Genomic DNA, 113,033 nt, shown 5'->3' on the forward strand with positions numbered 1-113,033 from the left:
GACACAGCAGGTCAACCGGAGGAGATGACAAACCTACCCAGAGTTGCGAAGGCAAGAGACCCTCGATGACAACACAGGTCAGACCGGCATACCGAAAACCTGGCGTGCCCACAGTTTACGAGAACGATAGGGNGATAAGGACGGTATGTGCGCATGCTCATCAAGGCCAGAAGCCAAGAGTCGCTTCGATAACAGGCCGGATATATGGTAGCAACTTGTCCCTGCCATCGAGATCTAATGCCTTGCAAATGGGGAGGAGACCATATTTGGGTTAGCGGCGCGCGCATGGTGCAGTGTAAACGGCCACCTCCCGCGCAAGGCGCACCTAACCCACCTTGCGGCCTACCTGCCTGTAGGAGCGGCGCCCTCGCCGCGATGATCGATCCACGACAGTGCCGCGACCAATCGGCCCGAGGGCTGGCCTCCTGCAGGCCAGGGGGGCACCCCGGCAGCTCGTCTCACAGCCAGCGCTCAACAATCCTTATGCCGGTGTCTTCCGGGGAATTGCGGATGGCAAAACCCAGTCTACGCATCAATGACAGCATGCGGTTGTTATCCGACAGCACCTCACCCTCGATCAGGCGGATGCCCCGGGTTCTGGCTGCTTCCATCAGTGCTTCCATCAGTTTTGAGCCGATGCCCATGCGGCGTTTGGTATCCAGTACCGCCAGGGCAAATTCGCAGGATTGGCTGTCGGGGTTGACGGTGTAGCGGGCCACGCCCAGCTGGGTCCGTTTGCCATTTTCGTTAATAACCGCGATCAGTGCCATCTCCCGGTCGTAGTCGGGCTGGGTAAAGCGCGCCAGCATCTCGGGTGTCAGCTCATCGATGGTCTGCATAAAACGGAAATATTTTGCTTCCGGTGACATGTTACGCACGAACTCCTGCTCCGTGTCGGCATCTTCCGGGCGGATCGGGCGTATGGTCAGGGCAGTGCCGTCTGGCAGGTGGAAGCGGTTGACCAGTTGGGAGGGGTAGGGGTGGATGGCCATGTGGGCGTAGGGAATGGGTGCCGTAGAGGGCCGCGCCACTCGAATACGCACATCTGCCGCCACAACGCCATGCTCATCCGCCAGCAATGGATTGATATCCATCTCCTTGATATGGGGTAGTTCACAGACCATGTCGGATACCCGCAACAGCACATGCTCCACATCCTCCGGGTTGACTGCAGACATCTGCCGAAACGGTTCCAGCAGTTTGGCCGCGCGGGTACGGGCGATCAGGCGCTGTGCCAGCAGGCTGTTGAGTGGTGGCAGGGCCACGGCACTGTCACGCAGTATTTCCACGGCAGTGCCTCCGGAGCCGAAGGCAATGACCGGGCCGAAGACCGGGTCACGCTTCACCCCGACCATCAGCTCCCGGGTATTGGGGTTGGAAGACATGGGTTCCACCGTAACTCCCAGAATCTTCATCTCCGGGTGCCGCTTCTGCACCGACTCTACCAGCGACTTGAAGGCGCTATGGACCTCCGGGGCGTTGGTGATATTCAGCCGCACCCCTCCCACATCTGATTTGTGGCTGATGTCTGGGGAGTTGATCTTCAGCGCCACCGGAAAGCCGACCGTCTCCGCTGCCACCAGGGCCTGAGTGGGCGTGCCGGCCTCAATGGTCTGGGTGCAGGGGATGTGAAAGGCGCGCAATACCGCCTTTGATTCCAGATCGGAGAGCATTTCCCGACCCTCAGCCAGTGCGGCCTCCATGATCAGCCGGACTCCCTCCACATCGGGTTCGCGCTGATCCGAGAGCGGTCCCGGAGTCTGCAGCAGCAGCTTCTGGTTCTGGCAGTGTCGGGAGAGGTAGGCAAACGCCTCGACCGCCCGCTCCGGTGTGATAAAGCTGGGAAGGTGGTTGGACGACAGTCGTTCCCGCGCCTCGCGAATGCGGGTCTCCCCCATCCAGCACGCCAGTACCGGCTTGCCCTTTCTCTCCTTGGCCGCCTCGATCACAGTCTGGGCCGAATCCAGCGGATTGCTCATGGGCAGGGGGGTGAACAGGGTGAGGATGCCATCCACCCCGGGGTCCTTCAGGCACGCCTTGACCGCCTCGCCATAGGCCTCCGCACCGGCATCGCCGGTGATGTCGATGGGGTTGCTGTGGGACCAGTTGCCCGGCAGGTGCTTGTCCAGGGCGGCAACTGTCTCATCACTCAGATGGGCTATTTCGACCCGCAAGTCCTCTGCCCGGTCAGTGGCCAGGACGCCGGGGCCTCCCCCGTTGGTGATAATGGCCAACCGGTTGCCATTGACCTTTTTCCCGGCCGAGAGTATTTCCGCGGCGGCGAACAGTTGTCCGAAGGTCATGGCTCTGACCACGCCGGCCCGTTCCAGTGCGGCATCAAACACATCATCTGAGCCGATCATGGCCCCGGTATGGGTACTGGCCGCCTGTGATCCCCTGGCATGCCGGCCGACCTTCAGCACAATGACCGGCTTGGCGCGGGCGGCTGTACGCAGGCCGCTCATGAACGCCCGGGCATCGTGAATCCCCTCGATATAGAGCAGGATGGCCGATGTCTTGTAGTCTGAAGCCAGGTAATCCAGGACGTCACCAAAATCGATATCGATGGCATTGCCCAGCGAGACCACGGTAGAGAAACCGAGCTGATGGGGTTTTGCCCAGTCCAGAATAGCGGTGCAGAGGGCACCGGACTGGGAGACCAGTGCCAGACCACCGGCCGGTGCGGGCGTCTCCAGGAAGGTGGCGTCCAGCCCGACGCTGGGGCGCATCAGGCCCAGGCAGTTGGGTCCGACTAGACGCAGATTGTAGTGCCTGGCGGTCTCCAGAATCGACCGCTCGATACGTGCACCCGCCGGACCGGTTTCACGAAACCCCGGAGTCAGGATCACTGCGGCCCGAACACCCTGTTCACCACATTCACGGATAATTGCCGGCACGGTCTTTGCCGGTGCAGTGATCACCGCCAGATCGACCGGGTGTTCGATATCACCGATCTGTTTGAAACAGGCATGACCCTGAACCGATTTATGGCTGGGGTTGACCGGGTAAAGCTCGCCCTTGAAACCGGCCTGAAGCAGATTTTTAAAGACCCGGGTGCCGATACTTTCCGGCTTTTCGCTGGCGCCGAATACGGCGATGCTCTTGGGCGAGAAAAGAGTGTCGAGATGGTGTGGGCCCATTGTCTTTTTGCCTGTTGCGTGGGAAAAGAATAGAGTAGTTTAGGAGTCTGTCGGACTTAACACTGATCTACTGCGGAAAAGCCGGATTTGGCCATATTCTCCGATCTTTCTCGTTGAATAGCTCCACTATTCGTCTCGAAAGATCGGAAAATCTGTCTCAAACCGGCCTTCCCTTGCTACGATCGGTCAAGCCCGACAGACTCCAGCGTGAGGGTGATTTTACATTTTTTTGAGGGTTGAGTTTTGCCTATAGCCTATATTTCACATCCCGATTGCCTGTTGCATGATGTTGGTCAAGATCATCCGGAACAGCCGGGGCGCCTGCGTGCCATTCAGGACCTGTTGATCAGTACCGGAATGGAGCTCGCCTTGAACCAGTACGAGGCCCCGCTGGCGAAGCGCGAGCAGCTGGAGCTGGCGCACGATCCGGATTACATCAGCATGCTGTTTACCGATGCGCCTCATGAAGGGATTCTGGAGCTGGATGGCGATACCTTTATGATGCCGAATACCCTGAACGCGGCGCTGCGCGCAGTCGGCGGGGTAGTGATGGGTGTTGATCTGGTGATGAGCAAAGAGGTGACCTCGGCGTTTTGCGCCATACGCCCGCCCGGCCATCATGCCGAGCGTGATCGCGCCATGGGCTTCTGTTATTTCAATAACGTGGCGGTGGGTGCGGCCCATGCAATTGCGCAGTATGGACTGGAGCGGGTCGCGATTATCGATTTTGACGTGCACCACGGCAACGGTACCGAACATATTTTCGCCACCGATCCCAGGGTGCTGTTCTGCTCCAGCTTTCAGCACCCTTTTTATCCCTTTACCGGGCATGAGACGGACACGGACCACATCGTCAATATCACCCTCCCGGCGGGGGCGAATGGCGCCGAGTTCCGTAAACAGGTGGAGGCGCACTGGGTGCCCGCCCTGCACCACTTCAAGCCGCAACTGGTAATGATCTCCGCCGGTTTCGATGCCCACATCTCGGATGATATGAGTCACCTTCGTTTGCGCGAGGCGGACTATGACTGGGTAACCTCCCTGCTTAAGGACATTGCCGACCAGTATGCCGAGGGGCGTATTGTCTCGACCCTGGAAGGGGGTTATGAACATGGCTCCCTGGCCCGCAGCGTGCTGGCCCATCTGGACGCCCTGCTGGGGCATCGCTAGGTGCTGCCGATTTCCGTGACATGGTCTGTTGGATGTTGTATTACGCCCCGCGGGTTGATTCAACCTACGGTATTGTTCCTTTCCCGTTGGTAGGTCGTCTTGGCGCAGCGTAAGCCGACAACGGCTCTATAACAAGGCGAGTGACAGCCAGGGCCAGTAGGTGATTACCAGCAGAGCCGCCAGCAGAATCAGGAACCAGGGCAGGGTGGCCAGATAGAGCTGCAGTACCGGTTTGTTGAAGCGGTAGCTGGCGATGAACAGGTTCATCCCCACCGGCGGGGTGAAATAGCCGATCTGCATGTTGGCCAGGAAAATGATCCCGAGATGGACCGGGTCGATACCGTAGCCGATGGCGATCGGCAACAGCAGCGGCACCATCAGCACCAGGGCGGAGAAAATGTCCAGCATGGTGCCGAGGATCAGCAGAAAGATATTGAGCAGAATCAGGAAGGTCAGCTTGTCGTTGACCAGCTCCCGAATGGTCTCGAACAGCAAGCTCGGTACCCCGGCGTCGATCAGGTAGTTGGTGGAGGCGAGGGAGAGCCCGAGGATCAACAGGATGCCTCCCACCAGCACCATGGATTCACGCATAACCACCGGAAGTTTGCCGAGCGGGATCTCGCGCAGGATCAGTACCTCCACCAGCAGCACATAACAGGCAGTCACCGCGGCGGCCTCGGAGATGGCGAAGAAGCCGCTGTAGATACCCCCCAGCACAACGATGGGCAGCGGCAGCTCCCAGATGGCATCCTTCACGGCCGCCAGCGCCTCGCTCGCGGAGAAGGGGGTCAGGGGCAGGGAGCGATTGGAAAAGATGGACCAGGCGGCCAGCAGGCTCAGCATCAGCAGGCCGGGCAGAATCCCCGCCAGAAACATCGCGTCCACGGTGATGTTATGGGCAATGCCCAGCTGTTGGGCGATCACCGCGTAGAGAATCAGCGGCAGCGCCGGGGCGAACAGCAGTCCTAGACTGCCGGAGGTAGTGACCAGACCAAGACTGAAGTTGTCCCGGTAACCGGACTGGGTCAGGGCCGGGTAGAGCAGGGCCCCGAGGGCCACGATGGTGACACCGGATGCCCCGGTAAAGGCGGTGAACAGGGCGCAGGCTACCAGGGAGACCAGCGCCAGGCCGCCCGGCATCCACCCCAGCAGTGCCTGGGTGAGGCGTACCAGACGGCGCGGGGCGCCGCTCTCACTCAGCAGATAGCCGGCGAAGGTGAACAGCGGTATCGCAAGTAGTACCGGCATCTCGGCGATCCGGTAGAACTCGATGGCCACGACCGACAGGTCGATATCGGAGCGGTAGAAGCCGAGCAAGGCACTGGCGGCGATAATGCCGAACAGCGGCGCACCCAGCAGCGCCAGCAGCAACAGCAGCAGACCGGTCAGGATCATCCGGCCTCCCTTTGCCGCGGATGCCCTGTGAAGCTGCTGAGCAGCAGTCGCAGGGCGATGATGGAAAAACCGACCGGCATGACGAGCTGAAACGGCCAGATCGGCAGGAGGTCGAGAAAACGGCTGCCATCCTCGTATTCAAACAGCACGAACCTCGCTGAATGCCATGCCAGCAGGAGGCATACCAGCGCGGTGAAGCCATCGGTCAGTCGGCGGGCGATACGGCCGGCCGATTCCGGGAGGTAGCGGGTGAGCAGGTCAATGCGGATGTGGTTATTGTCCCGGGTCGCCGCCATGGCGCCCAGCAGGGTAATCCACAGTACCATCAGCCGCAGGGTCGGGTCTCCCCAGGCGAGGCTGTAGTCCCAGAGGTTGCGCATCAGGATCTGGCTGGTGGCAAGCAGGATCATGGCCGTGAGCAGCAGAGCAAGCAGCAGGTCCTCCAGCCGCTGGAGCTGTGCTCTTGCCCGATCCAGTCTCACTCTCAAGTTGTCTCTCCGGGAGACGGGATAAAACAGTCCAGGTGCAGTGCCAGCCAGATGCAGAGTGGGTCGGTGGACGTGTCTACCACCCGATGGGGTGTTCCGGCGGGTATCAGCAGGCTGTCGCCCGCAGCGAGTTGGAGGCGCTTTCCCTCCACTTCCAGGGTTCCCTCACCTTGCAGCACCATCACCCACTCGTCCTCCTGCTGCAGAAACGGCCTTGAGTTGAAGCGGGGTGGACTGATAATGCGCAGTAGTCTGGCGTGGCGGTTCCCGGCCAGCATTTCCATCTGTTCTTCCCGGCCGGTGTCCGGCAGGTCGGCCAGCAGGTTGCGGGTCTTCATGCCTTACCTCTGCGTTTTCCTGAAATCATCCAGCAGCTGTTGAATCTGTTGGAAGAGCACCGGGTCAAGCTGATTTTCCTTTTTCAAATCCGCCTCCACCTTGCCAATCAACTGCTGCCAGCTTTCACGCTCTCCATCCTTCGGCTGATGAAACTGGATGCCTCGCTGTTCCAGCACCTGCCGGGCTCCCAGGTTGTCGTTTCTGATCTGCTGGTTGATCTGCCGAAACCGATCCGCCATGACCTCCCTAAGGATTTTTCGATCATCGGGAGCGATGTTCTTCAGCGCCTGCTCGCGGATCACCAGGGTGCCATACAGATAGATCAGCGGGATATCGGCCACATACTTGATCCGGGTGTGCCACTGTAGCGCAATGGCGCCGGATGGAGATGAGCCGACGGTATCGATCAGGCCGGTCTGCAGCCCGGTCAGTACGTCGGTCAGGGGCAGTGGCACCGGTGAGACGCCGATGCTTTGGAAGGCGCTGAGGCTGATCTGATCTCCTTCCGGGGTCCAGATCTTGCGTTTCAGCAGCTGTTCCACGTTCCCCAGCGGCTGCTGCGACATCAGGTATGCGAACCCCCCTTCACTGATGCCGTAACTGACGAATCCAGCTTTTTTCAAGCCGGCCATCAACAGTGGATCCATGCGTTCGCGAACAAAGTCCACTTCGGCAAATGAGCGAAACAAAAACGGAAAGCTGTATATTTGAATGTCGGGGTAGATGGCTGCGAGTCCGCCGGCGGTAAGGGCGCCTCCGTGCAGCTGCCCGATACGGATCTTTCTCAGCACGCTATTGTCGTTGCCCATCACGCCACCGGGATAGAAGCGCAGTTTTACTCGCCCATCGGTGCGTTGTTCGAGCTCTTTGGCACCGGATCGAAGCATGTTCATCCAGCTGGTGCCGTCCGGTGCCAGTGTGGCTATCTTCAATGTGGTAGCGTGGATCTGGGTGGCGGGGATCAGCAAGAGCAGCAGTATGAGCAGGCGTTTTGGCATGGGGCATCCAGGCATTGTTTTTAATTGGCGTAATCTTGATGCTTATTCTGCCACGGCAGAGTCTAGGAGTCTGTCGGACTTAACGCTGACCTACTGCGGAAAAGCCGGATTTGGCCATATTTTTCGATCTTCCTCGTTGAATAGGTCCACTATTCCATCCTTAGGTCCGTAAACGGTGCATCCTTGCACCACTTCTCGCCTCGAAAGATCAAAAAATCTGTCTCATTCAATCGCCTGGAGCGATTGACGTGCCAACCCCGAAGGGGTGGAGCACAGGGACGTGCGGAACAAATCGGCTTTCCCTCGCGACGATCGGTCAAGCCCGACAAACTCCTAGAAGTACTCATCCTTCAGCAGCAGTTCGGCTTGCTGTTTTGCCAGGATGTTACTCAGGGTCAGATCTGGCGCCTGCGCCGGGGCCGCCAGTACTTCATGCAGCAGTCGGTCATGTAGCGGTTGATCAAACACCAGCCGCGCATAGCGTCGGGCGTATTCCACCTTGGCCATCAGGTCGTGCCCGCCGGAGTAGGTGATTGCCAGTTCAAAATGCGCCTTGCCGATTTCCGGCTTGCCGCCCAGTGCCGGTGGTAGCTGGGAGTGCATGACCCCCAGATAGAGCTGTGCCCGGCCCTGGTCATATTCCGGTGCCTGGGCGATGATCCGCTCCAACAGGTGTTCCACCTTGGGCAGATCGGCCAGTGCGCCCCAGTCGTCGCTGCGGGCGGCGATCCAGCCGGCCCAGCTGGTGGCATATACGTAGAGCAGGTTCAGTTCGCCTGGTGCGATTCGGTCGACAGTTGCAGCAAACTGGTCATAGCGGGCATCCGTCTGTTCACAGATCTCCCTGTATCGGGCACAAAATGCCAGTTGGGCATATTCCCAGGAACGCTGGGTAAGCCGCTTGACCCGGACCGGTTCACGGATCAGCCCGGTGGCAAAGGCACCATAAAGGCGGGAGCCGGCCAGCAGCAGGGATTGATCGTTCGGGTTATCGTGTATCATGCCGTCGAGTAACAGCAGATAGGCCGGAGCCCCGGCCCGGACAATATCGGGATCATCCTGGTTCAGCATCGCACTGGCCAGGTTGGTTGCCAGTCGCTCCCTGGCCATGGAGGCGCAGCCGGTCAGCAGGGCCAGTATGAGTGCGGTGATGAGGATTCGATACAGGCCCCGGGTCGCGCCCCCCGTGCCCGGAGTTTCCCGGCACACGGGTTCAGCGGTGTTTCTTGTTGACCTGTTCAATATGTTGGACCCAGTTGCGAAATGCGGTGCCGAGGTTGAAGCCCCCATGGCGTCGCCCCCGAAAGGTGCCGAAGCAGCGATCTGATTGATTATCACCCGGGCCTTCGAGGCGGGTGGAGCCGATATTCAACAGCATGATGATGAGAAAGACATCCAGTACCAGCAGGAGTATGACTGCCGGGCCGTGCAGCAGGATGCTTTGTTGGGTCCAGCTGAAGATACTGGCCTGATAATCAATGACGATCCAGATAGTGGAAAACAGCAGGGCTACCGCCAGGAGCGATGAGAAGTCGGCAATCCGTTCATGATTGCGTGCATAGCCCTTGATTTGTGAACAAATCGTCATACCCACCCCCCTTTCATTATTATGGTTTACTGAAAGTAAGGAAAAAACCGGGAAAGTGCAAGCGGGGGCAGGGGGTTAGAGCGGAGACGTCTTGACTCCGATCCCAAAATCGCCGGATTCCTTACTTCGATCCACCCATGCATTGGGGCGAGTCGGGGGCGCTGCCGCGCCGTGATTCCCACTCTGCCGGTGTCATGGTATGTAACGCCAGGGCATGCAGGCTGCCTGAAAACAGTGGCTTGATCAGGCCGTTGATCTTGCGATGACGTGCTACCAGGGGCAGGCCCTCAAACTGGTCACTGACGACCACAATCTTGAAATGGGATTGTGCGCCCTTTGGCACGTTGTGCATGTGGCTCTCATCGATTACTTCGAGATGATCCGGATGCAGGGCATCCGCAATCAGTGCGGTTAGTTGGTCTTTCATTATCACCTGCTCAGTGTTTAATGGGCACGCTACGCTTCGCCTATGCGGGCGAGGGGCGAGCCGGGAGTGATAAGCGTCGCCCATCCTATGGTTGTCCGCGCGGCGTCTCGCCATAAAAGGCTTCGGCCCGGTGCAAAAGATTACCAGCCGATAATACGCCTTAGGGCGACCAAATTTTCAACGTGAATTTCAGGGTTTTGATCTGTCGCGATCATTCACCCAGAAACTTCTCGGTCAGCCTGTACTGCCTGTCGGCTTCATTTTCCAGTTCACCGGAGTCGCTTTCGATCATCAGGCAGTTTTTTGCCATGCGTGATTGAATGGCGGCTTTCCAGGCGGCGTTATAGTTTTCCGTTATCAGTGCGTCGGGAGTCAGCGCGGCGGCACAGGCAGCGGCGATGAAGTGTTCCGCCTGCAGACCCCAGTCTGCGTCACGACCACAGGCGGTATAGGTCTTGGTGGCGATGGATTTCGCCACCTTGAAGGCATCCTTCAGCTCCTGGTCGGTACTGTCCGATATCAGGGCCACTTTCAACGCACTCATCAAACTTGGATTATCCACCTGTTCGCATACGCTCTGGGTGAAGCGTGCGCCGAGCAGGCGTTGCTGCTCTCTTGGAAGGTTGTTCAGGGCGTTTTTTAACTCTTGATCATTGCTGATGTTCATGATGGATCTTCCTTGCCATGGCGGTCAGGTTTTAGTTGCCGGCGTGTGCTTTTTGGCTGCGCCGATCTCAGGAACTGTCCAATAATCGAATTACTTGGGGGTGATGGTTTTTATCTGCCCAGGAGCGGGCGGTTTCTCCTGCAAAATCTATCGTGCCGACGGTGGCTCCGCCGTTGATCAGTGCTGAGACACTCTCCAGGTGCCCCCGCTTGGCGGCCCAGATCAGTGCCGTCCAGCCTTTGGTGGACTCCTGCAGGTTCGGGTTGGCTCCCCATGCCAGGAGGGCCTTGACCAGATCGGCATGATTGTTCGAGGCAGCCAGCATCAGTGCCGTGTAACCACCGTTATCGACCAGGTCCACTCTGGCCCCGGCCTTGATCAGCTGGTCCGCTACCTGGATGTGACCATAAAGTGCCGCCTTCATCAGTGGGGTCCATTGGCAGCTATCCCGGCCGTCCACCGGGTCGTGCGCTGAGAGCAGGTTCTGGACCCTGGATATATCGCCCTGCTCTGCAGCCGTAATCAGGGCAGGCACGCTCATCTCTTTGTCGGTGGCCGGTGGTTCTGGCGAGCAGGCGGCCAGCGGCAACAGTCCCGGCAACAACAGATAGATGATCAGTGGGCGTTTCACCGTCATTGGGATCACCGAACATTATAGTTATCCTATAATGAAAGGCGGTGTGCCGGTCGACAATGATTATTCTCAATGCCGGTTCGATATTCGGGGCATTAACTGTCCGCGCCCTTGTCGGGCCGGAACCAGGGATTGGGGAAGGGGGTGATATTGGCGTTGCCGTCCAGTTCCATGATCTTGCACTGACCCCGCTTTTCCACCTCATCCACGCGAATGACTGCATGCATCGGGATCAGGGTGCGGCTTACCCCGCCGAATTCAGCCTTAAGCTTCTCCTCGGCAGGATCAATAACCACGCTACTGGTCTCGCCAAAGATCAGATTACGAATCTCCAGGAAACCGAACACCTCCGCCTGTCTGACCGACTCGGCGTAGAGCTGGTAGACCTTGGCCTGGTTGATGAAGGATATTCTGAATATATGCATGATGCCGAATTTATTTCTCCATCGGGAGTTGCTGGCATTTTTTACAGAGTCCGTACAGGGTCATGTTGTGTTCGGCCATTTTGAACCCGGCCTTCTCTGCGATCTGGCGCTGTCTGGCCTCAATGGTTTCGTCGTTGAACTCTTTGACCACACCGCAACGGACGCAGATGATGTGGTCGTGGTGATCGCCCTCGGCGATTTCGAATACCGCCCTTCCCCCCTCAAACTGGTGGCGTTTCACCAGCCCGGCCTGCTCACACTGGGTCAGCACGCGGTAGATGGTGGCGACACCGATATCTTCATCATGGGTTAGCAGTATTTTGTATATATCCTCGGCACTGGCGTGTTGTCCCTCGCCTTGACTCAGAATCTCCAGGATTTTGAGTCGTGGCAGAGTGACCTTGAGTCCGGCCTGTTTCAATTTTGATGTGTATTCGGTCACTGCCTGATTCCTGGTAGGTATACCTTGCCTATGAGTATACCACTCTGCTTCCCTGTAAGGCATCAGTCACACTCTACCGGCCCGGGGTACATTGCGCCGTCCTATCGGTGGTATGATTTCCCTGGAAAGCATAGGCAAACCGATTGGATCCAATAATGAAAGAGAGTGAAAAGTTCAAGCTGGGCGAGAGCCTGCCGTTGAAGCAGGTGCTGGATAGTCTTCCGTACAACAGCGATGGCCTGATCCCGGCCATAGCCCAGCAGCACGATACCGGTGAAGTGCTGATGATGGCATGGATGAATCGGGTGTCACTGGATGAGACCCTGGAGAAGGGGCGGGTCTGCTATTGGTCCCGTTCACGTCAGAAACTGTGGCGCAAGGGCGAATCGTCCGGGCAGGTACAGTTATTGAAGGATATGCGCTTTGACTGCGACGGCGATACCATTTTGCTACTGGTCGATCAGACCGGCCCTGCCTGCCATACCGGCCGCCGCACCTGTTTTTACAATGCGGTGCGCGGTGACCGGGTTGAGGTCGTGAGTGAACCGTTGATCGACCCGGAAACGCTTTACGGTAAATAACCGACGGAATATCAGGCTATGTTGGAAGTTACACCAGTCAAGGCATTTAAAGATAACTTTATCTGGATGCTGCACAATCCAGGCAGTGAGACGGCTGTGGCGGTTGATCCGGGCGAGAGTGCTCCGGTGCTGGCCTGGCTTGAGGCGCGTGGATTGCGCTTGAGCGCGATCCTGATTACCCACAAACATATCGATCACACCGGTGGGGTGATGGATCTGCAGTTTGCCTTTCCCGGGATCGCCGTTCTGGGGCCGGCAAACGAATCCATACGCGGTATCAAGGTCCGGCTGAAGGAGGGGGAGCACCCGCAGATCCCGGGGCTGGAGGCTGATTTTAGCGTGATGGAGGTACCGGGCCATACCGAGGGCCATATCGCTTATTATGGAGAGGGCCTGCTATTCTGTGGTGATACCTTGTTTTCTGCCGGCTGCGGGGGGATCTTTGGTGGTACCCATGCGCAGATGCATGCATCGCTGCAACGAATCGCCGGGTTGCCGGCGGATACCCTGGTCTACTGTGCCCATGAATATACCCTGGCCAATCTGGGATTTGCCAAGTGGGTGGAGCCGGAAAGTGCGGCAATCCTGAAGCGCGAGCAGGAGGCCCAGGCACTGCTCGCACAGGGGGATAACACGGTCCCCTCGAAGCTGGGCACCGAGCTGGCGACCAATCCGTTCCTGCGCGTGGCTGTGCCGGAGGTGCGCGTGGCGGCTGAGCGCTATATGGGGCACGCCCTGACCGATGGCGCAGAGGTGTTTACCGCAATCCGGCGCTGGAAAGACCGGGAGTATGATTAGCCCCGGTCCTGCCCGGGCCCGGCGTAGTTCCTGTTTCCCTTTTTAACTATTGAATCGAGTAATCAATGGCCGAGCAAATCCTGATTAAAAATGCATCCATGGTGAATGACGGGCGGATTCTGCAGGGCGACCTGCTGATCCGCAACGGACGGATTGAGCAAATATCGCCGGAGATCGCCGTACCGGAGCAGGCACGGGTTCTGGATGCCGAGGGCCATACCCTGATTCCCGGAATGATTGATGATCAGGTGCATTTTCGCGAGCCGGGAGCCACCCATAAGGGGGACATGCGGAGCGAATCCCGGGCGGCGGTGGCGGGTGGTATTACCAGCTTCATGGATATGCCCAACACCAATCCGCAGACCACTACCCGTCGGGCGCTGGAGGAGAAATATGTTCTGGCGGCCGACCGGTCTCTGGCCAACTATGCCTTCTACCTGGGCGCCACCAACGATAACCTGGATGAGATCGTGGCCCTGGACCCGAAGCAGGCGTGCGGGATCAAGGTCTTCATGGGGGCCTCGACCGGTAACATGCTGGTCAACAGGGAGGAGGCGCTGGAGGCGATCTTCAGAGATGCGCCACTGCTGGTTGCCACCCATTGTGAAGATACGCCGACCATCCAGCAGATGGAGGAGACTTATCGCGAAAAGTATGGTGAGGATGTGCCGATGGAGTGCCATCCGGAGATCCGCAGTGCCGAGGCCTGCTACCTCTCGTCCTCCATGGCGGTGGAGCTGGCGAAAAAACATGATACCCGGCTGCATGTGCTGCACCTGACCACGGCGCGGGAGATGGAGCTGTTTGAGCCCGGACCGCCAGACGCCAAGCGGATCACCGCCGAGGCCTGTGTGCACCATCTCTATTTTGATGACCGGGACTATGCGCGCAAGGGGAGCTTTATCAAGTGCAATCCGGCGGTGAAGAGCAAGTCCGACCGGGACGCGCTGCGCAAGGCGCTGGTGGAGGGGCGGATTGATGTGGTAGCGACCGACCACGCGCCTCATACCCTGGATGAAAAACTCAACAGCTACTTCAAGGCGCCCGCCGGGCTGCCTTTGGTGCAGTGGGCCCTGCCGATGATGTTTGAGCTCTATCATGATCGTCTGATCAGCCTGGAACAGCTGGTGGAGAAGACCAGCCATGCCCCGGCACGCCTGTTCAATGTCAGTCAGCGCGGCTATCTGCGCGAAGGCTACTGGGCGGATCTGGCGCTGGTGGATCTGAACAACCCCACCCGTGTGGAGCGCCGGGATGTGCTCTACAAGTGCGGCTGGTCGCCGATGGAAGGCGAGCGGTTGCGCTCAAGGATTGTCGCCACCTTCGTCAATGGACAGATGGCCTACCGTAATGGCCGGGTCAATGATGCCGTGCTGGGTCGGCGGCTGGAATTTGATCGCTGAGGGGGCTTGGTGGGTAAACTCCCGTCGCGGCAGGAGATCCGCCTCGGGCGGAATTCGCGGCGAGGGCGCCGCTCCTACCCGATGACACATTTCGGGTTGAGCGGTAGGTCGTGTTAGCCGAAGGCGTAACCCGACAAAGCACGACCTGAGGGAAATTGACGGGCACGCTCCTCGGCAACTCGAGGTAATTTGAACGGGCGCCATGCAAAGTGGCAGGCTTACCGCTCCCAGCTAACGCTCCCCCATACAGGTGAGGCGTAGTGTGCCTTCATTCTCAGTGGTCCTTGACCCCTTACCTCTTGCGGATATTCCGGATCAGCTATGCCCGACGGCCCCTTTGTCCACGCCTTCAAATGCCTCGACCCGAAATGCGTCATCCGGATGCTCTCGCTTCAGCGTATCGGCGATATGCTGGGCCAGGTTCTCCACCGTTGTGTCGCTGTCAACCAGATAGCAGCGGTGACTTGGGATTTCCAGTTTGAATAGCCCTTGATTGGCGGTATAGCCGAAGTGGTAGAACAGCTGATTATCCTGCTGGACTGAGTCCTGCAGGTCGCTGCTGGTTCCGATATAGATATCCCGCCAGCGGTTTGCCCAATTCGCCTCCAGCTGTTGGTCCCGCACGCCATTGCGATAAATAATTATGCGGGAGCGGTGTCCGTGAGCGATGCGCTGGCAGTTTCCCGCATGATGCTTCAATCCGTGGCTGTAGCGGTACCAGGCGCCGGTTATCGATTCGGCGTAGAGTCGCAGGCGTAATCCCTGGATATTGTCCGGCAGAAGTGGTTGAAGCCGGTCGATAATAGCCTGGATCAGACTCTCTTCAGTGATGTTTTCCGCCTGGATTAAGGTCACCGCGCTATTTGGGCCGCTGTGTACCAGGGTCTCCCCTGATGTCAGTTGAAAGCGGATGTCGCAACGGTGCTCCTGCTGCTGGACCCGGCAATGCGCATAGCGCGCCGGGACCAGCAAACGGTGGTCGAACTCCTGGTCTATACAGCGCTTGACCTGTTTTTTTACCTCGCTGAAATCAAGCACCATGCCCTGATGATCGAGTGAGCCGTCCAGTTCGATATCCACCAGCCAGCTTTCGCCCAACAGGCCTGCAGCGGGATCTAGGTAAGAGAAGTCTATCGCCGTCAAGCGGTTAACGAACAGTGTGGTCATGTTGCTTCTGTGGGTCTGCGGTGCGAGGTTGAGCATCTTTGCAGGCTTTGCCTGTACAGGCAAGTCCCAGGGCTCTTTGGCGATTTTCCAGGCAATCAGACGCAGGCTGAATGCAGCCGCCATCTTCCCCTGCAGAAACCATCCTCGCACCCATCATGGCGGAATCCGGGGTCGGGTTGGTGGGCTTGTCCCGGATTCCCCTGCACTCCAATCTGGCTACCCTTTGTGCCTGGCAAAGCCCGATTGCAGGCTTTGCAATATCGAATTATCGATAACGGTTGTCAGGCGGCCTGCTCTTCCTGCCTGTCCAGCGCTTCGGTGATCTGGTTGGATACCCCCGTGACCGGGGGTTCTGCGCACTCATCGGATGTGATTTTGAACTGCTGAACCACCTGTTGCAGTTCTGCCGCAAGTTGCCCCAGGTGAGTGGTGGTGTTCATCGATTGCTGGGAAAGTGTGGCTGCGCTCTTGCTCTCCTGGCTGATCGAGATGATCGACCGGTTGATCTCTTCGGAGACGCTGCTCTGTTGCTCAGAGGCCAGGGCGATCTGCCGATTCATGGCGTTGATGGTCTCAATGGCGGCATTGATCGCTTCCAGAGATGTGCGGGCGCTGTTGGCTTGCTGTACGTTCTCTTCCGCTGTGGTGCAGCCGTTCCCCATCGCTTTTACCGCCTGGTGCGTGTTGTGCTGCAGGTTGCGGATCATCTCCTCGATCTCGCCGGCGGACTCCTGGGTGCGCGTTGCCAAATTACGCACCTCATCCGCCACTACGGCAAATCCCCGGCCCTGTTCACCCGCCCGGGCAGCCTCGATGGCCGCATTCAATGCCAGCAGATTGGTCTGTTCGGCAATGCCCTTGATGACGTCCAGTACACTGCCGATGCCCTCGCTGTTTTTCTCCACCTGGCCGATGATGCTTGCCGCATTGGTGATTTCACGATGCAGCGTCTGGATTGAATGGGCGGTCTGTTCCATTGTCTTGTGTCCGGTTGCTGCCTCTTCGGTGGCTGAACGGGTCGCTTGCGAGGCGCTGGCCGCGTTGCTGGCCACTTCGCTGATGGTGGCGGACATCTGGTGAATGGCGGTTGCCACCTGCTGGGTCTCCTGCTCCTGCGCCAGCACCATGCGGCTGATGTTGCGGGTGCTTTCAGTAGTTTCGGCAACCGCGCTGATGACCTCCCCGGTGGCATTGGCGGTGTGCTGTACCAGTGCCTGGATTTTGATGATGAAGGTGTTGAACGCCTGCGCCAGGTGGCCGATTTCATCCTGGGTACGGCACTCGAGGCGGCGGGTCAGGTCACCCTCACCATGGGCGATATCATCCAGGGCATTGACCACTTCGCTGAGTGGCTTGCAGATGGCCCGGCCAATCAGCCAGGCCATGAACAGACCGATCAGCAGACCGATGACCATCAGGGTCGAGACGGTCAGGGTGGTTTGGGTGGTTTCATCAATCAATGTGGTGTTGGTCCGGATGATGGCATCGGACTGCAGTGACTCCAGGGCGCTCAGCTTGTTGTCGATCTCATTGAAAAGCGGGGTCGCCTCACTGCGGACCAGCCAGGCATCGGTACGCCATTGGTCACCACCATGGATCTGCATCATCTTGTCAATATTGGCCTTGTAGGTGGCCAATTGGTTCTGGAACTGCTGGAGTGAATCGGTCTGGTCCAGGGTTAGTTCATCCTCGTATTCCGATAACCGGCCGAGCAGTTGTTCCGTGCGCTCCAGATAGAGATTGAGATCGTTGATAACCGCCTCTGAACGAAATGCCAGATAGCCGCGGATGCTGCTCATCACGTTGCTCCAGGCATAACGCAGGTCGGCGAACAGGGTCAGCAGTGACCGACGTTCAGGGGTCGCTTCCTCTTCCTGCTCCGAAGCGATCATCTGGGAGGTCAGTTGGACCATGACTCGACTCATAGGGTTGAGATCGGAGTTGGCAAAGGCGATGCCGGGGAAGTTCTTTTCATAACTGGTAGCGGTATCAAGCAGTCGATCACCGAGGGAGCGGAACTGTTCCAGATCCTTTGCAAGACCTTCCACCAGCGTCGCGGACTGGCTGTCTGAGGTGACTGCCTTGAGCCCTCTAAGCTGATTCACCAGGGTTTCCGAGTCCTTGAGTCCTTTCAAAAAGCCTTCGCGGTGGCTCTCCTCCTTGGTCGACAGGAAGAAGCCCAGTGCGCTGGCGGTCTGGTGAACGCTGGTGGAGAGTTCCTTGGAGAGCAGAGCGGTGGGTTGTCGAATCTGCACCATCTCAACGACCGAATTTTCCACGCTGTCCAGGCTGTTAAGGGTCTGGACGGAGATGGCGGCAATAATGGCCAGCAGCACAGTGAAGCCGGCCCAGACCTTGTGACGGATTTTCATTGTATTGAACACGCGGCTACCTCCCTTGGAGAATCGTTGTGATTCCTTTATCCGGTCCGGCTTAGGTGCCGGATCTCTTTTATATGCAACAGATTAACGGCGGTATTTCGGGAATCTTTAGTTCCATAAAGGGAGGAGGGTTATTAGAATTGTGGGATTGCTGCTGTCTTACGCGATTCTTATTGCTGTTGATGGTTTAGGGGAAATTAAAGTGGAAAGGGAGCCTAGGCTCCCTTAGTTTGTTTGCATTTAGGTAATGCTTCTTCAGGATGGTTATCCGGCCGGAGTACCAGGAGGTGGCGTATTGTATGGGTCAGCCACCTGGGCGTTTGCCGATTGCGTTCCTGCAGCCAAAAGTAACGCTGCTGCAGGAGCGACGGCTGCTGCTTTGCCCGCTTTCTCTAAAAAAGCACGCCGTGATTCGTTGATCACGCGGTCGTCATTATCTATGGACATTTTACGCTCCTGATTAATTTTCTTTGCTTCCATGTTTTTATTAGCATGTTTCAGGCCGAAATAAAAATATCAATATAAATCAATAAGAAAGATGTTTTTGGTATGTTTTGTATCCCATTTTATTTAAGTGGGTGTAAAAAAAACTGACGAACTCAGTTGTTATTAGCATGACTTTGCAGCAGTTCACTAGAGATTGATTTAATTAATTTCACGGCATCATTTAAGTTCGAAATGGTTAATCGGTAACAGGGTGTCCTTTCAATCCAGTCTAACAGTCTAGAGACTTTTTTCTTATTCAGGTGAGTGTCTACTATCAAGCATTCTTGCAAAAGTGAGAGCAGTGCTTCGATAGCAGGGATACTTTCAAGCTTTGTTTGTTGGTCCGGGGTGTAGTATGGAAAGAAAATTGCTCCCACTGGTCGCAAGGTCTCTGCTGGAGGTAAAGCCTGTATCGGTGGTGGCACATAGATAACTCGTTTACCGTCTCCCCGCAGATGTAAGTTCTGATCTGATAGCTGAGGGAAGAAGTGTGAAAGGGCAGCTGTACCGGTGTCTTTTATACAAATCGCAAGGGGTACTGGCTGGACCAGTAAGTCGCTTTCTTGAAGTAAAGCCACTTCATCGGAAAAATATTCAAAACCATGGCTGATCAGTGCTGCAGTCAACGTTGATTTGCCACTCCCGGACGCGGCAGGAAGCAGATAACAGTATTCCCCATCGCCAACGACGCCCGCATGTATATCGAGAAAGAAAGCATGGTCACAGACAGCAGTCTGCCAGACTAGGCTCTTCACTAAGGGTGCCAAACGCGGCAATTCATTGCAACTGAGCACAGGCACTTGATTGCGGCAGAGAACGATGCGACCTGAGTTCTCTTGAGCAATGTCCAGGTTCACGGTGGCTGTAGATGGGTTATGTTCCAACAGGTGACTAAGAATAGGCTCAATATAGGATAATTGCTCTGAATGTGAAAAACGCATACGGATGTGCGAACTCAACAACCTGTAACGACGCTCTGTAATGAAGCTGTCATCATCATACTTCATCAACGCAGGTGATTCTGTCGTTGCCGCTTCGTCGATTGTAGGTGCTGGCTCGAATCCCTTAAGCACTCCCAGCGTCTGAAAAAGCCCTTGGGTCTGCTCAAGGTACTGAGTCGCATCAAATTTCGAGAGGGCAAAAGTTGATTGAAGATTGGTTACGATGGCCGATCGCTCCTTGCCTTCCTCCAGCAAGCACCAGATGAAGGTGGCCATGGTATTTAGATGGAAAAGCTTCTGTGCCGGCTCAGAGAACAAAATCCCGTCATTATCGAGGAAGAGGATGTGTGTTCCTTCAGCGGGTTGCATCGGTGTGCTCCGTTTCTGCGGGTCCGGTAATTGATTGGCCACCACGGTGTCTCTTGATCTGCAGCCAAATTGGCAAGGCCAGATAGTCATGTAGTAGCTTGTAAAGGGTGTACAGGAAAAAGAGTCTGTCGGGAAATGTGATACCTATAAAATGTTGTTCCCTTGGTTGAATCAATGTGCGGTATAGATAGCGCCACTGATCACGGCGTCGTTCGCGTATTTCCCAGTGAAACCGGGAAAGCTCGTAGATCGACCGGGCACGTTTATCAACATCGAAGAACTCTCCAGCAAGTTGATTACTCCAATCAAGTGCCATTCGGTCTTTGGCTAGCCAATTGGCGACTACAGGGGGTATCTGTGCCTCCAGCAACAACTCGGCCAGTTTGAGGCCCAATTTGACCATGCGGGCCAAGCCCTGAGATTCTGCGAGAACGAATAACTGCTTCCAATCCAGTTCAGGGTGGCTCCGGGTGAATTCGGCGACATCAGCAACCCATTTGAGTTTGGTCCATTTCTCTTTTGAACCGTGAATGCAGAGGATGATCAGCTCATCTTCTGGTGCGAGGTTGCGGATGTGCTGGCCGTTGAATGTTATTTTTTGAGTCCGATCCCATAAGCCGGCGTAGTCGATGTCCAATGCAAAGGTGTGAGGCGCAAAGGTCCAATGTGGTTCCACCGGGATGCCCTCTCCATATAAGACGTCCTGACCTGAATAACCCAGAAATGCCTGCATCTGTCTGGGTGACAAGTGCATATTTTGTGTGTACCCAATTTCTTCCATCTTATCCAGGCAAGGCTGTATTTTTGTTTTATGGATTAAGAAATCCAGATCTCTGAAGGTCCTTAGGGCGAGGTCGCCATATGCGGAAATTGCCAGTGTGGGCCCTTTAAACGGGATGGCTTCAATGTCGGTGGCTGCCAGCTCTGTAAGGATGTGGGTCAGTTGATCGACCAGGATCTGGTTGGAGGCTCTGTGTTGGCGAAGATGCTCTTGGGAGGCTTCAAGAATCACCTCAGGTATTAGCGTTTTCGGCATGTTTATGAGGCTGTTGCACAGCAGTCCGGTCACGCCATGAGCATAGGCAGTCTGAACCAGAAAGCCCCAATCAAAATCATCCGGTGCTTCCTGCAGGAGGTTTCTTGCGTGCTCAGCTGGTTCAGTCCGGCATAGGCACAAAAGCAGGGACAATTCTCTGGAGTTTTGGCTCATGAGTCATTTCTACCGATGTGGCAGAGCTGTGTAGACGATAAAGAGTAACGTGAATATTGTCAGAAAGTAATATATTTCGTAATTTATGGACAGGATATTTTTTGGCGGGATCAGGGTTTTTTGCCCGCGTAACGTTAAACAAGCATGGGATGTGTGCTCGGTACACACCCCTGTGTGATGGAGCCACCCGCCGGAATCGAACCGGCGACCTCATCATTACGAGTGACGCGCTCTACCAACTGAGCTAGGGTGGCTTATGGGGAACCCTTTTCTGCCTTTGCCGTTACCGGATTGCGAGTGCAAAAGGGAACCGGAGTATAAAGAAATGTTGCGCCGGGTACAACCGTTACTGGCTGGGTAAGTGGCTGGAAAATAGGCGGTTTCGGCGCTATTTTCGGGGGCGGACATGCACGACCAGCTCAACCCCGCTTATCTCGGTGTCCGGTGGAGGTGTGGCATTCAGATTGATCTGGATGGCGCTTTCGTCGATATCACAGATCTCCTGGGTCACCGCATTGTAGAAATGGTGATGCGGATGGGTGCTGGAGTCGTAAAAGGCCCTGTCCGGGTCCACGAACAGCTCCCGAATCAATCCCTTGCGGGCGAACAGCCCAAGAGAATTGTAGACGGTGGCCTTGGAGACTGGTCGCCCCGTCTGATTGGTCAGGGTGAGTACCTGGTCCGCCGATAGATGTTGCGGACGCAGCAGCATGGTGGAGGCGATCTTCACCCTCTGTACCGTCGGACTGATACCGTGACTGCGCAGCAGCTGCACGATCTGCTTGCGGTGTTCGCTAAGCTGAAGTTTGTCCGGAGTCATAGTCCGAGATTATAGCCATAGGACCATTTTTATGTCCAATCCAAAATTCCGGCGCCTGGTGTCCGGCTGGCCGTTGGTCGGAAAGGGTTGACCGCTTGTCCTGTGACGGATGAATTTCATATCCAAGACCTGCTATATGTCCAGGCATGAAAATAAAAGGCAGCAAACATTTGGGTTTTACCCTGATCGAGCTAATGATCACCATCTCGGTGGCGGCCATCATCCTTTCATTGGCCGTTCCAAGCTTCAACTTCCTGGTACTGAATAATCGCCTGACAACGGATATCAACCGGCTGGTCACCAGCCTCAACCTGGCGCGGAGTGAAGCGGTCAAGCGCGGTGTGAGAGTGGAGGTTGCCGCCAGTGATGGCGCTGATTGGAGAAATGGCTGGGTGGTATGGATTGACGCAAATGGCGATGGTGTGCTCGACGCCGGTGAAGAGATAGCGGTTGAGCAGGCACTGAATCCCTCGATGGTTCTCAATAGCGTGGGTGGTGTCGTCAGTTTTGTCTACCAAGCGGATGGGTCCATTGTCGGTGCGTTAGATACGCTGAACCTATGTGATAACACGCGCACCGGTGAGACTGGCAGAGAAATCACGGTGAATGTGACAGGTCGTATCAACCTGAATTCAGGTTTTACCTGTCCCTGAAACAGGCGCGGCGGGTTTTCCAGCAGACTGGACTTGATATATGCGGCAGAACAGAATCATTAAACAGCAGGGTTTTACACTTCTTGAAGTGCTGATCGCTGTGCTGGTCCTCTCGATCGGCCTGATTGGGCTAGCGGGTATGCAGATGCTGGGGGTGAAAAACAACAACAGTGCGACAATGCGCAGCCAGGCAGTCTTTTTGACCCAGGATATCGCCGACAGGATACGGGCGAATGTTGCCAATGCGGGAACCTACGTGGTGACCGGCACGCCGGCTTGTGGGGGGCTTTGTGATCCTGCTCTCGGTTGCAGTGGTAGTGCCTTGGCCGCCTATGATGTCTGCATGTGGCGCACTGCGGTTGCGTCTCTCCCTGCAGGCGTTGGCTGTATCAATGCTTACGCAGCAAATTCCTACCGTATACGCATTATGTGGGATGATGAGCGCCAGTCAGGAACGGCGCACAATTCGACCTGTGATCCAGGCAGTGGCGCTACCTCAGGCTCATGTGACGCTGGCATGACTTGTTTTGATGTGGAGTTTCGTCCATGACCTGTTCCAGTCGCGATTTCTTTAGTCATTTCCATAAGGCGATGTCATTTCAGCAACGCGGTGTCGGCTTGGTTGAGTTGATGATCGGCCTAGTTCTGGGTCTGTTTCTGATTGCCGGCATTATTCAGATCTACTTGGGAAGCAAATCCAGTTACCGTGTAACCGAGGGGATGTCCCGTCTGCAGGAAAATGCTCGCTACGCCATGACGGTAATCGGTCGGGAGCTTGACGCAGCAAGTTACATGGGTTGCAGAGGAGTGACTCCAGTAGACAATATACTGAGCAATCAAGCAGGAGAATATGATTTCAACACCGTGCTAACTGGGAGTGACGGCGCCAGCGGCGCCCCGGATGTGTTTTCTGTAAAGCGCGCGGTGGGTATTGATATTCCCCTGGTTCAGAAAACAAAAGAAGCAGGCGTTTATTCTGCTATAGAGTTGGATGTAACTGCCCCGGGTTATGAAGCGCTGAAGCAGTACCAAGTGCTGCTGATTAGTGATTGTAATAAGGCTAGTGTCTTCATGATCACCAATGATCCCACCACTAGCAACGGTACGGTCGAATACGATACGTCGACTACCTCGCCTGTCGGACAATCTAATGTGAAATCTATGAATTATCAATTTGTTACTGGCGGTACTGATCTTGAACAGTCAAAAGGCGTCGATTCAGTGGCGACGGTATTTCGAACACAATCTTCTACCTTCGACATCAACAACGAGCGTCTTAGATTAAATGGTGAGGACTTGGTCGAGGGAGTGTCGGATATGCAGGTAGAGTATGGTTTTCCATCGTCTGGAAATACTAAGTATGTTTCTGCGGCATCTGTAACTGCCAGTGATTGGCCCTTAGTCAAGGCGATACGAGTGACGCTTGTTTTTGATACCGTAGAGGCGGTTACACCCAGTAACCAGAAAATCAATCGAACCTATACCACCACCTTCAGGTTACGCAATCATGATCCGGCGGACGAGAGCTAGGAGTCTATAGTGAATAGTCAACAGCCCATCTTACATCTCCGCCATGCTGCTAATCAGCGGGGTGCGGTACTGGTTGTCAGCCTGATGATACTGCTGGTCATGACCATCATCAGCATCACCGCTCTGCGCACCACCTCCATGGACGAGAAGATGGCCAGCAACGCGCGCCAGCAACAGATTGCCTTTAATGCCGCTGAAGTGGCCCTGCGAGAGGCGGAGGCTGTTCTGCTCGCGAAGCGTCTGGCCTGGTTGGCCGATCCCAATACGTCGTATCTTGGGGGTGATGATGACGCAATTGGGAAAGATTTCTTTGGATCGACCCCGGGTCTCTATGCTCAAGCTGCGGTTGGTAGCGGCAATGCCACGACTAATCCGGTTGGCTGGGATCCACGAAATGATAGTAACTGGCTGGTCACTAACCATAGTGTGGCGGCCAGCGCCCTTTCATTGGGTCAAGCACGCTATCGTATCGAATATATAGGGAAAGAAAATCCACCTGGGGCGGGTGGCAAAGATAACAGTTCGTTGAATCCCTCTGGAAATGGAGTTCCACCACTCTATAACTACGTGTTTCGTATCACCGCAATCGGTTGGGGTCAGGAGACCGCAGCCAGGTCGCTGCTCAGCAGCACGTTTCGATTGACAAAATAACAGTACATATTGAGGTGTCCGCCATGGATATTGGATTAAGATTAAATCAGGGTGCCTGGTGCTTGGTCGCCGCGACCTTGACCGCTGGCAACCTCGGTATCGCCTACGCAGCACCTGGCGCACTATCAAGCAGCCCGCTATTCCTGACCAACTATCCGCAGCCCAACATCTTTTTTATGCTGGATGACTCCGGGAGTATGGATTGGGAAGTCATGGTGCAGGGAAATAGCGGGCGGTTTGCCACCAACCAGCCGGATGGCGCAAGCGTGGCGAGTGCCGGCTCAATTCAGCAGCGGACCACCACCAACAGTGGTTCGGGAAACTGCTCCAGTGGCGGTTACTCCGGAAGCTATATCTACGGGGTTGAATTCGGCAGCAACAACTATACTGACGGTTCGGACGACTGCTATGTGGCGGACGATCAGGCATGGCGTTTCCGCAATGCCGATTTCAATCCGCTCTATTTTGACCCCTCTATGGATTACACGCCGTGGCGCGGTAAAAACAAATATGGACAGGTCTACCAGGATATCGCCATTACCAATGCCCCGGACGACCCTTACAGATTCAACTTCTCGTCTCCCCCCGGTGATGCGGAGACGATTAACCTTACCATCCATAACTCGAACTGGGCCGGGGGTACCTCGCGTGATACCAGCGACTCGGATGGCGACGGCAATCCGGATGGCTTCTGGTTCTATACCTGGAACGATGCAGACGGTGACGGGAACTTTGATAATGGAGAGCAGACCGGTTACCAAATCGGCTACATCACGGCGGCACAGATCACGGCGGCTGGCTGGACCAACCCGGATGGAACGATAAAGAGTGTCGCCGATCTGCAACAGGATTTTGCCAACTGGTTCTCCTACTATCGAAAGCGTGAACTGGTGGCCAAGCGTGCCGTGTCAGAACTGATCTATAACTCTCAGGCGCGGGTGGGCTTGGCGACCCTGCATAACAATAACGGTGTCGGCATGCCGGTCAAGGATGTTGACAATATTTCAACCCCGGTCGATGCAACCGCGCAGACCAGCAAGGATAACCTTCTGAAAAAGCTCGGCCAGGTTAACTCGGATGGTGGCACCCCGCTCAGGCTGGGGCTGAGAAATGTCGGCAACTATTTTCACAGCTCCGCCACGACGGGTGTGAGCAGCTTGTTCGGCTCCTCTGAGTCATCGCCTATTCTGAGTGCCGCTGAAGGCGGTGAGTGTCAGCAGAACTTTACCGTGCTGATGACGGACGGCTACTGGAATGGCGGTAGTCCGGGCGTGGGAAATACGGATCAAGATGGCACCGGTCCCTACGATGGCGCCTCCTACGCGGATGGGTATAGCAATACTCTGGCCGATGTGGCTATGCACTATTATGAAACTGATCTGCATACCGGGTTAGCCAACAAGGTGCCGACCACTGCCGGTCTGGATGACAACAATGCTCAGCACATGGTCACCTTTGGTGTTGCCTTTGGTGTTAATGGCACTCTGACGGCTAATCCGCCCAACCGGACAGATCCGTTCGTCTGGCCGCAACCTTCAGCGGATGCTACCACTACGATCGACGACTTGCGGCATGCGGCTTGGAACGGGCGCGGTGATTTTCTCAGCGCACGGACACCCCAAGACCTGATTGATGCCTTGACTGCGGCGATCAGCGAGATCGGCAAGCGCACCGGATCGGCTGCGGCGGTCTCTTTCAACTCGACCAGTCTGCAGACCGATACCAAGATTTTTCAGGCCAAGTTTGATTCGGGCGACTGGAATGGCGACCTCCGGGCGCTTGAGCTAACGCAGGCGGGCGTGGGTGGTGTCGCTTGGGAGGCGGGGGGTGTATTGGATGCGCGCAACCTGGCCACTGATCCGAGGGAGATCATTACCTACAACCCAACCGAGAACAAAGGCGTGCCATTCAGCTGGCCGGCCGACTACACGTCACTGTCGCAGACAGATGTGGACAGCAACGCGGTGGAGGATCTGCTGGCTAATGCACCGTTTTCCAGCACTACCACTGATCCGGCGGAAATCGCCGCAAATCAGGCTTACGGTGCCGATATCCTTGCCTACTTCAGGGGGGATCACAGCAAAGAGGGCAGCGGAACCACCGACTTCAGGTCGCGCAATGGCCATCGACTCGGGGATATCATCCATTCCGGTCCAATCTATGTTGGCCCCCCCAATGCACCCTACCCGGATCAGATAGAGGGCAGCAGCGCAGCAGAGAGCTACTATACATTCATGACTGTCAATGCCAGCAGGGTGGGGCGTGTCTACGTCGGCGCCAATGACGGCATGCTGCATGGCTTTGACGCCAGTAGTGGGCGGGAGACCATGGCCTATATTCCGTCGCTGCTCTTCTCCAGCCAGTCTGGCGAGGGTTTGCATCAACTGGCGGCGCAGGGCTACGTACATGATTACTTTGTCGATCTCTCGCCCACGGTGGCGGATTACTACGATACAACGACTTCCAAATGGAAGACCATTCTGATCGGTGGCCTGCGCGCTGGAGGCAAAGGGCTGTTTGCACTGGATATCACCGCGCCAACCGGAACCACGGAAGCCAATGCCTCGGACGTGGCATTGTGGGAGTATACCCATGCCGATCTCGGCTACACCTTCAGCGAAGTGCAAGTGGGTCGACTGAATAACGGCAAGTGGGCGGCAATTTTCGGCAACGGCTACAATAGCACCGGCGATGGCCGTGCCAAGCTGTTCATCTACTACCTGGATGGTACAACACCGACCATTCTCGATACTAAGGCCGGATCTATCGTGGCAGGCTCCTGTGCCGATATTTCCAGCGACTGCAACGGCCTGTCCACTCCTGCCATTGTTGATCTCAATAGGGATGGCAATATCGATCGGGTCTATGCCGGAGACCTGCATGGCAACCTGTGGGCCTGGGACTTGACCCTGGACAGCGGAAGTTGGAATCCACGCCCCGCCTTTGGTGCAGTTGCTTCCCCGTTGCCTCTGTTCAAGGCCTGTGAGAGTACCCCCTGCACAACGACCAACCGGCAACCGATTACCTCCAAGCCGGCTGTGGCGTACCATCCAACCGAGGATAATATTACAACTAAACCGAATCTGATGGTCTTCTTCGGTACAGGACAGTACTTGGTGAATAGTGACAATAGTTTCGCTGGACTACAGCGCTTTTACGGTGTTTGGGACGGGGGAAGCGGATTTACCTCGGGGCCTCCTTTAGATATGGATGATCTCAAGGCACAGACCATCACGACTACTATTTACGATAACGGCGGACCGAACCACGAGGTGGTCCGTACGCTGTCGGCGAATACTGTCAAGTATGGTGTTGGCCCATTTTCCGCTACCGATAACCATAAAGGCTGGCGGATTGATCTGCCGACTACCAGCGAACGGATGGTGGTCACCCCATCCGTAGTCGGTGGCCTGGTTACCTTCAATACTATGATTCCCCCGGCCAGCGGCATGTGCAGCCAGATCGAATCCGGTTGGTTAATGGCTGCTGATCTGCGCACAGGCGGTGAGCCGGACTTTACCGTGCTGGATATGAATGGCGACGGTGTATTTGATGCCAATGATAGCGTGGGCGGCCATCCCGTGATGGGTCGGTCGACCCAAGGTGTGCCGACCGAGTCGCGATATATAGTCAACAAGGGTAATGTCATCAGGGTGACCACGGACTCTTCAGGCTATGTAGGTACAACGCCAATGCAGGTGACTCCACCGGAAGGGCCGGGCCGAATGTCATGGAGCAGTATCGAATACTAATGAAAGCGCTTACCGTCGTCCGGGAGCAAGAGGGTATAAAAATGAAGAGAAGATTCTCTAAACTATGGCTGTTTTTCTGCCTGCTGGGCTCTGCTTCACTTGGCGTGGCACAAAATCTTCCAAGCTACTATCCCGCTGATTTTGATAATATCGGGGTTGTGGATGCGGTCGGAACCCGGGGAGAGAGCCTGGTGGTGGGCGATGTGTTCTATAACGTCTCATCCGAGACACAGGTACATGGCCTCCGTAGCCGCAAGGTAACTCTGGGGTGGATCAAGCCGGGCTCCCGCATTGGCTTTACACAACAGGGTGACTACATATTCGAGATATGGTTGTTACCCGGTGACTACGCAGCAGGTAACAAGGAGTGATAATGGCGCGCGCAACTTCCTGGGGTTTTACCCTGATCGAATTGATGATTGTCGTCGCCATCGCCGCCATCCTGGCGGCAATCGCCTATCCCTCCTATACGGAACAGGTGCGGAAGACGCGTCGCTCCAACTGCGCGGGAGAATTGGTAGGCTTGGCCAACGCGATGGAGCGCTTTTTTACTGAGAATGCAACCTATGCTGGTGCTACGGTGGGGAGTAATTCGGGAGATATATTTCCGGCCCAGTGTCCAGTTGACGGTGGCACAGCGTACTATAATTTGGCGATCGCTCTCCAGACTGGTAACTCGTTTCGAGTGGAGGCTACGCCTACTGGTGCTCAAGCGGCTGATACCTGTGGAGTTCTCGGCTACACCAATACTGGAGAGAAGCAAGCCAAGGGTGGGTCGACCACTGCGGCAGATATAACCGAGTGCTGGAAGTAGTCTGTTGCGGGTCTGTGCGACCTGATCGATGCTCGACTCTGCTGTGAGGCCGGTGTTTACTTCACTGGTTCGTCAAACGAATGTATGCACAGGCAGGAAGGGTGGGCAGGTTTTCTGTGCCCACGCAGTTAGTGCAAGTACCTCCCGTTGACTAGGGTTCTGCCAACCGTCTTGGCAGCGAAAATGTCACATTCTCCTCACGCCCGCTCAGGGTCCTGACCGAGGTGGCGCCGCGCTCCTTGAGCTTTTTTATCACTTCATCCACCAGCAGGTCGGGGGCGGAAGCGCCGGCGGTCAGGCCGACCATGTTGATGCCGTTCAGCCAGTTTGGGTCGATGTCATCGGCTCGGTCGATCAGGTAGGCGGGAGTGTCGGACTGCAGGGCCAGTTCCCGCAGCCGGTTGGAGTTGGAACTGTTGGGCGAGCCCACCACCAGCACCAGATCGCACTGTTTGGCCAGTTCCTTGACTGCATCCTGGCGGTTCTGGGTGGCGTAGCAGATGTCATTCTGCTTGGGGCCCTGGATCTGCGGGAAGCGTGTTTTCAGGGCGTTGATCACCTTGGCGGTGTCATCCATGGAGAGGGTGGTCTGGGTGACGAATGCGAGATTCTTCGGATCCTTGATCTGTAATCCCGCCACATCGTCGGCGGTCACCACCAGGTAGATGCCGCCCCGGTCGTCCCGGTTATTGTACTGCCCCATGGTGCCTTCCACTTCCGGGTGGCCCCGATGGCCGATCAGGATCACCTCGTGACCGTTTCGGCTGTGCCGGGCCACCTCAAGGTGGACCTTGGTTACCAGAGGGCAGGTGGCGTCAAACACCTGCAGCTTGCGCCGTTCTGCCTCTTCCCTGACCGCCTGTGCCACGCCGTGGGCGCTGAAGATCACCGTGCTGTCTTCGGGGATTTCGTCCAGCTCGTCAACGAAAATGGCACCGGCCTTTTTCAGGCTGTCCACTACGTAGCGATTGTGTACCACTTCATGACGTACATAGATCGGGGCACCGAAAATCTGCAGGGCCCGTTCCACGATCTCGATGGCACGGTCGACCCCGGCACAGAAACCACGGGGATTGGCGAGCAGTATTTCCATGGGCATATCCGGTTTCGCGCTTATGGGTTGTTGATGCTGATGATCTGGACGGTAAAGACAATATCGTGACCGGCCAGTGGATGATTGAAGTCGACCTTCACCTGCGCCTCATCCAGTTCCTGGACAATGCCGGCCAGCTCATCGCCGGCCGGCGTGGCAAAACTGATAACCAGTTCCGGCTCCAGCTCCATATCCGACGGGAATGAACTACGGGGCATGAAATAGGCCTTCTCCTCGTCCCGGGGACCAAAGGCGTTCTCCGCCTCCAGAATCAGCGACTGCTTCTCGCCTGGCTTCAGACCATACAGGGTTTTTTCAAGGTTTTCCGTCAGGTTGCCGGTGCCCATGGTGAGGGTGACCGGGTCATCGTCGAAGGTCGTGGTGATTACGGTGCCGTCACAGAGCGCAATGGCGAAGTGCAGGGTTACTTCGTCGCTGCTGGTGATTTCCGCTAGTTGTTCGGTCAAGGTTGCGATTCCGTCTTGGTTGGGGGCTGGTCGGGTGAAAGATGCACTGGATCGCGCTAGATCTCCTTGCGCCAGTAAACCTCTTCACCGCCATTGTGCCTTACCAGTACGCGGGCAATGACAAACAGCAGGTCCGAGAGTCTGTTGAGGTATTTGAGTCCGGTCTGGTTGACCTGTTCATTTTCGTCTCTGGCAAGCTGCGTCAGACGCCGTTCGGCACGACGGCACACCGCCCTGGCATGGTGGCAGCTGGCCGCCAGCAGATTTCCGGCGGGCAGGATGAACTCCTGCAGGGGTGGCAGGTTTTCATTTAGCCGGTCCAGGTGCTGTTCGAGGTTGGCGACGGCCTGGTCGCTCATCACGCTGTGGCCCGGCATGGCCAGCTCGCCCCCCAGGTCGAACAGGCGGTGCTGGATTCCGGTGAGCAGTTGTTCTATCTCCGGCGGTGGGCTGTGGGTGATCAGGATGCCGATCAGGCAGTTCAGCTCATCAATGGTGCCTATGGCCTCGATTCGGGTGCTGTCCTTGTCTACCCGTCGGCCGTCGCCCAGCCCGGTGGTGCCCTTGTCCCCTGTACGGGTGTAAATCTTGGATAATCTGTAGCCCATATCAGCATCTGCGCAGCGGTAAAGATGCCCGATTATAGCAACTGCACAACGGAGCGTCTCGGATCGTGCTACTGGTCTGCGTCCAGCCTATCAATCGTCAGGGCGAATCGCCTGTAGGAGTGACGTCCTCGCCGCGAATTCGGCCCGGGGCAGGCCTCCTACAGTGGGTTTTTGTGTGCCTCTTGGGCGTGGGTGCGTCGGTGATTGGCGAGACTATTGCAATATTTTCAATAAGGCGTATTATTTTCTTCATCCAAAAATTCACATATCTTGGATAACATCATGATTATAAAAGACTATGGCTCTGTTGGCACTCTTCCATTGTACGAAGTAAAAGAGCTCAGCATGGAAGAGGCGTTGCTGGTTCTGGCTGCGGATAAGGAGTCGCTACGGCAGCGGATGCGTACAGCGGCCGTGGTGCCGCCCCGACGTTTCCCTTGGGCGGTGCCCATAACGACCGGTTCAGCGGCAGCCTGACAGGATTATTCTTGATCGGTTAGTACGGGCGGTTGGTCGTCAGGAGAGCAGTTCCTGGGTGACAAAGAGATAGCCAAGTACGCTGAGCAGGACCGCGATGCTGGCGTATTGGAGAATGATACAGATGCCGGGAAGGCTGTTGCACGCTTTACTGAAACCGCATAACTTACAATTTTTCAATCGAAAACCCCTTGAACTGCTTTAGGTATCCATCCCTGTTTTTTTAATGGCTTGAGACCCGCCACGCCATCGCATCCTCTCATACATTTTGATGTCGATGTCCTGCATGAAAATCTATACGCAGATAAGCTTCATTGATCACTCCTCATTTGCAACTGATGTGCGGAATGCCGGAAAATTATTCGTATTAAGATAAGTCAGGCGCCGACAAGTCCGCACTCTCCGGGGGGCTATTATCACTGGCCTGATGGGGTAGAATTGGCGACTAATTACCGCTGATCATTAACGCGGACCAGAACCGTAGTGAGGAACATGACATGCTGATCGAAGGGCCAATGAATATCACCATTTCCGATCCGGCCGACGGTCAGGGCAAGGTGCTGGTTATCCTGTTTACCCCGGAGTTCCAGGCTTTGCCTCTGAAACAGCAGGGGCAGCAGTTCCAGGACTATATGCGGCTGTTGGCCCGGCATATCGATTCGCAGGATGCTGTGGATGAACGGAATCGGGCCGGCATGGCGATTATCTATCAGTTCGCCGATCAGCTGCTGCCCCATATCCTCAGTGGTGATCTGGCCCTGGAGGAGCGGATTGTGCTGCAGATACGCCAGGAGGCCCAGGCGGTCGCCTTGACCGACCTGCTTGCCACGCCACTTAATTGATTCTCATGAACAGCCCGTCTCCGCAGATCGGTTTTATCAGTCTCGGCTGCCCCAAGAATCTGGTCGACTCCGAACGCATCCTCACCCAGTTACGTGCCGAGGGTTACGCCATCGCCTACAGTTACGAGGGGGCCGATCTGGTGGTGGTCAACACCTGCGGCTTTATCGATGCGGCGGTGGAGGAGTCGCTGGAGACCATCGGCGAGGCGCTGAACGAGAATGGCCGGGTGATTGTGACCGGCTGCCTCGGCGTCAGGGAGGACGAGGTGCGTGCGGTGCACCCGGGTGTGCTGGCGGTCACCGGTCCCCACGCCTATGAAGCGGTGATGCAGGCGGTGCATGCCCATCTGCCGGCCCCCCATGACCCCTATGTCAGTCTGGTGCCGCCCCAGGGAGTCAAACTGACGCCGCGCCACTACGCCTATCTGAAGATTTCCGAGGGGTGTAATCACCGCTGTACCTTTTGCATCATTCCCCAATTGCGCGGGGACCTGGTAAGCCGGCCGGTGGGAGAGGTGGTCCGCGAGGCGGAAAATCTGGTCAGCGCCGGGGTGCGTGAACTGCTGGTGGTGTCACAGGATACCAGCGCCTATGGCGTGGACCTCAAGTATCGCACTGACCTGGTCGGTGGGAAAATCCTCAAGACCCGGCTAAAAGAGCTGGCCACGGCCCTGGGTGATCTGCAGGCCTGGACCCGGTTGCATTATGTCTATCCCTACCCGAGCGTGGATGACCTGATTCCGCTGATGGCAGAGGGGCTCATCCTGCCCTATCTGGATATGCCCCTGCAGCATGCCAATCGCGCGATCCTGAAGGCGATGCAGCGCCCGGCCGCCAGTGAGCGGGTGTTGGAGCGCATTCGACACTGGCGACAGATCTGTCCCGACCTGACCCTGCGCAGCACCTTTATTGTCGGTTTTCCCGGCGAGACGGAGGCGTCTTTTAATGAGTTGCTGGCATTTCTTCAGGAGGCGCGGCTGGACCGGGTGGGCTGTTTTGCCTACTCGCCGGTGGTGGGGGCGACCGCCAACGCATTGCCGGACCCGGTGCCGGAGTCGCTCAAACAGGAGCGACTGGAGCGGTTCATGGAGGTGCAGGAGCAGATTAGCCGGGAGCGCCTGGCCGACAAGGTCGGCAGCCAGATGATTGTACTGGTGGATGGGGTGACCGAGGATAGCGTGGTTGCCCGCAGTTCCGCCGATGCGCCGGAGATCGACGGCAATGTACTGATTGCCGGCGGCTGGGATCTGGAACCGGGGGATTTTGTTGAGGTAACGATTACCGGCTCGGATGCACACGATCTGTACGCCGAGCCGGTATTATAAACAGGATTTCAGGCAGTTTTTGCGCCCAGTGCCTTGAGAATATTGCCCAGCGGACAGAAGCCGGTGAAGGCAGACTGGAACAGGTTCAGGCCGACAAAAGCGGTAAACCAGTGCCAGTTGGTGCTGTGAAACAGTGGGCTCTGCTCCCAGCCGAGTGCCAGGCTGAGCAGGATGAAGAAGCCGGCAAAGGCGAGAATCATACGGTCGATGGTCATGTTATACCTCCCTCTATTCGGGGTTGTTCATGCGGGGCGTAGCGGATGGCCCGGGAAATGAAAAACATATTAGCATATTCTAATATTATGTCAATCATTCAATGGAGCAATAAGACGTGAGCCGGTCGAACCAGCATGCGCAGCTGGTGGACGGCTTGCGGCAACCCGCCTGCTGGCCGGATGGTATAGGGCCGGATCGGGTGATCGAGACCCATATCTCCACTGTCCTGCTGGTGGGTGATTACGCCTACAAGATCAAGAAACCGCTGGATCTTGGCTTTCTCGACTTCTCAACCCTGGCGCGACGCCGTCATTTCTGCCAGGAGGAGATCCGCCTCAACGGACGGTTGGCCCCGGATGTCTATCTGGAGGTGATCCCGATCGGCGGTACGCCGGAAGCCCCGCAACCCTTTGCCAGCCCGGCCATTGAGTATGCCGTGCGCATGCGTCGTTTCGACCAAACCGGCCTGCTGTCTGAACACCTGGAGCTGGTCACCCCGTCGTTGGTGGACCGTCTGGCCGACCGGCTGGCGGGATTTCATGCCGAGGTTGGCCGGGTGGATAGCAGGGCGACTTGGGGTGATCCCGAGGCGGTGCTGTTTCCCATGCTCGAGAATTTCGCCCAGATTCGTCCGTTAACGGAAGATACCCAGGCGCTGTCACTGCTGGAACGCATCGCCCGCTGGACCGAGGAGCGGGCGGGACAGCTTGCGCCGCTGTTGCGCAAACGCAAGGCCGGTGGATTCATCCGTGAGTGTCACGGTGACCTGCACCTGGGCAATATTGCCCTGGACGGGGATGCGCTGCTGATTTTCGACGGGATTGAGTTCAATCCTGCGCTGCGCTGGATTGATGTGATCAGTGAGCTGGCGTTTCTGCTGATGGATCTTGATCAGAAGGACTTGCAGCCACTGGCCCGGCGGCTACTCAACCGCTATCTGGAGTTGAGTGGGGACTACGAGGCCCTGCCGTTGCTGGGCTTTTACCAGACCTATCGGGCCATGGTGCGGGCCAAGGTGACGGCAATACGTCTCGACCAGCCGGATATCTCCCCGAAAATACAGGAGGAGTTGACTGCCGGGTTCAGCAGTTATCTGCAACTGGCTCTGCGTTATACCGGGGAGGGAGGGGGTGGCCTGATTATCACCCATGGCCTGTCAGGATCCGGCAAGAGTACCCAGACCATGAGCTGTATTGAACGGTTGCCGGCGGTGCGGGTTCGCTCGGACGTGGAACGCCGACGGCTGGCGGGCATCGAAGGCTCCCGGTCAAGTGGCTCGGCGCTGGGGGGCGGGATTTATGCAACGAATTTTTCGGCGCGTACTTATGAGTGTCTGCAGCATCTTGCCGAGGCGATAATCCAGTCGGGGCGGGTGGCGATTGTGGATGCCACCTTTCTGCGTCAGGCGGATCGGCAGCGCTTCAGGAAGCTGGCCGCGGATCTCGATGTGCCCTTTCTAATGCTCGATTTTCGGGTGGCGGAGGCGGTGCTGCGCCAGCGTATCCGGCAGCGTCAGCAGCAGGGGAGCGATCCCTCCGAGGCGACGCTCAATGTGCTTGAGCAGCAACTGGCGACCGCCGAGCCGTTGTCCGAGGATGAGTTGAAATACGTGGTGGCTGTCGAAAGTGACCACTTACCTATGGACGAGATCCGGACGATCTTATGCGTGGTAGATTGAGTGTCGGATTACGCTGTCGCTAGTCCGAGCTACGTTTGATTCTAGCCATCCGCACCCTAGGTCGGGTTTGCCGAAGGCGTAACCCGACAAAACCCGCATGGTTCTTCCGGTTTCGGTGGTGGCGACTTCATCCGGGCTGCCCGCTACAACAGTTCGGTATCCTCATGCCGGTAGGGCGGGGCGCAGCAACAGAGGATCAGCAGATCATCATCTCCGCTGTTGCGGATGGCATGTGCCGTGCCGGGCGGAATCAGGACGCTGTCCCCCGCTTTTACCTCGAATTCCGCTGTTCCCAGTTGCATTACGCCGCACCCCGCGGTGATGTGGTAAATCTCCTCCGATCGAAGATGTCGATGCAAGTGAGTGGTTACTCCGGGTGGGACGATGGCTTCGGCCAGGCTCTGGTTTTTTACTGACTGCTGATCCGGGTGCAGCAGTTCGCGGATCAGCGAACCGTCCTTGGTGAGATAAGGTTCAATAGCCTTTTTTGAGATGATCACGCTTCCGGCACCCGTCTGGCGGCTTCGCGGATCACCTCGGGCGTGGCGCCTGCCCGATGGGCGTTTTCACTGATGTGCCGGCGCCAGGCGCGGGCACGGGGTTGCCCCTGGAACAGCCCGAGGATGTGGCGGCTGATGCGGTTGACCGGTGCGCCTGCGGCATGGGCCTGCTCGGCGAACGGCATCAACTGTTCAATGATTTCATGGCGGCTGGGGATCGGGTGATCATCGCCATACAGGCGGCGATCGGCCTCCGCGAGTATCCAGGGATTCTGGTACGCCTCGCGCCCGATCATCACCCCGTCCACCTGCTGCAACTGCTCCTCGACCTGCTCCAGGTTGGCGATACCGCCGTTGATGATGATCTCCAGTTGGGGGAAGTCTTGTTTGATTTGGTGCACCACATCGTAGCGGAGTGGCGGAATCTCCCGGTTCTCCTTCGGGCTGAGGCCGTTCAGCCACGCCTTGCGGGCGTGGATGATAAAGGTCTCGCAGCCGGCCTCGGCCACGGTGCCGACAAAACTGACCAGCGCGGCATAGCTGTCCAGTTCATCGATACCGATGCGATGTTTGACCGTGACCGGCAGCCGGGTAGCTGCCCGCATGGCGGCAACGCCTTCCGCGACAACCTGGGGGGTGGCCATCAGGCAGGCGCCGAAACGCCCCGACTGTACCCGGTCTGACGGACAGCCGACATTCAGATTGACTTCGTCATAGCCCCACTGCTCGGCCAGTCGGGCGCAGGCCGCCAGCTCCTGTGGATCACTGCCACCCAATTGCAACGCCACCGGGTGTTCGGCAGGATCAAAATCGAGATGCCGGGGCTGGTCGCCATGCAGCAACGCACCCGTGGTCACCATCTCGGTATAGAGCAGGGCATGTCGGGAGATCAGGCGCAGAAAGTAACGACAGTAGCGGTCGGTCCAGTCCAGCATCGGGGCAATGCAGAGGCGGCGGTCAATCATCGGTAGTGGCGTTCTGGTCGTAGAGTGTGAAATTGTATCCGTTTACCGCCGCTTTACCAATCCAGCAGAGGACCTTCTCCCCCGGGCCGTCTGAGCGGAATACCCGATCTCGGCAGCCTTGTGCCACTGGCTCGGTGATGGGGCTGCGTGAATGAAGCCGGGTGGAGATTAAGCTACCCTGTCCCAAGGGTGTCGCCCGTCGTATACTGCGATCTCCATGGGCATGGTTCCATTCATCATGCTACAACCGATCGGACAGAGACAGTGCTGCTCTTCCGCGAGTCGGTCACCTGCCCACCGCCGATGGCCTATGATTTGAGTTTAATTGAGTCCAGGAGTCGTCAACATGCTACCCGAAGTCAACACCATCCTTTATGCCAGTGATATGGGGCAAAACATGCGGCCTGCCTTCCGTTTTGCGGTCAGCCTGGCGATCAAGTACCACTCAAAGATTGTCATGATTCATGCATTGGAGCCGATGGGCAGTACCAGTCGGGCAATGATGGAAAATTATCTTGATGCCGACCAGCGCCGGCGCCTGCAACAAGAGGGTTATGAGTATGTCAGGCAGGATATGAAAAAACGCCTGGCCGATTTTTTCGAGGATGAACGTGCTGCGATAGCGGGCGAGAGCGGATCGCCCGAGGTGGAGGTTGTTGTCGTGACCGGCCAGCCGGCGCAGGTGATTGTGGAGGAGGCGCAGAAACGTGATGCCGGGCTGATCGTAATGGGGGTCCATACGGATCATTCCTTTGGTCACAAGCTGATGGGCTCCACGACACGCAAGGTCATCCACAACAGCTCCATTCCGGTAATGGTCGTACCGGTCTCCCCTGGGGGGTGAGGATGCAGACCCCGTGTCGGTGAGGCACGAACCGCATTAATCCCGAGCCCCCGGAATCGTGGGTGTTTCAGGACGGTATCCTGCAGCTTTCGTGCTCCACCCGATTTCACGAATAACGGGTCAGGTGGCGCAGTTCCGGTCAGATACCTAGATGTCCTGGGCGCCAATCCAGACTGAACCATCCTCTTCGAAGGACTCGTTCTCGATCAGCTTGCGCGCCGCCTCCTGTATCGTCAGCCGGTGCGTAGTGACGGCCTGCATCGGTTCTTCCGGGGATGCGCCGAATCTTTCCCGCAGCAAGGTCAGCGGAATCCGGCATAGCACACGCTTTTTGTTTACGTCCGCCGCGACGGTCGCCACTTTGGTCTTTGCGTTCCAGCATTCAAGCCTGGGAAATGAGATCACGGTTTCTCCCGGGGAGGTTGTTTGATAGCGGGTCAATTGCATGGCAAATCCTGATGGTTGATGGCATGTTCGATTTCAGCCGGTGGTACAGGTGTGCTGAACATCACCTGTTCCGGGCCGGCAAGGTCAGGATATGAAAAGCTAACGGCTCCGGTCATTACTCAAAAAGGGCTGGGTGTCTTTTTTGGACTTCTTCGCTGCGCGTTTCTCCTGCAATGACATGGCTGGTTTTTTCTTTGCTTCCTTGTTGCCGTGGTGAGTCTTGCTCATGGGTAAATCTTCCTGAATTGAGTAATTTGGACCTGTCAGGTGGTGATGCGAGTTGACAGAGTTGGCAAGCCGAATGCTACTGCCGACCGTGCGCAGTAGCCTTCATGATGGAAGGCGACAGGGGGTGCCTTTATTCCCAAGGTAGGTCGGTCGATCGATTGGTTATGAAAAAAGACGGACTTGTAGCTAAATATAGTCCAATTCGCATCCAATTGTGGGTTTATTTTCCGCTTCGGGGATATTGTTCCTGAGTGCTGTCATGAAGTTGTCTGTGGACGTGACTCCAATAACCTGCGTGTGGCGGCGTGGCAGATCGCTCCCCAGCGCGGGTGTTTGATGGGTGTCGATGGAGGGGAATGAACTGATGACGAAAAAGCGCTGCTGTCTCATTTACTCTCTCTCCTGGACGGAGAGAGAGTAAATGATCGAATTGCCGACCGATCCGGCTTTTTAGCCAGTGGAGTATTTACACCAGTCCCCGTTTGATCATCCAGCCGAGGTCGCAGCCGGCGAAGATATGCAGGTGATAATGCGGCACTTCCTGGTGTGCGTCGGCCCCGGTATTGGCCAGAATACGATAACCACCCGGCTGCAGTTCCAGCATCTGGGTTACTTTTTGGGCTGCGCGATAGAAGCCGGCCATGGCCTCGGCCGGGGCGGTCTGGGAGAAATCATCAAAAGAGATGTACTCGCCCTTGGGGATGACCAGCACATGGACCGGGGCCTGGGGTGCGATATCGTGGAACGCCAGGGCGTATTCGTCCTCATAGACCTTGTTGCAGGGGATTTCGCCCCGCAAAATTCGCGCAAAAATGTTGTTGGGATCGTAGGACATGGTGTAACTCCGGTTTAATGTGATTGTGCGGAGCAGCCTCCGCCATAACCGGGCAGTTTATCCTAACGGTGTGCTGGATGTTAGTGGTGGGTGGTGTATCCAGGGAGTGATCCCGTAAACCATATCAATAGATATTCAGGGCGGGGCTAAAAAAACCGGCCAGCCTCGCGGCTGGCCGGTCGTGGCGAGTTAATGGGATAACCCGCAACAGAGAAGGGTGTTATCAGTCGTTCTTCTCTTCTTTCTTCTCGGCACCCTCTTCTTTGAGGGATTCGACACACTCCTTGAGATAGTCAGCCATCTCTGCGGCGGGCACGCCATCTTCTTTGGCGAAGGTGCGGCAGCGCTCTTCGAGGCTTTCCTGCGACTCTTCAGCAAAGACGGCGCCGGTGGCACCAAAGGCAAGCAGCAGCATTAACAAGCTGTACAACGAAGCTCTTTTCATACACAAATTTCCTCAGTGTGCAAAGATCACGGTCAGTTGCCGGAGGTTTTGGATTCAGTCAGGCAAGTGACAAAATAGCGTCCCGGATCATCGGCTGGCCGAATGTCCGGCGCTATTTATAAGGGATAGCAGGATCCCTTTCGAGAGAATATTTATTGTCGATACGATTGCCAAAATTGATCGTCGGGAAGATGTCGGTTGCACGCGGATATCGTGCAACCGACGCCACTATTTTAGTGGTAATTGCTTACCAGCCCCGTTTTGCACGAACAGTATAGGCGCTCTGTTTGTTGCCGATATAGACCTGGCGAGGCCGCCAGATCTTGCCGTCGGCCTGGCGCTTCTGCTCGTACCAGTGGGCGATCCAGCCGGGTAGCCTGCCGATGGCGAAAATGACGGTGAACATATTGGTCGGTATGCCGATGGCGCGCAGGATGATGCCACTGTAGAAATCCACATTCGGGTAAAGTTTTCTGTCAATAAAATAGCTGTCCTTGAGGGCGATCTCCTCCAGTTTGCGGGCGATACTCAGCAGCGGATCTTTTTTACCCATCCGTTCCAGCAGTTTTTCACTCACCTCACGCAGAATGGTGGCGCGTGGATCGAAGTTTCGGTAGACACGGTGACCGAAACCCATCAGGCGCACCGGGCTGTCCTTGTCCTTGGCCAGTGCCACATACTCTTCCGCGGTCATATTGCCGTTATGGATCGCCTCCAGCATTTCGATCACTGCCATATTGGCACCGCCGTGCAATGGCCCCCACAGGGCACTGACGCCGGCCGCGCAGGAGGCGAACAGGTTGGCGCCGCTGGAACCGACCATGCGTACCGTGGAGGTGCTGCAGTTCTGCTCGTGGTCGGCGTGCAGGATTAACACCATGTTCAGAGCGGACAGGACATCATCATCAATGGTGTACTGTCGATAAGGCTCGGAGAACATCATATGCAGGAAGTTGGACACGTAAGGCAGCGACGGGTCGGGGTAGTTGTACGGCAGGCCACGTGAGCGCCGGTAGGCATAGGCGGCCAGGGTGCGTACCTTGCTGATCAGCCGGGCCGCCGCCCGCTCCACCTGGGTGGCATCCTCCAGTTCCAGGAATTCGGGATGGAAACAGGAGAGGGTGGAGATCATTGCGGAGAGCACAGCCATCGGCGGTGCCGAGCGGGGGAACCCGGCAAAGTGGTGCTTCATATCCTCATCCAGGTTGGCGTTATTGGTGAGGCTGGTGCTGAAGCGTTCGTATTGTGCCTTGTTCGGCAATTCACCGAAGATCAGCATGAGGGCGACTTCGACGAAGTTGGGGTGGTGCTCAAGCGCATCGAGTGAAATACCACGATAACGCAGAATGCCCTTTTCGCCGTCAATAAAGGTCACTTCACTCTCGCAGCTACCGGTGTTTCCCAATCCGGGATCGAAGGTGATCAGTCCGCTCTGGTTACGCAGATTGCGGATATCGATGGCATTGTCACCCTCGGTACCATAGATCAGCGGCAGTTCGTACTCCGCACCTTGATAGATCAGTTTTGCAGTTTCAGACATGGTAACTCCCAGGGGGAATAAGGGGTGGATCGGCTGGGTTACGGCGGCGATGGGAAACCGCACCGTGGTCCGCTTATGTTGAGGCTATAGCGGGCTGTCAGGAAGTGTTTCACCACAAAACTTTTTATCCGAATTGACAAAAAATATTTGTTTTTAAAAACACCCGGTTTGGTTTAAATCTCTGCGTCAGATGCCCGGTGGGCGTTCTTCATTAAATCAGGAGATTACCGTTGTGAGTAAAAGGTTGCGGAATGAGTTCGTTGACGAGTTCGATGAGCCGGGTTATCGGCCATTTAGCCGGAACCGCAATAGCCGGGGAAGAAACCGCTTCGCTGATGATGAGGCGCCACGCAGCCGGAGCAGGAATCGCGCCAGACAGGAGCGGCGCGGTTACGACGATTACTGACAGCCTTCGGGCGGGGTGGTGCCCTTCCCGGGCATCACTCATCGCTGGACCGGACCGGTCCCCTTTCAAGTCGATCAATCCAGACTGGCCAAAATATCCATGACATAGGATATCTCTCTTGCTATAGCCGCGCCCGTGCACTCTAATAACCCGGGTATTGCTTTGATAAGCCGGCTGTATGCGGTGCATTATTCAATAGTAACAACAGATCGCACCTGCTACCTGATAGGGATGACCCCCTTCAGGTAGCGACTTAATTGTAATGACCGGGATAGTCTCATGTTGCAATCGACCACCACCGTTCGTTCCCTTCTTATCGGGCAAGGCATTGAGCTGCGGCGCCTCAGCCAGGTAAAAATCCTCTCGCGTGACCCCACTACCATCGAGGTGGAGGAGGGGGGGTATGCCGTACTGTTCCGCTTTGGTGTAGTGGTGCTGTTCAACGTATCCGCGCTGGCCGAGGCCTCCTTTCTGCAGTTGCTGCGTGATTTTGTGCTGGAGCCTTTAGACAGCCTGACGATTGAGTCCCTGGATATCGAAGTAATCCCGGATGCCGCCGAACGGCTTGAAGAGGGTAAGCTGATTCTGCCGGTGGCCGAACTGCCCCTGTTGCAGGTGGTGGCGGATATCCTGGCCAAGAGCCTGGTGCTGGATGACTACGAGAAGCGCGCGGCCGGGGCGTTCGACCGGATTGAGCCGCTGGCCGAACGCATGCAGTCCGGCGGGCGCCTGCCCCGGCAGGTCAACGAACTGCTCGGTCATATCGGCGAGATACTGCAGATCCAGCATCGCATGGTGGGGCGTGCCCAGGTTGGAGAAAAGCCCGATATCCTGTGGGATCATCCGGAGCTGGAACGTATCTGGAAACGCCTGGAAAACGAGTACGAGATCGGTGAACGACAGATCGCCCTGGAACGCAAGCTGGACCTGATCAGCAATACCGCGGAGACCCTGCTCGGGCTGTTGCAGGATCGTCGTACCCTGCGCGTTGAATGGTATATCGTCATCCTCATTGTGATTGAAATTGTGCTGACCCTGTATGAGCTGTTTTTCAGGCACGTACAATGATCACGGAAAACCAAAAGCCGGATTTCCAGATACGCAAGGCCGTACCCGGTGATCTGGCCGCCCTGGTGGCACTGGAGCAGCGCTGCTTCGAGGCAGACCGGATTTCGCAACGCCAGTTTCGCTATCTGCTGACCAAGGGTAATGCCTCGATCCTGGTGGGTGAGGAGAACGGAGAACTGCAAGGGGACGTGGTGCTGCTGTTCTCACGCGCCACCTCCGTGGCCCGACTCTATTCCATAGCGGTAGTGGCCGAGGTCAGGGGAAAAGGTCTGGGACGCAGCCTGATGAAGGCGGCCGAAACCGAGGCCTGGGCCCACCACCGGGCCTATCTGCGGCTTGAGGTGCGCAAGGACAATGAAACGGCGGTGCGCCTGTATGAATCCCTGGGGTATCGACGGCTGGGCGAGTTCCCCGATTACTATGAAGATCACATGGATGCCTGGCGGCTGGAGAAGTCGCTGGCGCCGGATCTGCATCCGGATCTTGCCCAGGTCCCCTTCTACGAACAGAGCCTGGAGTTCACCTGTGGTGCGGCCTCGTTGATGATGGCGATGAAGGCGCTGACCCCGGAACTGGATTTTTCCCGTACGCTGGAGTTGCGCCTGTGGCGCGAGGCAACCACTATCTTCATGACTTCGGGTCATGGCGGTTGCGGTCCCTATGGCCTGGCGCTGGCTGCGATCAAGCGGGGTTATCCCGTTGACATCTACATCACCGGCGAGGGTACTCACCTGGGTGACTCGGTACGCAGCGAGCACAAAAAAGAGGTAATGCGGCTGGTGCAGGAGGATATGTTCGAACAGTTGCGCTCACGAGACGTACCAATCAACCGCAACGGTTTTGGAGTGAGTGAGATTGAGGCATGCCTGGCGCGCGGTGGTATACCCTTGGTACTGATCAGTTCATGGCAGATTTATAAGGCGCGGGTACCCCATTGGGTGGTGTTGACCGGCGCGGATGAAAACTTTATCTACGTGAATGATCCCTATGTCGATCGCGAGGAGGGGGAGACCCTGATCGACTCGATACACATGCCTATCCTCAAGGATAAATTTGTCAGCATGACCCGCTATGGCAGGATTGGGCTGCAGGCGATGGTGGTGCTGTACCCTGAATGAACAGAGATATGGAAGGTTATAAATACGATGCCTGAACATCTATTGCTTGTGGAAAGGACCAGTTACTGGAAGGGCCGGATCGACGGCTACCCGGTGGTGACGGCGGCGGAATATCTGACCGATCCGGTGTGGCAGCAGAAGAAAGGACTGCGCATTGTCAATCTGTGCCGTTCCCAGCGCTACCTGGGTGAGGGCTATTACTGCTCTCTGCTGGCGGAGGCGCGAGGTCACAAGATCATTCCCTCGGTTCGCACTCTGCGCGACCTGAGCCGCAAGTCGCTCTATTCGCTGGAGACCGAAGATCTGGATAAACAGGTGCAACGAATACTGGGTCGACGGCACAAGGGGGTTGAAACCACATCGTTCAGTGTGACCATGATGTTCGGCAACTCCCCGCTGCGCGACTTCCAGTCCCTTGGGCGGGAACTGTTTGAACTGTTTCGTGCGCCCCTGATGCGGGTTTCGTTTGAAAAAAAGGGTGAATGGCGCATTACCGGCATTCGGTCACTGGGGATTCAGGATCTCTCCGATGAACAGGAGAGTGAATTTGGAGAGGCCTTACAGGGCTATCTCAGCAAGCGCTGGCAGGCCCCGCGACAGAAACGTCAGGGCCGCTATGATCTTGCCATTCTGCAGAATCCGCAGGAGGAGATGCCTCCCTCCGACGCCAAGGCCCTGAAGAAGTTTGTCCGGGCGGCAAAGAAATATGGCCTGGACGCAGAGTTGATTTTGCCCAAGGATTTTGGTCGCCTGAGTGAATTCGATGCCCTGTTTATCCGTGAGACCACGGCCATAGACCACCACACTTATCGCTTCTCCCGGAAGGCGGCCTCGGAGGGGTTGGTAGTGATTGACGATCCCGACTCCATCCTGCGCTGTACCAATAAAATCTATCTGGCGGAATTGCTGAAATCCAACCGGGTCTCCACCCCGGAGACCGTGGTGGTGCGTGCCGGCGGGCTGGACGAACTGGAACAGCGGCTGGCTTACCCGATCGTGTTGAAAGTGCCCGATGGCTCCTTCTCCCTGGGAGTGTACAAGGTGGAGAACCGGCAACAGCTGGAGCAGGTGGCCAGGCGCCTGTTCAAGGACTCGGATCTGTTGCTGGGCCAGGCCTACACCTACACGCCGTTCGACTGGCGGGTAGGTATCCTGAATCGCAAACCCCTCTATGTCTGCCAGTATTTTATGTCCAAGGATCACTGGCAGATCTATGATCATGCAAGCCAGGAGAAAGAGGGGGATTTCCGTACCTTCGCGGTCGGGGATGCGCCAAAGAAGGTGATCGAAACCGCGCTGAAAGCGGCCAATCTGATCGGCAATGGCCTATACGGCGTGGACCTGAAAGAGACCGATGCGGGCGTGGTGGTGATAGAAGTGAACGACAATCCGAGCATCGAGGCGGGCGTTGAGGATCAGGTGCTCGGTGATGCGTTGTATGACGAGATCATGGCAGAGTTTCTGGCACGCATTGAGGCGGGCAAGAGTCCCACGACCGGTGGCCGTGGCTGATCCGCGCTTAGCATCCGCCCTATTCTGGACGATTTACCATCTCACCCCGTTTCGTAGGGTTAGCGGCGTACGGGCACGACATCGTCATACTACGACGGCACCCGACTGTAATGCTGTAAGGGCCCTCGGGCGCTGTGTAGCCGACCGACTCCGCAGTCTTGGCCAAGTGGTTGGTTGCGGCATGCCCAGTGCAATGAAACCAGCCACGCTCTGAGTCAAGTCTTGCGAACCCCAAAACTCGAGTGTCTTAAGGCATTCTTAAGAAATGAAACCTACTCTTGGTGGGCTTATCGGTTTCAGACATGTGTTGCCCGACACGCAATACTACCTGTCTGTGGCCAAGCTGTGGACCCGGTAGCCGGATTGCCGGAGCCGTCGTTACTTCACTGCGTAGCAAAAGGGGGTAAAAGATGAAAATAAAAATACACGATGGGACCAAACAAACCTGCGGTTGTATTTTGGCAGGATTGACGCTCCTGATACTGTCGTTGCCAGTGCACGCCGAAGAGCTGGAGTCTGCCATGGCCAGAGGCGGAGTGCTCTATGACAAATGGTACAAGGTAGTAGATGTCGATGCACCGGGGACACCCCATGGTCTTTACCCGGGAGACAAAAAATACGCGAAGGATGCAAAGAACAACTGGCGCTGCAAGGAGTGCCATGGCTGGGACTACCGGGGCAAGGACGGGGCCTACAGCGAGGGCAAGCATCACTCGGGCGTGGTCGGCATCAATGGCGCCAGCGGCAAGGATGTCAAGGAGATCGCCGCGCTTCTGAGCGCGCCACCCCATAGTTACGGCGACAAGCTTAGTGCTGCCGACCTGAATGACCTGGCGCTGTTCGTTAGTCAGGGGCAGGTGGACATGGACCGGTATATCGACCGGGCCAGCAAGGCCCCGAAGGGTGATCCGGCGAAGGGAGCGGCCTACTTCAATACCATTTGCGCCAAGTGCCACGGCAAGGATGGCCTGCAGCCCAAGGAGATGCCGCCGCTGGGATCGTTGATGGGCAATCCCTGGGAGGTAATGCACAAGATCCTGAATGGCCAGCCTGCGGAGTCCATGCCGTCGCTGCGTGCCCTGGACCACCAGGTTGCCGCGGACATCCTGGCGTATATCACCACGCTGCCAAAAGAGCGTTGAGCACACAAGAACCCCCGGATTGGTCGGGGGTTCTTTTAGCCATAGCAGGCCAGTTGAATGAAAAAAAGCGTTGTTGCCATTTTTCTTGGCGGCATGGCGTTAGGTGGCGTTTTGCTGCTGGGGTCGCTTGCCGCGTTTGAATACACCAATACCACGGAATTCTGTATCTCCTGCCACGAGATGGAACAGACGGTCTACCAGGAGTATCTGAGATCGCCCCACTACAAAACCCCCTCCGGTGTGACTGCCGGTTGTCCGGATTGCCATGTGCCGCGTGCATGGGGGCCAAAGATTGTCCGCAAGATCCAGGCGACCAACGAACTGTACCAGAAGTTCGTTACTGGCAGCATAGCGACCCGAGAGCTGTTCGAGGAGAAGCGGCTGGAGCTGGCGGAACACGTCTGGGCCTACATGGAGTTGACGGATTCAAGAGAGTGCCGGGCCTGCCACAATCAATCCCGGATGGCCTTTCACAAGCAATCGCGTCGGGCCCAGGAGAAAATGGAACAGGGGCTGAGGGATGGCAAAACCTGCATCGATTGTCACAAGGGTATCGCCCATAAAAAACCGCGCGAGGACGATTAGCACACCCCCGCTGCGGGGGTACGGCAGCCACGGCCATGGTCCGCGCGGGAGCCTGCATGGCGGCGGCCGTTATGACTGAATAGATGGGCTCAATCATCCCAGCGACCAAATCCTGGGATATTTACATCATGCTCGTCATACAACCCCTGCTTCGCGCCCTGGTGACAGTTGTCGCAGTTGCTGAATGATTTTACCTGCGGGTTGTCCTCGACCATGTTTCGCTTCAGGTCGCTGTGTTCATAGACAAAGTAGCGCATCTCGGTAATGCGTAACGGCAGCGGGCGGTCTCCCTGTGCCGCCATGATCTTGTTTGGCAGGCCGTAGTTGGCGCGACCGGCGGCATTGTTCAAAAGAAAGTTACGAATGCTGTTGAGATCACCCTCCGCCAGTTCGGCATTTTCACCAAAATGGTCGTCCAGATTGTTCATCAGGGTTTCCCAGGTGGCGGCCGGCAGCAGTCCCGGCTGATAGGGGAAATGGCAGCTGCCGCACTCTTTGGAATAAAGCCGGGTCTCGACCGGGTCGATGCCCGGCGTGCTCCGCTCAAACCAGGAGAGCAGGGATTTTTTGCCGTCATCGTCGCTGCTCAGCGCTACTCCGGTGGTTGCCAGTAGTGATGCCGCGATCGCTGATGCGACGATAAAGTTCATTCGATTCATCTCTATACCTCTTGGTAATATTCAGCTCTTTTGTTGTTGCATAAACAGGATCAGGTCGCCCTTCTCCTGTGGGGTGCATTGGCGTCCGCAGAAACCTGAGTTGCCACACTCAGCAATATCCATAGAATCAATCTTCCTGATTTCATTTTCTGTGGCTCGGGTGAATCGATTATTGATGGGTCTGTTTGCGTCCGCTGATCATGGAGCGGACCAGGTTTTCTCCATGTTGAATGCTCGCTATTGCCACGCCGGCGAGATGGAGCAGAACCAGTACAAGCGTGAGGTTGGCAAAAAATTCATGCACCTCTTCGGCGGCCTTGCCAATGGCAAGGGGCGCGGTAGCCATGAGTCCGGCAAGTGGCCCTGAGGATTGTTCCGCGCCATAGGTGATCAGGCCTGACAGGATGGCCAGGCTCAGTGATATCAACAGGGCGAAGACCATGGCGCCACCGGCTGGATTGTGACCGATAAATCTATCTGCCCGAAAGCGGATCACCTGCTTCAGGTAAGTGATGACTGTTTTTGGCGGGTGCGTAAAGTCGCTGAATCTGGCGTGTTGGGAGCCAATAAAACCCCAAATCAAGCGAAAGGCGATCAGCCCGATAATCGTATATCCCGCATAGGTATGCAGGGTGACGAAGTCGTCTTCGGTCACATAAGCGATTAAAAAACAGCTGGCCAGCGACCAGTGGAAAAGCCGTACCGGCAGGTCCCATACCTTGATTTCGTTTCTCGACAGTTGTGTGTTCATCATTATCTCCAGTCAGGTTGAAAACAGCCTAACAGCGAAAGCTGAAACCAAACTTAAAACGGCGGCGGAATTTGGTGCGGTTGGATTTATATCTGAGCAGGTCGGATTGACACAGCGAAATCCGACTATTCATCCAGACCATCGATAGCGGAAATATCGCTGGGCTACCTTTCCGCCGATGTAACCTGCAATTCTTTTAATGCGTAGGGTTTGACCCAACGGGTTCGACCCGATAATTGCAAGGTTGAAATCAGGGGTTCTGCCGGCGTTTGAGTTTCACCTCTTCCATCAGGGTGTTTACCATCTCCTGTTCGGATATCTTGCCGTCACCATCGGCATCCATGCGATTGAAGTTCCATAGCTCCGGGCTGGCGGAGCGTTTTTGCCTGGTGTCAGCAAACGGTTTGAACTCATTGCGGTCCAGGTATCCATCCTGGTTGGCGTCATAACCAGAGTATGCCCCGCCACCATCGGCAGCGGCCTGCTGGGTGAGTGTCGGCGACATTGCCACGGTAGCCGCCAGGAAGAGTGGTTTCACCAGGGTGCGGTTCAGTTTGATATTCATTGTTTGGCTCCTGTCTGGAATCTGTTGTCAGTCATCATGCTCACGTCTTCTGTAACTGCGCTCGTTATATTCGCGTCCATCCGGTTGGCGCTGCATCTCACTCCTGTAGCCGCCGGATCGCCAGATACGCTTGGCCTCGTCTTCGTCGCCGCTGCGGTGACACTCGGTGCAGTTTTCATAGTCCCGAATGCCCTCTTCAAAATGCTCTTCACGGATTTTTGAGCGGGAGTGTTCATGGCAGCCATAGCAGGTGTATTTTGCATAGTCATTATTGATGTGGCAGGTGGCGCATTCGGTGTCGTGATCCCGGTCAAAGCGAAAATACTTGTCATGTTCGAATGTCGCGGGCAACCACGCTTCGTTGGTATGGCATTGGGTACAGTTGCCCTTGATCTTCCGGTGCAGGGCATCTGGCGGATTGCTATGGCAGCTGTCACACTGCTCCTGCACCGAGACTTCCAGCAGGGCATGTGAAAACCGACCGATAGGACGGAACGGCTGTACCCCTTTGTGTTCGCTGTGGCAGGCGATGCAGTCCTCCTCGACCAGCTTCTGATGGAAGGCGACGTTCTTCTGCTCCTTGTCGATCGCTATGCCTTTGGTGGTCTTGAGACCGATATCAGCGACTGCGTGGCAGGCGATACACTGTTCCGCTGTACTGCCGATGAACGGGGTATGGCAGGCGAAGCAGTCGTCAGCCAGTTCGGCATGTGCGGCAACCGGATTGCCGGGGCTGATCATCAGTTGTGGTGCAAGGATCGCCAACGCGACCAGTACCAGGAGATTGGCCGCGACGATCAGGGTGAGTTTCTGTTTATTCATTTCCATTGCCAGAAAAGAAGGATGCTGAGGATATGAGTGAGGCCAAGCACAGCAAAGGCCAGCGTGATCGGTAGATGGATGGTGCGCCACTGTTTCATCAGGTCGTAGGTAGTGGCGTCCCAGAAAAGATGTTTTTCAACCTCCACCTCGGAAAGCCCCTGTTGCAGATAAAGCTCTTTTTTCTCTGCAAGAAAACGCCTTGACCGATCCAGCAGAAACTTTCCGGTCATGCCGCTGATGACGTTGATCAGCATGGCAATCAGGGCCAGCCAGGGCAGAATGGCATAAATGTGAATGCCGGCATGCACCAGGATGAACAGCGCGCCGATCCAGGTCAGGGTTTCATGCAGCGTGAGCAGTGTCTTGGGTTTGCCGAAACTGATTTTTTTCCGTTTTCTCAGCGAATACAGAAATGATGACAGGATCAGTAGTGTGCCGGGTATGCCCAGCCAGCGTCCGATCCAGGCCAGTTCAAACTGGTGCAGCAAGGCATCGGTGATCAGGGTGGCCAGGATCAGCGAGCCGAACATCAGCAGGAAAGGAATAACTTCTTTGCGTATGAGTGAGCGTTGCATATTTTTAACAGGTCCTAAGCAGCCAGGGTCAGGTTGTTCTTGGGACGGGTGATGCATAGCAGGCAGTGACCCGGTCGCACATCCGCATCGGCCTGCTGGTTGTACTCCACCTCGCCGGACTCGATGGCTGTTTGACAGCCGCCGCAGCTGCCGGCCCGACAGCCGGAGTCCACATCGATGCCTTGTGTCTCGGCAAACTCCAGCAACGAACCGCTATTCCAGTCCCAGGGGATCTGCTTGCCGGATTTGCTGAAGGTGACGGAGATATTGCTGTAAGCCACTTCAGGGTTGTCTGATTCGGGTTTGTCGTGCCGGATGAGCGTGGCGGGTCCGAAGGATTCGTAATAAATGTCGCTGCTCTGCACACCCCAGGCTTCCAGGCCGGGAACCAGGCTTTCCATCATCGACTTGGGGCCGCAGATGTAAAACTGATGACGCGCCAACGGCAGGGTGGCGCGCAGCAGTGGGATATCCACTCGTCCCCGGTGCTGGAAATCAATACCTTCAACGTCGTTGGCGGTTGGGTTGCTGTAACAGCAGTGCAGATGAAAATGGCGGTGTTTTTCCGCCAGCGAGAGGAGCTGCTCCCGCATGATCTGCTCGCTGCCGTTGCGGATACCGTAGAACAGCCAGATCTCCCGCTGGCTGCCCGTTTGCAGCAGGGTATTGAGTATGCTGAGCATGGGCGTAATGCCGATACCTCCCCCGATCAGTACCACCGGCAAGGCGGATTCCTGGATCAGGTGAAAATGGCCGGACGGGGCGCGGACCTGCAGATGGGTACCTTCCGTCACCTGGTCATGGAAATAGTTTGATGCGACACCGGCCGGCAGTTCCGGTCGGTCGGCTGGGGCGGGCACCCGCTTGATTGATACCCGATAGTGGTTCGGATCAGGGCTGTCGGACAGGGAGTAACAGCGAATCACGGATTTGCCCGCCTGGGGCGCCGGCGCCTCTATGTCCAGCTTAAAGGTCAGAAACTGCCCTGGCTTGAACGGCGGCAGGGGTTTGCCATCGGCCGGTGCCAGATAAAATGAGCAGATGGAGCCTTGCGCATCTTCCAGTTTCCGGCGCTGAACCACAAATTGCCTGAACCCTTTCCAGGCGTTCGCTTCAGCAGTTGCCGGGACGTCTGGGGTGGCGGGCGGCTGCATTCCGGAGAGAGCGGATGCCCCCGCCCTGAACTGTTTGCGGCGACGGTAGAGGCTGATCAGCATGATGATGGTCACCTGAACAACAATCGCCGCAAAGATAATTATTGCAAGGATTCCAGTTGTCATGTTTTGTTCACCCCGCGGACCAAGTGTCAGTCCGATTCATTGACTTTCTACGTCGAATGATTACACGGGGTGATGAAATGAAGCTGAAAACTGGTGGTGCTGTTTAGTGCCAGGTCCTGAAAAACAGTCGGTGACGCGGTGATCGCAATGTATGAAAACTATCCGGCAACCGAGTGTTCCTGCCTATACCTGGAAAAATCGGACGGGCAAGCGTTTCCGCCTCGTCCCGGAGTTCCAGCAGACGCCGCACGCGCTCGGCGGTATCGGGGTGGGTTCTGAGCAGTGAAGGCTCCGGGTCGCGATAACCCGGCAGCAGGATGCGCTGCCACAGGCTGGCATGCCGATGCTCGATCTTGCCGAGCGCAGAAGCGAGGCCCTCCGGGTCGCCGGTTATACGCACCGCACTCAAATCTGCCTGGAACTCCCTTACACGGGAGAGGCCCAGCTGCAGCAACGCACTGAGGGTGGGTGCCACGATTAACAACAGCAGACCCGATAGCGGCAGCGGGGCCATGCCCAGCAGTGCCAGTGGCAGAGAGATAAAGGCCAGCAGGATGCCGATCATTGACAGCATATGGGTGAGGCGGCTGATCAGATCCGCCAGATTCATCAGGCGCATATCATGGTTGATGATATGGCTGGTTTCATGGGCCAGCACCCCGGCCAGTTCCCGCGGATTCAGCAGCTTCAGCAGACCGTCGGTGAGGGCAATGGCGGAATCGTCACGGCTACCAACCGAAAAGGCGTTGCTGGTGCTGCTGGGAATCCAGTACAGGGTGGGTGTGGGATTGACACCGGTACGTCGTCCGATCTCCTCCATCAGCCGGATCAGGTCCGGGGCTTCGTTGGGATAAATCCGTCGTGCCTGATATAGCCGCAACAGCCAGTGTGGTGAGATGTCGGGCAGGGTGCTCATGGCGAGTATTACCCCGGCAAACACCCAGGGCCAAACTCCTTCGCCAAACAGCAGTTCACTGATCAGCGCCAGCAACAGCGCCATGCTCCCGATCAGTAGCAGGGTGTGTCCGAGATTGCGTAACTTGTGATCATTGGTCAGTTTTTGATTCATGGTTGCGTATGGGTTGTAACAAGGTGCGTTGCCATTTGTAGCATTGTGTGTCCGGTGCTGTTTTTCAACCTGGCCATTGCTTGTCGGGAGAATTTGCCATCAGTGAAACTCAAACATCGACATGCCGATATTGCCGTAGGTGAAACTGTGGTGCAGGCGTTTGCCCGGTCTGGTCTGATCACCCGCAGCCCAGGCAGTCACCAGTGGAGCAAAATGTTCGAGCGTCGGGTGGGCGGTGCGAAACAGCGGAGTGGCCTGTTCGGCTGTCAGCAGATCGTCGAAGCGGTTACCTTCCACGGCCTTCTGTAACCAGGACTCAAATCCGCTGGCCCAGGCATCGGTGTGCCCTTCCCGGTTCATGGCGCCCAGGTTATGCACCGAGCCACCGGAACCGATAATCAGCATGCCGTGCTCGCGTAGCGGCATCAGTGCTTTGCCCAGACGGGCGCACTCCTTCAGTTCACCGGAGGGAAGTGAGACCTGGACTACCGGAATATCCGCTTGCGGGTAACTCAGCATCAATGGTATCCAGACGCCGTGATCAAGTCCCCGGTCAGATATCAGTTCGGTGTCAAAGCCATGGGTTGTCAGGCTGTCGGCAATGCTGGTGGCCAGCTCGGGATAGCCTTTGGCCGGATAGGCCAACTGATAGAGCGCTTCGGGAAAACCACCGAAATCATGGATAGTCTGGTGTGCCGTTCCCGCTGTGATGCCAAGCGGATGGCGGGTCCAGTGGGCGGAGATGACGACAATCGCCCGTGGTTGCGGGAAACGTTCACCAATCTCCCTGAGAGCCGTGACCGCCTCCTGTTCCGTCAGGATAAAGTCGGGTGCGCCGTGCGAGATAAAGAGTGTGGGGTAGTGGGGCATCATGGGCTGTTCTCGGATTCAGTTCGGCCGCTATAGATTAACAGACCTCCCGTGCGGAGGATGGTTGCCTGAATCAGTCAGGGTGTTTATGGTTGTGGGCGTGCAACTGATCAATCGGCTGTCAGAACAAATCAGGGCGGTTAATCGAGTCATCGGGATGGCGATACTTTGCAAATCATGAATACAAAACAATTTTTCAAGGCTGCCGGCATGGTTTGCCTGCTGGGTGTGGGGTATGGCGGATCTGCAATGGCCGTTGTAGAGCAGCAGGGTATTGCCTCCCTGTATGAGGAGGCGTTGATCAAGTTCCAGCAAAAGGAGTTGGCAACGGCAGTTATCCATCTGAAGAATGCGCTGCGGGATGATCCGGAATTCCTGGCGGCACACCTGCTGCTGGGACGGGCATACCTGCAACAGGGTGAAGGTGCCCTGGCTGAGCGGGAGCTGGATACGGCCTTGCGGCTGGGGGCTGATCGGGCGCTTGTCTCGATACCCCTGGGGCAAGCCTATCGGCAACAGAGAAAGTACCGGCAGATTCTGGATGAGATCCATGAGGGTGAATTTTCCCCGGATCTGAATGCGGAGATCATGACAATCCGGGGGGGCGCCTACCTGGAGCTGGGTGAGATTGATCCTGCGGAGCAGGCCTTCAGAAAGGCTGCAACATTCAATCCGGCCGCGACCAGCCCGCTATTGGGGCTGGTCAATGTGCTTCTGCGAAAAGGTGACTTCAACGCCATAGACGGGATCTTGCGGCAGGCGATGGATCTGGGGCCGCAGGACTCCGGTGTGTGGCACACCAAGGGCTCGGTTGCCCATGCGCGGCATCAATTTGATGCGGCGATCAACGCATATCGCAAGGCGCTGGAATTGAACCCGGACAATTACAAGGTCCAGGTCTCCATGGCCGGCACCTACATGGATATGGGTAAGTATGGCCTGGCGCTGGAGGTGCTGGATAAGATCGGCAAGGAACAAGCCTTTGATCCCCAGGTCGCCTATCTGCGTGGAGTGGCCCACTCCCGTCTCGGCGATGCATCGGCATCCAGGGAGGCGATGCTGGAGGCCGACGGCATCATGGCCAAACTTCCCACCGATGTGAAACAGGCGCATCTGGAGACCCTGCTGTTATCGAGCCTGATCGATTACAGCCTGAACAAGATGGATGAGGCCTATGCCGGCCTGGAGCTTTATGTCAGGCGGGCTCCGGGGAATCCAGGAGCACGCAAGCTGATGGGTTCCATTTTGTTTGACAGAGGTCAGTACGACAGGGTGATCCGGGTACTCAAACCGGCACTCGATGAGATACCGAATGACTATAGATTGCTGACCATGCTGGGAACGGCGTACATGAAACAGGGGCGGTACCTGCGGGCGATCGAGCTGCTGGATCGGGCGGTAAAGCAGGGTGGTGATGCGGTGGAGGCTCGCACCCAAATCGCCCTGGGCTATCTGGCTCAGGGGCAGAGCGAAGCCGGGGTGGAACAGTTGAGTGAGGTGTTCGCTGCAACAGAGGAGGCGCGATTGGCCGGGGTAACCCTGGTCCTGGAGCATCTCAGGCGTAACGAAAATGCCCAGGCAGTCAAAATTGCCAAACTTCTCAGTGAACGCAACCCGCAAGATTTGACACTGGTGAACCTGCTGGCATCGGCTGAGATTGCGGCCGGGGAGATACCGGCTGCTACCGCTCACCTTGAACAGATACTGAAGCAAGATGAAAAATTTCTTGGTGCGGAGTTAAATCTGGTCAAGATCGACCTGGCCGCAGGCAGGATGAAGCAGGCCAGAAACCGCATCGAAAAGGCCAGGGCGAATCACCCGGGAAACACACTGGTCATGCGTGAAGAGGCCAGGCTCGAGGAGGCCGCCGGCAGACCGGAGGTGGCGGTTGAGCTGATACTCAAGGCAGTTGCGCTGGATGAGCAATCGGTTACAAACAACCTTTACCTGGGTGAACTCTATATCAAATTGGGTATGGTCAATGAACTCAATCAGCATATACAGACGCTTGAGCGTCTGTTTCCGGATGACATTCAGGTGATGCGTCTGATCGGGCTCAGTCATCTGGCCCAGAATAACCGTGACATGGCGAGAACCCAGTTTCGGCGCATGTCCAATGCGGCAGGCTATAATGCGCCGGTGCTGCTGGATGCCGCCGGTTTGTTGCGCGTGGCAGGGGATCTGGAAGGAGCCGCCTGGGCACTGATGAAAGTGCTGGAAGATAACCCCCGTTCTGTGCCGGCCCAGGTCGCCCTGGCCGAAGTCCAGCTTGCATCGGGGAAACCCGAGCCGGCTGAAAAGATCATTAGCCAGCTCATGCGTTTTCATCCGAACGAACCGGACGGTTATCGTTTACAGGCCGAACTGGCCATGCTGCGGGGTGAGTTCGCCATGGCCATTGCCGGTTACAAAAAAGCTATGGAAATGGAGGGTACGCAGGATGCTGTGCTGCGGCTCTACCAGGCTTATCTGTTCGCCGGCGATGTACAGACCGGAGTGAAACTTCTGGAGGGAAAAATAGAGGCGATTCCCGGGGAGCGTGATCGCCATCCATTAAAAAAGGCGCTGGCTGAAGGGTACCTGCGTCTTGGTGATCTGCGTGCGGCGGAGGTGGTCTACGAGGCGCTGATCAATGCCGACAGCAAGGATCCTGAGGTGTTTAACAATCTCTCGATGATCCGCTTCAGGCAGGGTCAGGACGGCGCCTTGGCCCTGGCGCGCACGGCGCAGGAACTGGCGCCGGAGAATCCCGCCATCAACGACACCCTCGGCTGGATACTGGTTACAACAGGCAAGCCCGCCGAGGGCCTGCGCTATCTGCGCAATGCCAGCCTCAGGGAGGCTTCAAACAAGGGTATTCGGTTTCATATCGCTGCCGCGCTGGTTGCGCTGGGACGCAAGGATGAAGCCCGACAGGAGTTGCAGGAGTTGGTTGGATCAGGTGATGAGTTTGCCGATCTGGTCCAGGCAAAGTCCTTGCTGGAGCAGTTGTCAACCGGGAATTAGTGTCGGATTTTTTTACATTCCGACCTGATTAAATAAAAATTGCTGATGTAACTATTTGAGTAGTAAGCGTAATTAATTTTGGTATGTATATTGCTGAGGTTTATCTGCAAAGGTTTGTAACGGCCACCAAGACCGTACGAATAATAAAATTACTGCCAGGGTTGCATATATGAAAAATAGCAAGAAAGTCACGGCAATCTTAATCCCCGGAATTCTGGCCCTGCTGCTATCAGGCGGTGCGGCGGCAGACTGGTCCTGGAGCTTTACCGGTTCATACACTGGAAACAGTTCCGGCATGACATTCAGTGGTAGCGGCGGGGCTCCCAGCGTCACGGCCACCGCCTGGTCGAATTCCGTTTCCGCTTCCAATACTTCCAGCAACTACGGCAGCGGTGACTTGGTGAAGCGAAGCATCTACAGATATTCAGGTGGCTTAGGTGTCACCAGCCCGGACGACGTGAATCAGGGCAGCCCCGAACATGCAACCGACAACCAGTACCGTATTGATTCCATTTTGCTCTATTTCGGCGGTACCGCGGTTACCCTGGATCAGGTGAAGTTTGGCTGGGTCAGTGGCGATTCCGATTTCTCCATGAGCGCCTATACGGGTGGCGGCAGCTCCAATCTGAGTGCCATGGGGTACGGTGATTTGGCCAGCAACGGCTGGTCCACCATCGGCAGTTACTACAACCCCGGCACCGCTACTACCGCGGTGAATCCCGCGGAGGTCTCTTCCAGTTACTGGCTGATCAGTGCGCTGAACCCGAACCTGGGTGGCACCAGTAATACCAATTACTACGGTAATGATTTCTTCAAGTTGGCCAGCGTCGGTGGCACCGGGCCATCCAACGAGGTGCCGGAGCCTTCTACCCTGCTGCTGCTGGGTGGCGTGCTCCTTATCACGGTAATGCGCGGCCAGGTGGTGGCAAATCGCAGAGAGTCAGGCCACGCCTTGCAGGCCTAGCCCTAGAAATAATAAATAGCGTTAAGGAAGTAGTACCTGATGGGTTACCGGAGCAATCCGGTAGCCCGTTTTTTTGCCTGGGGACGGACTTATACCGCGTAGGCCACGACTCCAGGGATGGTGGATGTAGAACGAAGCACGCCGCCAGGGATGGCGGTGGTAGACAACGTCGGGAACTGGTTGTCGAGGATGCCAGAGCCAAAGGATGGCCGGGTGTGGCGTTATTCGCGCCGGTCGGTGGTCAGATCAGAAACAGTGTGGCCAAGCCAAGGAAGCTGAGGAAGCCGATGATATCGGTAACGGTGGTGAGGATTACCGCGCCCGACAGTGCCGGGTCGATGCCCCAGCGGTTCAATAGCAGTGGGATGGCGATACCGGAAAGGGCTGCCGCCAGCAGATTGAGTATCAGGGCTGTGCCGATGATGATGGCGATACCCGGTTCGCCAAACCAGAGATAGGTGACCAGGGAGACCACCAGCGCCCAGACCACGCCGTTGACGGCGCCCACCAGCAGCTCCTTGATGGTCAGCCAGCGCACGTTGGCACTGGCGATCTGGTTCAGCGCCAGGCCGCGTATGGTCAGGGTCAGGGTCTGGCTGCCGGCGATGCCCCCCATGCTGGCCACGATTGGCATCAACACGGCCAGGGCCACGATCTGGTCCAGCGCCTCCTCAAAACGGCCGATGACCCAGGCGGCGGCAAACACGGTAATCAGATTGATGCCCAGCCACAGGCCACGGCGGCGGGCGCTGGGCAGCACCGGTGCGTACATGTCCTCCTCTTCATTCAGGCCGGCACTGCGCAGCAGGGTGCGGTCGGACTCTTCACGGATGACATCGACGATATCGTCGATGGTGATGCGCCCCAGCAGTTTGCCGCTGGTGTCCAGTACCGCCACCGAGATCAGGTCGCGCCGCTCGAACAGGGTGGCCACATCATGCTCGCTGAGATCGGCGCGGACGGTGACAGCCTCCGGTTGCATCACCGCCTCGACCAGGGTGGCGGGGTTGCTGGTCAATACATCCGAAACATCCAGCTTGCCGAGATAGTCACCCTCGTCATCGATCACCATCAGGCTGTCTGTGTGGGGTGGCAGGGACTCGTGCCGCCTCAACCAGCGCATCACCACGGCAATAGTGACATCCTTGCGCACACTGATGACGTCGGTGCTCATGAGCCGTCCGGCACTTCCCTCCTCGTAATTGAGTACGCTGTCGAGACGTTTCCGGTGGTCTGTGTCCAGTGCCAGCAGCAGGTTGCTGGTCAGGTCCTCGGGGAGTTCGTCAATGAACTCGGCCAGATCTTCCGGTGCCATCGATCCGGCGGCCGCCACCAGCTCACCCGGGTCCATTTCATCGACAATGGTGGTGCGTGCCTCATCGTGCAGAAACGAGAGTACCTCGCTCTCCTGTGCCACGGGGACCGCTTCCCACAGATCACTGCGCTGCTCGGGCGGCAGGGATTCGAGCAGGCTGGCCACCTCCGCCGGGTGGGTGGCGAGCAGGGTCTGGGTCAGCGCCTCCTGACGGCCGGTCTCCAGATCGGCAATGATCTGGTCCAGTAACGGGGTCTGGGATGGAGATGTTTCGTTTTCACTGGTCATGATTTGCGCTTTTGTCCCGACTGTTGGGAAGGTATTGGGTTGAGCGGCCTGTCTGTCGGACAGGAGGGTCTCTACAGAGTGTCAGGCCAGGGGTGATGCTCAGGGAGGGGGCTCGTCGGGCAGATTGCCGGGCTGGCTGATGCCTTCGACTTCCAGGGTGATATGGCTGACCCGTGGCAGCCGCTGCCTGATGTTTGCTTCCAGCTCATCAATGATCTCTTCAGTCCGTTTCAGGCTGACAATAACGGCCGCCCTTGCTGCGGCATAGCAGTGCAGCCTGGCATCGTCCCTGCGTTTCGCAGGTAGCTGGCTCAGAATCGCCTCACGCTCGGTCTGGATGCGCTCATGCAGACCCGGCACCACGGCCTCCTCGCGCAGTTCCACCTCGGCGACCAGGATAGTATGCGTCTCGTCAATGATGATAGAGCGCAGATCATGGCAGCGCTCCACCTGGTGATGTGCGGCAACGATATTCAGAAACAGCGCCTCCGCCTCATTGTCACGCATGTCCGCCAGGAAGCGCATGTTGGTGTAACCGAGATAGAAGGCGATCATGCCCAGCATGGCCGCGATCAGGGCGGAGAAACCCACGTCCCAGATGCCGTTGCCGGTGAGCGCGGTGAGGCCGACTCCCAGCGCGGCGAACGCCAGTCCGAGCATGGCGACTGAGTCCTCCAGCACCACTGCCACCAGGGTCGGATCGTCTGCCAGGAGTAGAAAGCGGAATGGATTGGTGACTTTGGTGAGACGCATCTTTTGCAGAAAAGCCTTGAGAGCCACCAGAAAGGAGTAACCTTCGAGTAGAAAGGCGATGGCCAGCACGGTCAGATTGACCCAGAGCGGGTTCAGCGTCAGGTCGAGGATGGTGACCGGCTCGGCTGCTGTGTTCTGCCCAAGATCGTGCCAGGAGTGCCAGGCGTGGGCAAGACCCAGGCCGGAGCCGATGGAGAACAGGCCGATGGCGCTCCAGAGATTCCAGAGATACTTTTTCTGGCCATGACCGAAGGCATAGAACTGATCAGCGGGTCGCTCTCCTTCACGCAATCCGATCAACAGGAATCCCTGGTTGAGGGTATCCATCAGGGAGTGGACCGCCTCGTTCATCATGGCTGCCGAGCCACTGATCAGGGCGGCGATAAACTTGATCACCGTGACAATGGTGTTGGAGACAATGGCCGTCAGTACAGCCGTCCTGGAACCGTGAGCCATACCGGTCACAGTCCCTTGATGAATACTTTGGAATTGCGCTGATAGTTATACAGCTGCTGCTTGGCCATCGGCAGGGTATTGACCTGGGTCGGAACGAATCCCCGCTCCCGGAACCAGTGTGCCGTCTGGGTGGTAAGCACGAACAGCCGGTTGATGCCGGCACTCAGCGCCCGCCTCTCCATGTGGGCGAGCAGGGCGTCGCCGCGCCCGCTGTTGCGGTAAGCCGGATGCACCGCGACACCGGCCAGTTCGCCGATCCGCTCCTCCACATAGGGATGCAGGGAGGCGCAGCCGATAATGGTGCCATCCAGCTCCACCACGGTGAAGCGCTCAATTTCGGTTTCCAGCAGATCCCGTGAACGGCGTACCAGGGTGCCGTTGGTCTCCAGTGGCCCGAGCAGCTCCAGAATGCCGCCGATGTCGTCGATGCGCGCGCCGCGAATCTCTTCATAGGGTTCGGCGGTCAGCAGGGTGCCGACACCATCACGGGTGAACAGCTCCTTGAGCAGGGCGCCATCCATCTGGCGTCCGATCAAGTGGGTCCGTTTGACTCCGCCCCGGCACGCTTTTACCGCGCAGTTCAACTGCTGCACCAGCTCCTCCGGCAGGCTTCTGCGCCGCTGCATTATCGACTCCACCTCCCGTGGTATCACATTGGTCAGTACTTTCCCCCGGGTGTCGGTGACCCCCTTGCCTTCGATCAGCATAATCAGTTTGTCGGCACCAAGGGCAATGGCCACGGCACTGGCCACGTCGGCTGCGCCGAGATTGAACACCTCGCCGGTGGGTGAATAGCCCAGTGATGGCACCAGGGCGATGGCGCCCGCATCCACCACGCGCTGGATCGCGTCGGCGTCGATACGCCGCACCATGCCGGTGTGGCCGTAATCTATCCCGTTGCGGATGCCGATCGGTTGCGCAGTGACGAAGTTGCCGGAGACCACCCGGATATGCACCCCCGCCATGGGTGAGTTGGCCAGTCCCATGGAGAGGCGTGCTTCAATCTCGACCCGCACCGCGCCGGTGGCGTCCTTGACGCAGGCCAGCGCCGCCTCATCGGTGACGCGCAGACCGTTGATGTATTGCATTTCAGTCTGGTGCAGCCCGAGCCGCTCTTCAATCTGCGGACGTGCACCGTGCACCAGCACCAGCTTGATGCCGAGTCCGTGCATCAGGGAGATGTCATGAATCAGATCGGCGAAGCTCTCCTCGGCTACCGCCTCGCCGCCGAACAGGATGACCACCGTCTTGCCCCGGTGGGCATGAATATAGGGTGATGAGTTGCGAAACCAATCGACGAAAGGGTCATGCTTGTTTTTTCTATTATTTGCCACGCGTACTGTTCCCGTTAGCGCCAACATTCAGGGTGAAGGTCCAAGTCTGGCCTGAGCCCTTAATGTAAACTGCATTACGGAATAATTCGAGCGCTTAACCCGAGATAATCAGGCATTGCCTGATCTATCAGGTTACGTTGCTGGCTGCTTGATCGGCTGATGCTGTGACCCGATGCCTGGTCATGGGGCGCCCCGTGGGCGCCGGGAATCATTTCACCGATCGGAAGGCGGGCACGGCCCGCACTGTAAAGTGGGTTTGGAGGATGCCCGCCCCACGAAAGCGTGACGGAGACGCAACCCCCGGCAGACTCCTAGCCATCGTACGGCGAGATCTTGTCCATCAGGTCTTGTCCGATTTTGCCCAGGTAGGCATAGCTGCGTACGGCGAGCAGGCCGAGGAATAGCACCCACCAGTTCCAGAAAGCGAAGCCGGCCGCAATGAGCGTGATGGCGGCAATAAAGGAACCGATCAGAGCCCAGAAATAGATAATCATGCCGAAACCGTCATAACCACTAAACAGTGATTGCAGGCGAGCTTCAGCTGTACGGGGGGAGTGTCTTGAAGCGAGCGGGGGAGATTTGTGAGACATGGTTTGGTGCTCCTGTCTGTGTCGATTTCAATATGCTGTCATCCTCGCGGACTCAGCGTCTGTTTCTGCTCCCCTTGCACGGTGTTGTTTCAGCATTGCCAGATCAGTGAAGCTCCCCGGGGCTGGTGATCAAATTGCTGGGGCAGACCGCGGCCTGTGGGGCGGTGAGCATTAGAATTGCCAGTCAATCTTGCTCGGGAGCGGTTTGCCCCTGTCGTTCACCGAGGTGGTATCACCGCACCACTCGATGTCGGGAATGACCGACTCCACCAGTGGAAAAAGGCTCTGCTCTTCAATCTCCATCTGTTCCCGGAACGCCCGGACAAAGTCGTCGGTAAGTTGCCGCAGTCGGTCGGGAGAAAGCCAGCTACCCTCTTGTGCCGTACGGATGTCGTTTTCCAGCGCCTCGCCACTGTCAATCACCGATTGATGGATTGCCTCCAATTCGGTCACTATCTGCCCTCTCGGGCCGGCGTATTGTAAAAGCGTCTGCCACAGCGCCTGCTCTTCCGCCTGGTGGCGGCCCTTCAGGCCAGGTTTCAGGTAGGTGATCAACTCGATGAGTTCGGCATAATCCGGTTCGTTGTCCTGTTCCACGCCGTCAACAATACCTATCAGGTAGTTTAGCAGCGCCGAAAAACGCAGGTGATCCCACTTGAGTAATTCGAGCAGATGCTTCATCAGTGTCAGTGCCCCGCTGCATGAATTGACCGGGAAAGGCAAGGGAGGGGGTATCCTGCAGGATTAGTACGTATCCTCCCATTTCGTGAGTTTGTCCTACGGATCCACCCTATCCCAGGGTTTTTGATTACACAAACGATAAATAATCAACGTTAATATTAAATATTGTTATATTATATTCGGCGGACGCTTTCGGTGGTGACTCGATGGATATTGAATTTGCACGTACCTTTCTAAAAGTGGTGGATACCGGAAGTTTTATCCGGGCCGCGAAAACCCTGCATGTCACCCAGGCGGCCGTGAGTCGTAGAATCCGTACCCTGGAGGAGTATCTCGGTTGCGATCTCTTCGTCCGCAACAAGGCTGGTGCCGTGTTGACTCCCAGTGGCAGGCGGTTTCTCCGTTATGCCGCCAATATGGTCCAGACCCTCGAGCGTGCCAGGCACGAGATCGGTGTGGCCCGGGAATTCAATGGCTCCTTGACCATTGGCGGGCGCTTTGGCCTGTGGGACGGGCTGCTGCTGCGTCTGCTGGAGAACATGCGCGCGGAGCGATCCGATATTCAGATCCGGGCACAGATCGGTTTCGAGGAGGGGTTGATGCAGGCGCTGGTGGATGGCAGCCTGGATATCGGCATCATGTATACCCCGCAAAACCGACCGACACTCCAGGTTGAGCGTCTGCTGGAAGAGGAGCTGGTGCTGGTCACCAGTCGGGGGCAGGCCGCGCAAGTGCCCGATCCGGACTGCTACGTACATGTGGACTGGGGACCCGAATTTCTGACCCAGTTAAGCGGCAGTTTGCCGGAGTTGAGCAGCCCCCGTCTCATTGTTGGTATCAGTTGGCTGGGGTTGCAACTGATCCTCACAGATGGGGGATCGGGCTATTTCCCGCGTCGCCTGGTGCAGGATCTTATCCTGCAGGGGCGACTGTACCGGGTAGACGGGGCGCCGAGCTTCCAGTTGCCGGCTTACGTGGTCTATCCCGGTGCGAGCAATAATCCCCTGGTCACCCCCACCGTTGCCGCCCTGCATCGGGTGGCGGATAAGGTTATGGCCCAGGCAGCGTCATGACCGGCAGGGACTGGCACCAACAGGCTTCATGATTGTCCTCAAACATCGTCGAATACTACAATCAGCCGTTAACCGGTTATTGTCTATTTGAAAAGACAGAAAGCGCAGTGCTGAAGCAGAACAAATCAAGCTACTTGCTATTGCTGCTGTTTACCATTCTCTCGCTGGTGGGTTGCCTGGAGTCCCGCCGGGTGACTGTTCAGGTAAACAACATCAACGCCCGGGTGGAAGTGGCCGCCACCCCCAGGCAGCGTCAGCGCGGCCTGATGTACCGTCAATTGCTTGGCAGGGATGAGGGGATGCTGATGATTTTTCCCGAGCCGCAGGAGGTGAGCCTGTGGATGCTCAATACCCGGCTACCACTGGACGTGGGTTTTTTTGATCGCCATGGTGTTTTGCGGTCGGTGATGTCGATGCAACCGGATGGTGGCGAGCAATTGTATCATTCGCCACCGGGAACCCTGTATGCACTGGAGATGAACCGGGGTTGGTTTGACCGCTATGCCTTGCTTCCCGGGTCGCGTCTTAAGCTGCCGTATGCCATGACCGGGGAGTGAGTGGCGGATAAATCCGCACCTTCAATGCACTATTCACGTCCATTTGCGTTTATTCACGGCTAACGAAACGCTCCCCGATCAGACTATCAAAGACAGAAGCTGCGGATCAGTCCCTGCAACAGGCCGACCATCGGCTGGATGCGCTCCAAACCGATAAATTCGTTGGGCTGATGCGCCTGATCGATATCGCCCGGTCCCAGAATCAGGGTCTCCATGCCCAGCTGCTGCAGATAGGGCGCCTCGGTACCGAAGGCGACGGATGACGCGGTGTGGCCGGTAAGCTGTTCGGCAGTGCGCACAATCTCGCTGTCGGCGGCGGTCTCCATGGACGGGATACCAGGGAAGGGGGTGATGATCTCCAGGCGCAGTTCGCTGCCCGACATCAGCCGTTCCAGACGCTGTGCCAGCTCGTCATGCAGATCCTGCAATACCATGCCCGGCAGCGGCCGCAGATCGATCTGCAGCTCGCAGCTGGCGCAGATGCGGTTGGGATTGTCACCACCGTGGATATGTCCCAGGTTGAGAGTCGGCACCTCCACCTCAAACAGCGGGTTTTTATGACGCGCCTGCAGTTCATCACGCCAGGCCAGGATATCCCCGATCACCCGATACATTCCCTCCAGCGCGTTTACCCCGAGCGCCGGATTGCTTGAGTGGCCGGAGCGCCCGTGCAGACGGATGATCTCCATGCTGATGCCCTTGTGCATGCGTACCGGCTTGAGTCCGGTCGGTTCGCCGATCACTGCGTAGCGGCCGAGCCGGCGGTTGGTCTCGAGCAGGGACTGGGCGCCGCACATGTTGCTCTCTTCATCCGCCGTGGCCAGCAGCGTCAGGGGTTGCTTCAATTGGCTCAGATCCAGCCCCCTTACCGCCTCCAGCACCAGGGCGAAGAACGCTTTCATGTCCGAGGTGCCGAGGCCATAGAGCCGGTTGTCCCGTTCCACCAGCCGGAACGGGTCGCTCTGCCAGCGTTGCTCATCATAAGGGACCGTGTCGGTATGACCGGACAGGACCAGCCCGCCCGGCCCTTTGCCGGCGCTCGCCACCAGGTTGAACTTGCTGGCATGACCCGGGATCGGCAGCACCTCCACCTGAAATCCCGCGCTGCGGCACCAGTCGGCCAGATGCTGGATCACCTGCTCATTGGACTGGTCCCACTGGGGGCTGATACTGCTGACCGAGGGGGCGGCGATCAGCTGTTCGATCATCGGAATCAGGGCGGGTGTGGACATAGATCCTCTTGGGGGTCTGATGGATTAATAGGGGTTTGTTATATCAGTACGGGAGGCCTGTAGGGTGGAGAAGCGGTGGCGCATCCACCAAGTGTCCCCGGCGCTCATGCGTAGCGGTCGAGATTCTCCAGCCAGCGGTTGATCTCCTTGGTGCCGCGCTCGAGAAACCCGGGGTCCTGATATACCTGGGCGATCACAATGATCCCCTGGCCTCTGGCCAGCAGCTCCAGGGAAAGTTCCCGCGCCTCCTCCGGATAACCCATCTGGGCAAACTGTTTGGCCAGCCACTGCTGAAACAGGTCAAACAACTGTTTGGCGTCACTCTTCAGTTCCGGCTGGTCTTTTGCCAATTCCACATTGAGGGATCCCATCGGACAACCGGAACGGAGCAGGGCCGGAGTGCTGTCATACATGATCTGCACGAACCGCTCCAGCCGATCAAGCGGGTTTTTGATGCTCTTCTCCCACTCCGACAGCATCAGCGTGGTGGTCTCCATGCGGTGCTTGATCACCGCCCGCAGCATCTCCTCCTTGGTCTTGAAATAGTAGTAGATATTTCCCCGCGGTACCTCCGCTTCATCCACCACATCGGTGAAGGAGGTGCGGTTGTAGCCCTTGCGGTAGAAAAGCTGGTTGGCGGCATCAATGATGCGCTGTTGGGTGCGTTCGCTTTTTGTGGTCATAGTGATGAACAGTGCTCAAGTCGTGGTTTGGATTATAGTCCTAAATTTTCGCCGGAAAGGGAATCGACTATGCTAATTAATTATGACTGATACCGGGATCAGAGTTATGCGACTGATAGTAGTGGCTTTGCCGATGCTGTTCTGGTGTGGCTGGATCCGGGCGGCGGATTTGTCGGATATTCGGTTACCGGCCGGGTTTAGGATTGAGATCGCCGTCGATGACGTGACAAATGCCCGCTCCATGGCGCTGGGAGATCAGGGGACCCTGTTTATCGGTACCCGTCGCTCGGGGCGGGTCTATGCGGTGACGGACCGGGACGGCGATGGCCGTTTCGACCCGCCACGGGTTCTGCTCAATGGGCTGCGCATGCCCAACGGCATCGCCTTCCGCCAGGGAGCACTCTATGTCGCGGAGAATCACCGTATCGTCCGTTATGATCGGATCGAGCAGCAGTTGGAGCGGCCGCCCGAACCGGCAGTGCTGGCCCGCCTGCCAACAGAGACTCACCACGGCTGGCGTTACCTGGCGTTTGGCCCCGATGAACGGCTCTACGTAGCCATCGGCGCCCCGTGCAATATCTGTGACGAACCGGGTTTTGGCACTATTGTGCGCATGCAGGCGGATGGCAGCGAACGGGAGGTGATGGCGGCCGGGGTGCGCAATTCAGTCGGTTTTGACTGGCAGCCGGGCAGCGCTGTGCTCTGGTTCAGTGACAATGGTCGGGACTGGCTGGGGGATGATTTGCCGCCGGATGAGCTAAATCGTGCCCCGGAATCCGGTATGCACTTCGGCTACCCCTATTGTCATGCCGGCGAAATCCCCGACCCGCTGTACGGGCGTGAGCGCCCCTGTGACCAGTTTATGCCGCCGGCGCTGAAGCTGGGCGCCCATGTGGCCGCGCTGGGGGTGCGCTTCTATACCGGGGAGCAGTTCCCGGCCGACTACCAGGGGCAGCTGTTTATCGCCGAGCACGGCTCCTGGAATCGCACCGTCCCGGACGGCTATCGCATCGGACTGGCGCGCATCGAGGGCGATCAGGTCACCTCCTATACCCCGTTCGCCGAGGGCTGGCTCAGCCCGGATGGGGTGACTGGCCGGCCGGTGGATCTGCTGGTGATGCCGGATGGATCACTGCTGGTGTCGGATGATCATGCCGGAGTGGTTTACCGTATCTCTTATAACCCCTAGTCTGCGAGGGGTGCTGCAAAGGTCCAAATGGTGGATAATTAGATAATTAATTGTTGATTTCGCGACGCTGGAGAAGAACATGCCCCAATACCGTTCCCGTACCACCACCCATGGACGCAACATGGCTGGCGCCCGCGCCCTGTGGCGCGCCACCGGAATGACCGACGGGGATTTCGACAAGCCGATCATTGCCGTGGTCAACTCCTTCACCCAGTTCGTGCCGGGGCATGTCCACCTCAAGGACATGGGGCAACTGGTGGCGCGCGAGATTGAAAAGGCCGGTGGCGTGGCCAAGGAGTTCAACACCATCGCGGTGGATGACGGTATCGCCATGGGCCACGGCGGCATGCTCTACTCGCTGCCCTCGCGGGATATCATCGCCGACTCGGTGGAGTACATGGTCAACGCCCACTGCGCCGACGCCATGGTCTGCATCTCCAACTGCGACAAGATCACCCCGGGGATGCTGATGGCCGCGCTGCGGCTGAATATCCCGGCGGTGTTTGTCTCCGGTGGTCCGATGGAATCGGGTAAGACCCGATTGCATGGCAAGGATCTGAAGCTGGATCTGGTGGACGCCATGGTGATGGCGGTGGATGACAGCGAGTCCGATGAGGACGTGGCCGCCATCGAGCGCTCCGCCTGTCCCACCTGCGGCTCCTGTTCCGGCATGTTTACCGCCAACTCCATGAACTGTCTGACCGAGGCGCTGGGCCTGAGCCTGCCGGGCAACGGCTCCCTGCTGGCCACCCACGAGGATCGCCGTGAACTGTTCCTGGAGGCGGGGCGGCTGGTGGTGGACATCTCCCGGCGCTATTACGAACAGGACGAGGTAGGGGTGCTGCCTCGTTCCATCGCCAATTTCGCGGCGTTCGAGAACGCCATGTGCCTGGATATCGCCATGGGCGGCTCCACCAACACGGTGCTGCACCTGCTGGCGGCGGCCCATGAGGCGGAAGTGGATTTCACCATGGCAGACATCGACCGGCTGTCGCGCAAGGTGCCGCACCTGAGCAAGGTGGCTCCCTCCACCCAGCAGTATCACATGGAGGATGTGCATCGCGCCGGTGGGGTAATCAGCATCCTGGGCGAACTGGAGAAGGGTGGCCTGATTCATGCCGACGCCGGCAGCGTGCACAGCGGCACGCTGGGCCAGGCGATTGAAAAATGGGACATCGGCCGCAGTCGGGACGAGACCGCCTGCAGTCGTTATCTGGCGGGTCCGGCGGGCATTCCCAGCCAGACCGCCTTCAGCCAGTCGACCCGCTGGCCCGATCTGGATCTGGACCGTCAGGGTGGTTGTATCCGCGATATCGAACACGCCTACAGTCAGGATGGCGGACTGGCGGTGCTCTACGGCAACCTGGCCGAGGCGGGTTGCATCGTCAAGACCGCCAGCGTCGACGAGTCGATTCTCAAATTCAGTGGTCCGGCACGTATCTTCGAGAGCCAGGAGGCAGCGGTGGACGCCATCCTGCATGATCAGATCCAGGCCGGCGATGTGGTGTTGATCCGCTACGAAGGGCCCAAGGGCGGTCCCGGTATGCAGGAGATGCTCTACCCCACCAGCTATCTGAAATCCAAGGGCCTGGGCAAGGCGTGTGCCCTGATCACCGACGGTCGCTTCTCCGGCGGCACATCCGGGCTCTCTATCGGCCACTGTTCACCCGAGGCGGCCGAGGGGGGCACCATCGGGCTGGTGCAGGAAGGGGACCGGATCGAAATCGATATCCCCGGCCGGACCATTAATCTGGTGGTCAGCGATGAAGTCTTGGCAGATCGCCGGGCACTCATGGAGGCGAAAGGGGAGCAGGCCTGGCAGCCGGTTAACCGTGAGCGGGTGGTCTCCCAGGCGCTGCGCGCCTATGCCGCCCTGACCACCAGTGCCGCCCGCGGGGCGGTACGGGATCTCAGTCAGTTGAAGCGCTGAGACCTGCCTCTGTGTATGCACATCAAGGGGCGTTTTTAAATACCGATCCATAGGGTGGGCGCGGCCGCCCTATGGTTCCAACCTTGCGCTGTACACGCCATAGGGCGCCCCGTGGGCGCCGGCATTGGCCAGGGTCGGGCCAGGTCGCCTGAGGGTCGTTCCCCTAGAGCGAACCCCAGGAGCTTTTGCGTTTGCGCACCCGCAGACTCGGCAGGATCAGTCCCAGAATAATACCGCCAACCACCACCCCACCACCGATCAGAAACCAGCGCTGGGCGCTGTCATTGCCCAGTTCGCGATTGGTCTGTTTCAACTCCTCCGCTTCCCGGGTCAGGGTGGCTACCTGTTTGCGTAAATCATTACGTTCGTTGGAGATGCGTACGGCATTGGCGGCAGTGCGCTTGATGGATTGCAGTTCATCGTCCAGCGCCTGTTTCTCCTGTTGCAGCTTCTGGTGCTGGCCGGAGAGGGCCTTGTAGTCGTCCTGCAGTTTGCTCAATTTTGCACTCAGCAGTCCGGGAGCCTCCTGCAGCTCGGCCAGCTTTGCCTCTGCCGCGACCAGGCGATCCCGGGCACTCGGAATCGGCATCAGCTGCCGGGTCAGAATATAGCCGGTGGTGCCGTCCTGGGTTTTTACCAGGGAGTAGCCGTTGTCCGGGTTGCTGCTGATCAGCTCTACCTGATAGCCGCTGGGCAGCATGCGCGTGATTTTATGGGTGGCGCTCTCTCCAGAGCGCAAGGTGACCTTGAACTGATCCGTAACGTAACGGGACTCGGCCTGCAGATTTGCTATCGCACTCAGCAGTGCCAAAAGAGTCAGGAATTTTTTCACGCGTACCTCAATGTGGATGGTAGATTTTTTCAGGCATTCTTTCAGATAGACCGCGGTCTGTCCAAGTCGAAGATCACAAATTTTTTTGCCTTTAGTCAGTTTGCGTCACTGTTATGCACATTGTTTCGGTGCCTTTAACTTAGTTAAAAAATGATGTCAACAGGTGAACTGATTTTTTATACATAATTTGTAAGTCATTGTAATTGTTATAGATAATAAACTGTATGAAAAATTATCAATCTAACCTGACAATAGCATTCTTGCGGCTTTAAGCCGGTTTCCCGGAATTTGTCCACAAAGTTATCCACAGGTTCTGTGAGTAACCGACAAAGCGCTTTTGTGACAAGCGGATGTCACTTTTGTTGCAAGCTATCCCTTATAAATCTTTTCTAACTTACTGACACTTAATGCGAACCGAAGAAAAATGGGCGCATACAGAGGATAGATGAGCCAGCCATCATGAAGTTGTATATAATGCGCCGCCTTTAATCTACCTTGGTTCGCGGTCCCGCACATGAAACAGTTACGTAATATCGCCATCATCGCCCACGTCGATCATGGAAAAACCACCCTGGTCGACAAGCTCCTGCAGCAGTCGGGCACACTTGGCGATCGGTTTGGGCCACTGGAGCGGCTGATGGACTCCAATGACCTGGAGAAGGAGCGGGGGATCACCATCCTCTCCAAGAATACCTCGATCACCTGGAATGACTACCGGATCAATATTGTCGACACCCCGGGACACGCCGACTTTGGTGGCGAAGTTGAACGGGTGCTCTCCATGGTGGACTCCGTGCTGTTGCTGGTGGATGCGGTGGAGGGGCCGATGCCCCAGACCCGTTTCGTCACCCAGAAGGCGTTCCAGCATGGCCTGAAACCGATTGTGGTGGTCAACAAAATCGACCGCGAAGGCGCCCGTCCGGACTGGGTGATTGATCAGACCTTTGAGCTGTTCGATCGCCTCGGCGCCACCGATGAGCAGCTTGATTTCCCGATTATCTACGCCTCCGCCATCAACGGCTATGCCAGCAGTGACAGCGGCGCCAGGGAAGGGGATATGACCCCGCTGTTCGAGGCCATCGTCAACAATTGCAGTGCCCCGGACGTGGATCCTGATGCGCCGTTTCAGATGCAGGTTTCGACCCTGGCCTACAACAGTTACGTGGGTGCGATAGCGGTCGGCCGCATTACCCGCGGTACGGTGCGGCGCAATATGCCGATCACCCTGATTTCCCGTGACGGTGATCAGCGCAGGGAAAAGATCGGCAAGGTGTTTGGTTTCCTGGGTCTGGAACGGGTTGAGGTAGAGAGTGCTTCGGCCGGCGATATTGTCGCCTTGTCGGGAATTGCCGCACCGAATGTATCCGATACCCTGTGTGATCCCGAGCACCCGCAGATCATGCCGCCCCTGACCGTGGACGAACCGACGGTGAGCATGACCTTCCAGGTCAACACCTCGCCCTTCGCCGGCAAGGAGGGCAAATACCTCACCTCAAGGCAGTTGAAGGAGCGGCTGGAACGCGAACTGATCCACAATGTGGCGTTGCGGGTGGAAGAGGGCACCGACCCGGAAAAATTCCGTGTCTCCGGCCGTGGCGAACTGCATCTCTCCATCCTGCTGGAGACCATGCGCCGCGAAGGCTACGAACTGGCGGTCTCCCGTCCCGAAGTGATTTTCCGCGAGGTGGATGGCGAGGTTTGCGAACCCTACGAGCAGCTCACCGTGGACGTGGAAGAGGAGGATCAGGGCGGCATCATGGAGGCCCTGGGCAGCCGCAAGGGCGACCTGCAGGACATGGTGCCGGACGGCAAGGGACGCGTGCGCCTGGACTACATCATCCCGTCACGCGGCCTGATCGGTTTCCAGACCGAGTTTATGACCCTCACCTCCGGCTCCGGCCTGATCTATCACGTGTTTGACCATTACGGTCCGGCCCAGCACGGCGGTATCGCGCCGCGCAATAACGGCGTCATGATCGCCAACTCCACCGGCAAGGCGCTGGGTTATGCCCTGTTCAATCTGCAGGAGCGCGGGCGCCTGTTCATTGAGCACGGCATGGCGGTCTATGAGGGGCAGGTGATTGGCATCCACTCGCGGGCCAACGACCTGACGGTCAATCCGCTGAAGGGCAAACAGTTGACCAATATCCGTGCCGCCGGCAGTGACGAGAACATCATCCTGACCCCGCCGGTACGCTTTTCGCTGGAGCAGGCGTTGGAGTTCATCGAAAATGATGAGTTGGTTGAGGTGACTCCCAGCGCCATCCGCATCCGTAAGCGTCATCTGAAGGAGCATGAACGGAAGCGGGCGTCCCGGGAGACCAGTTCGGACTGAGGATTCCAATGGACGGGCTCTGTCCCGATAAGATGTTGGTATTGATTTGGTCGGGGAAACAAGTCTGCGGGAGCGGCTTCAGCGAGGAAAATCGCGGGTAAATCCGTGTCTGATAATGTACCGTTCCCATGCAACACGCCGCCGGGACGGGGCCAATAAAAAACCCCGGCAGCCTTCCCTGCTGTCGGGGCATGTCGCCGGGCTTGGTTGGCAAAGGGTTCCCGTCCGTGGAATCATCCGTGAAGTGTTTTGCCTATCCGTTGGCATCCATAATTTGGCGACAGCTATAGATTGCCACCGTTCCCGGGGAGATGCTGTGCGCTGAATCCGGGTGCCGTGTAGGAATAATCTGAAGGATGCTGATTACACCCTTGCAATGTCCGCAATCGCGGAGCTGCCTAAACAAAAAGAAGAGAGGAGGATGAGCTTGATCGGTCTGCTGCAGCGAGTCTCAACGGCCCATGTGGATATTGCCGGCCACCGGGTCGCACAGATTGACCGCGGTCTGTTGGTGCTGGTGGGTGTTGAACCCGGGGACAGCGAGCGACAGGCGGACAGATTGCTGGAGCGGCTGCTCGGTTACCGGGTGTTTCCGGATGCCGAGGGGCGGATGAATCTGAATCTGAGAGATATCGGCGGCGGACTGCTGCTGGTTCCTCAATTCACCCTGGCAGCCGATACACAAAAGGGGACCCGCCCCGGTTTTTCCACAGCGGCCCCAGCGGAAATCGGCGCGCAGCTGTTCGATTATCTGTGTCGGCAGGCGGCGTCGGGATATGCGCCGGTCGGTTTTGGTCAATTTGGTGCGGACATGCAGGTGAGCCTGATCAACGATGGTCCGGTCACCTTCTGGTTGCAGGTGTGAACTGTCTGGGGCGCGAGCGGTGGGCTGTGCGGCAGGAGGCCCGCCCCCGGGCTGAATTCGCGGCGAGGGCGCCGCTCCTACACGGGTGCCTTCGACACATCTTCACGCTGGGCGCACGAGCGGGGCCTGACCTGTAGGAGACCCACCCCGGGCCGAATTCGCGGCGGGGGCNCCGCTCCTACCCCAGCGGGGTGGGTTGCCTACGACACCTGGTCACGCCGGACCCGCTGGGCGGGGCCTGACCTGTAGGAGGCCCGCCCCCGGGCCGAATTCGCGGAGGGGCGCCGCTCCTACCCGGGTGGGGGGTGCCTTCGCGGCATAAGTCCATCCTTGGACAAATCAGGCATTTCCCATAGAATGGCCTATTGGGCCTGGTGATGCAGTCGGACGTCGTGTCCGGCAGCACGAGTCCGACCTAGGACGATTATTGAACCCGCTGGAGTCGACCCATGCAGCGTCAAGCTGAGATCGAACGTAATACCCTGGAGACCCGCATCCGGGTCAGCCTGAACCTGGACGGTACTGGCGAATCGCGCCTGGATACCGGCATGCCGTTCCTCGAACACATGCTGGATCAGGTGGCTCGTCATGGCCTGATTGATCTTGAGATCAACGCCGAGGGTGATCTGCACATCGATGGGCACCACACGGCCGAGGATATTGGCATTGCGATCGGACAGGCGGTTGCCCGGGCGGTGGGTGATAAAAAGGGTATTCGCCGCTATGGCCACGCCTATGTCCCGCTGGACGAGGCCTTGAGCCGGGTGGTGCTCGATTTTTCCGGCCGGCCTGGCCTGGAGTTCGATGTGGCCTTTCCGCGCGCCATGATCGGCGCGTTTGATACCGATCTGTTTTACGAATTCTTTCAGGGATTCGTCAACCACGCCGGGGTGACCCTGCACATGGATAATCTGCGTGGTCGCAACAGCCACCACATCGCCGAGACCTTGTTCAAGGCGTTTGGCCGGGCGCTGCGCATGGCGCTGGAACCCGATCCGCGGATGGCCGGGGTGATCCCCTCCACCAAGGGCAGCCTTTAATCCTCTACTCTCTGGCAGTTTGAAGTTATGTCGAAAACCATTGCAGTCATTGATTATGGCATGGGTAATCTGCGCTCTGTCTCCAAGGCGATCGAGCATGTAGCGGGGGCGGATGACCGGATACAGGTGACCGATGATCCGGAACTGATTCTGCGAGCCGACCGGGTGGTTTTTCCGGGGCAGGGCGCGGCCCGCGATTGCATGGCGGCGATCTCTAACCACCACCTGAACCGTGCGGTGCTGGAGGCGGCCCAACGCAAACCGTTTCTTGGCATATGCATGGGCATGCAGGTGCTGATGAGTTTCAGCGAAGAGAATCAGGGCACCCGGCTGATGGGCCTTTTCCCTGGACAGGTCAGGCACTTTCCCGAGTCCAGGGATGCCCAGGGACTCCGCCTGAAGATCCCCCAGATGGGCTGGAACCGGGTCAGCCAGACCAGGGCGCATCCACTCTGGGAAGGTATCGAGGATCAGACCCGGTTCTACTTTGTGCACAGTTATTATGTTGACCCGGAAGAGCCGGATCTGGTGGCGGGAACCACCGACTACGGTATCCCGTTCACCAGCGTGATCGCCCGGGACAACTTGTTTGCCACCCAGTTCCACCCGGAGAAGAGCGCCGATGCCGGCCTGCGGCTGCTGCGCAATTTCGTCAACTGGGAACTCTGAAAGCAACCCTCGTTGCTATTGACTTTGATATAGGTACTGAACGTGTTACTGATACCCGCAATTGATCTGAAGGATGGCCGCTGTGTCCGGCTGCGCCAGGGCCGCATGGATGACGAGACCATCTTCTCCGATGATCCGGTCGAAGTGGCCGGGCGCTGGGTCGAGGCGGGTGCGCGTCGGCTGCATCTGGTGGATCTGAACGGCGCCTTTGCCGGTGAGCCGGTCAACGGCGGCGTGATCCGGGCCATTGCCAAGGCCTATCCCGATCTGCCGATCCAGGTGGGTGGTGGTATCCGTGATGAGCAGACTATCCAGGCCTACCTGGATGCCGGGGTTGATTTTGTCATTATCGGTACCCAGGCGGTTAAGGAGCCGGCCTTTGTCGGCCGTGCCTGCGCCGCCTTCCCAGGCCATGTGATAGTCGGCCTGGACGCCAAGGAGGGCATGGTGGCGATCGACGGCTGGGCCACCGTAACCGATCAGGAGGTGACCGAACTGTCGCGCCGCTTTGAACAGGACGGGGTCTCCGCCATCGTCTATACCGATATCGGCCGTGACGGCATGCTGACCGGACCCAATGTGGAGGCCACTGCCGCCCTGGCCAATGCGGTCAATATCCCCATCGTGGCCTCCGGCGGCATAACCGATATTGGCGATATCGAGGCGCTGTGCCAGGCCGACACCCGTAACATCATGGGTGCCATTACCGGTCGCGCCATCTACGAGGGCACCCTCGACTTTGCCGCGGGCCAGGCGCTGGCGGATCGTCTGAGCGACTGAACGTTCGGAACAACCAGAGAGATCAGAGAGCATGCTGGCCAAGAGAATCATACCCTGCCTTGATGTGGATGCCGGGCGCGTGGTGAAAGGCGTCAAGTTTGTCGATATCCGCGACGCCGGCGACCCGGTGGAAGTGGCGCGGCGCTATAACAGTGAAGGGGCCGACGAGATCACCTTCCTGGATATCACCGCCAGCTCCGATGATCGTGAGACCATCGTGCACGTGGTGGAACAGGTGGCCAGCGAGGTGTTCATCCCGCTCACGGTGGGCGGCGGCATTCGCACCACCGAGGACGTGCGGCGCATGCTCAATGCCGGTGCCGACAAGGTGGCGATCAATACCGCTGCCGTATTCAATCCCGAGTTCGTTAAGGAAGCCACCAGCCGTTTCGGCTCCCAGTGCATTGTGGTGGCGATCGACGCCAAGCGGACCAGCGCCGAGGGTGAGCCGGCGAAGTGGGAGATATTCACCCATGGCGGCCGCAAACCTACCGGGCTGGATGCCATCGAATGGGCGCGCAAGATGGTCGAATACGGTGCCGGAGAGATCCTGCTCACCAGTATGGACCGGGATGGTACCAAAATCGGCTTCGATCTGGAGTTGACCCGGGCCATCAGTGACGCGGTGACCGTGCCGGTGATCGCCTCTGGCGGCGTGGGGAATCTGCAGCATCTGGTGGATGGCGTGGCGCAGGGCGGGGCCGATGCGGTGCTTGCCGCCAGTATTTTTCATTTCGCCGAATACAGTATTGAAGAGGCCAAGCGTTTCATGGCCGATCAGGGTGTGGAGGTACGGCTGTGAGTGACTCGCTGGAGCGACTTGCCGAGGTACTGGAGGCGCGCAAGAATGCCGATCCCGATTCATCCTACGTGGCCAAATTATACAGCAAGGGGCTGGACGCCATTTTGAAGAAGATTGGCGAAGAGGCTACCGAAACAGTCATGGCCGCCAAGGATGGTGATCGGGAAAAAATCATCTACGAAACCGCTGATCTCTGGTTTCACAGCCTGGTCCTGCTGGCCCACCAGGGGCTGAAACCCCAGGATGTACTGGATGAGCTGGATCGCAGATTCGGCCTCTCCGGTCTGGAGGAGAAGGCCCGGCGGGGCAAGTGATACGGCAGTTAAAAACCCTGCGCCTGAGGTTTTTTTCAGTTATTATCATGATCTCCCGACGGATCAGGCTTCGTCGGTCAGTCGATTGTTTCAGTAGGTCGTGAGTTCGATCCGAATCAGACCGTTGTTTTTGATGTGGAGAAGAGTATGGGTTTTGGCGGAATCAGTATCTGGCAGCTGTTGATTGTTCTGGTAATTGTCCTGCTGCTGTTTGGCACCAAGCGGCTCAAAAATATCGGTTCTGATCTGGGTAATGCGGTCAAGGGCTTCAAGGGCGCCATGAAGGACGAAAAAAAGGGTGATGACAGCGCGCGACTGGAGCAGGCCGACGAGGAGAAGATCATTGAAGGCGAGGTGACCAAAAAGGAAAACTCCTCCGATTCCAAAAACACCTGATCTGCCCACCCTGCAAACTGACTGTCAGGTTTTTTGAACTATGTTTGATATCGGCTTCTGGGAGTTGGGAATCATCGCGCTGGTGGCGCTGGTGGTGGTCGGGCCGGAACGTCTGCCGAAACTGGCCTATACCGCCGGCAAATGGCTGGGCAAGGGCCGGAAAGTGCTGCAGCAGGTGAAAAACGAAATCGACAAGGAGATCAAGGCCGAGGAGCTGAAAGAGATCCTCGAAGAGCAGAAAAAGCAGCTCAATCCGCTGGAAGAGATTGTGGAAGAGACCAGCGAAACCCTGCGCGATTTTACCCAGGAAGCCAACAAGTCGGTCCGTGAGATGGAGCAGAAATCCGCGGATGTGGATGCCGCATCGGATAAGCCCGGTGATTCCCCGAAATAGCCGCAACCAACCCCATGACGACAAATAATGAAGGGTTCGATGCCCTGAAAGAACAACCCTTTGTTTCCCACCTGCTGGAGCTGCGTGATCGGCTGCTGCGGGCGGTGATAGCCGTCGGTGTAATCTTCGCCTCGTTGTTTTATTTCAGTAACGACATCTATCAGCTGGTGGCCGGACCGCTGATGGCCCATCTGCCGGAAGGTTCCTCCATGATCGCCACCGAGGTGGCATCGCCCTTCCTGACCCCGTTCAAACTGACCCTGATGTCGTCGATCTTTATCGGCATGCCGTTCATCCTCTACCAGCTCTGGTCCTTTATCGCTCCGGGGCTCTATAAGCATGAAAAGCGGCTGATGATTCCACTGGTGGCCTCCAGTGCGCTTCTGTTCTACATTGGGGTCTTGTTCGCCTATTTCGTAGTCTTCCCGCTGGTGTTCGCGTTCATGGCCAGCACCACGCCCGAGGGTGTGGTCATGGCGACCGACATCGCCAAGTATCTCGATTTTGTCCTCAGCCTGTTTTTTGCCTTCGGTATCGCCTTTGAGGTGCCGATCGCCACGATTATTCTGGTCTCCATGGGCATGACCACGCCGGAAAGTCTGGTGCAGAAACGGCCCTATATCATTGTCGGTGCCTTCTGCATCGGCATGCTGCTGACCCCGCCGGACGTTATCTCCCAGACCTTGCTGGCATTGCCGATGTGGGTGCTGTTCGAGATCGGCGTCTTCTTCTCGCGCATGGTCAAGCGCGACAAGGAGCGGCGTGAACAGGTGGCAGACCGGGATGATGACTCCTCCGCGGATGACGCATCCAATGACACGCCGGAGAAATCAGGCCCGGCGGCGGCCGCACCGGCTTTTGTCAGCGATCCCGCTTTCGACATGGATGACCAGCCACTGGACCCGGAACGGTTCAGGCCGATGACGGAACAAGAGCTTGAGGACGAGTTCGATGCCGTCGTGGACGAGTTTGATGCCCTCGAGGCTGAAGAGGAAGCGGGCGGCGACCTGGGTGAGTCCGATGACGAAGGAATGTATGACGAGGTGATCGAGGAGAAACTGCGGCGCGTTCAGGAGCTGCGCGATCAGAATGAGCAGGTCAAGGCCCGCGGATTGCTCTATGAGATCCTGGGAGAAGCCGGTCCTGAACAGGCCAAGGTGGCGCGGAATATCCTGGATCAGCTGGATGAGGATTATTGAGGCACTTCCATACGCGCCCGATCAGCATGCATCCACACAGGATAGACCTGCCCGCCATGGCCGCTCTGTTCCGCGGCGATGGGCGTCCGTCCTGATTCGCGCGACGCTTGTGCCCGCCGCGAAATGTTTTTCTGATGGTCTGTTTGGAAAAACCGCAGTGTTCAGCGGTAGCGCATGCGCGTGCCGTGTACCAGGGAGAGGGTGATCTCCTCCGCCGTTAGTTGTTTGGGAAACAGGGTGCCGGAGATTTTCGCACCGCTGATGCTGGCCCCTTCGAGGTTGGTTTCGGATAGATCCAGTCCGCGCAGGTCTGCCTGTCGCAGATAGCTGTCCCGAAGGTCGAGATTTTTTGCGTCAAGCTTACGCAGATCCAGAGAGCGCAGATCGACCCCCCGCAGATCACAGGCAGCCCCGGACTGGTGGTGTTGATTGAACTCTTCAATATGTCCCTCACGGAGCATCTGGTAGAGCGGGTCATCGTTGATTTTGGGTGTGGCCATAGGGTTATCGTTCTGTGGTTATGTTGTGGGACAAGAGCACACACGGTACGAACCGATTCAGCGCGCATTTAAGGGACATTATAGTCAGAGAGACCTGTCGCTGCGAACAGGTTTTATCCGCACACGCTATACTTCAAAAACCAATAGGGAAATGGATTTATGAAGATATTTTCACCTCGGGTGCCCAGCGCGACTACCAATCGGGAGCTTAGGCGGCTGATCGGCGAAGTGTTGAAAAAGCGTTTTCATGTTCCGTTTACCCAATGGCCCTCGATAGGCAGCTGTGACGTACTCCAGTTTCAGGATGGCAACGGGGTTGTTGAGTATCACGGCCTGGTTTCCATATTTCCGGACGAGGCAGGGAGCTGGTTCATTACTCATTTTAAACAGCAGCGACTGCACGACCAACTGTTGTCTGCCCGGGAATTCATGGATCGCAAACGCAATCCTGAAAGGATCGGGTCGGAGAGTGACAGGCGGCGTCCGAATCTTCAGATTACCAGGGTGTTATCCTCCAGCCCGACATTGCGGGATATTGATCACTTCCTGCGGCGCCATGGCGTCTGACGCTTGTGTCGGGTGCTCAGGAATACTGGCCGGGCCGGGTTGGTTTTCCGGGGTGTCTGCAACTCATGCGGGTTCCGCATGGACGGCGGAAAATTTGAATTCGGGAATTTTCCCATCCGGGTCCAGCGCCTCGTTGGTCAGCAGGTTGGCGGCCGCCTCGTAATAACAGAAGGGCAGGAATATCTGGCCCGGCTGCAGCCCCCGGTCGCTCTGACTGGTGATGACAACCTCACCGCGTCGCGAACGTATGCGAATCGGCTCTCCGGGTAACACGCCCAGTTGACGTAGATGGTCGGGATGCAACATCGCTACGGCTTGCGGCTGCAGGGCATCCAGCACGCTGGCGCGGCGGGTCATGGCGCCGGTGTGCCAGTGCTCCAGCTGTCGCCCGGTGATCAGAATCCACGGATAGTCCATGTCCGGCAGTTCGTCGGCATGGCTGAAGGCGGCCGGGATCAACGCCGCCCTGCCCCCGGGACGGGGGAAGGTCTCGGTGAAAATCACCTCGGTGCCGGGATCGCCCTCCTGTTCACAGGGGTAGGTGACGGCGCTCTCCGCCTCCAGCCGCTCCCAGGTTATACCGGCAATACTCGGCATGGAGCGGCGCATCTCCTCAAACACCTCCCTGGGCCCGCTGTAGCTCCAGTCCAGTCCGAGTCGCTTCGCCAGATCGAGAATGATCTGCAGGTCCTGGCGCGCCGCGCCCGGGGGATCGATCGCCCGGCGTCCCATCTGCACCCGCCGGTCGGTATTGGTAAAGGTGCCGTCCTTTTCCGGGAAGGCGGAGGCCGGCAGGATCACGTCGGCGTAGTGGGCCGTCTCCGTCATGAAGATGTCCTGGACCACCAGGTGTTCCAGCGATGCCAGCGCCGCCCGCGCCTGGTTGAGATTGGGATCTGACATGGCCGGGTTCTCGCCCATGATATACATGCCCTTGATGGTCCCGGCCTGGATGGCGTGCATGATCTCGACCACGGTGAGCCCGGGATTGGGATCGAGCGGAACCTGCCAGAGCGCCTCGAATTTCTCCCGCACCGACGGATTGTCCACCCGCTGGTAGTCGGGATAGACCATGGGGATCAGCCCCACGTCGGACGCGCCCTGCACATTGTTCTGTCCGCGCAGTGGATGCAGTCCACAACCGGGGCGACCGATCTGGCCGCTGATCAGGGCCAGATTGATCAGGCAGCGGGCGTTGTCGGTGCCGTGGATATGCTGTGAAATGCCCATGCCCCAGAAGATCATCGAGCCCCGGGCGCCGGCATAGATGCGGGCCACTTCATAGAGGGTCTCGGCGGGAATGCCGCAGATGGGCGCCATGCGCTCGGGGGTGTAATCGGCCAGGTGTTTCTTCAACGCCGCATAACCCTCGGTGCGCTGCTCGATAAACTGCCGGTCCACCAGCTCCTGCTGGATCACGGCATGCATGATGGCGTTCAGCAGCGCCACGTCGGTATCCGGATTGAACTGCAGGAAAAAATCCGCGTGCCGGGCGATCTCGGTCCTGCGCGGGTCCATCACGATCAGGGTCTTGCCCGCACGCGCCGCATTTTTGAAGAACGTTGCGGCCACCGGATGGTTGGCGGTCGGGTTGGCGCCGATCAGCAGGATCACCTCGGCCTCATCCACATCGGCCACCGGATTCGAGACCGCGCCGGAGCCGATCATCTGCAGCAGCGCCGCGACCGAGGAGGCGTGACAGAGCCGGGTGCAGTGGTCCACATTGTTGCTGTGGAAGCCGGTACGCACCAGCTTCTGGAACAGGTAGGCCTCCTCATTGGAGCCCTTGGCGGAACCGAAACCGGCCAGACCCTGCGGGCCGATCCGGTCGCGGATCTGCCGCAGACCATCGGCGGCGACCCGTAGCGCCTCTTCCCACTCTGCCTCGCGAAAGTCGCGCAGGGGGTTGTCGTAGTCCATATCCATCGCGGCCCGCTTCGGGGCATCCGACCGGCGTATCAAGGGTTTGGTCAGGCGCTGGCGATGGCTGACGTAATCGAAGCCGTAGCGTCCCTTGACGCAGAGCCGTCCCCGGTTTGCGGGACCATCCCGTCCCTGCACATACAGGATCCGGTTCTCCCGGACGTGATAGGTAAGCTGACAGCCGACACCACAGTAGGGACAGACCGAATGCACCTGCCGGTCGACCGGCTGGATGCCCACCTCGCCGGCCGGCATCAGGGCACCGGTCGGGCACTCCTGGACGCACTCGCCGCAGCCGACGCAGCTCGAGCTGCCCATGGGGTCATCCTGATCGAAACCGATCTTCAGGGCGCTGCCGCGACCGAAGAAACCAATCACGTCATTGGCCTGGGTCTCGCGACAGGCGCGCAGGCAGCGCCCACACTGGATACAGGCGTCGAGGCGGACCGCGATGGCGGGGTGAGAGCTGTCAGGGGCCGGCCGGTGCCGTGCCGGGAAGCGGGTGCGGGTGACGCCCAGTTTGTCGCACCAATCATCCAGCTCGTTATGCAGGGTATAGCTTTCCTGATCATGGGGCATGTCCGACTGCAGCAGTTCAAGTACCAGCTTCTGTGCCTGCAGGGCCCGTTCCGAGCGGCTTTGCACTACCATCCCTTGGCTGGGTCGGCGGCAGCAGGAGGGGGCGAGCGTGCGCTCGCCGTCGATCTCTACCATGCAGGCGCGACAGTTACCGTCCGCGCGCAGGCTCTCCGTGTAGCAGAGGCGGGGGATCTCCACGCCGTGCCGTTGGGCCGCCTGCAGAATGGTTTCATCGGTGCGTGCGGTGACCGGTGTGCCGTTCAGGGTAAAGGTGACGGCCGTTTGCGGTTGTCCGGTCTGCCTGGCCATCAATTAAACTCCTCCGGAAAATATTTCATCGCGCAGCGCAGTGGATTGGGGGCGGCCTGACCCAGTCCGCAGATGGAGGCATCCGCCATTACCTGGCAGAGCTCCTCCAGCAGGGGTTGGTCCCAGGTGTTCTCACTCATCAACTGGGCGGCCTTGGTTGTGCCGACCCGGCAGGGGGTGCACTGGCCGCAGGACTCGTGGGCGAAGAAGCGCATCGCATTGAGTGCCAGATCGCGCACGCTGTCCTGGTCGGAGAAGACGATAATGGCGGCCGAGCCGATGAAACAGCCATAATCATTCAGGGTGTCGAAATCCAGCGGCAGATCGCCCAATCTGGCGGGCAGGATGCCGCCCGAGGCGCCGCCGGGAAAATAACCCTTGAAGCGATGTCCCTCCAGCATGCCGCCACAGTGCTCATCAATCAGCTCGCGCACGCTGATACCGGCGGGGGCGAGATACACGCCCGGACTCCTGACCCGGCCGCTAACGGAGAAACTGCGCAGCCCCTGGCGGCCACGGCGTCCCTGGCTGGTGAACCATGCCGCGCCCTTTTCCAGCAGTTCCGGGACCCAGTAGAGGCTCTCCATGTTGTGTTCCAGGGTGGGCCGGCCGAACAGCCCCTGCTCCGCGATATAGGGGGGACGCAGCCGCGGCAAGCCGCGCTTGCCCTCGATCGACTCGATCATGGCGGACTCCTCGCCGCAGATATAGGCCCCGGCACCGCGCCGCAGTTCGATATCGGGCAGTCGGCAGGGCGGGGCGTCGCGCAGGGCCTTGAGCTCCCGCTGCAACAGGGCGCGGATAGCGGCGTACTCGTCACGCAGGTAGATGTAGATGGTCGCAATGCCGACCACCTCGGCGGCAATCAGCATCCCCTCCAGAAAGCGGTGCGGATCATGTTCCAGGTAATGCCGGTCCTTGAAGGTGCCCGGTTCGCCCTCATCGATATTCACCGCCATCAGGCGCGGCGCCGGGTAATCCCTGACGATGCGCCACTTTCTTCCGACCGGAAAACCGGCGCCGCCCAGTCCGCGCAGGTTGGCGGCTTCCAGGCTTTCGATTACGGCTTCCCGGGCGGCGGCATCGCCGGATTCCACCAGGGATTTGAGTGCGGTGTAGCCGCCGCTCTTTTTATAGGCAGCATAGTCCCGGGCAGTCGCCGGTGGGCTGTCGGTTCGTTCGCCCCGTGCAATGGCATCCCGCACGCTTGCCGTGGTGGCGTTGGTAACCGGTTTGGTTCCGACCACTGCCACCGGTGCGCATTCGCAGCGGCCAACGCAGGGGACCGGCTGGATACGTAGCCCTTCGCCCAGTGCTGCCTTAAGCTCAGTGATCAGTGCCTCGGCTCCGGCCAGCTGGCAGCTGATGGAGTCACAGACCCGGACGGTCAGGGGAGGTGGTGGCGAGTCGCCGGCTTTTACGATATCGAAATGGTGGTAGAAACTGGCCACCTCGTAGACTTCGCCGGTGGATAGCCGCAGGGTTTCGGCCAGTGCGGTCAGCAGGCCGCTGTCCAGGTAACCCCGGTCGTCCTGGATGCGATGCAGATACTCGATCAGGCGGTCCCTCCGGCCCTGGCCGGCGTCCAGGTAAGACTGTATGGCGGCGAGGTCGGCCGCGTCCGCCTGGCGTCCCCTGGGTCGGTCTTTTTTGTTTTTTCGGGCTGTTTTCACTACCGACTCCACAGGACTGTTTACCGTTCCTAAGTGTAGCCGATCACTGCAGGGCAATTAACCGATAACGGAGGGCAAGGTGCTCCCGTCTGTGCCGGTGTGGTGGTCTTCAGATGAGCGGAAGCAGTTGCGCCCTGCCGCCTTGGCGGCATAGAGCGCCTGGTCGGCGTGTTGCAGCAGGCTGTCCAGGGGTTCATTCTTTCGGGACAGGTGTCCGCCGATGCTGGCGCTCAATATGATGGTATCTCCATCAATAGTGGTCACCTGTCGATTCTCGGTGATTTGGTGACAGAGGCGGGTGCCGATATGGTGCAGGGTTTCGGCATCTGCCGGTTGTACCAGCACCAGGAATTCGTCGCCGCCCCAGCGCGAGGCGACATCATAGGGGCGCAGGGTCTCACGGATAATCTCTGCCATAACCTTGAGCGCCTGATCGCCCACAGCATGGCCGAACCGATCGTTGATCTGTTTGAACAGGTCGACATCCAGCCAGAGCAGTCCTATGTGACTCGACTCGCGCTGAATGCGCTGCAGTTCTGATTCAATCCGTTCGGTCATGCCGCGCCGATTCAGCAGTTCAGTCAGCGGATCGATCTTCGCCAGCCGCTCCAGCGCCAGGGTCCGCTCCTGTACCTTGGACTCCAGGTCGTGGCGTGATTCCCGTACGGCATGCGCCATGTGCATAAAGCGCTGCATCAGGCGACGGACCTCTCCCGTTCCCTGTTCCCCGAGATTTTTGTCTACATGCTCACCCGACTCGACCCGCGCCATTGCCCTGTCAAGCTGACTTAACGGGTTCAGCACCTGGTGGTTGAGAAACAGGTTCAACAGTAAGAATGCGCCCAACAGGGTAATGGCATAAACCAGCAGGATGCCGCCGAACTGGCTGAATGGGAGTAATACGTCGAGATCCAGCAGGGTGATTTCATACCAGCCGATCTCGGGTAGGTAGACGACCCCGGCCAAATGGCGCTTGCCGTTGACACTGACAAACTCGGTGATGACGGTCTGTTGAAGATCCTCCAGTGCTTTCATCGCCGCCAGCACTGCCTTGCGGTCGGAAGCCTGATCGAACAGCAGATCAATGGTGCGCTGTTCGTTGGTCTGTTTGCTGATGGAGCCGAAATCGATCAGTGATTGGTTCCGGTGTATCTGGATCGCTCCTGCGTGATCGACGAACAGGCTGGTGACGCCGGGCACTCCCTCTTCCACTACGTTCCGGATAAAGCCGGTCAGGTCCAGTCCGGTTCCCGCAATTCCCAGTATGTCGTTGCCGTCGCGAATCAGGACATCGATCCAGAGCTTGGTAATGCCCAGTTCCAGGTCCGGATTGACATTGATATGCAGGTCCCGCCCCTGTTGGATCAGGTCGTAGAACCAGGCGTCTTTCTTCTGTTTTGGATCGAGGACATAGCGGAACTCCTTGCCACTGTATTCACTTTCCGCATTGTTATAGTAGTAATGTCCATTTTTCAGCAGCCCGACAAAATAGTTCTGGCCCTGGAAGTTTTGCCGGAAACTCTCCATTTCGGCAATTGCACTCCGGGTATTTTTCCGATTACCCGGATGACGGGCCCACTCCCGGATATTTTGGGAGTTGGCTAATTGGCGTGCCAGTGCGATCTCCCGCAGGATCGGTTGCAAGGTGCGGCTCTTGTCGTAGAGTGCCTGCTTCTCCGCATAGCGCATCGCCCACTGCTCGACAATATCTTCCGCCAGCGTGCGTACGGACCACCACCCGGCAATGGCTGAAAGGACGATAAGCAGTATGGTGACCAGGAGAAAACGGGGCTTGAGGTTCATTATGGGGGGCTGCCTGGCTATTTAGACTATATATCGGTCACGCGGCGGAAAGCTTAAGCAATTGCTAATTCACCACGCTTGGCCTGGGGCGTCTTATGTATCACGGAGCGGATGGTGGCGCTCTCCGGCTGTGAGTTTATCCTGTAGGAGGCCCGCCCCCGGGCCGAAATCGCGGCGGGGCGCCGTGCCTGCAGGTGCCATTCAGGACTTCACTCGCGGTGAAGTCCGGAAAACCCCGCGACCTGTCTATTCCATTCGACAGATAACGGGGTGTAACAGATTATCGGGTCATGATTGGCAAATAGTGGGTTAGCCGTCGCCGGCAGGCAGATAGCTGTTCAGCAGCTGCAGGTAGTTGGCCCGGGCGTAGGCAGAGGCGTCACCGGCATGCTGCTGGCTCAGGGTGCCCTTGAGCTGCTCAATCGATTCGTAGGGGCTCTCCTCCAGCCAATCCTCGATGCCGCGCAGAATCTCCGCCAGCCTGCCGGTACCATGGATCAGTAGGGTGCTGCAAAGGTGCACCACGTCGGCGCCGGCGAGCAACATCTTCACCGCATCCTCGTGGTTGTGAACGCCACCGGTGGCGGCCAGGCTCAGTTTCACCCGGCCGTACAGCATGGCGATCCAACGCATGGCGAGCAGGGCGTCGGCGGAGCTGGAGAGACTCAGCTGAGGCGTTACCCGCAGGCTGTCGATGTCGATATCGGGCTGGTAGAAGCGGTTAAACAGGCCGACGCCGTTGGCGCCCACCCGTTCCAGGTGGCTGATGATATTGGCTACTGAACTGAACTGCGGGGACAGTTTCATGGCAATAGGCAGTGTGACGTGCTGACGCAGTTCATGGAGCAGGTCGATATAGCGTCGTTCCACCTCGGCGCCGCTCACCCTGCTGTCGCCGGCAATGTAATAGACGTTCAGTTCCAGTGCATCGGCCCCGGCCTGCTGCAGCGCCTTGCCGTGTTCGATCCAGCCGCCCGGGGTAATGCCGTTGAGGCTGGCGATGACCGGGATTTCCAGCGCCTGCTTGAGACGTGTCAACTGCTCCAGATAGCTCTCCTGCCGGGATGGCAGGTCGCCATGCAGCGGCAGGAAGCTGGCCGCCTCGGCATGGCCCAGGGTCTGGTGGTTGAGGTAGTCATCCATTACCTCCTGGTCATGCTGCAACTCCTCCTCGAACAGGGAGTACATGACCAGTGCGGCGGCACCTGCGTCCTCCAGTTTTTTGGCCATGTCGAGGCTGCGCGACAAGGGCGAGGCGGAGGGTACCAGCGGGTTTTTCAAGGTCAGGCCGAGATAGGTGGTACGCAGGTCCATGATCACTCCTTCGCTGCATCGGGTGGATTCGTGCCCGGTTTGGCATAACTGAGTTCCGCCAGTTGGCGGTAGTGCCGGAAGTTGCTGATGGCGTGTTTTTGCGCCGCGCCGAGAAACTGCTCCGCCGCCTCCGGGTGGCTGCGCCAGAGCATGCTGAAGCGCGTCTCCTGGCTGACGAAGTCGCGATAAGCGATTGAAGGCTCCTTGGAGTCCAGCTGCAGCGGGTTCTCCTGCTGTTCGGCGCGGCGCGGATCGTAGCGGAACAGTGGCCAGTGGCCGCTGCGTACCGCCCGGTCCTGCATGGCGTGATTGTGTACCATGTCGGTCCCCCAGGCGGTGCAGGGGCTGTAGGCGATGATCAGCGACACGCCCGGCCAGGACTCCGCCTCCATGAAGGCCTTCAGGGTCTGCACATCCTTGGCGCCATAGGCCACCTGGGCCACGTAGACGTCACCGTAGGCCATGGCGATCATAGCCAGATCCTTCTTTGCGGTGGGCTTGCCACCGGCGGAGAACTTGGCCACCGCGCCGCGTGGTGTCGCCTTGGAGGTCTGGCCGCCGGTGTTGGAGTAGACTTCGGTATCCAGTACCAGAATGTTGATATCACGGCCGGATGCGAGTGCATGGTCGAGGCCGCCGAAGCCGATGTCGTAGGCCCAGCCGTCGCCGCCAACGATCCAGACGCTGCGCTTGAGCAGCATGTCGGCCAGGCCCTCCAATTGCCGTGCCTCCGGCTGCTCGATTGTCTGCAGTTGCCGGCGCAGGGCGGCCACGCGCTCGCGCTGTTCATGGATCGCCGCCTCGTCCTGCTGTGTTGCCGAGAGCAGCTGCTCCACCAGCTCCGGATCGATCTGGTTGGCGAGTCCTTTCAGTAGTTCGGCGGCGTGCTCCCGCTGCTTGTCGACGGCGATACGCATGCCAAGGCCGAATTCGGCGTTGTCCTCGAACAGCGAATTGTTCCAGGCCGGCCCACGCCCCTCGGCATTCTGCGCCCAAGGGGTGGTAGGCAGGTTGCCGCCATAGATGGAGGAACAGCCGGTGGCGTTGGCCACCAGCATGCGGTCCCCGAACAGTTGCGAGGCGAGGCGCAGGTAGGGGGTCTCGCCGCAACCGGGGCAGGCGCTGGAGAATTCAAACAGCGGCTGCAGCAGCATGGCGCTTTTCATTACCGTGTTGCGCACCTCGCGCCGGTCGAACTCCGGCAGGGCGAGGAAGTAATCGAAATTGATGCGCTCCTGTTCCCGCAGCGGCGGCTGCGGTGCCATGTTCAGCGCGCGGCGCCCGGGATGGGCCTTGTCCTTGACCGGGCAGATCTCGACACAGAGCCCGCAGCCGGTGCAATCCTCCGCTGCCACCTGGTAGACGATATGCGCCCCCTCGGGAAACTCCTGGCCCTTCACCGGCATGTGTTTGAAGGTGGGTGGTGGATCGGTGGCCTGATTGGGGTCGAACAGTTTGCTGCGTATGGCCGTGTGCGGGCAGACGAACGGGCACTTGCCGCAGGCGATGCAGAGCTCCGCGTCCCACACCGGGATCTCCAGGGCGATATTGCGTTTCTCCCAGCGTGTGGTGCCGGTGGGCCAGGTGCCGTCGGCGGGGAAGGCGCTGACCGGCAACTGATCGCCGTGCCCGGCGATCAGTTTGGCGGTCACCTGCTGTACGAAATCCGGTGCATGGGCGGCCACCGCCGGTGGGCGCTCGAACGTTGAAGTGACCTTATCCGGTACCGCGACCTGATGCAGATTGGCCAGGGCGGCATCGATGGCGCGGAAATTGAGCTCGATGATCTTGCCGCCCTTCTTGCCGTAGGTATCCTCCACCGCACGCTTGATGGCGGCGATGGCCTCGTTGCGTGGCAGCAGATCGGAGATGGCGAAGTGGCAGGTCTGCATGATGGTGTTGATACGCTGCTGCATGCCGCTCTCCTGCGCCACCCGGTAGGCGTCGATGACGAAGAAGCGCAACTGTTTGTCGATCATCTGCTGCTGCATGCGGCGTGGCAGACTGTTCCAGGCCTGTTCGGCCGGGGTCGCGGTATTGAGCAGGAACACGGCCCCCGGCGCGGCCCGCTCCAGCATGTCGTAGCGTTCCAGGAAAATGGTCTGGTGGCAGCCGATAAACTGTGCCTGGTCGATACCGATCAGGTAGCTGGAGCGGATCGGTTGCTTGCCGAAACGCAGGTGCGAAATGGTGACGGCGCCGGATTTCTTGGAGTCGTATTCGAAATAACCCTGGGCATGCAGGTCGGTAGCTTCGCCGATGATCTTGATACTGTTCTTGTTGGCGCTGACGGTGCCGTCGGAACCGAGGCCATAGAACAGGGCACAGTCGACCGCGCCGGCCGCATCGGTGTGAAAGTCGGCATCCCATGCCAGGCTGCTGTGGGTGACATCGTCATGGATGCCGATGGTAAACGCGTTCTTCGGTTTTTCCCTCTCCAGTTCATCGAATACCGCCTTGATCATGCCCGGCGTGAACTCCTTGGACGACAAGCCGTAACGTCCGCCGATAACCAGGGGCAGTTCGGGGAAGGGTGACTGTCCGCTGGAGAAGGCCTGGGCGATAGCCGTCAGGATATCCTTGTAGAGCGGTTCGCCATCGGCCCCCGGCTCCTTGGTGCGATCAAGCACGGCGATACGGCGCACGGTCGGCGGCAGGGCGGCGAGCAGGGTGGTCGGGTCGAAGGGCCGATAAAGCCGCACCTTGAGCAGGCCCACCTTTTCACCGCGCGCCAGCAGATGGTCGACGGTTTCGTGCGCCGCCTCGGCGCCGGAGCCCATCAGCACCATCACCCGTTCGGCGTCGGCTGCACCGACGTAGTCGAACAGGTGGTACTGGCGGCCGGTCAATTCGGCAAAGCGGTTCATAATGCTCTGCACGATCACCGGCATCTGTTGATAGTAGGGGTTGACGCTCTCGCGGCCCTGGAAATAGGCGTCGGGATTTTGTGAGCTGCCGCGCAGCACCGGATGTTCCGGATTGAGGGCACGTTCGCGGTGCGCCTGCACCCACTCGTCGCGGATCAGTTCGCGTACCACTTGCTGATCGATGGTCTCAATCTTGGCCACCTCATGGGAGGTGCGGAAGCCATCGAAGAAGTGCAGGATCGGCACCCGTGCCTCCAGGGTCGCCGCCTGGGCGATCAGGGCCATGTCCATCGCCTCCTGTACCGAGTTGGCACACAGCAGGGCAAAGCCGGTGCCGCGGGTCGCCATCACATCGGCGTGATCGCAGAAGATGGAGAGCGCCTGGGCCGCCAGCGAGCGCGCCGCCACGTGCAGCACCATGGGGGTCAGCTCTCCGGCAATCTTGTACATGTTGGGCAGCATCAGCAGCAGACCCTGGGAGGCGGTGAAACTGGTACAGAGCGCCCCGGCCTGCAGGGCGCCGTGCAGGGCACCGGCGGCACCGCCCTCGCTCTGCATCTCTACGATGCCGGGCACCGTGCCCCACAGGTTCTTGCGCCCCTGTGCCGACCACTCGTCCGCGTGTTCGCCCATGGGCGAGGCGGGCGTGATGGGGTAGATGGCGATGACTTCGTTGGTGAGGTGGGCAATGGTGGCGGTGGCCTCATTGCCGTCGATGGTAACCCGGCGCTGCATGGCGTTCTCCCGTTACTGAGTGGGATGTGGTTAACAATGGCTCCAAGCATAGACCAGTGTGCGATTTGGATCAGCTGCTACAGGCCTGTCCCGCTTGTGTCGCTGGCCAGGGCGCGAAATCTCCGGTCACCGGTTAACAGCGGACACAGTTCCTGTTTGACTAAAACAGCATACTCCGCCGCGCAGAGCATGGGAATGCATACCCGGGCACCACAAAACTTTCCCCACCCCTAGACTAATCCCTCGATAGCGCTTGTGATTCCAAGGCATGGTTTGGCTTAGTTACAACAAGCGTCTGCTGCTTGTGTCGTTGGCGGTGTGTGCAGTGAGGCACAGATTGCGGGAGCTTCGGCCTCCGCATTGGGTGTGCAGGTGCCGGACCACCATGCTACCTCGTTCCAACACAACGCTGTTACGCGATCTCAGCAGACATTCCCCCAATTGCCTTGAATGACAGCTGCCGACATAAACCGGCCTGTCAGATCTACGATAAGCGTGGCATCGGAGGGCTCTTCCTGCTAATGAGCGGACAAATATCTTGCGCATCTAGAATGGAAATTTGACCTATATCAACTGCTGTTCGTCAGCTAATTTTACACAAAGCATATATACGCTGTGCACAGAAATATTCGCTATACGCTAACCAATTGTAAATTCGATAAAATAATCTATTGGCGCAAAATTTGCTTGATTCAAGTTAGCATCTATCATGCTTAGTATATCTAGGACATAAAGAATAAATAATTTTGGGGGGTATTAATGAATATCGTATCTAGGGTATCAATTTTGGTACTAGTCTTATTTGCGGCATCTTCGGCGCAGGCAACAAGCTTCATGTGGGATCTGACTTATGACGGGACTACTTTGTCAGAATCATCCTTGGGTAGTGGTTTTTCTGGAACAGCTCTGAGTGTGGGGGATGACTTCGAATTGACGATCCGAGCTGCGGGTAATGGTTTTTGGACAGCAACAGGGGCGACCGCTTCACTACCTATCAACCCGGCCTTCGGTGGATGGTCAGGATCAACCTCAGCCAATGCAATATCCACTGGCTTTTTAGACGGCGCCCAAGTATTCCAGGACATTGAGATGAATGCATCTCGATGTTGCGCAGAACTTGGTGTGAACTCCTGGACTCTCCCCTCGGGTCTTCTATTTGACTTGGTAGTTCTTGACTATGAGTTGTTAACAACTAGCGGCGGAAACCCTATTCTTTCAGGCGTTCTTTGGGATACTCCATTTAGGGGTGCGGAGTACACAGCAGTGGATGGAAATGGATCAGTACCTGCCCCTGCCCCTTTAGCTCTTTTAGGTTTAGGTCTAGCGGCTATTGGATGGACAAGGCGTAAGTCTAAATAAAGTTTAAAGTCTTATAGAAACCCGCTAAGCGCGGGTTTTTTTATCTGCTAATACACTCAGGTGACGATTCCGAATGGTACTTGTCCCGAATCTGTAGGGCAGCTTCTGGATGAAAATGGAAGTTCTTAAAAAGCCCGCGAAAGTCAGCTATATGTTGAATTTTCCGTTCGGGAATAAAGGAATGGGGTGGTGGCTTTTATTCAATAGTGCGGGTAAATAAAAAAGGGTTAGCACGGATAAACCGTGCTAACCCTTTGTCGTTGGTGGGCCCACCAGGACTCGAACCTGGGACCAATGGATTATGAGTCCACTGCTCTAACCAACTGAGCTATAGGCCCGTAAAACGGTTGTGGTTACAGATCTCCGTCGAGGAAGCTGCGCAGGTTCTCCGAGCGCGAGGGGTGACGCAGTTTGCGCAGTGCCTTGGCCTCGATCTGACGAATACGCTCGCGGGTGACGTCGAACTGTTTGCCGACCTCTTCCAGGGTGTGGTCGGTGTTCATGTCGATGCCGAAACGCATGCGCAGCACCTTGGCTTCACGCGAGGTGAGTCCGCAGAGCATGTTCTGGGTCGCTTCGCGCAGGCCTTCACCGGTGGCGGAGTCGATCGGCGAGATGACGCCGGAGTCCTCGATGAAGTCGCCCAGGTGTGAATCTTCATCATCACCGATCGGCGTCTCCATGGAGATCGGTTCCTTGGCGATCTTCAATACCTTGCGCACCTTGTCCTCGGGCATATCCATGCGCTCGGCCAGCTCTTCAGGGGTGGCCTCGCGTCCCATCTCCTGCACCATCTGGCGCGAGATACGATTGAGCTTGTTGATAGTCTCGATCATGTGCACCGGGATGCGGATGGTACGGGCCTGGTCCGCGATGGAGCGGGTGATGGCCTGACGAATCCACCAGGTGGCGTAGGTGGAGAACTTGTAGCCGCGCCGGTACTCGAATTTGTCCACCGCTTTCATCAGGCCGATATTGCCCTCCTGGATCAGGTCCAGGAACTGCAGGCCGCGGTTGGTGTATTTCTTGGCGATGGAGATCACCAGACGCAGGTTGGCTTCCACCATCTCTTTCTTGGCCCGGCGCGCCTTGGCCTCGCCGATGGACATCTGGCGATTGATCTCCTTGATTTCCGAGATCGTGAGCTTGCAGCGCTGTTCCAGTTCCAGCAGTTTTTTCTGGGCGCGCAGTACGTCTTCCTTGAACTCTTCCAGTGCGCCGGAGTAGCCCTGGCCTTTCTCGATCTGGCGATCGATCCAGGAGAGGTCCGTCTCATTATCCGGGAAAGAAGTGATGAACTCCTTGCGCGGCATGTGGGCCGTGTTGACACACAGGTCCATGATGGCGCGTTCCTGGCTGCGCACGAAGGCGATTGCCTCACGCAGGTTTTCCACCAGCGCGTTGAACACCTTCGGGCTATAGCGGAAGTCCATGAAGGCGGTGGTCAGGTCTTCGGCGGCGGCGATGGTCTTTTTGTGTTCGCGACCGTGTTTCTCCAGCAGCGAGCTCTGGACTTTGAACGCTTTTTTCAGGACTTCGCTCTTACGCGCGGCCTCTTCGGGATCGGGCCCACGGTTGGGGTCTTCCTCCTCCGCGTCGTCGTCGTCCTCATCCTCATCCTCGTCGTCTTCGTCGATGTCTTTGTTCGTGGCGGTGGCATCACTGCTTTTCGGGGCGGGGATCGGCGGGGCGATCACTTCCGCTTCCTCTTCGGGCTGGGCAAAGCCGACGATAACATCGGTCAGGCGCATCTCTTCCGCTTCGACCTTCGCCAGCAGCTCGATAATGCTGCTGATGGTGTCCGGATAGGTGGAGAGTGCGGTCAGGACCTGGTTTTGCCCCTCTTCGATGCGCTTGGCGATCTTCAACTCACCCTCGCGGGTGAGTAGTTCGACGGTACCCATTTCACGCATGTACATGCGTACCGGATCGGTAGTGCGGCCAAAATCACTGTCGACGCTGGCGAGTGCTGCAGCGGCCTCTTCAGCGGCATCATCATCGGCGGAAACGGCGGAATCGCTCATTACCTGGTCATCGGCATCGGGGGCACTCTCATGTACCTGGATGCCCATGTCATTGATCATCCGGATGATGTCTTCAATCTGCTCGGGTTCTACGATGCCGTCGGGTAGGTGGTCGTTTACTTCGGCGTAGGTGAGAAAGCCTTGTTCTTTACCTTTCGCGATCAGTTGCTTGAGCTGGGATTGCTGCTGTACCTTATCCATTTCCTGCCTTAAATTCTAAGGGGCGTGCGCGAATGTCAAGCGGCGAAGTATAACCTTAATTTCGCAGGTTTTCTATACGCGCACGATTAAAAAGTTCCGTTTTGATGTGCTCCGGCTCACGCTCTGCCGGTCACGTCAATCCGAACGTCTATGCGAGTCAGCAATTTTCTGTTTTTCAGAAAGTAGCTGGCCCAGGCGTTGCTTCTCCTGTTCGGAAGCATCTCCCGTGCTGACTCTCTCCAGCAATTGGGTGGTTTCCTGTTCGCGCTGCTGTTCCACGAGCCGTTGCAAGGCTCCGCGGAATTCCATTTCCATGCCGTCTTCGGGGGTGGGCAGCTCGGTTGCTGTACTCCAGATCTTTTCCAGGTGGTGGTACGCCGGCTCGTCGCGCCAGCGTTCGATGATCTGCGCTGTCCTAAGGTTAGGCTGATTTTGCACGATTTCAAGGAGTTGGCTCAATAAATCGATGCCAGGTGCGCGAAATCCGCGCCATTCTGAAGGAAGATCGGTGATTTGCCCCAATTCCGGTTTTATCAGCAGTAGGGTGATAGCGCGGCGGACCGAGGAGAGAATCTGCTGTGCGCCGGTTTTTTTGCGCAGGGGTGGGCGGGTTCTGTGGCTTGTGTCGGTGGTGGGCTGGGAGCCGAGTTGCCCCGGTTCCAGGCCGACCCGCTGTGCCAGGCGCTGGTACATCATCTCGCGGAACAGGCCGGATGGCAGTTTGCCCAGCAACGGCTTCGCCTGTTCCGCCAGCCGTGCCCGCCCGCCCAGGGAAGTCATGTCGACTTCCGACTCCAGTTTGTCGAACAGAAAGCTGGAGAGCGGAGTTGAGCTGATAATGCGCTGTTCAAACCGGTCTCGTTCCTCCTTGCGGATCAGAGTGTCGGGGTCCTCGCCATCCGGTAGAAACAGGAAGCGCGCCTCCCGACCGTCGCGCATGTGCGGCAGGCTGGTCTCCAGGGCCTTCCAGCCGGCATCGCGGCCGGCCCGGTCGCCATCAAAGCAGAAGATGACTTCAGAGGTGGTGCGGAACAGCCGCTCCAGGTGTTCCGTGGTGGTGGCGGTGCCCAGTGTCGCCACCGCATAGCGGATGCCGAATTGGGCCAGGGCCACCACATCCATGTAGCCTTCAACCACCAGCAGGCGTTCGATCTTACGCAATGCCTTGCGCGCCTCGTAGAGGCCGTACAGCTCCTTGCCCTTATGAAACACCGGGGTCTCGGGTGAGTTGAGGTATTTGGGTGTTCCGTCACCGAGGATTCTGCCGCCAAAGGCGATGGTCTGGCCGCGATGATTGCGGATCGGGAACATGATGCGCTCGCGGAAGCGGTCGTAGCATTTGTCCGCCTCGGGCTCCGAGATCATGCCGGTCGTGCGTAGCAATTCCAGTGCTTTTGGGTTTTTTCCCATTTGCCGGATCAGGTTGTCCCAGCCCGCAGGGGCATAGCCGATGCCGAAATCGGCACTGATCTCGCCGGTTAGTCCCCGCTGCTTGAGGTAGCTGACCGCCTTGCCGGCGTCCGGGTGTTTGCGCAGCTGCCATTGATAGAAGCGTGCGGCCTGGTCCATGGTTGCGTAGAGTGGCCGGTAGTCGGGACCGCTTTCGCCCCCGCCCTCCCGTGGCACCTCAAGCCCGGCCTTGCCGGCCAGCTCCTCAATCGAATCGACAAAGCCCAGATTGTCATACTCCATGAGAAAGCCGATTGCGGTGCCGTGGGCGCCGCAGCCGAAGCAGTGATAGAACTGTTTTTCGCGGCTGACGGTGAAAGAGGGGGTCTTTTCATTGTGAAAGGGACAGCAGGCCTGATAATCCTTGCCTGCCTTTTTCAAGGGCACACGGCCGTTGATCAGGTCGACAATGTCGACCCGGTTCAGCAGTTCGTCAATGAAGTGTGCAGGGATTTTTCCGGCCATGGTGCAATAGTACCCTGAGTTATCTACTGCCAGAGACTAAAAAGCCCCGGCCATGTAATATGCCAGAGCTTTGTTCGGCGCTGAAGGGGTGTGTCGGATCAGCTGCTGAGTTGCTGCTTGATCAGGGCGCTAACGGCTCCCATGTCGGCACGTCCCTGCATCTTGGGCTTGAGTTGCCCCATCACCTTGCCCATGTCCCGGAGTGACTCCGCGCCGGTGGCCTGGATCGCATCACGGATCATGGCGGCGATCTCTTCCTCGCTCAGGGCTTCCGGCAGGTACTCCTGGAGGATAGTGATCTCGAAGGCTTCCTGCTCGGCCAATTCCGACCGACCCGCCTGTTCGTACTGATTGATGGAGTCGCGCCGTTGCTTCACCATCTTGTCAAGCACAACCAGAATCTGCGTGTCGTCCAGTTCGATCCGCTCATCCACTTCACGCTGTTTGATGGCGGCCATCAACAGGCGAATTACGCCAAGGCGGGGTTTGTCACCCCCCTTCATGGCGGCCTTCATATCATCCTGGATGCGCTGTTTAAGCATGGGATTGAACCGAGACCGGGGTCAGATCAGTACTGACGGTCCCACTTGCGGTTTTCGCGGGAGACTTTCTTCAGGTGACGCTTTACTGCAGCGGCGGCCTTGCGCTTACGCTCGGTCGTCGGCTTCTCATAGTGTTCGCGACGACGCACTTCGGCCAGAACGCCGGCTTTCTCGCAACCGCGCTTAAAGCGGCGCATTGCGACTTCAAACGGCTCGTTTTCTTTAACTCGTACGTTGGGCATTTCCCACCTCAAAAATCGTACCAACGGGATGCTGGAAACTTAAGAGCGCGAATTCTACGCACTGTCGTGGAGTTTTGCAAAAAAAATTATGGACTCTTCCACGGGTATGCCGGGATAGCAGGCGCTCTACCGGAACGGCTCCCCGTTGGGATATGGTGGGCGGGGAGGGTGCGCCGCCGGCCCATCCACCTTACAATATAGCGTCTGCGTCGAGAGCGCCTTTTTTACATATTTTGGAGACAGTCGGGCACGGCGCTGTCTCCTGAACAGAAACGATCTGAGAAACAAATGCGGGTACTGGGAATAGAAACGTCCTGTGACGAGACAGGCTTGGCCATTTACGACAGTGAGCAGGGGCTGCTCGGCCATGTGCTGCACAGTCAGATAGATCTGCATGCGGTTTATGGCGGAGTGGTGCCGGAGCTGGCGTCACGGGACCATGTGCGCAAGACCTTGCCGCTGCTCTCCAGTCTGCTGGCGGACACCGGCCTGGGCAAGACGGATATCGACGGTGTCGCCTATACCGCTGGTCCCGGCCTGGTCGGCGCCCTGCTGGTGGGCGCGGCGATCGGCCGAACCCTGGCCTGGGCCTGGCAGGTACCGGCGGTGGGTGTGCATCATATGGAAGGTCATCTGCTCGCGCCGATGCTGGAGTCGGAGAGTCCCGAGTTTCCCTTTGTCGCCCTGCTGGTCTCCGGGGGGCACACCCAGTTGGTCGAGGTGAAAGGGATTGGCCAGTACCGGCTGCTGGGTGAGTCGCTGGATGATGCGGCGGGTGAGGCCTTCGACAAGACGGCCAAAATGATGGGACTGCCCTATCCGGGTGGGCCGGAGCTGGCGGCGCTGGCGCTAAAGGGCGACCCGCGACGTTTCCGGTTTCCCCGCCCGATGACGGATCGACCCGGACTCGATTTCAGTTTCAGTGGTCTCAAGACCTTCGCCCTGAATACCCTGCAGCGCGAGATCGGTCCCCAGGACAGCGAGGAGAGCGTGCTGCAGACCAAGGCCGATATCGCCCGCGCCTTCGAAGAGGCGGTAGTGGATACACTGGTGATCAAGTGCCGCCGTGCGGTACGCGAATGTGGCGCCGGCACCCTGGTGCTGGCCGGTGGTGTCAGCGCCAACCGGCATCTGCGCGAAAAGATGCAGGCGTCGATGAAAAAGGAGGGGGCCCGGGTTTTCTATCCCCGAACCGAATTCTGTACCGACAACGGCGCGATGATCGCCTATGCCGGCTGGCAGCGCCTGCGGGCAGGTGCGCATGAACCGCTGGGATTTGGCGCCCGCGCCCGCTGGCCGATGGATTCCCTGGCCGGGCTTTGAATCAGGCTTCTGGCCCCTGTTCGTCTTTTATCTTACCCTCCGAGCCGACCAGCAGATTGCGGATATTGCTGCGGTGGCGCCAGAACAGGATCAGGCTCATCAGTACCTGCATCCAGATCAGTTCCGGTGCCGGCCAGATATACCAGACCACCAGCGGTGCCAGTGCCATCGATACCAGCGCGGCCAGCGAGGAGATGTTCAGCCCCTTCGCCATCAGCAGCCAGAGCAGGGCTACCAGTCCGCCGATCTGCCAGTGGATGCCGAACTGGGTACCCAGCGCGGTGGCTACCCCCTTGCCGCCCTGAAAGCGGAAGAACAGAGGATAGAGGTGTCCCAGGAAGGCCGCCATGGCGACCGCCGCCAGCACCAGGGGCGCGACGCCCAGCAGCTTGGCGGCCAAGACCGGGAAAAAGCCCTTCAGGCTGTCGCCGAGCAGGGTGATGGCCGCCGCTTTTTTGCCGCCCAGGCGCAGAACATTGGTGGCGCCGGGGTTGTTGGAGCCCTGGGTGCGCGGGTCCGGCAGGCCCATCAGGCGGCAGACGATAATGGCGCTGGAGAGGGAACCCAGCAGGTAGGCGGTAATAATCAGTAAGGCGTTGGTCATGGCAAATCCTAAGCGGTGGGCCGGTGCCCAGCGAACCTGCGGAATTCTCCCGGGTGCGGGGGTTCAGGGTCAAGGGTATTTGTTATCCTTGGCGGCTGTTTTACCATGACCCGATACAACTTCAGGAATACGGAATACCCATGGATATAGTTTTTTTACGTGATCTCAGGATCGATACGGTGATCGGCATCTACGACTGGGAGCGGGAGATCAGGCAGACCGTGGTGCTTGATATCGACATGAGTACCGATGTGCAACGCGCGGCCGCCTCCGAGGATATCGCCGATGCGGTGGATTACAAGGCGGTCTCGAAACGGCTGATCAGCTTTGTCGAGGAGAGTCAGTTCCAGCTGGTAGAGACGCTGGCGGAGCGCTGTGCCGAGATCATTCGCCAGGAGTTCGATGTGCGCTGGGTGCGACTGACGGTGAACAAGATTGGCGCCGTCAGCGCCGCTACCGACGTGGGTGTGATTATCGAGCGGGGCGAGCGGTTCTGACATGGAGAGAATCTGGCTCAGTCTCGGTAGCAATATCGATCGCGAGCGCAATATCCGGGCGGCGCTGCATGACCTGCAGGCCGAATTCGGCACCCTGCTGATCTCCCGGATCTACGAGAGCGAGGCGGTCGGTTTCGCCGGCGACGCCTTCTATAACCTGGTGGTGGGGGTCGATACGGATCGCCCGGTGGAGGAGTTGATCCGGCTGTTCCGCGCCATCGAGTCGGCGCACGGCAGAACCCGGGAAGGGGGTGGATTTGCCGCGCGGACCCTGGATATCGATCTGCTGACCTATGGTGACCAGATCATCGATATGGCCGGTGTACACCTGCCGCGGGATGAGATCACCCGCTACGCCTTCGTCCTGCTGCCCCTGTCGGAGCTGGCTGGTGAGAGCCGACATCCTGAGTTGGATGAAACCTACGGTGAACTCTGGCGGCGGTTTGATCGCGCATCCCAACGCCTCTGGCCAGTGCCGTTTGAGACCGGCCTGGAGCTGTAGCCCGGGTTACTGCTGAACGCTGCGGCCGCCGTCAACCGTGATGATCTGTCCGGTGATATAGGGTGCATCCAGGGCCAGAAAGCGCACGGTGCGGGCGATATCCTGAGGAGTGCCGGACCTTTCCAGCGCGGTGCGGGAGATGATCTCGCGCTTGGTCTGTTCGCCCAGCTCCTGTTGCGGCCAGAGTATGGCCCCCGGAGCCACGCCGTTGACCCGGATCTCCGGGCCCAGTTCCCGGGCCAGGGATTTCACCATCATGGCGTTGCCCGCCTTGGCCATGCTGTAGACCGGGTGATGTTTCAGCGGTCTTTCGGCATGGATATCCACCAGATTGATTATGGCGCCGCGGCTTGTCCTGAGCAGGGGCACGGCGGCTGTTGCGAGAAAAAACGGCGCCTTGAGGTTGATGCCCATCAGGTCATCCCACTGCTGAAAGCTCAATTGCTCCAGCGGTGTGGGGTAGAAGCTGGAGGCGTTGTTGACCAGCAGGTCGAGCCGGCCGCGCCACTGGTCGATTTGCTGAATAATGTCGGCAAGCTGCTCCGGTTCGTTGAGATCCGCCTGGATCAGCCGTACCGAGTCCGCCCGCTCCTGCTCCAGTGCCTCTTTAAGCGTTTCCGCAGGGGCTTGTGAGCGGTGATAATGCAGCGCGATATCCATGCCGCACTGATGCAGGCTATGGGCAATCGTCGCGCCGATCCGCTGGGCGGCGCCGGTAATCAGGGCGACGGGTCGGTTCTCTTGAGTCACGCTGGATACTCCCTCGATTTCTGCTCTATCCCCGGTCTTGCTAAACTAGCCATGAATAGTGTGATTGACTAGCTGTCACTTTATACCGAACCGACGAGTTTACGAAATTCATGATTGAACGGATCAACCCCCGGGCGGCCGAGGCTGTCGTGGCCCAGCTGCCGGAGCCGGATGCGGACGCCCGGTCACATAGTCTGAAATTGGTGTCGCTGATCCGGGATGAGATTGCCAGGGCCGGTGGCAGAATACCCTTTGACCGCTACATGGAGCTGGCCCTCTATGCGCCGGGGCTCGGCTATTACACGGCCGGGGCGCGCAAGTTTGGCGATGCGGGAGACTTCGTAACGGCGCCGGAGATCTCGCCGCTGTTTGCTCGCTGCCTGGCACATCAGTGCCGGGAGGTGCTTGATGGTCTGGGCGGCGGCACGATCCTGGAGGTGGGGGCCGGTTCCGGTATCCTGGCCGCCGATCTGCTGCTGCAGCTGGAACGGCTCGACTGCCTGCCGGAGCGCTACCTGATCCTGGATCTGAGCCCGGAGCTGCGCCAGCGCCAGCGCCAGACGCTGGGTCAGCGCGCCCCCCATCTGGTTGACCGGGTGAGCTGGCTGGAGAACTTTCCGGAAACGGCCTTTTCCGGCGTGGTGATCGCTAACGAGCTGCTGGACGCCATGCCGGTGCACCGTTTCAGGCTCTCATCAGGCACCCTGCTGGAGCAGTTTGTCAGCTGGAACGGGGAGCGGTTCGAGCTGGCCTGGGGCGAGCCGGCATCGCCCGGTTTTGCCCAACACCTGGCTGCTCCCCTGGGCCAGTTGGAAGCGGCTGACGATTTTGAATCGGAAATCAATCTGCGCGCCGATCCCTGGCTGGCCTCCCTGGCAGGGTGCCTGGAGCGGGGCGCGGTGCTGCTGATCGATTACGGACACAGCCGCGCCGAGTACTACCACCCCGCGCGTCGCCAGGGCACCCTGATGTGCCACTACCGGCATCGCGCCCATGCCGATCCGCTGGTCTACCCGGGGCTGCAGGATATTACCGCGCATGTGGATTTTACCGCGATTGCCGAGGCGGCCGTGGCGACCGGTTTCAATGTGGCCGGATACACCACCCAGGCCTTCTTCCTGATGGGCAGTGGACTGGACCGACTGGTGGCCGAATCCGATCCGAACGATGCAGCACTCCATCTGGGCCTGGTGCAGGGGGTCAAGCGCCTGACTCTGCCTACCGAGATGGGTGAGCGTTTCAAGGTTCTGGGGCTGACCCGGGGCTGGGACCAGCCGTTGAGCGGTTTTGCCATGAGGGATATGCGTGAACGGCTGTAGGTGGATGCTGTTGATCCTGCCGCTGCTGCTGATTGGCTGTGGCGGCACACCTGATCGAAATTCACCGATCAAGACCCGGCAGTTCCAGATGGACGATATCGCCAAGAGTGATGTGGATATGGTGGCGGAGATCCAGATTCGTTTCTCCATGGAGCATCTGCGGGAGCTGATGGAGAAACTCTACCGGCGCAATCCCCGGGAGTGGCGCAAGGGGGGTGCCGCCAGTCTGGAACAGGCCGTCGACCGGGTATTCGGGATCGGGCGGACCGGGCACTTCCCTGAATTGCAACAGAAGCGCGGCACGGATGCGGTGATGCTGACCTTTGATGAGGACTACCGGGGAGACCGGGTGCTGGCCTTTATCGAGGGATTGCGGGGAATGATCCTGGCGGCGCATAACGACAAGCAGACCTTCTATCTCACCGATGAACTGGACCCGCAAAAACTCTACAACGCGGCCCGCAATATCGAGATCGCCACCTGGAAACTGGGTCACACCCGGGACAGTGCCGGCCGGCTGTTTCTGGTCAGTAATCAGATGGTGGGCCCGGTAATCAATCTGAGCTATGAGCGCCTGTTCGGTAAGCTGATAGCGCTGCAGGATGGGATGGCCAGGATTGTTGCGCAGAGCAGCAATCGGCGTATCAAGACCATCATACAGTCGGTCGCTTCGGCGGTCTTCATGCCGATCTGAATCCACTTCTGATTTCCAACTAATAGTTGCAAGCGATACGATTTTGCGGCTAGATTGTCTCTGTGTGGAACATTTCAGCGAGTGAATTTTATGTCTTCCTATAAAAGCGATTTTGAACCCGGCGATATCCTGGAACTGTTTGGCGAGACCTACCAGGTGCTGGAAAACGATGGTGTTACCGGCCAGTTAATCCCATTTCCCTCCGAGGAGGTCCCTGCCCATGCCGTGATCTGGGCGGAAGAAAAGGGGGAATACAACCGTATCGGCAAGGCCGAGTTGCCTGGCCCCACGCCCTGTGCGACCAATAATGGCAGTTGCCCGAGCAACGGCCAGGGTTCGCCGCTTTACCAACCAAAGATATTCAAGATGTAGATTCGGGATGGCCGGTTTTACCCGGCCATCCAGCCGATCTGAGTGGTCTGCTGTGCCGTCTTGGCACTATTTTGTCTTGCCGATCATTTGGCTTAAAATAGCTCCTTTCTCCGGCTGGACAGGGCCGGGTTGTCTCGCCGTAAAGGAACTCCCCGTCCCATGATCGCCGTATTCAACGCACTGATCCCGGTTATCGCCATTATCCTGCTGGGAATGCTGTTGCGTCGGACCCCACTGTTCACCGATGAGAGCTGGCTCGGCTTTGAAAATCTCTGCTACTTCGTGCTGTTTCCGGCATTGCTGATCAAGACCCTGGCCACTGCCAGGATTGCCTCCACGGAACTTCTGCTGTTTTCTGCCATGGTGCTGTTTGCCATTTTTGGCATGAGCCTGCTGTTGTTACTGTTTCAACCGCTGATGCGGCGTTGGCTGGGTATTGGCGGCCCGGCGTTTACCAGCCTGTTTCAGGGGGCGACCCGCTGGCACGGGTTTATAGCCCTGTCTATTGTCGGTCTGCTTTATGGTGATGAAGGCGTGGCCTATATGGCGATTATCATGGCGGTGATTATTCCGCCACTGAATGTCATCAATGTCTCGGTACTGGCACGCTTTACCGATGGTGACAGTGGTCTGGGTGAGGTACTGCACAAACTGCTGAAAAATCCCTTTATCATCGCCTGTGTGATTGGCGCTGTACTCAATCTCACCGGCATCGGGCTGCCATCGCAGATCTTTTCCCTGTTCGACATCCTGGGTGGTGGGGCGCTGGGGCTTGGTCTGTTGACGGTAGGTGCGGGTCTGCACTTCTCCCTGGTGCTGGATCATCGCCTGCTGGTCTCTTTCGGTGCGGCCATCCGCCTGCTGGGGATGCCGATGCTGATGTTTCTCGGGGCTTGGCTGTTCGGCATCGAGGGAATGCCCCGTACGGTAGCCGTTATTGCCGCTGCGGTGCCTACCGCGTCCACTTCCTACATCCTGGCCCGGCAGATGGGTGGTGATGCCCCACTGATGGCCAACCTGATCACCGTGCAGGTCATTGTGGCGGCGGTAACCCTGCCGATGATGATCTGGCTGGCGGGTTATTGATCCAGCCGCTAGAGTTTTCTTAGCGATAGCCGACCCTTATTGATAACGGCACCAGGAGGCGATGATGGCCCTGTTTAACGGTTTTCCACAAGGTACCCTGCCGTTTCTCAGCGAACTGAAGGCAAACAATAACAAGGCCTGGTTCAATGACAACAAGCACCGCTATGAGGCCCTGGTCAGGGAGCCGGCGCTGGCCTTCATTGAATCCATGGCTACCGGACTAACTGAGATCTCACCCCATTTTCGCGCCATTCCGAAGAAGGTGGGGGGCTCGCTGATGCGGGTCTATCGCGATACCCGCTTTGCCAGCGACAAGACCCCGTACAAGACCAATATCGGCATCCAGTTCCGCCATGAGCTGGGCAAGGATGTGCATGCCCCCGGGTTCTATCTGCATATTGAGCCGGAAGGCTGCTTTGTCGGTGCCGGTATCTGGCACCCTGAATCGAAAACCCTGAACCAGATCCGTACCTTCATGGATGATAATCCGGCGGCCTGGAGAAAGGCGGTGGAGGCACCGGCCTTCGCCCGGCATTTTAATCTTGAGGGTGACAGTCTGAAGCGGCCGCCCCGTGGTTTTGCCGCCGATCACCCGCTGATTGAGGATCTCAAGAGAAAGGATTTTATCGCCATCAAAGCCATTGAACCGGAGGCGATTCACTCGGCCCGCTTTGGCCGGTCGGTGCTGGAGGATTTTCGATCTGCCGACGCCCTTATGCGTTATCTCTGCACGGCAATCAATGTTAATTACTGATGCACTGGGTGTCACCGCTTGCTTATCCTGTCTGTTCCTCTATGATGTGCCGAAATGTATTAAATAGTTATTTATTTCAATAACTTATATAGGTATAAACAGAATATTGTAACTGAGGTTCAGGCTATGCAGTCAGGTCCGCGCGAGATCGAAACCCCGTTCCGTCCCATCCCCCTCGAAGTGCCGGAGGGGATGATGCCGAACGAGTTTTTCAACAGTACCGAGAACCTCAATGACCTGGTGCACAACAACGGTCTGCTGGTGAATCCGGAAAACCTGCTGCTCTATCGCAAGGCGCTGGGTCACAGCAACGAGTTCGATGCCTCGATCATCTACAACACCTCCAACTGCATCCTCGATCCGCTGGGTCGCCCGGTGCGTCGCACCCAGGTGCCGGATCAGGTGAAACACGTCTGGAACCGTATGAATCAGGTGCTGATCGAGTTCATGCTGGAGCAGTATCCCGATCCGGATGAGGCGCTGGTTCTGGCGGGTGAGGCGAGCCTGGATGCCACCTGGCCGCTCACATCGCCCGGCGTGCCCAGCATCCGCATGCTGCACAACCATTTTATCGTGTTTGACAAACAGCAGTTGCGCCGGGCACGGTTTGCCGATCCGGACAATCCGAATCTGACCGACGGTGGCCAGCACAGCCTGTTTCAGGCCTATATGCATGATGTCTACCATGAGTTCTTTTCCCAGCTGGATCTGCAGATCCTCAGGCCGGTTACCGACGGCACGTGTCGAATCGAGCTGACCGGTTACCCGCAGGGCTTGCCGAGCTGGGAGGTGCAGGGGGGCGTGGAGGTGTTGAAGAGCATCCGCTTCTGGCGTGAATACGATGCCATTCTGATGGGCTTCATCGACTTCTATCGCACCTTCTTCACCCAGGTCTCCACCCGTAATGCGCCGATTCCCAGGGATGCCTATTTCCCCGAGCAGATCGAGAACACCCTGCTCTATAACAATGATTTCCTCAAGACAGCCAAGAAGGTGCGTGACCAGTGTGTACACGATGCCAAGTATGCCAACGCCATCCGCTGGCAGCCGGCGTTCAAGCAGTTGCTATACCGGGACGATAGCGGGCGTCTGATTATCACCATCAGTCAGAACTCCATTGGCAATGCCATTACCGAGCTGCTGGGCGTGGTGGTCAAACGGACGCCCGATGCCACAGCCTATGAAGCGAAGGAGCCGCAGTTGATAGAACGGTTGCTGGAAGTGCGGCGGCGGCTGGTGGAGGCGGACCTGGGTGAACCAATCAGTACCCAGCACTGGGGCGCGGAATAGCGGGGCAGATGTCGACTTACCCTTCGCCGGGGTTACCTGCAGCGCCGAGACCGTGCGAATTTCGGTCAGGGCAGATGGATGGATTTGCGGGGCGGGCGTTTACTTATTGCGCTTGTCACGTACAACAAGGATTTTTGAATTGGTAGAGCCGACCTGGCGCTCCTCGATATCGAACAGCTTGGTGGCAGTCACCAGTTCACCCAGCTTGGCGTAGCCGTAATTGCGCGGGTCGAACTCGGGTGACTGCTTGGCGATGTTACTGCCGACTGGTCCAAGCTGGGCCCAACCGCTGTCATCGGAAGAGGTGTTGACGGCGTTGCGCAGCAGATTGACCAGTTTGGCATCACGCCTCAGTTCGCCACTGCTCTTCTTGGCGATGGCGGCGCCTTCATCACTTTTCGCCCGCAATACCTCGGTGTAGATGAATTTGTCACAGGCGGAGACAAAAGGCGCGGGCGTCTTTTTTTCACCAAAGCCATAAACCAGCAGTCCGGATTCCCGGATTCTTGACGCCAGCTTGGTGAAATCACTGTCACTGGAGACAATGCAGAAACCGTTGAAGTTGTTGGTGTAGAGCAGGTCCATGGCGTCGATGATCATGGCGCTGTCGGTGGCGTTTTTTCCCTTGGTGTAGGCGAACTGCTGCATCGGTTGTATCGAATGCTCCAGCAGTACCTCTTTCCATCCCTTCAGGCTTGGCGAAGTCCAGTCGCCATAGATGCGCTTGACGCTGGCAGTGCCGTAGTTGGCTATCTCGGACAGCAGTCCGTCAACAATACTCGGTTGCGCATTGTCCGCGTCGATAAGCACGGCCAGCTTGTCGGTGTTTTCCATGGCTTGTTATATTTCCGTCCGTCTGAAGGCCTGGCTGTCGGCTCATGCAACAGCTCACGCTACAGCCTAGCAGACTTCAGGGTGGGGCGTAACCACTCCTGCGGTTGCCGCATCCAGTCCGGAAATCAGCCTATAATCAAAAACGTAGTGCGGTGACTGATGAACGTCCCGGCTATTGAGCAAGATCATCATTTTGGCAGGTAAGGGTTTTACTCTCCCGGTAGATTGATAATATGGCAGTCGGTGGGGGGTATGAGTAGTGCTTTGAATATGGATTATTTACGTAAAGTCTATCAATTGAACATCAGTCTCCTGGGGGTTATTCCCGAGGTGTGGCGTCAGGTGCGGGTCGCTGATAGCGATACCCTTGCGAATCTGCATGAGACGCTGCAGGTCGTCATGGGTTGGACCAATGTCCATATGCACATGTTCATCAAGGGCAAGGAAAAATACGGCGTACCCGATGACCAGTTTCCGGATGACACGCGTAATGAACAGCAGACCCGGTTGCGTCAGGTGCTGAAGAAACCGGGGGACAGTCTGCTTTATATCTATGACTTCGGCGATGCCTGGGAACATCGGGTGGTGCTAGAGGAAATACTGCCCTACGACCTGTCGCAGCCGCTGCCGGCCTGTTGTTATGGCGAGCGCGCCTGTCCTCCCGAGGATGTCGGCGGTCCGCCCGGTTATGATGAATTCCTGGAGGCGACGGCCGACCCCTCGCATCCTGAACATGACTATATGGTCCGCTGGATCGGGGGTGAGTTCTTCCCCGACCTGTTTGATATCGATCTTACCAACGAACTGTTGCGGGAGAGTCAGCTTCGTATGGTCTGATGCCGGATTCAGTGAATGGTGGGCATTCGCTTGAGCGGTTCTATCAGGCTCTCCAGTCCGTTAATCTTGATCTCCAGGGCCAGCGCCATCAGCCGCCCCAACTGTCCCTCCGGAAAACCCTGATTGGCAAACCAGATGAGGTAGGCTTCAGGCAGGTCGATCAGCGTGCTTCCCTGGTACTTGCCGAATGGCATTTCCATCTTGGCCAGTTTGATCAGGTCTTTTTTATCGAACATGGATTGGTCAGGTTCCGCTTCAGTCGGGTTTGGCCGGTTTCACGGCTTTTCGGGTCAGGGGTTTATGCCCGGCCTCGTGTGGGGCGTCGGTCGTTCCGCCAGCGCTCGGTTTACGCCGCTTACCGATATTTTTCTGGTCGCGCAGGCGCTGCTTGGGTTTCCTGGCTTGGATCTTCTCCACTTTGTCAGTGGCTGATTTCTTTTTACCGCCAGCCGCCTTGCCTGAATTTTTCAGTTTTTTCGGGCCCCGGTACTTGCCTGCTATCTCCTGGATGGTGCGCCGCTCGAATTCATGTTTCAGGTAGCGCTCGATGCCAGTCATCAGGTTCCACTCCTGGTGGGCGATCAGGGAAATTGCCAGACCCTGTTTTCCGGCGCGTCCGGTACGGCCGATGCGGTGTACATAATCCTTGCCGCTGCGCGCCATATCGAAATTGATCACCAGATCCACGCCCTTGATATCCAGCCCGCGCGCGGCCACGTCGGTGGCCACCAGGACCTTGATGGTTCCCTGGCGCAGAAAGGCCATGACCTGATTGCGTTCGTCCTGGCTCATGTCGCCGTGCAAAACACCTGCCCGCAGCCCCTGATTGCGCAGTTCCGGCCCCAGTGCGTCGGCCTGCAACCGGGTGTTGGTGAACACCAGGGCCTTGTCGTAGGTCTCGTGCTGCAGCAGCCAGGCAAGCAGGTTTCTTTTGTGGATCTTGTCATCGGCCGGAATGATCTGCTGGATGATGTTGCCATGGCGATCACGTACCGTGCTGAGGGTGATGGTGGCAGGATCACGTAGCAGCGTGTCGGTCATGCCTTTCAGTCCGCGGTGACTCAGGGTGGCGGAAAACAGCAGCGTCTGGCGTGCGTTGTTGCATTGCCCGGTGATCGTCAGGACATCCTCGCTGAAACCCATGTCCAGCATGCGGTCGGCCTCGTCCAGGACCAGCACCTCCAACTCGCTGAAGTCGGGCGTGCCCTGTTCCAGGTGTTCCAGCAGCCGGCCCGGGGTTGCCACGATAATCTCCGGGTTTTTGCGAAACAGGGCGCGCTGGTATTTGAATGATTCCCCTCCGGTGATCAGGCCGATCTGTAGCCGGGTGGAACGGGTCAGCTTTTGCCCCTGTTTGATTATCTGGTGGGCCAGTTCCCGGGTCGGCACCAGGATCAGCACCCGGGTACCGCTTCCGGGCGCCGCCGTGTTCAGCAGGTGATCCAGGGTCGGCAGCAGGAAGGCGAATGTCTTGCCGCTGCCGGTCTCGGCGCTGGCGATCAGGTCCCGCCGCTCCAGCGCCACTGGTATGGCCTGTTGCTGAATGGGAGTCGCCTCAGTCAGTCCCTGGGCTTCTAGAGTCTGGAGCAGGCGGGGGTGGAGCGGGAAGCTGGATAACAACGGAATCACCTTGAGCGCAATAAAACGAAATTGCCGGCCATTGTAATTCATTGCCGGCGAAATGTTGGGAGAAATCGATGCGCGATGGTGCAGGCCGGTCTGTGTGATAATGGGGGGCAGCCGACAGGGCGTCCCGTGGATGCCAGTCCAAACCCTGAGCGATACCACCATTCGGGATGAAGCAGTGAATCAGTATGATGTGATTATCATCGGCGCCGGCGCCGCCGGTCTTATGTGTGCGGCAACGGCGGCGCGGCGTGGCCGCAGCATATTGCTGCTGGACAACAGCCGTAAAGTGGGCAAGAAGATCCTGATGTCCGGTGGCGGGCGCTGTAACTTCACTAATCGTCATGTGGAGGCGGGCAACTATATCTCGCAAAATCCTCATTTCTGCAAATCGGCCCTCAAGCGCTATACCCAGTGGGATTTCATTGCGCTCGTCGAGCGTTACCGCATCGCCTACCACGAACGGGACCATGGGCAGCTATTCTGCAATGAATCAGCCCGGCAGATCCTTGATATGTTGTTGGCGGAATGCGATCAGCCGGGTGTCACCTTGCGAACCGGTTGTGAGGTGCTGGAGATCAGCTATGCAGGAGAGTATCGGCTGAGCACAAGTCAGGGCGACTTCGGCTCGGCCTCCCTGGTGGTGGCGACTGGTGGTCTGTCCATACCGAGCATGGGGTCGAGCGGATTCGGATATGCCATCGCCAGACAGTTCGGTCTGAATGTGTTACCCCAGCAGGCTGGGCTGGTGCCCTTTACCTTCAGCGATCGAATGAAGGAGGTGACTGCGCGTCTGGCGGGTGTTTCGCTGCCGGTGAGCATGTGCACCAGCGGTCACGCCTTTTCTGAACAGTTGCTTTTTACCCATCGGGGGTTGAGCGGACCGGTGGTGCTGCAGCTCTCCAACTACTGGCCTGTGGGCGAACCGGTGACGATAAATCTGTTGCCGGAAATGGCGGCGGATGAGTGGCTGTTGAATCTAAAAAAAACGCACCCGAGGGGGCTGTTGAAAAATCTCCTGGCCAAACAGTTGCCCAAGAAACTAGTTAGTGAGTTGATGATGTTGTACTGGACGAAGTGGTCACAGCGGCCGGTTGCGGAAATACCGGACCAGGCGCTTTGCCAGATCGCCGGGCAGTTGAATGGCTGGACCCTGAAGCCGGCGGGCACGGAAGGGTATCGAACGGCCGAGGTGACCCTGGGTGGGGTAGATACCGATGAACTCTCATCAAAGACCATGGAGTGCAGACGCCAGCCGGGCCTGTTTTTTATCGGTGAGGTTGTGGATGTGACCGGACACCTGGGTGGTTTCAATTTTCAATGGGCCTGGTCATCGGGTTATACCGCCGGTCAGTTTGTCTGATCTATTGTTCCCCGGAAGTTAAACTTCAGAAGCATGTATTGATGTACTTATCTTTATCCCGAACAGGAAATTTGATTTAAGTTTCAATTGCAATTGTCGCTACCTCCTTACGTGCCCGCTGAAGTTCTGGCGGCAAGCTGCGGGACCGTTGTCGATAACAGATTCCTGTTTGTTCCCGCACACTGACAAATACCTCATGATCAATCCGGGTTGCCGGCTGGGATATTTCTAATTATGAAGATCAAAACAAAACTGACTGTTGGTGCCAGTCTGCTGATGCTTATTCCTGTGGTGGTTGTATGTGCGGTTCTGGGCTGGGTGGCCGTTGATAATGGTCGCCAGGCGTTGGAAACCAAGGCGCAGAATCAGATGATTGCGCTCAGAAACAGTACGCAGAAAGCAATCGAAAACTATTTCTCCACGGTGCAGGCACAGATCGTAACGCTGTCCGACAACCGGATGATTACCGATGCACTGAACTCCCTCCCTAATGCCTACCGGCTTTACCAGTCAAGCGTGGAGGCGGCAGGAGATGCGGGTGCGGCCAAGCTGGGTGCGATGCGTCAGGAGCTGCTGGCCCACTACAACGGTGCATTTGCCGATGAGTACCGGAAACAGAACGGCGGCGGCACCTTTGATGCCGGCAACTGGCTGGAAAAGCTGAGCGAAACCGGGATCACCCTGCAGCATGCCTACATTGCCGCCAATCCCAATCCTCTGGGCGAAAAGAGCAAGTTGATCACGCCAGATGA

The 113,033-nt window shown here is 57.8% G+C and carries 113 protein-coding genes and 2 tRNA genes (1 of these 115 running past the window's edge); 52 read left to right on the forward strand and 63 right to left on the reverse strand.

Annotation, left to right across the window (positions count from 1 at the left end):
* Positions 1-458: 458 nt before the first annotated feature.
* Positions 459-3,140 carry a bifunctional acetate--CoA ligase family protein/GNAT family N-acetyltransferase gene (locus A3GO_RS0101750; RefSeq protein WP_029131931.1) on the reverse strand — a complete coding sequence of 894 codons (2,682 nt, stop codon included), beginning with the start codon at positions 3,138-3,140 and terminating at the stop codon, positions 459-461.
* Positions 3,141-3,419: 279 nt separating this feature from the next.
* On the opposite strand from A3GO_RS0101750, the gene A3GO_RS0101755 reads away from it, so the two are divergent.
* The gene (locus tag A3GO_RS0101755; protein WP_321528909.1) at positions 3,420-4,310 is read left to right on the forward strand and encodes a histone deacetylase family protein; all 891 of its coding nucleotides are present in this window, start codon (positions 3,420-3,422) and stop codon (positions 4,308-4,310) included.
* 126 nt (positions 4,311-4,436) lie between these two features.
* Here the strand turns inward: A3GO_RS0101755 and A3GO_RS0101760 are convergent, their stop codons facing one another.
* The 11 genes from A3GO_RS0101760 to fur all read right to left on the reverse strand — a co-directional run bounded on the left by A3GO_RS0101760 (position 4,437) and on the right by fur (position 11,713).
* Positions 4,437-5,705, reverse strand: coding sequence for a TRAP transporter large permease (locus A3GO_RS0101760; protein WP_037374533.1), 1,269 nt, complete (start codon positions 5,703-5,705; stop codon positions 4,437-4,439).
* The gene (locus A3GO_RS0101765; protein ID WP_245621648.1) at positions 5,702-6,187 is read right to left on the reverse strand and encodes a TRAP transporter small permease; all 486 of its coding nucleotides are present in this window, start codon (positions 6,185-6,187) and stop codon (positions 5,702-5,704) included. The genes A3GO_RS0101760 and A3GO_RS0101765 overlap by 4 nt, the downstream gene beginning before the upstream one ends.
* A 2-nt stretch (positions 6,188-6,189) precedes the next feature.
* The gene (locus A3GO_RS0101770) at positions 6,190-6,531 is read right to left on the reverse strand and encodes a cupin domain-containing protein (RefSeq protein ID WP_051301746.1); all 342 of its coding nucleotides are present in this window, start codon (positions 6,529-6,531) and stop codon (positions 6,190-6,192) included.
* A gap of 3 nt (positions 6,532-6,534) precedes the next feature.
* Positions 6,535-7,530, reverse strand: a complete 996-nt coding sequence (locus tag A3GO_RS0101775) for a TRAP transporter substrate-binding protein (protein WP_029131936.1) — start codon at positions 7,528-7,530, stop codon at positions 6,535-6,537.
* Between the two features lie 333 nt (positions 7,531-7,863).
* Positions 7,864-8,739, reverse strand: a complete 876-nt coding sequence (locus A3GO_RS0101780) for a TRAP transporter TatT component family protein (protein ID WP_245621640.1) — start codon at positions 8,737-8,739, stop codon at positions 7,864-7,866.
* 4 nt (positions 8,740-8,743) lie between these two features.
* On the reverse strand, positions 8,744-9,118 hold the full coding sequence (locus A3GO_RS0101785) for a hypothetical protein (protein WP_029131938.1): 375 nt from the start codon (positions 9,116-9,118) through the stop codon (positions 8,744-8,746).
* Between the two features lie 121 nt (positions 9,119-9,239).
* Entirely contained in the window at positions 9,240-9,551 is a 312-nt protein-coding gene (locus tag A3GO_RS0101790; protein ID WP_029131939.1) for a BolA family protein, read from the reverse strand.
* Between the two features lie 205 nt (positions 9,552-9,756).
* Positions 9,757-10,212: a hypothetical protein gene (locus A3GO_RS0101795; RefSeq protein ID WP_037374535.1), complete on the reverse strand. Its 456-nt coding sequence runs from the start codon at positions 10,210-10,212 to the stop codon at positions 9,757-9,759.
* A gap of 67 nt (positions 10,213-10,279) precedes the next feature.
* A complete protein-coding gene (locus A3GO_RS0101800; RefSeq protein ID WP_029131941.1) occupies positions 10,280-10,849 on the reverse strand; it encodes an ankyrin repeat domain-containing protein in 570 nt (189 codons plus the stop codon).
* Positions 10,850-10,941: 92 nt separating this feature from the next.
* The gene (locus tag A3GO_RS0101805) at positions 10,942-11,271 is read right to left on the reverse strand and encodes a DUF1820 family protein (RefSeq protein ID WP_029131942.1); all 330 of its coding nucleotides are present in this window, start codon (positions 11,269-11,271) and stop codon (positions 10,942-10,944) included.
* 10 nt (positions 11,272-11,281) lie between these two features.
* Entirely contained in the window at positions 11,282-11,713 is a 432-nt protein-coding gene (gene fur, locus A3GO_RS0101810; RefSeq protein WP_029131943.1) for a ferric iron uptake transcriptional regulator, read from the reverse strand.
* A gap of 155 nt (positions 11,714-11,868) precedes the next feature.
* Here fur and hisI point away from each other — a divergent pair, with 155 nt between their 5' ends.
* The 3 genes from hisI to A3GO_RS0101825 all read left to right on the forward strand — a co-directional run bounded on the left by hisI (position 11,869) and on the right by A3GO_RS0101825 (position 14,495).
* Positions 11,869-12,294 (forward strand): phosphoribosyl-AMP cyclohydrolase, encoded by a 426-nt coding sequence (hisI, locus tag A3GO_RS0101815; protein WP_051301747.1) that lies wholly within the window; start codon positions 11,869-11,871, stop codon positions 12,292-12,294.
* Positions 12,295-12,312: 18 nt separating this feature from the next.
* The gene (gene gloB, locus A3GO_RS0101820) at positions 12,313-13,092 is read left to right on the forward strand and encodes a hydroxyacylglutathione hydrolase (RefSeq protein ID WP_029131945.1); all 780 of its coding nucleotides are present in this window, start codon (positions 12,313-12,315) and stop codon (positions 13,090-13,092) included.
* A 65-nt stretch (positions 13,093-13,157) separates the two neighbouring features.
* Positions 13,158-14,495, forward strand: a complete 1,338-nt coding sequence (locus tag A3GO_RS0101825) for a dihydroorotase (RefSeq protein ID WP_037374536.1) — start codon at positions 13,158-13,160, stop codon at positions 14,493-14,495.
* Between the two features lie 315 nt (positions 14,496-14,810).
* Here the strand turns inward: A3GO_RS0101825 and A3GO_RS0101830 are convergent, their stop codons facing one another.
* From A3GO_RS0101830 to A3GO_RS0101855, 7 genes are all read right to left on the reverse strand, one after another.
* A complete protein-coding gene (locus A3GO_RS0101830) occupies positions 14,811-15,785 on the reverse strand; it encodes a 6-pyruvoyl trahydropterin synthase family protein (protein ID WP_245621641.1) in 975 nt (324 codons plus the stop codon).
* 158 nt (positions 15,786-15,943) lie between these two features.
* On the reverse strand, positions 15,944-18,046 hold the full coding sequence (locus A3GO_RS0101835; protein ID WP_157606677.1) for a HAMP domain-containing methyl-accepting chemotaxis protein: 2,103 nt from the start codon (positions 18,044-18,046) through the stop codon (positions 15,944-15,946).
* A 261-nt stretch (positions 18,047-18,307) separates the two neighbouring features.
* A complete protein-coding gene (locus A3GO_RS25975) occupies positions 18,308-18,523 on the reverse strand; it encodes a hypothetical protein (protein WP_157606678.1) in 216 nt (71 codons plus the stop codon).
* A gap of 119 nt (positions 18,524-18,642) precedes the next feature.
* Entirely contained in the window at positions 18,643-19,839 is a 1,197-nt protein-coding gene (locus A3GO_RS0101840) for a PqqD family protein (RefSeq protein WP_029131949.1), read from the reverse strand.
* Complete coding sequence (locus A3GO_RS0101845) at positions 19,826-21,049, reverse strand: nucleotidyltransferase domain-containing protein (RefSeq protein WP_029131950.1); 1,224 nt, start codon at positions 21,047-21,049, stop codon at positions 19,826-19,828. Before A3GO_RS0101845 ends, A3GO_RS0101840 begins: the two co-directional genes overlap by 14 nt.
* Positions 21,050-21,227: 178 nt before the next feature.
* A tRNA-Thr gene (locus A3GO_RS0101850) sits at positions 21,228-21,303 on the reverse strand.
* A 134-nt stretch (positions 21,304-21,437) separates the two neighbouring features.
* On the reverse strand, positions 21,438-21,869 hold the full coding sequence (locus tag A3GO_RS0101855; protein ID WP_029131951.1) for a Fur family transcriptional regulator: 432 nt from the start codon (positions 21,867-21,869) through the stop codon (positions 21,438-21,440).
* Positions 21,870-22,015: 146 nt separating this feature from the next.
* Here A3GO_RS0101855 and A3GO_RS0101860 point away from each other — a divergent pair, with 146 nt between their 5' ends.
* The 7 genes from A3GO_RS0101860 to A3GO_RS22155 are packed head-to-tail and all read left to right on the forward strand — an operon-like array spanning position 22,016 to position 29,269.
* A complete protein-coding gene (locus tag A3GO_RS0101860) occupies positions 22,016-22,522 on the forward strand; it encodes a GspH/FimT family pseudopilin (protein ID WP_029131952.1) in 507 nt (168 codons plus the stop codon).
* Between the two features lie 40 nt (positions 22,523-22,562).
* Complete coding sequence (gene pilV, locus A3GO_RS22145; protein WP_051301748.1) at positions 22,563-23,072, forward strand: type IV pilus modification protein PilV; 510 nt, start codon at positions 22,563-22,565, stop codon at positions 23,070-23,072.
* Positions 23,069-24,052, forward strand: coding sequence for a PilW family protein (locus A3GO_RS0101870; protein WP_029131953.1), 984 nt, complete (start codon positions 23,069-23,071; stop codon positions 24,050-24,052). Before pilV ends, A3GO_RS0101870 begins: the two co-directional genes overlap by 4 nt.
* Before the next feature lie 9 nt (positions 24,053-24,061).
* The gene (locus tag A3GO_RS25130; RefSeq protein ID WP_051301749.1) at positions 24,062-24,703 is read left to right on the forward strand and encodes a pilus assembly PilX family protein; all 642 of its coding nucleotides are present in this window, start codon (positions 24,062-24,064) and stop codon (positions 24,701-24,703) included.
* Between the two features lie 23 nt (positions 24,704-24,726).
* On the forward strand, positions 24,727-28,455 hold the full coding sequence (locus tag A3GO_RS0101880; protein ID WP_029131954.1) for a pilus assembly protein: 3,729 nt from the start codon (positions 24,727-24,729) through the stop codon (positions 28,453-28,455).
* A gap of 41 nt (positions 28,456-28,496) precedes the next feature.
* Positions 28,497-28,826 (forward strand): hypothetical protein, encoded by a 330-nt coding sequence (locus A3GO_RS0101885; protein ID WP_157606680.1) that lies wholly within the window; start codon positions 28,497-28,499, stop codon positions 28,824-28,826.
* Positions 28,827-28,828: 2 nt separating this feature from the next.
* On the forward strand, positions 28,829-29,269 hold the full coding sequence (locus tag A3GO_RS22155; RefSeq protein WP_037374538.1) for a type IV pilin protein: 441 nt from the start codon (positions 28,829-28,831) through the stop codon (positions 29,267-29,269).
* Between the two features lie 151 nt (positions 29,270-29,420).
* Here the strand turns inward: A3GO_RS22155 and ispH are convergent, their stop codons facing one another.
* From ispH to A3GO_RS0101905, 3 genes are read right to left on the reverse strand one after another with little or no spacing between them, the layout of a single operon-like run.
* Positions 29,421-30,362: a 4-hydroxy-3-methylbut-2-enyl diphosphate reductase gene (gene ispH / locus A3GO_RS0101895; RefSeq protein WP_029131956.1), complete on the reverse strand. Its 942-nt coding sequence runs from the start codon at positions 30,360-30,362 to the stop codon at positions 29,421-29,423.
* A gap of 20 nt (positions 30,363-30,382) precedes the next feature.
* Entirely contained in the window at positions 30,383-30,829 is a 447-nt protein-coding gene (locus A3GO_RS0101900; RefSeq protein WP_029131957.1) for an FKBP-type peptidyl-prolyl cis-trans isomerase, read from the reverse strand.
* 56 nt (positions 30,830-30,885) lie between these two features.
* Positions 30,886-31,437 carry a cob(I)yrinic acid a,c-diamide adenosyltransferase gene (locus A3GO_RS0101905; RefSeq protein ID WP_029131958.1) on the reverse strand — a complete coding sequence of 184 codons (552 nt, stop codon included), beginning with the start codon at positions 31,435-31,437 and terminating at the stop codon, positions 30,886-30,888.
* Between the two features lie 282 nt (positions 31,438-31,719).
* On the opposite strand from A3GO_RS0101905, the gene A3GO_RS0101910 reads away from it, so the two are divergent.
* From A3GO_RS0101910 to rimO, 3 genes are all read left to right on the forward strand, one after another.
* Positions 31,720-31,914: a hypothetical protein gene (locus A3GO_RS0101910; protein ID WP_029131959.1), complete on the forward strand. Its 195-nt coding sequence runs from the start codon at positions 31,720-31,722 to the stop codon at positions 31,912-31,914.
* A 497-nt stretch (positions 31,915-32,411) separates the two neighbouring features.
* Positions 32,412-32,756 carry a hypothetical protein gene (locus A3GO_RS0101920; RefSeq protein ID WP_029131960.1) on the forward strand — a complete coding sequence of 115 codons (345 nt, stop codon included), beginning with the start codon at positions 32,412-32,414 and terminating at the stop codon, positions 32,754-32,756.
* 5 nt (positions 32,757-32,761) lie between these two features.
* Positions 32,762-34,081 (forward strand): 30S ribosomal protein S12 methylthiotransferase RimO, encoded by a 1,320-nt coding sequence (gene rimO / locus A3GO_RS0101925; RefSeq protein ID WP_037374540.1) that lies wholly within the window; start codon positions 32,762-32,764, stop codon positions 34,079-34,081.
* Positions 34,082-34,089: 8 nt separating this feature from the next.
* Here rimO and A3GO_RS0101930 read toward each other — a convergent pair whose 3' ends face one another.
* Positions 34,090-34,296 (reverse strand): YgaP family membrane protein, encoded by a 207-nt coding sequence (locus A3GO_RS0101930; protein ID WP_029131962.1) that lies wholly within the window; start codon positions 34,294-34,296, stop codon positions 34,090-34,092.
* 116 nt (positions 34,297-34,412) lie between these two features.
* On the opposite strand from A3GO_RS0101930, the gene A3GO_RS0101935 reads away from it, so the two are divergent.
* On the forward strand, positions 34,413-35,975 hold the full coding sequence (locus A3GO_RS0101935; RefSeq protein WP_029131963.1) for a bifunctional aminoglycoside phosphotransferase/ATP-binding protein: 1,563 nt from the start codon (positions 34,413-34,415) through the stop codon (positions 35,973-35,975).
* Between the two features lie 143 nt (positions 35,976-36,118).
* Here the strand turns inward: A3GO_RS0101935 and A3GO_RS0101940 are convergent, their stop codons facing one another.
* Together A3GO_RS0101940 and dusA are read right to left on the reverse strand one after the other, a co-directional pair.
* The gene (locus A3GO_RS0101940; protein ID WP_037374542.1) at positions 36,119-36,475 is read right to left on the reverse strand and encodes a cupin domain-containing protein; all 357 of its coding nucleotides are present in this window, start codon (positions 36,473-36,475) and stop codon (positions 36,119-36,121) included.
* Entirely contained in the window at positions 36,472-37,440 is a 969-nt protein-coding gene (dusA, locus tag A3GO_RS22160) for a tRNA dihydrouridine(20/20a) synthase DusA (RefSeq protein WP_051301751.1), read from the reverse strand. Before dusA ends, A3GO_RS0101940 begins: the two co-directional genes overlap by 4 nt.
* Before the next feature lie 346 nt (positions 37,441-37,786).
* Here dusA and A3GO_RS0101950 point away from each other — a divergent pair, with 346 nt between their 5' ends.
* On the forward strand, positions 37,787-38,284 hold the full coding sequence (locus A3GO_RS0101950; protein ID WP_029131965.1) for a universal stress protein: 498 nt from the start codon (positions 37,787-37,789) through the stop codon (positions 38,282-38,284).
* Positions 38,285-38,431: 147 nt separating this feature from the next.
* On the opposite strand, the gene A3GO_RS0101955 is transcribed toward A3GO_RS0101950, so the two are convergent.
* The 6 genes from A3GO_RS0101955 to A3GO_RS0101980 all read right to left on the reverse strand — a co-directional run bounded on the left by A3GO_RS0101955 (position 38,432) and on the right by A3GO_RS0101980 (position 41,779).
* The gene (locus A3GO_RS0101955) at positions 38,432-38,731 is read right to left on the reverse strand and encodes a DUF1488 family protein (protein WP_029131966.1); all 300 of its coding nucleotides are present in this window, start codon (positions 38,729-38,731) and stop codon (positions 38,432-38,434) included.
* A 99-nt stretch (positions 38,732-38,830) separates the two neighbouring features.
* Positions 38,831-38,959, reverse strand: coding sequence for a hypothetical protein (locus A3GO_RS26655; RefSeq protein ID WP_273439214.1), 129 nt, complete (start codon positions 38,957-38,959; stop codon positions 38,831-38,833).
* Positions 38,960-39,145: 186 nt separating this feature from the next.
* Complete coding sequence (locus tag A3GO_RS0101965; protein ID WP_029131967.1) at positions 39,146-39,349, reverse strand: hypothetical protein; 204 nt, start codon at positions 39,347-39,349, stop codon at positions 39,146-39,148.
* Positions 39,350-39,425: 76 nt separating this feature from the next.
* A complete protein-coding gene (locus A3GO_RS0101970; RefSeq protein WP_029131968.1) occupies positions 39,426-39,794 on the reverse strand; it encodes a histidine triad nucleotide-binding protein in 369 nt (122 codons plus the stop codon).
* 223 nt (positions 39,795-40,017) lie between these two features.
* The gene (locus A3GO_RS0101975) at positions 40,018-40,239 is read right to left on the reverse strand and encodes a hypothetical protein (protein WP_157606681.1); all 222 of its coding nucleotides are present in this window, start codon (positions 40,237-40,239) and stop codon (positions 40,018-40,020) included.
* Positions 40,240-40,486: 247 nt separating this feature from the next.
* Positions 40,487-41,779: a citrate synthase gene (locus A3GO_RS0101980; RefSeq protein ID WP_029131970.1), complete on the reverse strand. Its 1,293-nt coding sequence runs from the start codon at positions 41,777-41,779 to the stop codon at positions 40,487-40,489.
* Positions 41,780-42,011: 232 nt separating this feature from the next.
* On the opposite strand from A3GO_RS0101980, the gene A3GO_RS25980 reads away from it, so the two are divergent.
* The 6 genes from A3GO_RS25980 to A3GO_RS0102010 all read left to right on the forward strand — a co-directional run bounded on the left by A3GO_RS25980 (position 42,012) and on the right by A3GO_RS0102010 (position 47,610).
* The gene (locus A3GO_RS25980; RefSeq protein WP_157606682.1) at positions 42,012-42,185 is read left to right on the forward strand and encodes a hypothetical protein; all 174 of its coding nucleotides are present in this window, start codon (positions 42,012-42,014) and stop codon (positions 42,183-42,185) included.
* A 279-nt stretch (positions 42,186-42,464) separates the two neighbouring features.
* Complete coding sequence (locus A3GO_RS0101990; protein ID WP_029131972.1) at positions 42,465-43,253, forward strand: RMD1 family protein; 789 nt, start codon at positions 42,465-42,467, stop codon at positions 43,251-43,253.
* Positions 43,250-44,371, forward strand: coding sequence for a GNAT family N-acetyltransferase/peptidase C39 family protein (locus A3GO_RS0101995; protein WP_029131973.1), 1,122 nt, complete (start codon positions 43,250-43,252; stop codon positions 44,369-44,371). The genes A3GO_RS0101990 and A3GO_RS0101995 overlap by 4 nt, the downstream gene beginning before the upstream one ends.
* A gap of 27 nt (positions 44,372-44,398) precedes the next feature.
* The gene (locus A3GO_RS0102000; RefSeq protein ID WP_029131974.1) at positions 44,399-45,883 is read left to right on the forward strand and encodes a RimK family protein; all 1,485 of its coding nucleotides are present in this window, start codon (positions 44,399-44,401) and stop codon (positions 45,881-45,883) included.
* A gap of 521 nt (positions 45,884-46,404) precedes the next feature.
* Positions 46,405-47,025, forward strand: a complete 621-nt coding sequence (locus tag A3GO_RS0102005) for a c-type cytochrome (RefSeq protein WP_169720353.1) — start codon at positions 46,405-46,407, stop codon at positions 47,023-47,025.
* A 57-nt stretch (positions 47,026-47,082) separates the two neighbouring features.
* Complete coding sequence (locus tag A3GO_RS0102010; protein WP_037374543.1) at positions 47,083-47,610, forward strand: NapC/NirT family cytochrome c; 528 nt, start codon at positions 47,083-47,085, stop codon at positions 47,608-47,610.
* A gap of 89 nt (positions 47,611-47,699) precedes the next feature.
* Here the strand turns inward: A3GO_RS0102010 and A3GO_RS0102015 are convergent, their stop codons facing one another.
* The 8 genes from A3GO_RS0102015 to A3GO_RS0102055 form a co-directional block, all read right to left on the reverse strand.
* Positions 47,700-48,269 carry a diheme cytochrome c gene (locus A3GO_RS0102015; RefSeq protein WP_245621642.1) on the reverse strand — a complete coding sequence of 190 codons (570 nt, stop codon included), beginning with the start codon at positions 48,267-48,269 and terminating at the stop codon, positions 47,700-47,702.
* Positions 48,270-48,438: 169 nt separating this feature from the next.
* On the reverse strand, positions 48,439-49,020 hold the full coding sequence (locus tag A3GO_RS0102025) for a cytochrome b/b6 domain-containing protein (RefSeq protein WP_029131978.1): 582 nt from the start codon (positions 49,018-49,020) through the stop codon (positions 48,439-48,441).
* 250 nt (positions 49,021-49,270) lie between these two features.
* Entirely contained in the window at positions 49,271-49,585 is a 315-nt protein-coding gene (locus A3GO_RS0102030; RefSeq protein WP_029131979.1) for an EF-hand domain-containing protein, read from the reverse strand.
* Between the two features lie 27 nt (positions 49,586-49,612).
* Positions 49,613-50,407, reverse strand: a complete 795-nt coding sequence (locus A3GO_RS0102035) for a cytochrome c3 family protein (protein WP_029131980.1) — start codon at positions 50,405-50,407, stop codon at positions 49,613-49,615.
* Positions 50,404-50,982, reverse strand: a complete 579-nt coding sequence (locus A3GO_RS0102040; RefSeq protein WP_029131981.1) for a hypothetical protein — start codon at positions 50,980-50,982, stop codon at positions 50,404-50,406. The genes A3GO_RS0102035 and A3GO_RS0102040 overlap by 4 nt, the downstream gene beginning before the upstream one ends.
* Positions 50,983-50,996: 14 nt before the next feature.
* The gene (locus A3GO_RS0102045; RefSeq protein ID WP_029131982.1) at positions 50,997-52,262 is read right to left on the reverse strand and encodes a 2Fe-2S iron-sulfur cluster-binding protein; all 1,266 of its coding nucleotides are present in this window, start codon (positions 52,260-52,262) and stop codon (positions 50,997-50,999) included.
* Between the two features lie 103 nt (positions 52,263-52,365).
* Positions 52,366-53,331 (reverse strand): zinc metalloprotease HtpX, encoded by a 966-nt coding sequence (locus A3GO_RS22165; RefSeq protein WP_037374545.1) that lies wholly within the window; start codon positions 53,329-53,331, stop codon positions 52,366-52,368.
* 99 nt (positions 53,332-53,430) lie between these two features.
* On the reverse strand, positions 53,431-54,204 hold the full coding sequence (locus tag A3GO_RS0102055; RefSeq protein WP_029131983.1) for a DODA-type extradiol aromatic ring-opening family dioxygenase: 774 nt from the start codon (positions 54,202-54,204) through the stop codon (positions 53,431-53,433).
* 174 nt (positions 54,205-54,378) lie between these two features.
* Between A3GO_RS0102055 and prsT the strand changes: the two genes are divergently transcribed.
* Together prsT and xdp1 are read left to right on the forward strand one after the other, a co-directional pair.
* Positions 54,379-57,207 carry an XrtA/PEP-CTERM system TPR-repeat protein PrsT gene (prsT, locus tag A3GO_RS0102060; RefSeq protein WP_029131984.1) on the forward strand — a complete coding sequence of 943 codons (2,829 nt, stop codon included), beginning with the start codon at positions 54,379-54,381 and terminating at the stop codon, positions 57,205-57,207.
* Between the two features lie 169 nt (positions 57,208-57,376).
* Positions 57,377-58,171: an exosortase-dependent surface protein XDP1 gene (gene xdp1 / locus A3GO_RS25135; RefSeq protein WP_029131985.1), complete on the forward strand. Its 795-nt coding sequence runs from the start codon at positions 57,377-57,379 to the stop codon at positions 58,169-58,171.
* A gap of 241 nt (positions 58,172-58,412) precedes the next feature.
* Here the strand turns inward: xdp1 and mgtE are convergent, their stop codons facing one another.
* The 5 genes from mgtE to A3GO_RS0102090 all read right to left on the reverse strand — a co-directional run bounded on the left by mgtE (position 58,413) and on the right by A3GO_RS0102090 (position 63,588).
* On the reverse strand, positions 58,413-59,774 hold the full coding sequence (mgtE, locus tag A3GO_RS0102070; protein WP_029131986.1) for a magnesium transporter: 1,362 nt from the start codon (positions 59,772-59,774) through the stop codon (positions 58,413-58,415).
* 99 nt (positions 59,775-59,873) lie between these two features.
* Positions 59,874-60,983: a cation diffusion facilitator family transporter gene (locus A3GO_RS0102075; RefSeq protein ID WP_029131987.1), complete on the reverse strand. Its 1,110-nt coding sequence runs from the start codon at positions 60,981-60,983 to the stop codon at positions 59,874-59,876.
* A gap of 5 nt (positions 60,984-60,988) precedes the next feature.
* Complete coding sequence (gene argA / locus A3GO_RS0102080) at positions 60,989-62,317, reverse strand: amino-acid N-acetyltransferase (protein WP_029131988.1); 1,329 nt, start codon at positions 62,315-62,317, stop codon at positions 60,989-60,991.
* A 311-nt stretch (positions 62,318-62,628) separates the two neighbouring features.
* Positions 62,629-62,907, reverse strand: coding sequence for a hypothetical protein (locus A3GO_RS0102085; protein ID WP_157606683.1), 279 nt, complete (start codon positions 62,905-62,907; stop codon positions 62,629-62,631).
* A gap of 171 nt (positions 62,908-63,078) precedes the next feature.
* Positions 63,079-63,588: a hemerythrin domain-containing protein gene (locus A3GO_RS0102090; RefSeq protein WP_157606684.1), complete on the reverse strand. Its 510-nt coding sequence runs from the start codon at positions 63,586-63,588 to the stop codon at positions 63,079-63,081.
* Positions 63,589-63,794: 206 nt separating this feature from the next.
* Here A3GO_RS0102090 and A3GO_RS0102095 point away from each other — a divergent pair, with 206 nt between their 5' ends.
* Complete coding sequence (locus A3GO_RS0102095) at positions 63,795-64,661, forward strand: LysR family transcriptional regulator (RefSeq protein ID WP_029131991.1); 867 nt, start codon at positions 63,795-63,797, stop codon at positions 64,659-64,661.
* Positions 64,662-64,693: 32 nt separating this feature from the next.
* Complete coding sequence (locus tag A3GO_RS0102100) at positions 64,694-65,218, forward strand: DUF192 domain-containing protein (protein ID WP_245621643.1); 525 nt, start codon at positions 64,694-64,696, stop codon at positions 65,216-65,218.
* A gap of 86 nt (positions 65,219-65,304) precedes the next feature.
* Here the strand turns inward: A3GO_RS0102100 and argE are convergent, their stop codons facing one another.
* Together argE and A3GO_RS0102110 are read right to left on the reverse strand one after the other, a co-directional pair.
* Positions 65,305-66,450 (reverse strand): acetylornithine deacetylase, encoded by a 1,146-nt coding sequence (argE, locus tag A3GO_RS0102105; protein ID WP_037374548.1) that lies wholly within the window; start codon positions 66,448-66,450, stop codon positions 65,305-65,307.
* A gap of 104 nt (positions 66,451-66,554) precedes the next feature.
* Positions 66,555-67,133 carry a TetR/AcrR family transcriptional regulator gene (locus A3GO_RS0102110; protein WP_037374549.1) on the reverse strand — a complete coding sequence of 193 codons (579 nt, stop codon included), beginning with the start codon at positions 67,131-67,133 and terminating at the stop codon, positions 66,555-66,557.
* A gap of 106 nt (positions 67,134-67,239) precedes the next feature.
* Here A3GO_RS0102110 and A3GO_RS0102115 point away from each other — a divergent pair, with 106 nt between their 5' ends.
* Positions 67,240-68,322: a PQQ-dependent sugar dehydrogenase gene (locus A3GO_RS0102115; RefSeq protein WP_084609711.1), complete on the forward strand. Its 1,083-nt coding sequence runs from the start codon at positions 67,240-67,242 to the stop codon at positions 68,320-68,322.
* Between the two features lie 79 nt (positions 68,323-68,401).
* The gene (ilvD, locus tag A3GO_RS0102120; RefSeq protein WP_029131996.1) at positions 68,402-70,252 is read left to right on the forward strand and encodes a dihydroxy-acid dehydratase; all 1,851 of its coding nucleotides are present in this window, start codon (positions 68,402-68,404) and stop codon (positions 70,250-70,252) included.
* A 163-nt stretch (positions 70,253-70,415) separates the two neighbouring features.
* Here the strand turns inward: ilvD and A3GO_RS0102125 are convergent, their stop codons facing one another.
* Complete coding sequence (locus A3GO_RS0102125; protein WP_029131997.1) at positions 70,416-71,084, reverse strand: TIGR04211 family SH3 domain-containing protein; 669 nt, start codon at positions 71,082-71,084, stop codon at positions 70,416-70,418.
* 514 nt (positions 71,085-71,598) lie between these two features.
* On the opposite strand from A3GO_RS0102125, the gene typA reads away from it, so the two are divergent.
* The 10 genes from typA (at position 71,599) to tatC (ending at position 79,878) form a co-directional block, all read left to right on the forward strand.
* Positions 71,599-73,419 (forward strand): translational GTPase TypA, encoded by a 1,821-nt coding sequence (typA, locus tag A3GO_RS0102130; RefSeq protein WP_029131998.1) that lies wholly within the window; start codon positions 71,599-71,601, stop codon positions 73,417-73,419.
* Positions 73,420-73,846: 427 nt separating this feature from the next.
* On the forward strand, positions 73,847-74,284 hold the full coding sequence (gene dtd / locus A3GO_RS0102135; protein ID WP_029131999.1) for a D-aminoacyl-tRNA deacylase: 438 nt from the start codon (positions 73,847-73,849) through the stop codon (positions 74,282-74,284).
* 449 nt (positions 74,285-74,733) lie between these two features.
* Positions 74,734-75,324 (forward strand): imidazoleglycerol-phosphate dehydratase HisB, encoded by a 591-nt coding sequence (gene hisB / locus A3GO_RS0102140; RefSeq protein WP_029132000.1) that lies wholly within the window; start codon positions 74,734-74,736, stop codon positions 75,322-75,324.
* Positions 75,325-75,351: 27 nt separating this feature from the next.
* The gene (hisH, locus tag A3GO_RS0102145; protein ID WP_029132001.1) at positions 75,352-75,993 is read left to right on the forward strand and encodes an imidazole glycerol phosphate synthase subunit HisH; all 642 of its coding nucleotides are present in this window, start codon (positions 75,352-75,354) and stop codon (positions 75,991-75,993) included.
* Positions 75,994-76,035: 42 nt separating this feature from the next.
* A complete protein-coding gene (hisA, locus tag A3GO_RS0102150) occupies positions 76,036-76,773 on the forward strand; it encodes a 1-(5-phosphoribosyl)-5-[(5-phosphoribosylamino)methylideneamino]imidazole-4-carboxamide isomerase (protein ID WP_029132002.1) in 738 nt (245 codons plus the stop codon).
* Between the two features lie 31 nt (positions 76,774-76,804).
* The gene (hisF, locus tag A3GO_RS0102155; protein ID WP_029132003.1) at positions 76,805-77,575 is read left to right on the forward strand and encodes an imidazole glycerol phosphate synthase subunit HisF; all 771 of its coding nucleotides are present in this window, start codon (positions 76,805-76,807) and stop codon (positions 77,573-77,575) included.
* Entirely contained in the window at positions 77,572-77,889 is a 318-nt protein-coding gene (locus A3GO_RS0102160; protein WP_029132004.1) for a phosphoribosyl-ATP diphosphatase, read from the forward strand. Before hisF ends, A3GO_RS0102160 begins: the two co-directional genes overlap by 4 nt.
* A gap of 147 nt (positions 77,890-78,036) precedes the next feature.
* Positions 78,037-78,285: a Sec-independent protein translocase subunit TatA gene (gene tatA, locus A3GO_RS0102165; RefSeq protein WP_029132005.1), complete on the forward strand. Its 249-nt coding sequence runs from the start codon at positions 78,037-78,039 to the stop codon at positions 78,283-78,285.
* A 40-nt stretch (positions 78,286-78,325) separates the two neighbouring features.
* The gene (tatB, locus tag A3GO_RS22175) at positions 78,326-78,679 is read left to right on the forward strand and encodes a Sec-independent protein translocase protein TatB (RefSeq protein WP_051301753.1); all 354 of its coding nucleotides are present in this window, start codon (positions 78,326-78,328) and stop codon (positions 78,677-78,679) included.
* Positions 78,680-78,693: 14 nt separating this feature from the next.
* Positions 78,694-79,878, forward strand: a complete 1,185-nt coding sequence (gene tatC, locus A3GO_RS0102175) for a twin-arginine translocase subunit TatC (RefSeq protein ID WP_029132006.1) — start codon at positions 78,694-78,696, stop codon at positions 79,876-79,878.
* A 161-nt stretch (positions 79,879-80,039) separates the two neighbouring features.
* Here the strand turns inward: tatC and A3GO_RS0102180 are convergent, their stop codons facing one another.
* Positions 80,040-80,378 (reverse strand): pentapeptide repeat-containing protein, encoded by a 339-nt coding sequence (locus A3GO_RS0102180; RefSeq protein WP_029132007.1) that lies wholly within the window; start codon positions 80,376-80,378, stop codon positions 80,040-80,042.
* Between the two features lie 159 nt (positions 80,379-80,537).
* On the opposite strand from A3GO_RS0102180, the gene A3GO_RS0102185 reads away from it, so the two are divergent.
* On the forward strand, positions 80,538-80,945 hold the full coding sequence (locus A3GO_RS0102185; RefSeq protein WP_029132008.1) for a hypothetical protein: 408 nt from the start codon (positions 80,538-80,540) through the stop codon (positions 80,943-80,945).
* Positions 80,946-81,008: 63 nt separating this feature from the next.
* On the opposite strand, the gene fdhF is transcribed toward A3GO_RS0102185, so the two are convergent.
* From fdhF to nifJ, 5 genes are all read right to left on the reverse strand, one after another.
* Positions 81,009-83,756 (reverse strand): formate dehydrogenase subunit alpha, encoded by a 2,748-nt coding sequence (fdhF, locus tag A3GO_RS22180; protein WP_037374595.1) that lies wholly within the window; start codon positions 83,754-83,756, stop codon positions 81,009-81,011.
* Positions 83,756-85,429 (reverse strand): NAD(P)H-dependent oxidoreductase subunit E, encoded by a 1,674-nt coding sequence (locus tag A3GO_RS0102195; RefSeq protein ID WP_029132009.1) that lies wholly within the window; start codon positions 85,427-85,429, stop codon positions 83,756-83,758. Before A3GO_RS0102195 ends, fdhF begins: the two co-directional genes overlap by 1 nt.
* A gap of 57 nt (positions 85,430-85,486) precedes the next feature.
* The gene (locus A3GO_RS0102200) at positions 85,487-87,232 is read right to left on the reverse strand and encodes a GGDEF domain-containing protein (protein ID WP_029132010.1); all 1,746 of its coding nucleotides are present in this window, start codon (positions 87,230-87,232) and stop codon (positions 85,487-85,489) included.
* A 309-nt stretch (positions 87,233-87,541) separates the two neighbouring features.
* Positions 87,542-88,546 (reverse strand): dihydroorotate dehydrogenase-like protein, encoded by a 1,005-nt coding sequence (locus A3GO_RS0102205; protein WP_029132011.1) that lies wholly within the window; start codon positions 88,544-88,546, stop codon positions 87,542-87,544.
* Between the two features lie 2 nt (positions 88,547-88,548).
* A complete protein-coding gene (gene nifJ / locus A3GO_RS0102210; protein ID WP_029132012.1) occupies positions 88,549-92,148 on the reverse strand; it encodes a pyruvate:ferredoxin (flavodoxin) oxidoreductase in 3,600 nt (1,199 codons plus the stop codon).
* 759 nt (positions 92,149-92,907) lie between these two features.
* On the opposite strand from nifJ, the gene A3GO_RS25985 reads away from it, so the two are divergent.
* Positions 92,908-93,507 (forward strand): PEP-CTERM sorting domain-containing protein, encoded by a 600-nt coding sequence (locus A3GO_RS25985; protein WP_157606685.1) that lies wholly within the window; start codon positions 92,908-92,910, stop codon positions 93,505-93,507.
* Between the two features lie 261 nt (positions 93,508-93,768).
* On the opposite strand, the gene A3GO_RS0102215 is transcribed toward A3GO_RS25985, so the two are convergent.
* The 5 genes from A3GO_RS0102215 to rpsU form a co-directional block, all read right to left on the reverse strand.
* Positions 93,769-93,845: transfer RNA gene (locus A3GO_RS0102215), tRNA-Ile, on the reverse strand.
* Between the two features lie 15 nt (positions 93,846-93,860).
* Entirely contained in the window at positions 93,861-95,732 is a 1,872-nt protein-coding gene (rpoD, locus tag A3GO_RS0102220; protein ID WP_029132013.1) for an RNA polymerase sigma factor RpoD, read from the reverse strand.
* 135 nt (positions 95,733-95,867) lie between these two features.
* Positions 95,868-97,646 (reverse strand): DNA primase, encoded by a 1,779-nt coding sequence (gene dnaG, locus A3GO_RS0102225; protein WP_029132014.1) that lies wholly within the window; start codon positions 97,644-97,646, stop codon positions 95,868-95,870.
* A 98-nt stretch (positions 97,647-97,744) separates the two neighbouring features.
* Complete coding sequence (locus tag A3GO_RS0102230) at positions 97,745-98,188, reverse strand: GatB/YqeY domain-containing protein (RefSeq protein ID WP_029132015.1); 444 nt, start codon at positions 98,186-98,188, stop codon at positions 97,745-97,747.
* 26 nt (positions 98,189-98,214) lie between these two features.
* On the reverse strand, positions 98,215-98,430 hold the full coding sequence (gene rpsU / locus A3GO_RS0102235) for a 30S ribosomal protein S21 (RefSeq protein WP_029132016.1): 216 nt from the start codon (positions 98,428-98,430) through the stop codon (positions 98,215-98,217).
* A gap of 288 nt (positions 98,431-98,718) precedes the next feature.
* Between rpsU and tsaD the strand changes: the two genes are divergently transcribed.
* Positions 98,719-99,753 carry a tRNA (adenosine(37)-N6)-threonylcarbamoyltransferase complex transferase subunit TsaD gene (gene tsaD / locus A3GO_RS0102240; protein ID WP_029132017.1) on the forward strand — a complete coding sequence of 345 codons (1,035 nt, stop codon included), beginning with the start codon at positions 98,719-98,721 and terminating at the stop codon, positions 99,751-99,753.
* Between the two features lies 1 nt (position 99,754).
* Here tsaD and plsY read toward each other — a convergent pair whose 3' ends face one another.
* The gene (gene plsY / locus A3GO_RS0102245) at positions 99,755-100,357 is read right to left on the reverse strand and encodes a glycerol-3-phosphate 1-O-acyltransferase PlsY (protein WP_029132018.1); all 603 of its coding nucleotides are present in this window, start codon (positions 100,355-100,357) and stop codon (positions 99,755-99,757) included.
* A 140-nt stretch (positions 100,358-100,497) separates the two neighbouring features.
* Between plsY and folB the strand changes: the two genes are divergently transcribed.
* Together folB and folK are read left to right on the forward strand one after the other, a co-directional pair.
* Entirely contained in the window at positions 100,498-100,854 is a 357-nt protein-coding gene (gene folB / locus A3GO_RS0102250) for a dihydroneopterin aldolase (RefSeq protein ID WP_029132019.1), read from the forward strand.
* A 1-nt stretch (position 100,855) separates the two neighbouring features.
* Positions 100,856-101,356 (forward strand): 2-amino-4-hydroxy-6-hydroxymethyldihydropteridine diphosphokinase, encoded by a 501-nt coding sequence (gene folK, locus A3GO_RS0102255; protein WP_029132020.1) that lies wholly within the window; start codon positions 100,856-100,858, stop codon positions 101,354-101,356.
* 6 nt (positions 101,357-101,362) lie between these two features.
* Here folK and A3GO_RS0102260 read toward each other — a convergent pair whose 3' ends face one another.
* A complete protein-coding gene (locus A3GO_RS0102260) occupies positions 101,363-102,106 on the reverse strand; it encodes a pteridine reductase (RefSeq protein WP_084609675.1) in 744 nt (247 codons plus the stop codon).
* 110 nt (positions 102,107-102,216) lie between these two features.
* Between A3GO_RS0102260 and A3GO_RS0102265 the strand changes: the two genes are divergently transcribed.
* The 6 genes from A3GO_RS0102265 to A3GO_RS0102290 all read left to right on the forward strand — a co-directional run bounded on the left by A3GO_RS0102265 (position 102,217) and on the right by A3GO_RS0102290 (position 107,621).
* The gene (locus A3GO_RS0102265; RefSeq protein ID WP_051301754.1) at positions 102,217-103,425 is read left to right on the forward strand and encodes a class I SAM-dependent methyltransferase; all 1,209 of its coding nucleotides are present in this window, start codon (positions 102,217-102,219) and stop codon (positions 103,423-103,425) included.
* Complete coding sequence (locus A3GO_RS0102270; protein WP_157606686.1) at positions 103,412-104,119, forward strand: hypothetical protein; 708 nt, start codon at positions 103,412-103,414, stop codon at positions 104,117-104,119. The genes A3GO_RS0102265 and A3GO_RS0102270 overlap by 14 nt, the downstream gene beginning before the upstream one ends.
* Positions 104,120-104,209: 90 nt before the next feature.
* Positions 104,210-104,491 (forward strand): hypothetical protein, encoded by a 282-nt coding sequence (locus A3GO_RS0102275; RefSeq protein ID WP_029132024.1) that lies wholly within the window; start codon positions 104,210-104,212, stop codon positions 104,489-104,491.
* Positions 104,492-104,650: 159 nt separating this feature from the next.
* Positions 104,651-105,577 (forward strand): AEC family transporter, encoded by a 927-nt coding sequence (locus tag A3GO_RS0102280; RefSeq protein WP_029132025.1) that lies wholly within the window; start codon positions 104,651-104,653, stop codon positions 105,575-105,577.
* A gap of 64 nt (positions 105,578-105,641) precedes the next feature.
* Positions 105,642-106,331, forward strand: a complete 690-nt coding sequence (locus tag A3GO_RS0102285; RefSeq protein WP_157606687.1) for a DUF2461 domain-containing protein — start codon at positions 105,642-105,644, stop codon at positions 106,329-106,331.
* A gap of 126 nt (positions 106,332-106,457) precedes the next feature.
* Positions 106,458-107,621, forward strand: a complete 1,164-nt coding sequence (locus tag A3GO_RS0102290) for a hypothetical protein (RefSeq protein WP_029132027.1) — start codon at positions 106,458-106,460, stop codon at positions 107,619-107,621.
* A gap of 99 nt (positions 107,622-107,720) precedes the next feature.
* Here A3GO_RS0102290 and A3GO_RS0102295 read toward each other — a convergent pair whose 3' ends face one another.
* Positions 107,721-108,455: an NYN domain-containing protein gene (locus A3GO_RS0102295; protein WP_029132028.1), complete on the reverse strand. Its 735-nt coding sequence runs from the start codon at positions 108,453-108,455 to the stop codon at positions 107,721-107,723.
* A 252-nt stretch (positions 108,456-108,707) separates the two neighbouring features.
* On the opposite strand from A3GO_RS0102295, the gene A3GO_RS0102300 reads away from it, so the two are divergent.
* Positions 108,708-109,292, forward strand: a complete 585-nt coding sequence (locus tag A3GO_RS0102300) for a plasmid pRiA4b ORF-3 family protein (protein ID WP_029132029.1) — start codon at positions 108,708-108,710, stop codon at positions 109,290-109,292.
* Between the two features lie 8 nt (positions 109,293-109,300).
* On the opposite strand, the gene A3GO_RS0102305 is transcribed toward A3GO_RS0102300, so the two are convergent.
* The gene (locus tag A3GO_RS0102305) at positions 109,301-109,528 is read right to left on the reverse strand and encodes a DUF3820 family protein (protein ID WP_029132030.1); all 228 of its coding nucleotides are present in this window, start codon (positions 109,526-109,528) and stop codon (positions 109,301-109,303) included.
* A gap of 19 nt (positions 109,529-109,547) precedes the next feature.
* Positions 109,548-110,963 carry a DEAD/DEAH box helicase gene (locus A3GO_RS0102310; protein WP_084609676.1) on the reverse strand — a complete coding sequence of 472 codons (1,416 nt, stop codon included), beginning with the start codon at positions 110,961-110,963 and terminating at the stop codon, positions 109,548-109,550.
* 88 nt (positions 110,964-111,051) lie between these two features.
* Here A3GO_RS0102310 and A3GO_RS0102315 point away from each other — a divergent pair, with 88 nt between their 5' ends.
* A complete protein-coding gene (locus A3GO_RS0102315; protein WP_051301755.1) occupies positions 111,052-112,281 on the forward strand; it encodes a BaiN/RdsA family NAD(P)/FAD-dependent oxidoreductase in 1,230 nt (409 codons plus the stop codon).
* A gap of 234 nt (positions 112,282-112,515) precedes the next feature.
* Positions 112,516-113,033, forward strand: the start of a protein-coding gene (locus A3GO_RS0102320; protein WP_029132033.1) for a methyl-accepting chemotaxis protein. Its footprint extends 1,831 nt past the window's final position; the window shows 518 of its 2,349 coding nt (coding positions 1-518); it begins with the start codon at positions 112,516-112,518; its stop codon lies off the right edge, out of view.

Source organism: Sedimenticola selenatireducens DSM 17993, assembly GCF_000428045.1.
Classification (GTDB): domain Bacteria; phylum Pseudomonadota; class Gammaproteobacteria; order Chromatiales; family Chromatiaceae; genus Sedimenticola; species Sedimenticola selenatireducens.

What these genes read in the sequence shown, in the direction of transcription:
- fdhF (WP_037374595.1), bottom strand. Translation starts at nt 83,756, where the DNA reads ATGGCCAGGCAGACCGGACAACCGCAAACGGCCGTCACCTTTACCCTG.
- A3GO_RS0102040 (WP_029131981.1), bottom strand. Translation starts at nt 50,982, where the DNA reads ATGCAACGCTCACTCATACGCAAAGAAGTTATTCCTTTCCTGCTGATG.
- A3GO_RS0101825 (WP_037374536.1), top strand. Translation starts at nt 13,158, where the DNA reads ATGGCCGAGCAAATCCTGATTAAAAATGCATCCATGGTGAATGACGGG.
- hisF (WP_029132003.1), top strand. Translation starts at nt 76,805, where the DNA reads ATGCTGGCCAAGAGAATCATACCCTGCCTTGATGTGGATGCCGGGCGC.
- rpoD (WP_029132013.1), bottom strand. Translation starts at nt 95,732, where the DNA reads ATGGATAAGGTACAGCAGCAATCCCAGCTCAAGCAACTGATCGCGAAA.
- A3GO_RS0101840 (WP_029131949.1), bottom strand. Translation starts at nt 19,839, where the DNA reads ATGCAACCCGCTGAAGGAACACACATCCTCTTCCTCGATAATGACGGG.
- A3GO_RS0102110 (WP_037374549.1), bottom strand. Translation starts at nt 67,133, where the DNA reads ATGACCACAAAAAGCGAACGCACCCAACAGCGCATCATTGATGCCGCC.
- plsY (WP_029132018.1), bottom strand. Translation starts at nt 100,357, where the DNA reads ATGACCAACGCCTTACTGATTATTACCGCCTACCTGCTGGGTTCCCTC.
- A3GO_RS0102035 (WP_029131980.1), bottom strand. Translation starts at nt 50,407, where the DNA reads ATGAATAAACAGAAACTCACCCTGATCGTCGCGGCCAATCTCCTGGTA.
- A3GO_RS0101855 (WP_029131951.1), bottom strand. Translation starts at nt 21,869, where the DNA reads ATGACTCCGGACAAACTTCAGCTTAGCGAACACCGCAAGCAGATCGTG.
- tatA (WP_029132005.1), top strand. Translation starts at nt 78,037, where the DNA reads ATGGGTTTTGGCGGAATCAGTATCTGGCAGCTGTTGATTGTTCTGGTA.
- A3GO_RS0102045 (WP_029131982.1), bottom strand. Translation starts at nt 52,262, where the DNA reads ATGACAACTGGAATCCTTGCAATAATTATCTTTGCGGCGATTGTTGTT.
- A3GO_RS0102315 (WP_051301755.1), top strand. Translation starts at nt 111,052, where the DNA reads ATGCCAGTCCAAACCCTGAGCGATACCACCATTCGGGATGAAGCAGTG.
- nifJ (WP_029132012.1), bottom strand. Translation starts at nt 92,148, where the DNA reads ATGCAGCGCCGGGTTACCATCGACGGCAATGAGGCCACCGCCACCATT.
- A3GO_RS0101770 (WP_051301746.1), bottom strand. Translation starts at nt 6,531, where the DNA reads ATGAAGACCCGCAACCTGCTGGCCGACCTGCCGGACACCGGCCGGGAA.
- A3GO_RS0102000 (WP_029131974.1), top strand. Translation starts at nt 44,399, where the DNA reads ATGCCTGAACATCTATTGCTTGTGGAAAGGACCAGTTACTGGAAGGGC.
- A3GO_RS26655 (WP_273439214.1), bottom strand. Translation starts at nt 38,959, where the DNA reads ATGAGCAAGACTCACCACGGCAACAAGGAAGCAAAGAAAAAACCAGCC.
- A3GO_RS0101950 (WP_029131965.1), top strand. Translation starts at nt 37,787, where the DNA reads ATGCTACCCGAAGTCAACACCATCCTTTATGCCAGTGATATGGGGCAA.
- mgtE (WP_029131986.1), bottom strand. Translation starts at nt 59,774, where the DNA reads ATGACCAGTGAAAACGAAACATCTCCATCCCAGACCCCGTTACTGGAC.
- prsT (WP_029131984.1), top strand. Translation starts at nt 54,379, where the DNA reads ATGAATACAAAACAATTTTTCAAGGCTGCCGGCATGGTTTGCCTGCTG.
- A3GO_RS0101845 (WP_029131950.1), bottom strand. Translation starts at nt 21,049, where the DNA reads ATGAGCCAAAACTCCAGAGAATTGTCCCTGCTTTTGTGCCTATGCCGG.
- A3GO_RS0101805 (WP_029131942.1), bottom strand. Translation starts at nt 11,271, where the DNA reads ATGCATATATTCAGAATATCCTTCATCAACCAGGCCAAGGTCTACCAG.
- A3GO_RS0102030 (WP_029131979.1), bottom strand. Translation starts at nt 49,585, where the DNA reads ATGAATATCAAACTGAACCGCACCCTGGTGAAACCACTCTTCCTGGCG.
- A3GO_RS22155 (WP_037374538.1), top strand. Translation starts at nt 28,829, where the DNA reads ATGGCGCGCGCAACTTCCTGGGGTTTTACCCTGATCGAATTGATGATT.
- A3GO_RS0101995 (WP_029131973.1), top strand. Translation starts at nt 43,250, where the DNA reads ATGATCACGGAAAACCAAAAGCCGGATTTCCAGATACGCAAGGCCGTA.
- A3GO_RS0102085 (WP_157606683.1), bottom strand. Translation starts at nt 62,907, where the DNA reads ATGTCTCACAAATCTCCCCCGCTCGCTTCAAGACACTCCCCCCGTACA.
- rimO (WP_037374540.1), top strand. Translation starts at nt 32,762, where the DNA reads ATGAACAGCCCGTCTCCGCAGATCGGTTTTATCAGTCTCGGCTGCCCC.
- A3GO_RS0102305 (WP_029132030.1), bottom strand. Translation starts at nt 109,528, where the DNA reads ATGTTCGATAAAAAAGACCTGATCAAACTGGCCAAGATGGAAATGCCA.
- A3GO_RS0102095 (WP_029131991.1), top strand. Translation starts at nt 63,795, where the DNA reads ATGGATATTGAATTTGCACGTACCTTTCTAAAAGTGGTGGATACCGGA.
- A3GO_RS0101800 (WP_029131941.1), bottom strand. Translation starts at nt 10,849, where the DNA reads ATGACGGTGAAACGCCCACTGATCATCTATCTGTTGTTGCCGGGACTG.
- tsaD (WP_029132017.1), top strand. Translation starts at nt 98,719, where the DNA reads ATGCGGGTACTGGGAATAGAAACGTCCTGTGACGAGACAGGCTTGGCC.
- A3GO_RS0102015 (WP_245621642.1), bottom strand. Translation starts at nt 48,269, where the DNA reads ATGAATCGAATGAACTTTATCGTCGCATCAGCGATCGCGGCATCACTA.
- A3GO_RS0102115 (WP_084609711.1), top strand. Translation starts at nt 67,240, where the DNA reads ATGCGACTGATAGTAGTGGCTTTGCCGATGCTGTTCTGGTGTGGCTGG.
- tatB (WP_051301753.1), top strand. Translation starts at nt 78,326, where the DNA reads ATGTTTGATATCGGCTTCTGGGAGTTGGGAATCATCGCGCTGGTGGCG.
- A3GO_RS0102075 (WP_029131987.1), bottom strand. Translation starts at nt 60,983, where the DNA reads ATGGCTCACGGTTCCAGGACGGCTGTACTGACGGCCATTGTCTCCAAC.
- A3GO_RS22165 (WP_037374545.1), bottom strand. Translation starts at nt 53,331, where the DNA reads ATGAATCAAAAACTGACCAATGATCACAAGTTACGCAATCTCGGACAC.
- dusA (WP_051301751.1), bottom strand. Translation starts at nt 37,440, where the DNA reads ATGATTGACCGCCGCCTCTGCATTGCCCCGATGCTGGACTGGACCGAC.
- A3GO_RS0101750 (WP_029131931.1), bottom strand. Translation starts at nt 3,140, where the DNA reads ATGGGCCCACACCATCTCGACACTCTTTTCTCGCCCAAGAGCATCGCC.
- A3GO_RS0102285 (WP_157606687.1), top strand. Translation starts at nt 105,642, where the DNA reads ATGGCCCTGTTTAACGGTTTTCCACAAGGTACCCTGCCGTTTCTCAGC.
- A3GO_RS0101980 (WP_029131970.1), bottom strand. Translation starts at nt 41,779, where the DNA reads ATGTCTGAAACTGCAAAACTGATCTATCAAGGTGCGGAGTACGAACTG.
- argE (WP_037374548.1), bottom strand. Translation starts at nt 66,450, where the DNA reads ATGTCCACACCCGCCCTGATTCCGATGATCGAACAGCTGATCGCCGCC.
- A3GO_RS0102205 (WP_029132011.1), bottom strand. Translation starts at nt 88,546, where the DNA reads ATGGACCTGCGTACCACCTATCTCGGCCTGACCTTGAAAAACCCGCTG.
- A3GO_RS25975 (WP_157606678.1), bottom strand. Translation starts at nt 18,523, where the DNA reads ATGGAAGCAAAGAAAATTAATCAGGAGCGTAAAATGTCCATAGATAAT.
- A3GO_RS0101990 (WP_029131972.1), top strand. Translation starts at nt 42,465, where the DNA reads ATGTTGCAATCGACCACCACCGTTCGTTCCCTTCTTATCGGGCAAGGC.
- hisB (WP_029132000.1), top strand. Translation starts at nt 74,734, where the DNA reads ATGCAGCGTCAAGCTGAGATCGAACGTAATACCCTGGAGACCCGCATC.
- A3GO_RS0102265 (WP_051301754.1), top strand. Translation starts at nt 102,217, where the DNA reads ATGATTGAACGGATCAACCCCCGGGCGGCCGAGGCTGTCGTGGCCCAG.
- A3GO_RS0101785 (WP_029131938.1), bottom strand. Translation starts at nt 9,118, where the DNA reads ATGACGATTTGTTCACAAATCAAGGGCTATGCACGCAATCATGAACGG.
- rpsU (WP_029132016.1), bottom strand. Translation starts at nt 98,430, where the DNA reads ATGCCCAACGTACGAGTTAAAGAAAACGAGCCGTTTGAAGTCGCAATG.
- pilV (WP_051301748.1), top strand. Translation starts at nt 22,563, where the DNA reads ATGCGGCAGAACAGAATCATTAAACAGCAGGGTTTTACACTTCTTGAA.
- tatC (WP_029132006.1), top strand. Translation starts at nt 78,694, where the DNA reads ATGACGACAAATAATGAAGGGTTCGATGCCCTGAAAGAACAACCCTTT.
- A3GO_RS0102180 (WP_029132007.1), bottom strand. Translation starts at nt 80,378, where the DNA reads ATGGCCACACCCAAAATCAACGATGACCCGCTCTACCAGATGCTCCGT.
- ilvD (WP_029131996.1), top strand. Translation starts at nt 68,402, where the DNA reads ATGCCCCAATACCGTTCCCGTACCACCACCCATGGACGCAACATGGCT.
- hisH (WP_029132001.1), top strand. Translation starts at nt 75,352, where the DNA reads ATGTCGAAAACCATTGCAGTCATTGATTATGGCATGGGTAATCTGCGC.
- A3GO_RS0102055 (WP_029131983.1), bottom strand. Translation starts at nt 54,204, where the DNA reads ATGATGCCCCACTACCCCACACTCTTTATCTCGCACGGCGCACCCGAC.
- A3GO_RS0101885 (WP_157606680.1), top strand. Translation starts at nt 28,497, where the DNA reads ATGAAGAGAAGATTCTCTAAACTATGGCTGTTTTTCTGCCTGCTGGGC.
- A3GO_RS0101930 (WP_029131962.1), bottom strand. Translation starts at nt 34,296, where the DNA reads ATGACCATCGACCGTATGATTCTCGCCTTTGCCGGCTTCTTCATCCTG.
- A3GO_RS0101870 (WP_029131953.1), top strand. Translation starts at nt 23,069, where the DNA reads ATGACCTGTTCCAGTCGCGATTTCTTTAGTCATTTCCATAAGGCGATG.
- folB (WP_029132019.1), top strand. Translation starts at nt 100,498, where the DNA reads ATGGATATAGTTTTTTTACGTGATCTCAGGATCGATACGGTGATCGGC.
- A3GO_RS0101970 (WP_029131968.1), bottom strand. Translation starts at nt 39,794, where the DNA reads ATGTCCTACGATCCCAACAACATTTTTGCGCGAATTTTGCGGGGCGAA.
- dnaG (WP_029132014.1), bottom strand. Translation starts at nt 97,646, where the DNA reads ATGGCCGGAAAAATCCCTGCACACTTCATTGACGAACTGCTGAACCGG.
- A3GO_RS0102005 (WP_169720353.1), top strand. Translation starts at nt 46,405, where the DNA reads ATGGCCAGAGGCGGAGTGCTCTATGACAAATGGTACAAGGTAGTAGAT.
- typA (WP_029131998.1), top strand. Translation starts at nt 71,599, where the DNA reads ATGAAACAGTTACGTAATATCGCCATCATCGCCCACGTCGATCATGGA.
- A3GO_RS0101920 (WP_029131960.1), top strand. Translation starts at nt 32,412, where the DNA reads ATGCTGATCGAAGGGCCAATGAATATCACCATTTCCGATCCGGCCGAC.
- A3GO_RS0102275 (WP_029132024.1), top strand. Translation starts at nt 104,210, where the DNA reads ATGTCTTCCTATAAAAGCGATTTTGAACCCGGCGATATCCTGGAACTG.
- A3GO_RS0102300 (WP_029132029.1), top strand. Translation starts at nt 108,708, where the DNA reads ATGAGTAGTGCTTTGAATATGGATTATTTACGTAAAGTCTATCAATTG.
- A3GO_RS0101830 (WP_245621641.1), bottom strand. Translation starts at nt 15,785, where the DNA reads ATGGCGGCTGCATTCAGCCTGCGTCTGATTGCCTGGAAAATCGCCAAA.
- A3GO_RS0102090 (WP_157606684.1), bottom strand. Translation starts at nt 63,588, where the DNA reads ATGAAGCATCTGCTCGAATTACTCAAGTGGGATCACCTGCGTTTTTCG.
- A3GO_RS0102280 (WP_029132025.1), top strand. Translation starts at nt 104,651, where the DNA reads ATGATCGCCGTATTCAACGCACTGATCCCGGTTATCGCCATTATCCTG.
- xdp1 (WP_029131985.1), top strand. Translation starts at nt 57,377, where the DNA reads ATGAAAAATAGCAAGAAAGTCACGGCAATCTTAATCCCCGGAATTCTG.
- A3GO_RS0101965 (WP_029131967.1), bottom strand. Translation starts at nt 39,349, where the DNA reads ATGAGACAGCAGCGCTTTTTCGTCATCAGTTCATTCCCCTCCATCGAC.
- A3GO_RS0102310 (WP_084609676.1), bottom strand. Translation starts at nt 110,963, where the DNA reads ATGAATTACAATGGCCGGCAATTTCGTTTTATTGCGCTCAAGGTGATT.
- A3GO_RS0101795 (WP_037374535.1), bottom strand. Translation starts at nt 10,212, where the DNA reads ATGAACATCAGCAATGATCAAGAGTTAAAAAACGCCCTGAACAACCTT.
- A3GO_RS0101955 (WP_029131966.1), bottom strand. Translation starts at nt 38,731, where the DNA reads ATGCAATTGACCCGCTATCAAACAACCTCCCCGGGAGAAACCGTGATC.
- gloB (WP_029131945.1), top strand. Translation starts at nt 12,313, where the DNA reads ATGTTGGAAGTTACACCAGTCAAGGCATTTAAAGATAACTTTATCTGG.
- A3GO_RS0102200 (WP_029132010.1), bottom strand. Translation starts at nt 87,232, where the DNA reads ATGAACCTCAAGCCCCGTTTTCTCCTGGTCACCATACTGCTTATCGTC.
- A3GO_RS0102010 (WP_037374543.1), top strand. Translation starts at nt 47,083, where the DNA reads ATGAAAAAAAGCGTTGTTGCCATTTTTCTTGGCGGCATGGCGTTAGGT.
- A3GO_RS0102290 (WP_029132027.1), top strand. Translation starts at nt 106,458, where the DNA reads ATGCAGTCAGGTCCGCGCGAGATCGAAACCCCGTTCCGTCCCATCCCC.
- A3GO_RS0102025 (WP_029131978.1), bottom strand. Translation starts at nt 49,020, where the DNA reads ATGAACACACAACTGTCGAGAAACGAAATCAAGGTATGGGACCTGCCG.
- A3GO_RS25985 (WP_157606685.1), top strand. Translation starts at nt 92,908, where the DNA reads ATGAATATCGTATCTAGGGTATCAATTTTGGTACTAGTCTTATTTGCG.
- hisI (WP_051301747.1), top strand. Translation starts at nt 11,869, where the DNA reads ATGAAAGAGAGTGAAAAGTTCAAGCTGGGCGAGAGCCTGCCGTTGAAG.
- A3GO_RS0101775 (WP_029131936.1), bottom strand. Translation starts at nt 7,530, where the DNA reads ATGCCAAAACGCCTGCTCATACTGCTGCTCTTGCTGATCCCCGCCACC.
- A3GO_RS0101880 (WP_029131954.1), top strand. Translation starts at nt 24,727, where the DNA reads ATGGATATTGGATTAAGATTAAATCAGGGTGCCTGGTGCTTGGTCGCC.
- A3GO_RS0102295 (WP_029132028.1), bottom strand. Translation starts at nt 108,455, where the DNA reads ATGGAAAACACCGACAAGCTGGCCGTGCTTATCGACGCGGACAATGCG.
- A3GO_RS0101760 (WP_037374533.1), bottom strand. Translation starts at nt 5,705, where the DNA reads ATGATCCTGACCGGTCTGCTGCTGTTGCTGCTGGCGCTGCTGGGTGCG.
- folK (WP_029132020.1), top strand. Translation starts at nt 100,856, where the DNA reads ATGGAGAGAATCTGGCTCAGTCTCGGTAGCAATATCGATCGCGAGCGC.
- A3GO_RS0102185 (WP_029132008.1), top strand. Translation starts at nt 80,538, where the DNA reads ATGAAGATATTTTCACCTCGGGTGCCCAGCGCGACTACCAATCGGGAG.
- ispH (WP_029131956.1), bottom strand. Translation starts at nt 30,362, where the DNA reads ATGGAAATACTGCTCGCCAATCCCCGTGGTTTCTGTGCCGGGGTCGAC.
- A3GO_RS0102230 (WP_029132015.1), bottom strand. Translation starts at nt 98,188, where the DNA reads ATGCTTAAACAGCGCATCCAGGATGATATGAAGGCCGCCATGAAGGGG.
- A3GO_RS0101860 (WP_029131952.1), top strand. Translation starts at nt 22,016, where the DNA reads ATGAAAATAAAAGGCAGCAAACATTTGGGTTTTACCCTGATCGAGCTA.
- A3GO_RS0101905 (WP_029131958.1), bottom strand. Translation starts at nt 31,437, where the DNA reads ATGGGCTACAGATTATCCAAGATTTACACCCGTACAGGGGACAAGGGC.
- A3GO_RS0101910 (WP_029131959.1), top strand. Translation starts at nt 31,720, where the DNA reads ATGATTATAAAAGACTATGGCTCTGTTGGCACTCTTCCATTGTACGAA.
- A3GO_RS0101975 (WP_157606681.1), bottom strand. Translation starts at nt 40,239, where the DNA reads ATGAAAAGAGCTTCGTTGTACAGCTTGTTAATGCTGCTGCTTGCCTTT.